We start from the raw sequence: 115,343 nt of genomic DNA, 5'->3' as shown, positions 1-115,343 counted from the left end.
GGCGGTTGATCGCCGCCTGCATGGGCTCCAGCTCCTTCGGCAACGGCATGATCTGCAGCGGCGCCAGGGATTCGGCATGGCGACTGCGGATCAGCCGCGCCATGTTCTGCAGCGGGCGCAGGCCCCAGCCGATGGCCAGCCAGACCAGGGTGGCGAGGATGGGGATGCCCACCAGGTTCGGCCACAGGGTGTGGCGGACGATGCGCTGTACCAGGTCCTGGCGCACATCGTCGCGTTCGCCCACCCAGATCAGCAGGCCCTGGTCATCGTCCGGCAGGGTGAAGCCCCGCCAGTTGCGGCCCTCTATCAGGATGTTGTGGAACCCGATACGCACCGGCGCGTGGTCGAACGGCGGCGCGCTGGGGGATTGCACCAGGCTTCGGCCGTCCTTGCTCCAGACCTGGAAGGCCAGCTTGCTTTCGTAGGGGTGGCCTACCCTGCGGGGCTCGGCACTGCTGAGCGCCTGGTTGAAGGCACGGTAGAGACCGTCGCGCTCGGCGCTGGCCGGCGACATGCGCATCACCCCCTGCAGCAGGCGCGCGTTCTGGGCCAGGTGGGCGTCGTAGACCTCTTCCACCTCGTGGCTGCTGTCGCGGTAGTTGAGAAAGGCGATGAGCAGGGTGCCGAGCAGCAGCAGGACCATCACCAGCCAGAGGGTGCGGCGGCGCAGGGAACTCATGGGCGAGCATCCACCAGGTAGCCAATGCCCCGCACGGTGCGGATGAGGTCGCTGGAGAGCTTCTTGCGCAGGTGGTGGATATGCACTTCGAGGGTGTTGCTCTCGGCTTCCTCGTCCCAGCCGTAGAGCGTCTGCACCAGGCGTTCGCGGGTGAGTACCTTGCCTGGCTGGGAGAGCAGTTCGTGGAGCAGCTGGTATTCCTTGGGAGTCAGTGGCACCGGTTGGCCCTGGTAGCTGACCTGCTGGCTGGCCGGGTCGAGCACCACCCCGGCGTGCTCGATCAGCATCTGGGCTCGGCCAGCGCTGCGGCGCAGCAGGGCGCGCAGGCGGGCCTTGAGCTCGGTGAGGTCGAAGGGCTTGACCAGATAGTCGTCGGCGCCGGCGTCCAGGCCGATGATGCGGTCTTCGAGGGCGTCGCGGGCGGTGAGTACCAGCACCGGCAGGGTGGCGCCGCCGGCGCGCAGCCGCTGCAACACCTGGACCCCGTCCAGGCGCGGCAGGCCGAGGTCGAGGATGGCCAGGTCGAAGGTTTCGTTCTGCAAGGCATGCAGGGCGCTGGCGCCATCGGTCAGCCAGTCGATGGTGTAGCCCTCCTGGCGCAGGCCGGCGCGTACGCCGGCCCCCAGGGCATTGTCGTCTTCAACGAGGAGCAGGCGCATGGATGTCCTTACTGCGGTTGGATTTCCAGCAGTAAAGCATCGATTTCCTTGCGCCGGCCCTGGTCGGCCAGCTCGCGGCCCGGTCGCGGGGCCGCCTCCTTGGCTTTCAGCAGGGCCTCGCGGGCCTGCTCGGGGTGGCCCTGGCGATACAGGTGGTCGCCCCAGAAGTACAGGCTGTCGATGCCCGTCGGGTTGATCTTCAGGGCCTTGCGCAGCAACTGATCGGCTTTGTCTTCGTCGCCGAAGCTGACCGGCCAGCCGGGCACCCGGTCGTAGAGCGCGCCAAGGCTGGTGTAGGCCGAGCCCTGCAGGGCCTGCGGGTCGAGCTGGAGGGCGCGCTCCAGGGCGGCGCGGGCGTCCTTGACCTTGCCCAGGGCGCCCAGGCCGCCTTCGGCGCCGGCCCAACTGCTGGTGACGATGCCGTGCCAGATCCAGGCCTCGGCGGCCTGGGGCGCGGCGCGGGTGAAGGCGCCGCTCTGGGCGGCGAGCTTCTCGAACTCGGCGGCGCGCTGTTTCTCCGGAAGCTGGTACTGGATCTCGGCCCAGCGCTGCTGGATGGCGGCCAGTTTCTGCTGGCCGCCGTCGTCCAGGGCCCAGGCCGGGATGCAGAAGGTCAGGAACAGCGCGAAGGCGCAGAGGAACTTGTTGATCATGGGTGGTCCTTGCCGTGGTGGCTGGTGCTGAAGCGCCGGATGATCGGCAGTTGCTTGTGCAGGGCGCGGTCGACGAGGCCCGGCAGCATGCCGTTGAGGCGGACGAAGAATTTCTCCGGCCAGCCGAGGTAGAGTTCGCTGAGGTCCTTTTCGATGGCGGCGATCACCGCCCGGGCCACTTGCTCGGGTTCGTCCACCCCCACCTTGAGTTCGGCGTTCAGGTCCATGGCGGCTTGGCTGTTCATGGCCGTGCGGGTGGCGCGGGGGGCGACGTAGAGCACGTTCACCGGGGTGTCCGCCAGCTCCCGGCGCAAGGCTTCGGAGAAGCCGCGCAGGGCGAACTTGCTGGCGCAGTAGACGGCGTAGCCGGGGTAGCCGATGGAGCCGTAGATGGAACCGACGTTGACCACCAGGGCGTGGCTCTGCTGACGCAGCAGCGGCAGCAGGGCGCGGGTCAGCTTCAGCGTGGCGGTGACGTTGAGTTCCAGCATGTCTTCGATCTGCTCGTCGTCCACCTGCTCCAGCAGGGCGAAGCGGTTGACCCCGGCGGCGTTCACCAGGACGTTGACGCCGCCCATGCCCCGCGCGGCCTCCAGTGCCCTCGCCCTGCCCTGGGGTTGGCGCAGGTCGGCACCGGTCCAGGTCAGCAGCTGCGGGTAGCGCTGGCGCAGGGCCGCCAGGGGTTCCGGCTGGCGGCTCACCGCCAGCACCTGGGCCCCCCGGGCGCAGAGCTGTACCGCCAGGGCCAGGCCGATGCCGCCGCTGGCGCCGGTGAGCAGCACGCGACACTCATTGAGACGCATGACTCACCTCGGTGGCGCGGGGCAGGCCGCGGAACATTTCGGCGTAGAGGCGGTAGACCACCTTGGCGGCGTGGATCACCGCCTGCTGGTCGTCCTCGTCCTCCAGGCGGTCCATCAGGCGGCGATAGGTGACCATGTGATCCTGGTCGAGGGCGCCGTGGGAGGCCAGGTAGCTGAAGGCCTCCGCCGGCAGGTCGAGGCTTTCGCGGATGGTGCCGGCGGCCTGGGTGGCCAGAGCGATGCTGGTGCCTTCCAGCACGTTGACCATGCCGAACAGGCCCACCGGGTTGCCCCGGGCGATCAGGTCGTAGAGGTAGGCCACCATCAGTTCGATGGCCTGGGATGGGCGGCTCAGCCGGGCGGCTTCGGCGTCACCGCCGCAGGCCCTGATGTCGTCGAGAATCCAGCGCTCGTGGCCGTACTCCTCGTCGATGTACTCGCACACCGCACCGCGCAGCCATTCCAGGCGCGAGGGCAGGCGCGCACCACAGGCCATCATCAGCGGCACGGTGTGGCGCACGTGGTGGTAGGCCTGGCCGAGGAAGGCGCGGTAGCCCTCCAGGCTGACCTGGCCGGCCAGGGCCTCGCGGATCACCGGAACGCTGAACAGCGCCTCGCGCTCGGCGGCGGTGGCTTCTTGTAGCTGGTCGAAGAAACTCATTGGCGTACCTCGTTGTCGAGTTCAAGCAGGGTGGTTCGGTAGCGCGCGAGGATCGCCTCGCGGCGTGGGCGGCCATTGCTGGTGAGTAGCCCGTCGGCGGCCGTGAGGGGTGCTTCCAGGCGGCGCCAGGCGCTGATTCGCGCGTAGTCGGGGAGTGCGGCGTTGGCCTTGGCGACGGCGTCGACCAGGGTCTGCCGGTCGCAGTGCGGGTTGATCGGCCAGAGCAGGGCGAGGTTGCCGGGCAGGCCCTCGCCATGGACGAAGGCCTGGGCGATCACGCCGCCCTGGGTGAGTTCGGCCTCGATCCAGTCGGGGTTCAGATTGCGGCCGAAGCTGGTGATGAACTGGTGTTTCTTGCGGCCCTTGAGGTACAGGTAGCCGTCGGCGTCGAAATCGCCCAGGTCGCCGGTGGGCCACCATTGGCCTTCGAAAGGCGCCTCGCCCAGGTAACCGAGCAGGGCGCAGCCGCTGACCTCGACTTCACCGTCCGCCGCCAGGCGCAGCCTGACGTGGGGCAGGGCCGGGCCGACACTGCCGGGACGATTGGCGCCGGGGCGATTGAGGCAGACCACCGAGGCGCATTCGGAAAGACCATAGCCTTCGTACACCGGCAGCCCGACCCGTGCCGCCCGGTCCAGCAGGTCCTTGGAAACCCGTGCGCCACCAACGGCGACGAAGCGGAATTGCGCGGCGCCGAGGTGGCCGCGTTCGATGGCGGTGACCAGGCCCAGCAGCAGTTGCGGTACCAGGATCAGGCTCTGGGCGCCACTGAGGATCAGGGTGGCGAGCAGCTTCGGCCAATCCACCCCGCTGGCGCCCTGGATGCCCAGCTGCCGCTGTGGCAGCAGGGTGACGCAGGCGCCCGCCAGCAGCGCGGCGTAGACGCCGAGGTTCTCCAGCAGCACGGCCAGGGGCAGCACCGCCAGGTAATGGGTCGGTGCCGTGGCGCGGCTGACGATTTCCAGCTCCTGGGCGACCCGCAGCAGGGCCGGCGCGCCCAGGCAGACGCCCTTCGGCTGGCCGGTGGTGCCCGAGGTGTAGGTGACCTTGGCGGTACCAAAGGGCAGGGCCGCGCGGCCGTTGCCCGGCTTGCGCCAGAACAGGCCGTCGAACTGGAAGCCGGCGCTCTCCAGCTCGCCGGCGACTTCGCCTTCGGCCACCGCCAGGGTGACCTGGCACTGCTCCAGGCAATGGGCTCGCTGGCTGGGGCTGAAGAAGGGCGGCAGAGTCAGGCAGGGGCGGTCGCTGAGCAGCGCGGCCAGGTCCCAGAGCAGCGCCTCGGGACCGTTGTCCAGGCCGAGGGCGAACACCCCCGGCGCTTCGGTGCGCAGGAGGGTTTCGCGGCGTTCCACCTCCGCCAGCAGCTGGGCGTAGGTGTAGCGGCGGGTGTCGCCGCGCAAGGCCAGGGGCTGGGGCAGGCGTCCGGCATGTTGGCGCAGGACCTCGCGCAGGTCGTCAGGCCGCATGGTGGGCAGGTCCTTCCAGCTCGGGAAAGCCCAGGCGGCCCAGGATTCCACTGTCCCGCAACTGCAGGAAGCCCAGGTGGATATTGCCGGTGAACACCCGAGGTTTCTGCTCGTAGTAGGTGCCCCATTGCTCGCTGTCGGCGCCCAGGCGGTTGGGGTCGGCCTCGCCCAGCAGCAGGGGTTCCAGGCCGAGGCGGCGGAAACTGTTGATCAGGCTCGGCGCGCCGGTGAACACCACCCACTCCAGGCCGCGCAGGTTCAGCAACCAGGTCACGGCGACAATGATCAGGCGCGCATTGCCGACGTTGATCGAGGCCAGGTTGCCCACCTCCACCACCTGCTGGCGTGCCACGGGAACGCCGGCGTGGTCGGCGATCAGGCTGTCCGCCGGCCGCTCCAGGTACTGTTCGAGGAACAGTGGCCCATCGTTGCCGAGGCGGATGCCGGCCGCGGCGCTGAGGGCGCCGTGGTGGTTGCGCATGGCCAGCAGCTCCGGCATGAAATGGCGGATGTCGGCACCGTGGGCGCTGAGGAAGCGACGGTGGATGAAGTCCTCGACCGGGTGGCGGCCGATGTCGCCGGCCGTCTGCAGGGACAAGTAGTGTTGTTGTGACGTGTGACCGAAACTGAAAGGGAACAGGGCGTTCCACTCGGCGCTGTCCATCGGTGCCCTCCAGGCGCGTGGCGTATGGGGGGCAGTATCTTCGGCGAGTCTTAAGGGACCCTGAAGATCGCGCGGGGTATCTGCCGGTCGTCGGCCGGCTTGACCCAGGACAAGGTCGCGCCCTCGTATCGCTGGCTAGAGTTCTCCATAGGAATTATCTGAAGGACGACTATCCGGATGGGTACCCATATCAGCTTTCTCGGCGGCGCCGGTACCGTGACCGGCAGCAAGTACCTGCTGGAGCACGACGGTCAGCGGGTGCTGGTGGACTGCGGCCTGTTCCAGGGCTACAAGGCGCTGCGCCTGCGCAACTGGGAGCGCTTCCCGGTGCGCCCGCAACGCGTCGATGCGGTGGTACTCACCCACGCCCACCTGGATCACAGCGGCTACCTGCCCGCGCTGGTGCGCGATGGATTCGGCGGCCCCATCTACGCCACCGAGGCCACCTGCGAGCTGGTGGAAATCCTCCTGCGCGATAGCGCCCGCCTGCAGGAAGAGGAGGCCGAGTACGCCAACCGCCGGGGCTATTCCCGGCACCATCCGGCCAAGCCCTTGTACACCGAGGCCGACGCCGAACGCGTATTCAGGCAGTTGCGCCCCTTCGCCCCGGGCCACGAAGCCGACATCGCCACGGGTATCCGCCTGCGGCTGCGGCCGGCGGGGCACATCCTCGGCGCCGCCATGGTGGAGTTGATGGCCGGTGGGCGGCGCATCCTCTTCTCCGGCGACCTGGGCCGCCCGGACGACCCGCTGATGGTGGCGCCCGAGGCGGTCGAGGGCGCCGATGTGCTGGTGGTGGAGTCCACCTACGGTAATCGCCGGCACCCCCACGACGACACCCGCCAGGTGTTGGCCGAGGTGATCAAGCGCACGGCCCTGCGCCAGGGCGTGGTGGTGGTGCCGTCCTTCGCCGTGGGCCGGGCGCAGTTGCTGATGTACCTGCTCTACCAGCTCAAGCGGGAGGGGATGATCCCGGACCTGCCGATCTACCTGAACAGCCCCATGGCCACCGACGTGACCACCCTCTACCAGCGCTTCCAGAGCGAACACCGCCTCAACCGCGAGGACTGCCAGGGCATGTGCCGGGTGGCGCGCTTCGTGCGCACCGTGGACGAGTCCAGGCGCCTGGAGCAGATGCGCAGTCCGGCGGTGATCATCGCCGGCAGCGGCATGGCCACCGGCGGTCGGGTACTGCACCACCTCAAGGGTCTGGCGCCCAACGCGCGCAACACTATCCTGCTGTCGGGCTTCCAGGCCGGTGGTACCCGGGGGGCGTTGATCGCCTCTGGGGCCGACTCGGTGCGCATCCACGGCGAGGACATCCCCATCCGCGCCGAGGTGGTGAGCCTGGAGAACCTCTCGGCCCATGCCGACGCCGACGAGATACTCGCCTGGCTGCGGCCATTCACCCGGGTGCCGAAGCACACCTTCGTGGTGCACGGCGAACCTGACGCCGCCGACTGCCTGCGCCGGCGCATCCACCACGAGCTGGGCTGGTCCGTCTCGATGGCCGAGCACCGCCAGCGGGTGTCCCTGGATGCCCTGGACGAGGAGGGCGACTGACATCGAGTTGCAGTGATCCGGTCATGGGCCGGTCATCTGCGGCGGGCATCATCCAAGGCAGGATCAGAAAGGGCACAGGAAGTGCCAGGGTGCAAACTGAAGCTGCCGGCGATGGCAGCTTTTTTTTGCCTGCACGTTGGGGCTGGAAGCCGGACGGCGTCCCGTCGCGATTGCGATACCCGTCAGCTCCATCATCATGGGTATCGCTTCGCTCAGCGGAACGCGGCCGACCCATCCGCTATGGATGCCCGCTCGGGCCTGATACGAAGCCGCGAAGCCGACGCCGCGCCTGCCGGTGCGAGCCCCTCGGCCAGCGGGAAAGGGGCGGGGGAGAGGGGGCTTCAGCAGGCAGAGGCCCGGCCAACGCCAGTCCGATCCTCGTGGCAGTCCACGTCCCACCGAAAAGAAAGCCCGGCGATTGCCGGGCTTTCCATGGACGCTGCCGCTTATTCGGTGCTCAGTACGCCACGGCGGATCTGGTCGCGCTCGATGGATTCGAACAGGGCCTTGAAGTTGCCTTCGCCGAAGCCGTCGTCGCCCTTGCGCTGGATGAACTCGAAGAACACCGGGCCCATCAGGGTTTCCGAGAAGATCTGCAGCAGCAGGCGCTTGTTGCCGCCTTCGGTGGTGCCGTCCAGCAGGATGCCGCGCGCCTGCAGTTCGCCTTCCGGCTCGCCGTGGTCGCCCAGGCGGCCCTGGAGCATCTCGTAGTAGGTGGCCGGCGGCGCGGTCATGAAGCGCATGCCCAGGCCTTTGAGCTGGTCCCAGGTCTGGAGCAGGTCGTCGGTGAAGAAGGCTACGTGCTGGATGCCTTCGCCGTTGAACTGCATGAGGAATTCTTCGATCTGCCCGGCGCCCTTGGAAGACTCTTCGTTGAGCGGGATGCGGATCATGCCGTCCGGGGCGGTCATGGCCTTGGAGGTCAGGCCGGTGTACTCGCCCTTGATGTCGAAGTAACGGATCTCGCGGAAGTTGAACAGCTTCTCGTAGAAGTCCGCCCAGTAGGCCATGCGGCCCCGGTAGACGTTGTGGGTCAGGTGGTCGATGAGCTTGAGGCCGGCGCCTTTCGGGTGGCGGTCCACGCCTTCGATGAATTCGAAGTCGATGTCATAGATCGACGAGCCTTCGCCGAAACGGTCGATCAGGTACAGCGGCGCACCGCCGATGCCCTTGATCGCCGGCAGGCGCAGTTCCATCGGCCCGGTGGGGATCTCGATGGGCTGGGCGCCCAGTTCCAGGGCGCGGGCGTAGGCCTGGTGGGCGTTCTTCACGCGGAAGGCCATGCCGCAGACGGACGGGCCGTGCTCGGCGGCGAAGTAGGCGGCCAGGCTCTTGGGTTCGTTGTTGAGGATCAGGTTGATCCCGCCCTGGCGATACAGGTGCACGTCCTTGGAGCGGTGGGTCGCGACCTTGGTGAAGCCCATCATGGCGAAGATGGGTTCCAGGGTGTTCGGGGTGGGGGACGCGAACTCGATGAATTCGAAGCCCATCAGGCCCATGGGGTTTTCAAAGATGTCAGCCATTTTTCGGCACCTCAAGCATGTAATGGAAGTTATAGGTCAATGCGAGGTGGCGAAGGGGGGCGCGCAGGAGATGCCGCGCACGCTGCGGGCGAGGTGGTCGCCGATGGTGACTTTGAATCCGAGGCTTTTCATGGGCGTTGCCTCAGGCCGGTTTGTCGGCTTGCTGGTCGGGGTGCGCCTGGATGAAGGCCGGATGCTCGAGGGCGAGGCGTTCGACCCGGGCGATCTTCGGATAGTGTGACAGGTCCAGTTCGAAGCGGCGTGCGGCATAGACCTGCGGTAGCAGGTAGACGTCGGCAAGGCCCACGTCGCCGAAGCAGAAACCTTCATCGCCTATGAGGGTTTCGACCGCATTGAAGCCTTCCGCTATCCAGTGACGAATCCAGGCCATCACCTGTGCTTCCTCGACTGCCAGGCCGCGCAGGCGGTTGAGCACGGCGACGTTGTGCAGCGGGTGGATATCGCAACCGATCACCGCCGCCACCGCGCGCTGGCGGGCGCGGGCTTCCAGGTCCGGGGGCAGGAGCGCCGGTTCCGGGAAACGTTCTTCGAGGTATTCGATGATGGCGGGGGACTGGGTCAGCACCTGGCCGTCGTCCAGACGCAGGCTGGGGACGCGGCCCTGGGGGTTGAGCGCCTTGTAGTCGGCCTTGTGCTGCTGGCCGCCGTCCTTGAGCAGGTTCACCGGGATGTGCCGGACGTCCAGCCCCTTCAGCGCCAGGGCGATACGCACCCGGTAGGAGGAGGTGGAGCGGTAATAGGTGTAGAGGTCCATGGCAATCGCTCGGTGGCAGGCGTTCCGCGAGAAGCGGATGCCGGCATTGTTATTTTCGTAATCAATTTACACTTTGCGTAATTTGTTGGTTTCGGGCGATGGTGTCAAGCGGTGGCACGGGTAGGGTGCGCCGACTCGCCTGCCCGCAGGCTGAGATCGGGCTCGGTGCGTCATCTGGCACGGCCGGCTGGATGTAGGAGCGATTTCAATCGCGAAGGGCCGTGAGGCCCGTGGGTCCGTTTCGCGAATGAATTCGCTCCTACCTCATCACTGGTGCTGCTTGGCGTCTTCGACGCCCGTGGTGTTGTTCAGCAGGCTACCGGTGGCGGTCTGGAGGAAGGCTTCCAGGTACTTGTGCAGGCGCGGGTCGCTGTCGCCGGGGATGCGCTCGACCTTGGCGTCGGCACCCAGCTGGTACTGGTAGAGGCGCGCCGGGAAGTCCTTGGGCTGCACCAGGATGCGGTCGGCGCTGACGATGGCCACGGTCTGGTCGCTACCGGACGGCTTGATCACGCCGATGCCCGGATCGCCTTCCGGCAGGTTCAGCAGGTCGCGGCCCCAGCACTGGTGGCGGACGTCGCCGCCGAGGCGGCCCATGATGGTGGGCACCACGTCGATCTGGGTGCCGACGCTGTGGTTGAGGGCGCCGAACTTCTCCTGCAGGCCGGGGCCGATCAGCAGCAGCGGCACGTTGAAGCGGAACAGGTCCATCTCGGTGAGCTGCTTGTCGCTGCCGAAACCATGGTCGCCCACCACCACGAACAGGGTGTCCTTGAAGTAGGGCTCCTTGCGCGCCTTCTCGAAGAACTGGCCGAGGGCCCAGTCGGCGTAGCGCATGGCGGTCAGGTGCTCGTCATGGGCGCCGTGGCCGGTGACCTTCTCCACCGGCAGTTCGGCCGGCAGGGCATAGGGCGTGTGGTTGGAGAGGGTCTGCAGCAGCGCGTAGAACGGCTTGTCGCTGGGCATCTTGGCCAGTTCGGCGGCACCACGGTCGAACATGTCCTGGTCGGACACGCCCCAGGTCTTGTCCATGAACACCGGGTTGACGAAGTCCTCGCGGCCGATGAAGCGGGTCATGCCCTGGTTGCTGAAGAAGCCGGACTGGTTATCCCACTGGAAGTTGCCGTTGTAGACGTAGAGGTCGTTGTAGTCGCGGGCGCTGAGCAACTGCGGCAGGCCGGAGAACTTGTGCGCGCCCTCGGGGGTGCGCATCAGGTACTCGAAGCTCGGCAGGTTGGGGAAGCACGCCATGGTGGCGAACATGCCCTGGTGGGTGTGGGTGCCGTTGGAGAAGAAGCGGTCGAACAGCAGACCCTCCTTGGCCAGGGCGTCGAAGTAGGGGGTGATGCCGTTGCCGTCGCCCATGGCGCCGACATAGCGGCCGGCGAAGCTCTCCATGAGGATCACCACCACGTTGCGGATCGGCAGGGTGCCTTCGGCCGGCGGCGTGAAGTCGCGGCGGATGGCGGCCGAGTCGGCGTCCACCAGCTTGTCGTTGGGGGTCAGCAGCATCTCGCGGACGGCGGCCAGGGCCTCGTCCTCGGGCAGGGTGGCCTTCCAGGCGTTGTCGCGGTGGGACGAGAAGCTGTTCTTGGCGGCGTCCACCAGGGTCAGGGTGCCGTTCAGGCCGAGCTGGTTGGCGAACATGGAGTCGGTGGTGAAGGCGTCGCCCCAGCGCAGCGGCGGGCCCTGGCGCAGGTGGCCACGGGCGGCGACCACGGCCACCACCAGGCAGACCATGAAGACCGCCAGGCGACCGAACCAGGGTGCATGGCGGCGCGTCGTGGCGGGTTGCGTGGCAATGGCGCGGGAGCGGCTGCGCAGGTCGAGGCTGCGGAACAGCAGGTAGAGCAGGGCGGTGGCCAGGGCCCAGGCGATCAGGTAGCGGCCCACCGGGAAGCCGTTCCAGATCATGCTGGCGACCGTGCCCAGGTCTTCCTGCAGGTACTGGAAGACCAGGCTGTTCAGGCGCTGGTGGAACTCGCGGTAGAAGTCCAGCTCGCTGATGCCGAGGAACAGCGTGAGGCTGGCGAAGAGCGTCAGCCAGATGCGTTGCAGGGTCCGCGCGGCCATGGCGCGGACGCTGAGCAGGCAGAGCAGCAGGGGCGCACAGGCGAACACCACCACCCGCAGGTCGAAGCGCAGGCCGTTGAAGAACGCCTCGACGAACACCGAGGCCGGGCTGTCGCCGATCTGGTCGCTGTTGTACACCAGCATGGCCAGGCGCAGCAGGCTGTACATCACCATCAGCGCGAGGGCGCTGAGCAGGGTGAAGGCGAGGTGGCTCCTGATGGTCGGGGTGTAGGCCCGGGAGATGGGCGACCGGGTGGTTACGGGTTCCGTTGCAGTCATGCGATCAAGCATCCATAGGTGTACTCAAGACGGGACGGCACCTTTGTTGTCGGCGATGCCGGAGGCAAGAAGACCGCGAGATGGCACACCGGTTCCGGAAAGGCCCGTCGAAACGGGCGGACTCTGCCAAAAGGAATGTGAAGAAAACGTCGAGCGCGGGCGGCGATCCCGGGCAAGGTGTATCGGACTGTTTCATCAACCGGCCGGTGTCGCCCCGGCAACCTGGGGCCGGCGTTCGAGGATCGCGGCGGCTTCGCGGGTCACCAGCTCGATGAAGGCGTGGGCCAGGGGCGAGCGTTCGTCGCGGCGGCGTACCAGCCAGACCGCGGTGGTGGCGCCGGGGTCCAGCAGGGTGCGATAGACCACGCCGTCCACCCGCATGCGGCGGAAGGACGCCGGCAACACCGAGACCCCGAGCCCCGCCGAGACCAGGCCGATGATGGTCATGGCCTCGCTGGCTTCCTGGGCGATGCGCGGGGTGTAGCCGGCCTCGCGGGCGAGGGCCAGCAACTGGTCGTAGAGGCCCGTGCCGAAAGTCCGTGGGAAGAACACGAAGGGCTCCTCGGCCAGGGCGCCGACGGCGATGCCGTCCTCGCTGCCTTCGGCCAGCGGGTGGTCGGCGCGCAGCACCGCCACCAGGGGCTCGCGGAACAGCTCAACCGCCTCAAGCGTCTCCGGCAGGCTCAGGGGACGGATCACCCCCACTTGCAGGCTGTCTTCCAGCAGCGCCTTGACGGTTTCCGCGCTGCTGCCCTCGGTGAGTTCCAGGTGCACGTCGGGGTAGGCCTGGCGGAAGGCGTGGATGCTGCGGGGAATGGTGGAGGTGAAGGGCGCCGAGGAGGTGAAGCCCACCTTCAGCGAGCCCAGTTCGCCCCGATGGGCGCGGCGTGCCAGTTGCACCGCCTTGTCCACCTGGGCCAGCACCTGCCGGGCTTCGTCGAGAAAGCGGCGGCCGGCCTCGGTCAGTTCCACCCGGCGGTTGGTGCGCTCCAGCAGGCGTGCGCCGATTTCTTCTTCCAGGGCCTGTATCTGTTGGCTCAGGGGCGGCTGGGAGATGCCCAGCTGTTCGGCGGCACGGCCGAAATGCAGCTCCTCGGCGACGGCGATGAAGTAGCGCAGATGTCTCAGTTCCATGGATTACCTATCGATATTTTTTACGTATCAAACGTGTCGAACAATATATTGGAGATAATAAACACCCGCCGATATGCTTCGCACCATAAACCCAACAACGAATTCTCCAGCCCCTGATTCAGGCGGCACGGCCTCGTTGTGCCTGCTCGCCACCAATGCCCGAAGGTGCCCCCGTGAGCAAATCCCAGGCAGTACAGCAATCCGCAGACGAACCCGCGTTTAGCGCGGCGGAACCCGAGGTGGGCCTGGCCCTGTCGGACACCGCCGCCAACGACGCCGAACTCTCCACCTACATCCGCAAGGGCACGGCGCAGTTCCGCCGCACCTCCCTCGCCCTGTTCTCCGGTGGTTTCGCCACCTTCGCCCTGCTGTACTGCATCCAGCCGATGATGCCGGTGCTGTCCAAGGCCTTCTCCATTACCGCGACCCAGAGCAGCCTGGCGCTGTCGGTGTCCACCGCCATGCTGGCCCTCGGCCTGCTGGTGACCGGCCCGCTGTCCGACGCCATCGGCCGCAAGCCGGTGATGGTGGTATCGCTGATCGCCGCCGCACTGTTCACACTGGCCAGCGCGGCCATGCCGACCTGGGAAGGCGTGCTGCTGATGCGCGCCCTGGTGGGCCTGTCCCTCAGCGGGCTGGCCGCGGTGGCCATGACCTACCTGAGCGAGGAGATCCACCCGCACCACCTCGGGCTGTCCATGGGCCTGTACATCGGTGGCAACGCGATTGGCGGCATGAGCGGTCGCCTGATCAGCGGCGTGATGGTGGACTTCATTTCCTGGCATGCCGCCCTGGCGGTGCTCGGCGGCCTGGCGCTGCTGGCCGGCGTGGTGTTCTGGCGGGTGTTGCCGGAATCGAAGCACTTCCGCCCGCAGCCGCTGAAGCTCGCCACCCTGGTCGACGGCTACAAGATGCATTTCCGTGACGCCGGCCTGCCCTGGCTGTTCCTCACCGGCTTCCTGCTGATGGGCGCCTTCGTCACCCTGTTCAACTACATCGGCTACCGCCTGCTGGCCTCGCCCTACCAGATGACCCAGTCGGTGGTGGGCGTGCTGTCGGTGGTCTACCTCTCGGGCATCTACAGCTCGGCCTGGGTCGGTTCCCTGGCGGACAAGGTGGGCCGGCGCAAGGTGCTCTGGGCCGCCATCTCGCTGATGCTGGGCGGCCTGCTGCTGACCCTGTTCGAGCCCCTGGGGCTGATCCTGGCCGGCATGGCGATCTTCACCTTCGGCTTCTTCGGCGCCCACTCGGTGGCCAGCAGCTGGATCGGCCGCCGCGCCCAGCGCGCCAAGGGCCAGGCCTCGTCGCTGTACCTGTTCTGCTACTACGTGGGCTCCAGCCTGGCCGGCACCGGCGGTGGCCTGGCCTGGCACTACTATGGCTGGGAAGGCGTGGGCCTGTTCATCGGCGGCCTGCTGGTGCTGGCGGTGGCCGTGGCCCTGCACCTAGCGCGGCTGCCGGCGCTGCCGGGCAACGCCATCGTCCAGCCGGCGCACTGAGCCGACATCACTCCGGGGCCGCTTACCGGCCCCGTGCTCTTTCAGGGCAGCCAGCGCAGCCCCATGACCCACGCCGGGGGTGCGACAACGCGCCTCCCGGGGGGCTATCCCCGGCGCTGGCCTGGGCTGGCAGAATGGCCGGCCTACCCACCGGCCAGAGTGGGAGCTTCCTGCCTTTCATGCGTGCGCAACCCGTATCTCTCCAGACTGGGAAGTTATGCATGAGCACCACATCCACCGATATCTGCAAGGCCGCCGACGCCCTCCTGGGGTTCGTCGGTTTCAACCGCAAGCTGGGCAAGTACATCGTGCGCTTCAGCGAGGATTCGTTCGGCATGGATGTGCCCGACGACAGCATCACGCCGGCCAATGAGTTCGTCTGGGTGGTGAAGAACGCCCAGGTCATGACCCTCAGCCGCGAATGCCTGCAGATCCTGCTGGAGCAGAACATCAACGACCGCCTCAACCTCTGCGATGCGCTGCTGGTCTATCTGCGCCGCACCGACCTGCCGGAGATCAGCGCCGAGCGCCGCCGGCTCTGAGGGACAGAGCCGGCGGGCGCAATCGGGTCAGACGTAATGCTGGTCGCCGAAACCGCGTGGCAGGCGCTGGCGCCCCGGCATGGCAGCGAGCCTGGCTTCCCAGGACAAGCGCCAATCATTGGCTGCCCGCGACGCCTTGGCCCGGCGTGCTGCTCGGCGCGCGGCGTTGCGGGAGTCGCGGCGGGCTTCCTTGAAGACATCGGTGTTGCGGCAGTTGCGGCACTTCACCCGTGCCAGTTCGCTGGTGGCGAGCAGGTTGTCGCCATGACGGCCACAGGCGAGATGCCCGTCGATCCTGTAGTGCGTGATCATCGGCAATCCTCCGGGCCCTGGATGCCACAGGCTGGCGTCGGGCCTTTGGTTTGTGTCGGGGATTTTGACTCCACGGGTCCGGCAGCGGTTCGAGCTTCCGGGATCAACGGTCTAGTACAGGCCGGGGAGCAGCCGCGAGGTGCGCGCGCAGTAGGCCTCGTATTGCGCGCCGAACTCCGAGCGCAGTAGCCGCTCCTCGGCGCGAATGCGCGCCAGCAGTGGCGGCAGGGTCAGGGCCACCAGCAGCAGGCCGATGCCGGAACGGAAGGCCAGGGCCCAGCCCAGGGACGCGACCATCAGGCCCAGGTAGCTGGGATGGCGGATCACGCTGTAGACACCGTCGGTCACCAGCCGGTGGCCGGGCTGGATGGCCACCAGGCCGCTGAAGCGGTTGCCCAGCACGAAGACCGGCCACATCCGCAGGGCGCCGCCGAGGGCGAACAGCAGCACGCCGGCCCAGCGCATGCCGTCGCCGCCGAAGGTCCAGAAATCGTGGCGGTCGTCCCAGGCCGGCAGGTACGCGCTGAGCAGGCCGAGGATACCGAAGGCCGCCAGTACCCAGCGGTTGTCGCGGTCCTCGCGGACACCGCTGCTGAGGTTGCCGGCGGTGAAGGGCGCCACCAGGGCCAGGGCGAACACCACCAGGGTCAGGGCCAGCAGCGCCGGCTGGGAGAAGAAGGGGGCGAACCCGCCCAGGCCGAGTATGGCCAGGCCCAGGTAGGCCAGGGTACTGACGAGCACGGCAAGGAGCAGGGCAGGCCGGGACATGGCGGATCACCTCTTCATCGGTGTCGACAAGGCATTGGACCGCGCTCGCTGAGGCGGGTGCGGAGCCCGGTGCTATAACTGAAGACCTTGGGGGATTCACCCTGGAGGGCGCCGTCATGGCACGCCTCGGAATCCTGTTGCTCAGCCTGGCCGCGCCGGGCGCCTTCGCCAGCGGCTATGGCGATACCTACTACGGGCTCGGGCCCTACCTCGGCACCACCCAGTACCGCAGCGGGCCCCTGCAGACCTACGTGTCGCCACCGCCCCGGCCCTTCGCCGACCTGCCACCGCAGCAATTCGTGGTGGTGCCCGACTACCACCAGTTCCGCGATGCCCAGCTGCCCCGGGTCAGTACCGAGAAACCCCAGGTGCTGATCCGCACCTTCGATCCCGAGCTGGGGGTGTTTCGCGACACCGAGGTGCGGGATGGGGAACCGGAGCCGCTCTCCCCGTAGGAGCGATTTCAATCGCGATGCAGGACGCAGTCCTGCCTGAATCCCGGGGGAGCGCTACGCGCTCCTTTCGCGAATGAATTCGCTCCTACACAACAGCTGACGTAGATGCCGTTGGGGCGTCATCCCCGCTCCGCGCTACGTTGGCCGAAGCGTCGCCGGTAGTCCGTGGGCGATAGCCCGACCATCTTGTTGAACACCTTGCGAAAGGCCGCCGGGTCCTGGTAGCCGACTTCCCAGGCGATCTGGTCCACCGAACGGTTGGTCAGCTCCAGCAGTTCGCGGGCCTTGGCGGCGCGCAGCTGCTGGCAGTATTCGGTGGGACGCATGCCGGTGGCCTGCTGGAAGCGCCGCAGGAAGGTGCGTTCGCCGAGCCCGGCCTGGGCGGCCATGGTGGCGAGGTCGACGTTGCGCGCGTCCTCGCGTTGCAGCCAGTGCTGGACCTTGAGCACCGACGCGTCGCCGTGGGTGAGGGTAGGGGTGAAGCTGCGGAAGTACTGCTGGGAGTGGCGGGTCAGGTCGAGCACCAGGAAGCGCGCGGTTTCCGCGGCGATGGTCGGCCCCAGCAGGCGGTCCACCAGGGCCAGGCCGAGGTCGGTCCAGGCCATCACGCCGCCGGCGGTGATGATGTCGCCGTCGTCCACCACCAGCTTGTCGGCGTCCACCCGGAGGTCGGGAAAGCGCTCGCCGAGGTCCTTGGCCAGGCTCCAGTGGGTGGTCAGCACCCGGCCCTTGAGCAGGCCGGTCTGGGCCAGCAGGTAGGCGCCCGCGCACACCGAACTCAGGGTGGCGCCCGTCGCATGCTGGCGGTGCAGCCAATCGGCGAAGGGCTGCAGTGCCTCGGAGGATGGCAGCGAGCCGAGGCAGGGCGGCAGCACCACCACCGTGGGACGGCTGTCGGTGCCCGGATGGCTGTCCAGGGTGCAGCCTATTTCACCATCCTCGCCCGCGGCCCAGTGGCGCACGCGCAGCACCGGCAAGTCCGCGCCGGCGCGCTCGGCGGCCATGCGGTTGGCCACCATGAAGAGGTCGGAAAGGCCATGGGCCGCCGCCAGTTGGGCACCGGGATAGAGCAGCAGGCCGATCTCGAGCTGGGTCGTCATTGTCAGTTTTTCCTGCGATTTTGTCGGTCGCGCCGATCCTCAACCGGCGCCGCGAGGTTCACCTTAGGCCCCAGGTTCCACCACCACAACAACCCGAGGTGAACAGCATGAGCAAGCAAGCCCTGATCGTAGTCGACATCCAGAATGACTATTTCCCCGGCGGCCGCTGGACCCTGCACGGCGTCGACGCCGCAGCCGACAACGCCGCCCGGCTGATCGCCGATGCGCGCAATACCGGTGACCTGGTGGTGCATATCCGCCATGAGTTCCCCACCCAGGATGCCCCCTTCTTCCGCCCCGGCTCCGAAGGCGCGCAGCTGCACGACAAGGTGAAGAACACCCCCGACGAGCACGTGGTGCTGAAGAACTTCATCAACTCCTTCCGGGAAACCGACCTCAAGGCCGTGCTCGAACGCAACGGCGTGGAGAAGGTCACCATCGTCGGCAACATGAGCCACATGTGCGTCGACGGCATCACTCGCGCCGCCGTGGACTTCGGCTACGACGCCACGGTGATCCACGATGCCTGTGCCTCGCGGGACCTGGAGTTCAACGGCAAGGTCGTACCCGCCGAGCAGGTCCACGCCGCCTTCATGGCCGCCCTTGGCTTCGGCTACGCCTCGGTGATTTCCACCGACGAATACCTCGCACGGCAGGGCTGATCCCCGGACGGCGATGCAGCCGAGAGCGGACACCGACTAACTCGCTGTAAACTTCCGGCGCCAGGCTGCCGGCGCTTCGCCGGCAGCCTGGGTACCTGACCTATGCTGCAATTCAGCAGATTGGCTTGTAGACCGGAGTCCCCATGAACGACCAGACCCTGCCACCCGAGTACCTGGAATTCGCCGAAGAGCTGGCCGATGCCGCCGCTCGGGTCACCTTGACCTACTTCCGCCTGCCGCTGGAGGTGGAGAACAAGGAGGCGGAGCGCTTCGACCCCGTGACCCTGGCCGACAAGGGCGCCGAGCGGGCCATGCGCGCCCTGATCGGCGAGCGCTTTCCCGGCCACGGCGTGCTGGGCGAGGAAGAAGAGAACATTGCCGGCGAGGAACCCTGGACCTGGGTGCTGGACCCGGTGGACGGCACCCGCTCCTTCATCAGCGGCATCCCGCTCTGGGGCACCCTGATTGCCCTCAACGACGGTACCCGCCCGGTGCTGGGCATGATGGACCAGCCCTTCACCCGCGAGCGCTTCGTCGGCGATGGCAGCAGCGCTTCCCTCAACGGCCGGCCGATCCAGACCCGCGCCTGCGGCAAGCTGACGGACGCCACCCTGATGGTGACCAGCCCCGAGCATTTCCAGCAGCCGCCTTACAGCGACCTGTTCGACAAGCTGGCCAAGGAAGTGCGCCTGGTGCGCTACAGCGGGGATTGCTACGCCTACTGCATGCTCGCCCTGGGGCTGGTGGACGTGGTCCTCGATCCGGGCCTCAAACCCTACGACATCCAGGCGCTGATGCCGATCATCCAGGGTGCCGGTGGCGTGGTGACCCGCTGGGACGGTGGCGACGCGCAGAACGGTGGCGATGTCATCGCCTGTGGCGATCCACGCCTGCATGCGCGAATCCTGGAGCTCATGGGCGCGGAGTAAGGTGGGGCAGGGCGGGAGCTGGTGGCACTCTGGCATCCCGCCTGTGCATATTTCTGCATATCCCGGCTAACTGCATGAATAGCAAGCGTATTCAGGCATTGAAAATTAATCGCTGAAAATAAGCCTGTACTTCCCAGGCGAACCGCGTATAGTCCCCCCACTGTTCTGCAATTGTCTCTGCGATACTTGGCTCGATGCTCTGATTGACTATCGTTTCATCTCCTGGATTCGTTACACATTCGCAACTCAGTATCCCCTGAATTAATTTCAGGATTATTTTGTTTTATCTTGGAGATATAAAATGTCCAATCGTCAATCCGGTACCGTCAAGTGGTTCAACGATGAAAAAGGCTTCGGCTTCATCACTCCCGCAGAAGGCGCTGACCTGTTCGTTCACTACCGCTCCATCGAAAGCGCCGGCTTCAAGAGCCTGAGCGAAGGCCAGCAGGTCACTTTCGAAGTCGTCCGTGGCCAGAAAGGCCTGCAGGCGGATAAAGTCCAGGTTTCCTGAGACTTTAAGCGATAAAAAAGGCCTCGCATTAGCGAGGCCTTTTTGTTTTTGCGTATTGAAAACTTCGAATACTCCGTCAATTGATTGTTTTCACAGAGTAGTTCGTTGTTCATCGCCCCCCTGGCGTTGTCGATATTTCATCAATGAATATCCAGCGCAGCTCTCCTGGCGGCTTCGCCCCACTAATCCGGAGAGTTCCGCATGCCTGGCTATCAGGTGAAATATCAGGATATATCCATAGGCACTATGGATTTCCATATCCGTTCTCTGCTCGATCTTCAGCAATATCACGACCCCGAACTGGTGGCGGAGCGACTGGGGATTTCCCCCGAGACCTGGCCCTTGTTCGGTCAGCTCTGGCCATCGAGCCAGGTGCTGGCCAATGCCATGCTGACGATGGATCTCGAAGGCAAGCGTGTGCTGGAACTGGGTGCTGGCCTGGCGCTGGCGAGCCTGGTGGTGCACCGGCGTGGCGGAGACATCACCGCCAGCGACTTCCATCCCTTGAGTCCGAGCTTTCTCGATGAAAACCTGCGTCTGAACGATCTCGGCCCGCTCAAGTACGAGTCGGCGGACTGGGCCATTCTCAATGACGACCTGGGGGTTTTCGACCTGATCATCGGTAGCGACGTGATCTACGAGCATGGCCAGCCGGAGGTGCTGGCCGCCTTCATCGACCGCCATTCGGCGGACCTGGTGGATGTGCTGATCGTTGACCCGAACCGCCCGAACCGATCCTCGTTCTGCAAGGAGATGGCCGAGCGGGATTTCGAGGGAAGCCGCAGCCGGGCGGATTGCCTGCTGGGTAATGGCGACGCCTACAAGGGCTCGCTGCTGCACTTCCAGCGCAACGACGGGCAGTTCAACCAGTAGATTGCCTGGCGGGAGTCCGCCCGGCCAGGCGCCGGGCGGTGCGGGTTTCAGTAGCTGTACCTCAGGGTGGTCATGACGTTGCGTGGCGCGCCGTACATGCCAGTGGTGTTGGCGCTGCTGAAGTATTCCTTGTCGAACAGGTTGTCCAGGTTGACCGTCGCCGTGAGGTTCTCGCTGATGTCGTAGCGCGCCATCAGGTTGAACACGGCGTAGCTGTCCTGGGTGTAGTAGCGCAGGTCGTCGCCGTACTTGCTCTGCCAGTTGAAACCGCCGCCGACGGTCAGCTTGTCCAGGTCGCCGGGCAGGCGATAGGTGGTGAAGGCCTTGGCGCTGTGGCGCGGCACGAAGGTGCGGATGCGATCGCCGTCGGCGCCCTCGGTGACGTTGTAGGCGTAGCCCGCCGCGATCTGCCAGCCTTCCTGCAACTCGCCGTTGAGCTCCAGTTCCACGCCCTTGCTGGTGGCGCTTTCCTCGGAGGCGTAGGCGATGCCGTCCCAGATCGCCAGGTTCTCCTGCTCGGTCTTGTACAGCGACAGGCTGGAGTTCAGGCGTTCCTCGAAGAAGCTGCCCTTCAGGCCCACCTCGTAACCGGTGCCTTCCTCCGGCGGCAGGGTGCCGTTGTCGGCGTCGCGCACCCAGAAGCCCTGCGGGTTGAAGATCTTGGTGTAGCTGGCGTACACCGCCCAGTTCTCGTCCAGGTCCTGGACCACGCCGGCATAGGGGATGGTGACGCCGGATTCCTTCTCCTTCACTTTGCTGCGGGTGTCGGGGTAGGTGAGCGATTCGTTGGTGCGCTTCCAGTCCACCACGCGGCTGCCGAGGATCAGGCTGGTGCTGTCGGTCAGGTGCAGGCGGGTGGTCAGGTAGGCCGCGTACTGGTCTTCCTTGACGCTGCTCTCGCCCACCTTGTTGAAGGTCGGGACATTGGCGCTGCCATTCCAGTTGAAGATGCTGTCGATGGTGCCGTCGTAGGGCGGCGTCGACCAGGAACCGAGCCAGCCGCCGTAGTCCGGGTTGTCCATCTCACGGAGGCGCGACAGGGTGACGCCGGTGATCAGCTCGTGCTCACGGCCGAGCAACTGGAAGGGACCGGTGGCATAGGCGTCGAGGTTGTCCTGGGTCGGCGCGCCGGCCCACTTGGTGGGCATCAGGACGCCGCCAGCGCCGGTGGCCTGGTCGATATCGCCGGACAGGTAGGTGACCACCGCGTCGTACTCGTTCTCGGTATGCCCGACTTCCACCTTGCCGCTCCAGCCGTTGTCGAACTGCTGCTCGATGGAGGCGAAGACGTTGCTCTGCTCGTGGTCGTAGAAGGACCAGTCCGGCGCGGTGTTGGCCGAGCGCGACATATTGGTCTTCTGGCCATTGCTGAAGTACAGCGGGAAGCCGCCGCGCATGGGCGAATCGGTGTTGGTCTTCAGGTAGCTGAAGCCCAGGGTGAGCAGGGTGTATTCGCTGAGGTCGAACTCGGTGATGCCGTAGACCAGGCCGGTCTGCTGCTCGAAGCGGTCGATCCAGGCCTTCTGGTCCTTGTAGTCGAGCACCAGGCGGCCGCGGACGTTGCCGCTGTCGTTGAGCCGGCCGGACACGTCCACGCCGGTGCCGTAGCGGTCCCAGCTGCCGGCCTCGGCGCTGAGGCTGACCTGCGGTTCGAAGGTGGGCCGCTTGCGGATCAGGTTGACCGTGGCGGCCGGGTTACCCATGCCGCTGATCAGGCCGGTGGCGCCGCGCACCACCTCGATGCGGTCGTAGATCGCGGTGCTCTGGGTGTAGTTGTCCAGGCGCGGCGAGGTGGGCACGCCGTCCACCTCGAAGTTGTTGATCTGGAAGCCGCGCGACCAGTAGCTGTCGGAGTCGGCGCCGAGGCCGTTGCGCACCACGGTGATGCCGGAGGTGGCCTCCATGGCGTCGGTGAGGTTGGTCAGCCGCTGGTCGAGGATGCGCTGGCGGGTCAGCACGGTGACCGCTTGCGGCGTTTCCCGCGGGGTGAGGTTGAGCCGCGTGGAGCTGCTGGAGGCATAGGTGGTGTAGGAACCGGTGCCCTCGGTGATGGAGCCCGGCGCCTTGCCGGAAATGCTCAGGGTGGTCAGCTCCAGGGCGCTGCCGGCCTCCGGTGCCTCCTGCAGTTCGTAATGCCCGCCGCCCATGGGCACGGCCACCAGGCCGCTGCCGCCCAGCAGGATCTGCAGGGCCTGGTCCTGGCTGTAGCTGCCGTGCAGCGGCTGGCTGGTCTTGCCGGCGGTCAGGGCGCCGTTGCCGGCCAGGTAGAGGCCGGTCTGGGCGGCGAACAGGTTGAGCTGGCTCGCCAGGGGGCCCGCCGGAATGTCGAAGCTGGGCAGTTGCTGCTCGGCGGCCAGGGCGAGGTTGCCGGCCAGCGTGCTGACGGTGCCGAGGGCCAGGCCGATGGCCAGCGCCAGGGGCCGGGCGGTAAGGCGGTTGAAGCGTGGTGACATGCTGGGTGTCCTGTGAATTCGTGAGGGCTGAATGCCGTTGTCACCAGTAATTCGGTTGAGTCGCGGAAAACGGACACGCGAATGGGAATTTTTTTTATTTGATTTTTTGGGCGCTCGCCCCGGCTCGTGGGGCGGGGCGAATCGGGGGCTGTGGGTCAGCGCGGCTCCAGCGTGACCCACCAGGGCAGGAGGCGTTTGACGCGGATCGGCAGCACGCCTTCGAGCATCGCCAGGGCCTGGTCGCTGTCGTGCAGCGGATAGCTGCCCACCACGCGCAGGTCCGCCACTTCCGGCGCCACCGCGAGGTGGCCGTGGCGATAGTGGGCGAGTTCCTGGACGAAGGCCCCGAGGGGCATGTCGTCGGCCAGCAGCACACCCTTGCTCCAGCTCTGCCGCGCCTGGGCTACCGCTGACGGGGCGCCGATGGCCTGGTCGTCGAAGTCCAGCTGCTGGCCGGCGCGGGCGATGGCCGTGGCGGCGCTGTGGCGGCTGCGGGCCTGCACGGAGCCCGCGAACACGCTGAGGCGCGTGCGCCCGTCCTGTTGCAGCACGCTGAAGCGGGTGCCGAGGGGGCGCAGGTTGCCCTCGAGGGTTTCCACCAGCAGCGGGCGGGGGTCCTGGGCGGTTTCGATCAGCACCTCGCCCTGGATCAGCCGCAGCAGGCGCATATCGTCGCGGTAGTCGACGTTCAGGGCCGAGCCGCTGTTCAGCCAGACACGGGTTCCGTCGACCAGCTGCACTTCACGCACTTCCCCGACAGCGCTGTGGTAGTCAGCGCGCCAGGCCGCGATCAGGTCGGGCAGGCCGCCGTGGCGCCAGCCGAGCCAGCCCAGCAGGGCGACGCCGGAAAGCGTCGCCAGGCCGCGCAGCACCTGGCGCCGCGAATCCAGCGAGCGGCGTGCGCCGCGCAGGGTCTGCAGGGCACCCTCGCCATCGGCCTGGAGCGGCTCGAAGCGTTGGCTGATGCGCTCGACGTAGAGCCAGGCCTGGCGATGTACATCGCTTTGCCCGTGCCACTGCTGCCATTCCTGGCGGGTGTGCGGGTCGCTGGGGTCGGCGCGCAGGCGTGCGTACCAGTGGGCGGCCTGTTGCAGGGAGAGGTGATCGGGCTTGGCGGCGGACATGGCGTCAGACCAGCGCCTCGTCGAGTTCGGCTTCCAGCAGCAGGCACTGGTACATCGCATCGCTCAGGTAACGCGTCACGCTGCGTTCGGACACCCCCAGGCGCTCGGCGATGGCCTTGTTGCCCAGGCCATGGAGCTGCGCCAGCAGGAAGGCTTCGGCCACTTTCTCCGGCAGGCGGCAAAGCATGGTGTGAACCTGCTGCAGGGCTTCGAGGACCATGGCGCGGTGTTCTTCCGAGGGCGCGAAGTCTTCCGGGCGGCTGGCCAACACATCGAGCCAGGCCTGTTCCACCTGGCGCCGCCGCCAGAAGTCCACGCAGACATTGCGTGACATGCCGCTCAGGTAGGCGCGGGCATGGCTGTCGCTGTCGAAGGTGCGGGGTTTGGCGAGCAGGCGCACGAACACGTCATGGGCCAGGTCCGCCGCATCCTGGGCATTGCCGAGCTTACGCTGGAGCCAGGCGCGGATCCATCCGTGGTTATCGAGGTAATACAGCTGGACTTGCCGCTGGTAGGAAGGGGTCGACATCACGGGGATACGCCAGGCTTGGGATTCAGATGCATTTGAGAAGGATTTGCATCTTATGTGTTGCGTCTTGCGCTGGCAATCCTGGGCTGACGGACGCTTCGGACTTCTCCTACCAGTGCCGTAGTGCCCTAGCCCGGATGGAATCCGGGGAGAACCCACCACCGCCCCCGGATTTCATCCGGGCTACAAATCACCAGTGCCTCAATACACATCCCGCACGTAGCGTTTGTCCCGCGCCATTGCCCCGACATAGGCCTCGGCCTGCGCCGCGCTCATGCCGCCATGTTCGCGCACCACCGCCTTGAGGGCGGCGTCCACGTCCCTGGCCATGCGGCTGGCGTCGCCGCAGACGTAGAAGTGCGCGCCGGCTTCCAGCCAGCGCCAGAGCTCGGCGCCTTGTTCGAGCATGCGCTGCTGCACGTAGACCTTCTCCGCCTGGTCGCGGGAGAAGGCGGTATCCAGCCGTTGCAGGTGGCCGGAGGCCTGCCAGGCTTCCAGTTCTTCGCGGTAGTAGAAATCCGAGGCTTGCCGCTGTTCGCCGAAGAACAGCCAGTTGCGGCCCGTGGCGCCGGCCGCTTCGCGTTCCTGGAGGAAGGCGCGGAAGGGCGCGATACCGGTGCCCGGACCGACCATGATCATTGGCCGCTCGGGGTCGGCCGGCACGCGGAAGTGTGCGGATTTCTGGATGAAGATCGGCACTTCGCCCTGTTCTGCGCGGTCGGCGAGAAAGGCCGAGCAGACGCCGGCGCGGTCGCGCTCGTCGCACCCATAGCGGACTGTGGACACGGTCAGGTGGACTTCCTCCGGGCTGGCCAGGGGGCTGGACGCGATGGAGTAGAGTCGCGGCTGCAGGCGTTTGAGCCGGCCCAGCAGTTCCTCGGCGCCGGCCCGGATCGGGTAGGCGCGCAGCAGGTCGGCCAGCTGTTTGCCCCAGAGCCAGTGCTCCAGTTCGGCCTTGTTCGACGGCTCCAACAGGCGCGCGAGTTCCGCGCTGCCCGAGCGTTCGGCGACGAAGCGCAGCAGCTCGGGGGTGATCTTGGCGATTTCGAAGTGCCGGCCCAGGGCGCTGGCGAGCGGCAGGCTGCCCTGGTCCTTCACCGCCACCGGTTGTTCACCGTCCAGTTCCAGTGCCGCCAGCAGTTCGTCCACCAGCGACGGGCAATTGCTCGGCCACACGCCCAGGGCGTCGCCGGCCTGGTAGCGCAAGCCGCTGCCCTTGAGGTCGAGGACGATCTGCCGGGTCTCCTTGTCGGAGCCGGGCGCATTCAGCACCGGGTTGCGCAGCAGGCGGCTGGCCAGCGGGCGCTGGCGGCTGTAGGCCGGCGCCTCGGCGGCAGCATCGACGGTCGCCGCTTCCGGCTGCTCCATGGGCGCGCCGACCAAGGCTTGGCTCACAGCCGCCAGCCAGGCCCGCGCCGGTTCATCGAAGTCCGGCTCGCAGTCCACCCGTGGCGCCAGGCGCCGGGCACCGAGGGCTTCCAGGCGGGCGTCGAGCTTGCGGCCGAAACCGCAGAACTGGTCGTAGTTGGAGTCGCCCATGGCCAGCACGGCGAAGTCCAGGCCGGCGAGGGAAGGGGCGTCGTCCGCGCAGAGGGCGCTCCAGAGTGACGCACCATTGTCCGACGGATCGCCGTCGCCAAAGGTGCTGGCGATCAGCAAGGCGCTGCCGGCGCCCGCCAGCTCGGCGGGCTGCACGCCGTCCATCGAACGCACCGCCACGGCGCGGCCACTGGCCTTGAGGGTATCGGCGCAGACGGCGGCGAAGCTTTCCGCGTTGCCGGTTTGCGAGCACCAGAGCACCAGCAGGGGCTTTGCCACTGGGGATGTCGGCGCGGCCAGGGGGGCCTCCCAGCTGCGGGAGAACAGCCCGGCGAGCAGACCGTCCAGCAGCAGGCGGGTATCCGGGGCCAGCGGCGCGCTGGCCGGCAGGGTGGGCACGCCGCCCTGCTTGTGGCTTTCCACGCTGCGCAGGCCGAGCAGGTAACCCTGCAGGTAGCGCTGCTCGCTGGGGGCCAGGCTGAGGTCGGCGCTGGCGTCGAGGTTCAGCAGACGGGCGAAGGCATTGATCGGCATGTCGGCGAGTTCCTCCGAAGAACCGGTGGCGCTGGCCACCACCGACTCGACTTCTACCAAGGGGATGAGCTGGGGGCTGGCCGGGGCCACGGGCGCCAGCGCGACGGCGCTGTGCTTGAACTCCGGCTGCAGCGAGATGGGGTCGATGGCGTCGCTGGTGACCGCGTTGATCGCCAGGTCCTCGCCATAGCGGTCGTTCCAGTGGAAGGGCGCGAAGCAGGTGCCCGGCTGCACGCGGTCGGTCACCTGCGCCGGCAGCACCGCGCGGCCGCGCCGCGAGCGCACTTCCACCTGGCCCTTGTCGAGGATGCCCAGGCGCTTGGCGTCCGCCGGGTGGACTTCCAGGAAGGCGCCGGGGTTGAGCTTGTTCAGGGTGGCCACCTTGCCGGTCTTGGTCAGGGTGTGCCACTGGTGCTGCACGCGGCCGGTGTTGAGCACCAGGGGGAAGGCGTCGTCGGGCATCTCCGCCGGGGCCATGTGCGGACGGGCGAAGAACTGGCCCTTGCCGCTGGCGGTGGCGAAGGCGATGGCCGGGCGGCTACCGTCGTCGGCGAGTTTCAGCGCCTGGCTGACGCCGTCGTTGAGGTAGCGGATGGGATTGCGTGCGTTGGCCGGGCTGCCCGGCGGGCAGGGCCATTGCAGCGGACCCTGGCGCAGCAGCTCGAAGCTGGCGCCACGGATGTCGTAGCCGGTGGCGGGGTTCCAGGCCTGCTTGATCTCCTCGAACACCTCGGAGGCGCTGGCATAGCTGAAGGCCTCGGCGAAGCCCATGGCGCAGGCCACGCGGGCGATGATCTGCCAGTCCGGCAGGCTGTCGCCGGGAGCGTCCACGGCCTTCTGGGTGAGGGTGAGATTGCGCTCGGAGTTGATCATCACCCCCTCGGCCTCGGCCCAGAGGGCGCCGGGCAGGAGGATGTCGGCGTAGCGGTTGGTTTCGGTGTCGAGGAAGGCGTCCTGGGTGATCACCAGTTCGGCGGCCTGCAGGCCCTCGATGGCCGTGCGCCGGTTGGGCAGGGTGGCCACCGGGTTGGTGCAGATGACCCAGCAGGCCTTGATCTCGCCCGCCGTCATGGCCTCGAACATGGCCAGGGTGCCGTTGCCGCCTTCCGCGCGCAGGCTGCCACGGGGGCGCTGCCACAGGTCTTCGATGAAGTGGCGGTCGGCCTCCACCAGCAGCGAGCGCTGGCCGGGCAGGCCGGGGCCCATGTAGCCCATTTCGCGGCCGCCCATGGCGTTGGGCTGGCCGGTGAGGGAGAAGGGCCCGCTGCCGGGGCGGCAGATGGCACCGGTGGCCAGGTGCAGGTTGCATAGGGCGTTGCTGTTCCAGGTGCCGTGGGTGCTCTGGTTCAGCCCCATGGTCCAGCAGCTCATCCAGTCGCGGGCTTCGCCTATCCACTGGGCGGCCTGGCGGATGTCCGCTTCGGAGAGACCGGTGATGGCGGCGACCCGCTCCGGGCTGTAGTCGGCGAGGAACTCCGGCATGGCCTCCCAACCCTGGGTGTGGGCGGCGATGAAGGCCGGGTCGGTGTGGCCATTGGCATGCAGCAGGTGCAGCAGGCCGTTGAGCAGGGCAAGGTCGGTGCCCGGCTTGATCGGTAGAAAGAGGCTGGCCTTGTCGGCGGTGGCGGTGCGGCGCGGGTCCACCACTATCAGCTTCGCCCCGGCCTTGACCCGGTCCAGCATGCGCAGGAAGAGGATCGGGTGACAGTCGGCCATGTTCGCGCCGGTCACCAGGAACAGGTCGGCCCGGTCGAAGTCCTGGTAGGAGCCGGGCGGGCCATCGGAACCCAGGGACAGCTTGTAGCCGCTGCCGGCGCTGGCCATGCACAGGCGCGAGTTCGACTCTATATGGCGGGTGCCGATGAACCCCTTGGCCAGCTTGTTGGCCAGGTATTGGGCCTCCAGGGACATCTGTCCGGATACGTACAGGGAGATGGCGTCCGGGCCGTGGCTGTCGAGCAGCCCGCGCAGGCGCGCGGCGGTATCCGCGATGGCCTGGTCGATGCCGGTGCGCACCGGGTCGCGGCTGCGCGCATGGCGCAGGTAGGCATGCTCCATGCGCCCGGAGTCGGCCAGGGGCTGGGCGCAGGTGTTGCCCTTGGTGCAGAGGCGGCCGAAATTGCTCGGGTGGGCCTTGTCGCCGGTGACCTTGACCACGCGGTTGCCGGCCACCTCCATGACGATGCCGCAGCCGACGCCGCAATAGGGACACACGCTTCGTACAGTCTTGTTCGCCATATCCGTTCCTTGCCCGGAAACGAAAAAGCGCCATGCCACCCTCCGTCGAAACGGGGGAGACACGGCGCCTTTGTCGTGGGGTAGGGCAATCGGCATTGATTGCCTTGGCGGTGTCATCGCAAGGCACATGCCAAGTCCTGCGGGATGACCGCGAAGCCACGGCGTGGCGGCACTTGCGGGGATTTTCGGGTGGTGTTGGTGCTGCCCCATCCCGGCTTCAGGTTGGGGCGCCGGGGGCGTGGTCGCACTGTTTTGGTTCTTGCCGGTGCTGTCGAAACCAGGCTGCCCGATGCTGCTCGCTGGAGCCGCAAGGATGGCCGCAGGCCGCGTAGATTCGGGCTTTGGTCAAGGTCCAGGATTGACGGGGATCGCCGTTTCAGCGATCTGGCACAGGCACTGCATAGGCAGGACCAGGCCCATCGCAAAGCGTGTGGTGGGCGGCCCGGCAGATCAATGGCGATCGCTCCCGGGCTGACAGGTGCGTCAGGCAGCGTGGCCCGGCGACACCCATGAACGAACAGGCAAAGGCGCCTGGGACGATAAGTCCCAGGCGCTTTTTTTTTGCCCCCGAAAAACGTGATTGGCTTGGGCCGGGTGCTATCTATGAACACTTCAACTTCTGATGTGCAAACGCTGGTCGTCATCGGCAACGGCATGGTCGGCCACCACTGCGTCGAGCAATTGATCGAACGCGGCGCGCTGGACCGCTATCGCATCGAGGTCTTCAGCGAAGAGCCGCTGCGGGCCTATGACCGTGTGCACCTGTCGGAGTACTTCGGCGGCCGCGATGCCGAATCCCTGGCCCTCGGCGAGGCCAGCCTCTACCAGACCCCCGGCGTGACCCTGCACCTGGGCGTAGCGGTACTGGAGATCGACCGCGAACGCCGTGAAGTGATCACCGCCAACGGCAGCCTGGCCTACGCCAAGCTGGTGCTGGCCACCGGGTCCTACCCCTTCGTGCCGCCCATCGAAGGCGCCGAGGGTGACTCGCGCCTGGTCTACCGCACCCTGGCCGATCTCGACACCATCCGCGCCGCTTCCGCCAACGCCCGCAGGGGCGTGGTGGTGGGGGGCGGCTTGCTCGGCCTGGAAGCGGCCAATGCACTCAAATCCCTCGGCCTCGACGCCCATGTGGTGGAGTTCGCTCCGCGCCTGATGCCGGTGCAGCTCGACGACCAGGGCGGCCAGGCCCTCAAGGCGCGCATCGAGGGGCTGGGCGTGGGCGTGCACCTGTCCAAGGCCACCCAGTCCATCAGCGCCGGTGACGAGTACCGCTACCGGATGAACTTCGCCGGCGAGGACTTCCTCGAAACCGACCTGATCGTCTTCTCCGCCGGCATCCGCCCCCAGGACGCCCTGGCCCGCCAGTGTGGCCTGGAGCTGGGCCCGCGCGGTGGTGTGGCCATCGACGGCCAGTGCCTGACCTCCGATGCCGACATCTACGCCATTGGCGAATGCGCCGCGTGGAACGGCGGCATCTTCGGCCTGGTCGCCCCCGGCTACCAGATGGCCCGCAGCGTCGCCACGCAACTCTGTGGCGACGAGGCCGCCCCCTTCCTCGGCGCCGACATGTCCACCAAGCTGAAGCTGCTGGGGGTGGACGTGGGCTCCATCGGCGACGCCCACGGCGCGCTGCCGGGCGCGCGCAGCTACCGCTTCATCGACGAAGCCACCTCCAGCTACCGCCGCCTGGTGGTGTCGGCCGACGGCAAGCAGGCCCTGGGCGCCGTGCTGGTGGGCGACAACAGCTACTACGACACCCTGCTGCAGTACGTGCAGAACGGCATCAAGCTTCCGGCCGACCCGTCCAGCCTGATCCTGCCTGCGGGCGAGGGCGCACCGGCCCTGGGCGCCGACGCGCTGCCGGCCACAGCCACCGTGTGCTCCTGCCACAACGTCAGCAAGGGCGCCATCTGCTCCGCCATCGACGGTGGCTGCACCGATCTCGCCGGGGTCAAGTGTGCTACCCGCGCGGCCACCGGCTGCGGCGGCTGCGCGGCGCTGCTCAAGCAGGTGGTGGAGCACGAGCTGTCGGCCCGTGGCGTGGCGGTGGACAAGAGCCTCTGCGAGCACTTCGCCCACACCCGCCAGGAGCTCTACACCCTGGTGCGCGTGGAAGGCATCGAGACCTTCGAGGAAATGCTCGCCAAGCATGGCCGTGGCCATGTGGGGTGCGAGATCTGCAAGCCGGCCATCGGCTCCATCCTCGCCTCCTGCTGGAACCGCCCGATCCAGAACCCCTGGCTTGTGCCGTTGCAGGACACCAACGACACCTTCATGGCCAATATGCAGAAGAACGGCACCTACTCGGTGGTGCCGCGCATCCCCGGCGGCGAGATCACCCCGGAGGGCCTGATCGCCATCGGCGAGGTCGCGAAGAAGTACAACCTCTACACCAAGATCACCGGCGGCCAGCGCATCGACCTGTTCGGCGCCCAGCTCCACGAGCTACCGGATATCTGGGGCGAGCTGATCGAAGCCGGCTTCGAAACCGGCCACGCCTACGGCAAGTCCACCCGCACGGTGAAGTCCTGCGTCGGCAGCACCTGGTGCCGCTACGGCGTGCAGGACAGCGTGAAGATGGCCCTGGACATCGAGCACCGCTACAAGGGCCTGCGCTCGCCGCACAAGCTGAAGTTCGCGGTCTCCGGCTGCACCCGCGAATGCGCCGAGGCGCAGAGCAAGGACGTGGGCGTGATCGCCACCGAGAAGGGCTGGAACCTCTACGTCTGCGGCAACGGCGGCATGCGCCCGCGCCACGCCGAACTGTTCGCCACCGACCTCGATGACCAGACCCTGATCCGCTACATCGACCGCTTCCTGATGCTCTACATCCGCACCGCCGACAAGCTGCAGCGCACCTCGGTCTGGCGCGAGAGCCTGGAGGGCGGCCTGGACTACCTCAAGGCGGTGATCATCGACGACAGCCTGGGGCTGGGCGATGAACTCGAAGCACAGATGCAACTGGTGGTTGACCGCTACGAATGCGAGTGGGCCAACACCGTCAACGACCCGGAGAAGCTCAAGCGCTTCCGCACCTTCGTCAACGACGGTCGCGGCGATCCGGATATCCATTTCGTCAACGAACGTGGGCAGATCCGTCCGGCGAAGACGGCCGAGCTCACCCTGATCCCCCTAGCCGAGGAGGTGGTCTGATGGCCCGCCCTAACCTGCAAACCGTCGAAGTTTCCGAATGCTGGCAGAGCCTCTGCGCGCGCCAGGACCTGGTGCCCAACTCGGGCGTGGTGGCCTGGATGGAGGGGGCCCAGGTGGCGCTCTTCTACCTGCCTGGCGAGCAGGAGGGGCGGCAACTGTTCGCGGTGGATAACCACGATCCGCTGGCCGACGCCAACGTCATCGGCCGGGGCATAGTCGGTCACCTGGGGGGCAGCCTGGTGATCGCCTCGCCGCTGTACAAGCAGCACTACCGGCTGGAAGACGGCACCTGCCTGGAGTACCCGGAGCAGCGGCTGCGGGTCTGGCCGGTGCGGCTGGCCGGGGATGTGGTGGAAATCGGGCTGGGGTGAGGGGAAAGGTGGCGGATCGGCTTCTGTAGGAGCGATTTCAATCGCGATCAGGGGCTGCGGGAGCGTCCGGCGGGGCTGAGGGAACGTTCGGTGCGGCTGGGGGAACGGGCCGCTGCGCGGCCCTTCGCGAATGAATTCGCTCCTACTGCAAGCAGGCCGTGCGGATGGCCGCCTGCGGTGCTCGTGATGAAAAGCTCACTGGTGGTGGGCACGGGTGTACATCAGGTAGCTGTAGGATTGGTTGAGCGAAGCGATACCCATGCTGCCCGTGGAAGCTGATGGGTATCGGCTGCCCGCGGTGTGTCGCGTGGAGACGCTCAGGCCTTGCCGCCGCACTGGTGGTGGGCGCGGGTGTACATCAGGTAGGCGTCCATCAGCAGGGCCTCCATTCCTGACAGCAGGGCCTCCTGGCGTATTCGGCCGGCGGCGCCGGCTTCCTGTTCCAGGCGCAGGCGTTCGATCAGGCAGGAAACCTGCACGAGCCGGTAATCGCCCAGGCGCTGGCAGTCCGTGTGGCTGGAGCCACCGTGGACGTCCAGGACGTCGTCGTTGAAGTCGTTGAGGGTGGGGAAGCGGTTGGAAGTGGTCATGCCGTGGGTCCCTCGGATGCGGAGGAAAGGCGAAGTTAGGAGCGCCGAGAAATTACCCAGACCCTTTGTAGGGGTTCAAGGCAGGACAGATGTGCGAATTTTCGTCTTGATAGGTAGGGCTCGTATGGGCGCCAGCCCTCGCCGCGTCGCAATGGCGCGGTCTAGACGCCTTAGCTGAAGCTCAGCGCGCCCTGCTTGCAGCAGCGCACCAGGGCCTCTTCCAGCTTGCGATCGGGCATGGCGTGGGCGCGCAGGATGCTCGCGGTCTTCTCCACGTAGTCGCGGGTGCTGCCGTAGTGGCCGCTGGCGCTGTCGAACACCTGGCGCAGCACGTGGTCCGGCAGGGCGCCGGCGTAGCCGCAGAAGTCGCGCCGCAGCACGAAGCCCAGGGCCTGTACCCGGGGCCCGCCTTCCAGCTGGCAGCTGAGCCATTTCGGCTGGTAGGCCGCATCGGGCATTTCCCGTTGCCAGAGGGCGAACAGGTGCTCTTCCAGCTGTTCCTCCGGCAGCCGATAGGCGAAGCCGGCGCAGGAGCCGCCCCGGTCCAGGCCGAGCACCAGGCCCGGCGTCTGCGGGGTGCCGCGATGGATCAGCGACCACAGGTAGAGCCCCCGGTGATAGCCGTGGACGCGGGCGCGGCGGGTTTCCACCGTGGGGCATTCCGGCCGCCAGATCAGCGAACCATAGGCGAACAGCCAGACCGGGCCGCCCTGATGGCGGGCCATGGTGTTTTCCAGGGAGGCGAGCAGTTCCGCGCGGGTGAGGTGCGTCGGCTGTTCGAGCAGCGGCGGGTAGTGAAGGCTCTGAAGGGCGAGGTCGGGGCCGTGCATGGAGGGCGCTGGGCTCATCGGCGGCTACGCGAGCAGTTTTACCAGTTGTATGGCCGGGCGCGAACAGGCATTCGTCGTCTGGCCGGCGGATTGCCCCACAGTCTACCGCCCGGTCGACAAAACCACACACTCGGCGGGGGATTATCCTTGCAGCGGCGCGATTCCTTCCGGCCCTGCTAAAACTCTGCTTATGCCGGGCGCGCCGCTTCCCGTGGCGTCGCCCGGCGATCTTCCCCCATCGACAGGCTGCCGCCGGGTGGGAAGCTTACTCTTGTGTCGGGGAGCACCTTGTCGTGGACGACATGATCAGGATCGGCATTGTCGATGACCACCCGTTGCTGCGGCAGGGGGTGGCCGCCGCCCTCAGGCGCGTTGCGGACTTCCAGGTGGTGGAGCAGGGCGACTGTGCCGAAGACGCGTTGGCCATCGCCCTGGACCACCGGCCCGATGTGCTGCTGATGGACGTCAACATGCCCGGCGACTGTTTCGCCGCTATCCGTCGCATCACCCGCGAGGCCGAAGGTGTCCGGGTGCTGATGCTGACCGTCTCGGAAAGCGAGGACGACGCCTACGCGGCGCTGGAGGCCGGTGCCTGCGGCTATGTGCTCAAGGGGGTCAGCGGACCGGAGCTGGTCCAGGCGATCCGCACGGTGGCCCAGGGACAGAGCTTCATCACCCCGGCCTTCGCCAGCCGCCTGCTGGGACGCATGCGCCGGCAACAGGAGGTCGCTCGCCACCGCATCGAGCTGACCCACCGGGAAGAGCAGATCATCCGCGAGGTGGCCAACGGCCTGACCAACCGCGAGGTGGCCGACAAGCTGTGCCTGAGCGAGAAGACCGTGAAGTACTACATGACCAACGTCATGCAGAAGCTGCACGCGCGCAACCGCGTGGAGGCAGTCACCGCCGTCCGCCGCCAGTGGGAGGGCGGGGCGCCCTGAGCGGCCGCCTCAGGCGAACGGGCCTTCGATGGGAAAACGCGCCGTGACGCGGGTGCCGGTGCCCGCCGCCGAATCGATGTCGAACTGTCCGCCCAGGGCTTCCACCCGGTAGCGCATCCCCGCCAGGCCGAGGCGCCGACGGCCATCGCCGGCGATTTCCTGGCGGGTGGGGTCGAAGCCGTCGCCACTGTCTCGCACCGACACTTCCAGCAGCCCGTCGCGCACCCCGGCGTCGAGCCGCTGGCCGGCACCCCGCGCGTGCAGCACGGCATTGTTCAGGGCCTCCTGGGCGAAGCGGTAGAGGCAGATCTTCAGTGACATGCTGGCCTGCGCCGGCAAGGGTCCGAGGGCCAGCTCGACCTGGGTGTCGGTGCGCTGTTCGTGGCGCTGCACCAGCAGCCGCAGCACCTGTTCCGGCCCCATCTCGCTGATTTCCGGCACCGCCAGCCCACGGGAAATGTCGCGGACCTCGCGCAGGGCGTCCTGGCCGGCGCTGCGGATGGTCTCCAGGGCGTCGCCCTCCACCGGCTCACCCAGTTCCACCAGACGCTCGCGCAGCTGCGCCAGTTCGTCCAGGCGGACCAGGATCAGGGTAAGCAGTTGGGCCGGCCCGTCATGCAGGTCGGCGCCGAGCCGCCTGAGGGTCAGCTCGCTGATGCGCGCGAACTCCTGGTTGGCGGTGGCGATGCGCCGCTGCAATTGGGCGTTGTCGGCGTGCAGCCGGAGCTGTTCGGCCATGCGCTGCTTGAGCGCCACCTCCTGGCGCTCGATGATCCGCTCGCCCTGGCGTACCACGAAGAACAGCAGCCCGAGCATGGCCAGGGTGGCGGTCCCCATGACGGTCCACACCTGCAGGCGCACGGTGTGGATATCCTTCTCCAGCCGGTCGGCGCGCTCGTAGAACTCGCCCACCGCCACCACCTTGCCGCTGCCGGTCTCCCGCAGGGGCGCGTAGATCTCGTAGAGCGGCACGTTGAGGTTGCGTTCGAAGACGTTCTCTTCCTGCACCAGGTCTTCCAGGTCGGTGACGATATGGCCCTTGAGCGCCTCGTCGATTTCGTCGGTGGGGAACTTGCGCAGGATCACCGACTTGTCGGTGCTGTAGATCACGGTGCCGTCCGGGCGCCAGATCTTCACCGAGGCCACGTGGCGGTTGAGCCCGGTGTTGGTGATCAACCGGTCGATGGCCGCCGCGCTTTCCGGCGGGATGTCGTGGGTTCGCGCGAGTTCCTGGACGAAGGGCTCGAGGAAGCTCTCCATGTAGACGGCGCCGGCCTGCGCCGCCGACTGCACGGCGGCGCGCTCGATACGCTGGCTCACCAGGTTGCCCACCAGGGTCATGGTCAGGCCGAGGATCAGGCTGGCGGCGATGACGAACTGGGTCGAGCGCTTGAGCCGGCGGCCCAGGCGCAGTACCCGGCGCCACCAGGCGTCTGGCTCGTCCGACCTTGGTCCAGGTTCCCCCTCGACCAAGGTCGGGTCCGGGCGCTGGTCCAAGGTCGGCGAATTGGACTCGACCTTTGCATCTGTGGGCATGTGCGGCACTCCTCGAAGCTGTCTCCAGGACCTTGGAAAAGCCCCAACGGGCCACGGGAGACCGCCATGTACAGCCTGAAAAGCTTCACGCTCAACCAGAAGGATATTAGCTTCCTGCTGCAGCAGGTCGCCTTCCCGACCCTGCGGGTGGTGGGGTACGACACCGACGGCACGGCGCTGTTCGGCTACATCGCAGCGGATGGCACGACCCATGTGCTGGGCGCCGACGGCAGCTTCGATCCCCTCGCCATGCCCGCCGGGGAGAGCCTCTGGTACAACGGCGCCCGCGATCCCATCGGCCTGCGCAACGTCTCCGGCTACTTCAACAACCTCACCCACGACGGCCACGCCTGGGGCAGCTTCGGCCAGGACTTCATCCGCCTGACCCTGCCCGACTACAGCCACTACGTGCGGCAGAACGTCGACAACGCCGCCTGGCTGCAGTACCTGGCCAGCCATCCGGATGCCGACATCGCCAACGCCACGCCCTATGCCGATCCTTCCGCCTCGGTGGTGGACTACACCCCGCGCATGATCAGCCAGACCATCGCCAGCGCCGGGGTGGTGTTCGCCCGCGACGCCCAGGGCCATATCCTCCACGACGCCAATGGCGTGGCGGTGGTCAGCGACCCGGGCCTGCTCGGCCAACTGGGCGAGGCCGACCCGACCTCGCCGGACAGCGGGCAGTACTTCATCCGCAACCTCAACACCGTGTCCGGCGACCCCTCGACCACCGGCTGGTTCACCCTGTTCGGGCAGTTCTTCGACCACGGCCTGGACTTCATCGACAAACCCAGCCAGACCGCCACCATCACCATTCCCCTGGCCCCCGACGACCCGCTCTACGGCTCCATCGGCCCGGACGGCCAGCCGGTGCGCTCGATCACCATCCACCGCGCCAGCGTCGGCAGCGTGGATGCCGCCGGCAATCCGCAGTACCGCAACCTGGATTCACCCTACATCGACCAGAACCAGACCTATGGCTCCGACGCCGCCGTGACCCAGCTGCTGCGCGAATGGGTGGCGGACCCGAGCCACCCCGGCCAGTACCGGGCCGGCGCGCGGCTATTCGATGGCACCACCCTGAGCGACGAGGCGGCCTGGACCCTCGATGGCGTGCTCACCCACCAGACCCTGCCCACCCTCGCCGAACTGCGCGCGCACATCGTCGCCACCGGGCGCGACGACCTGACCTGGGACGACCTGGCCAACTTCCGTGTGCGCGACGAGCAGGGACACGTGCTGGACGCCGACCCGAACAGCGCCGGCGTGCAGGCGGTCTACACCCGCGAAGCGCTGCTGCTGGACATGAACCCGCACTTCGACGACGCCCACGTCGACCAGGCACGCCTGGCCGGCCTGGACGCCAACATCGCCAGCGTCAGCTTCGCCCCGGGCAACCCCTACGGCATCGCCATCCACTACCTGGACGGCTCGGTGAAGACCCTGTTCGACCTGGTCGACCCGGCGAACTTCTCCATCCTCGCCGCGCCCGGCAGCGCGGACTACGCCGTGGCCAACGAGCTGCTGCTGGAGTCGGTGGGCGACCACTACATCGCCGGTGACGGCCGGGCCAACGAGAACTTCGGCCTCACCGCCATCCACCACGTGTTCCACGAGGACCACAACGTCCAGCTGATCAACCTGCAGCGGGAGATCCTCCAGGCCGACGTGGGCGTGCGGCACAACTGGCAGGTGGGCGTCGACAACGGCGCCGGCGTCTTCTACACCGACGCCGCCGGCAACTACACGCTCGCGGACGGCCTGACCCTGTCGTGGAACCAGGACCACCTGTTCCAGGCTGCCAAGCTGGCCGTGGAAATGGAGTACCAGCACGTCGCCATCGACCAGTACGCGCGGCTGATCACCCCTGACCTGCCGGAGTTCGTTACCTACGACTCGGGCATCAACGCCAACATCTCCCTGGAGTACGGCCAGGCGGCCTTCCGCTTCGGCCACTCGCAATTGCGGGAAACCATCGACGCCCTGGAGCGCGACGCCAGCGGCGCCTACGACCTGACCGGGGCCATCACCCGCTACGCCCTGGAGCGAGCCTTCCTCGACCCGCAGGGGTATGCCGACATAGGGCCCACCGCCATCGCCCTGGGCATGACCCGCCAGGTCAGCAACGAGATCGACGAGTTCGTCACCCCGGCCCTGCAGCAGGGCCTGCTGGGCCAGCCGCTGGACCTGGCCACCATCAACCTCGCCCGTGGCCGCGACCTGGGCCTGCCCACGCTCAACGCCGCGCGCCAGCAGATCCATGACGCGCTGATCGCCGAGCGGCAGACCCCGGCGGGCAGCCAGCACCACACCAACCTGATCGTCGACGCGCTCACGCCCTACACCAGCTGGAGCGACTTCGCCAACAACATGATCCACCCCGAATCCCTGGTGAACTTCATCGCCGCCTACTCCTTCGACGGCGACGTCGTCCACGCCCAGGCCATCATCGACGCCGACCAGACGGGCACCGATGTCGCCTGGTCCGGCGGCGTGGTCAGCGCCGAGGACGCCGCCCGCTTCCTGTCCAACGCCGCCGACCTGAACGGCCAGTACGTGGCGGGCTCCGACGGCTTCAACCGCATCGACCTGTGGATCGGCGGCCTGGCCGAGAAGCACGTCTACACCGGCCAACTGGGCACCACCTTCAACGCCATCTTCGAAGACCAGATGGAACGGCTGATGGATGGCGACCGCTTCTACTACCTGTTCCGCCTCGACCTCGGCCTGCCGGGCATGACCAACCTCAACGAGCAGGTGGTCACCGAACAGTTCAAGGACATCATCGAGCGCACCACCGACGCCCGCCACCTGGCCGGCGACGTGTTCGGCTACATGGACAGCTACATCGAGCTCAGCTACCAGGACTCCGGCGCCACCGCCACGGCCTACAAGAGCGAGCACAAGTACGGCCGGCTCATCGAGCAGCACCAGGTGGGCGTGTACTCCACCGGTGGCGCCGGCGGCATCGGTGGCAACGGCCTGCTGCTGAACCTGGTCAACCCGGAAACCCACGCCGGCACCACCTACATCCGCGACTACCGCCCCGACCAGGGCGAGAACCCCGATGGCACCGCGGCGGTGGGCTACAACTCCCATGAAGTGGTGGCCGGGACCGACTACGCCGACTGGCTGGATGCCGGCGACGGCGACGACACACTCTACGGCGAAGGCGGCAACGACGTGCTGGACGGCAAGGCGGGCGCCGACCACATCTACGGCGGCACCGGCAACGACGTGATCTACGGCGGCGACATCGAAGACTTCCTCGATGGCGGCGACGGTGACGACATCGTCTACGCCGGCACCAGCGCCGGGGCAATCGACATCGTCATCGGCGGCAACGGCAACGACCACCTGTATGGCGAGGCCGGGATCGACGAACTCTACGGCGGCGCCGGCAACGACTACATCGACGCCGGTGGCGATACCGACCTCGTCCATGGCGGCGACGGCAGCGACGAGATCTACGGCGGCGACGGCCCCGACATCCTCTTCGCCGAGGCCGGCGACGACATCGTGTCCGGCGGCTCCACCGGCGACCAGTTGTTCGGCGGCGAGGGCGACGACATCCTCCTGCCGGGCATCGGTGGCGCGCCGGGGCAGGGCGACGGCGACGAGGCGCTGGGCGACGTGGGCTTCGACATCGCGGCCTTCAGCGACGTCAACATCCAGCTCGATGCGGCCGCCGACCTGAACCAGCAGAACATCGTGGCCGCTCCCGGCACCGGTGTGCTGTTCCAGCCGTTCAACGCGTTGCTGGCCAATATCGAAGGCCTGATGGGCTCGCGTTTCAACGACGCCCGGCCGAATGCGGCCGACGTCGCCAACCCGTTGCCCGGCCTGATCGGCGACGGCGCCGAGAACTGGCTGATCGGTGGCAGCGGCGATGACGTCAGCCGGGGCAACGGCGGCAACGACCTGCTGGTGGGCGACTCCATAGGCCTGGCCGACCTCAACCACCTGCTCGCCAGCCAGGGCTTCGCCCAGCACTTCACCGACCTGCAGGCGGCCCGTCCGGGCTTCGTCCTCGGCGACAACCATGCCGGCGGCACCGCCGATGGCGCCGCCGACGTGGCGGCCTACAGCGGCAACTTCGCCGACTACGGCATCGCCCTGATCAGCGACACCAACCCCGGCAGCAACGAGATCCGTGGCTTCCGCATCACCGACAACCGCGTCGGCGCGGCGAACCTGGACGGCACCGACATCCTCCTGGGCATCGACAAGGTGCGCTTCGCCGACCGCACCGTCAGCCTCGACACCCACAACCAGCCGGCCAGCGGCAAACCGCTGGTCAGTGGCTTCGCCACCGCCCCCTCCACCCCCAGTCGGCCACTGCCGACGCAATACCGCCTGACCGCCAGCACCGTTGCCATCCAGGACGCCGATGGCATTCCCTCCGGTGCTGGCGCGTTCAGCTTCCAGTGGCAGGTACTCTCGGGCGCGGTGTGGATGGCCATCAGCGGCGCGACCACCTCCACCTACGCGCCGCTGGCCACGCAGGTCGGCCAGCAGTTGCGGGTGGCGGTCACCTTCACCGACAACCACGGCAGCGTGGAAACGGTCTACTCCGACCCCACCGAGGCGGTCGGGCGCTTCATCGAAGGCACGTCGTTCAACGACAACGGCCTGGGCGGCTTCCTCAACCGCGCGGCCCTGGTGGGCACCGCGTTCCAGGATGTGATCCTCGGCTACGCCGGCAATGACGTGCTCAATGGCGGCGCTGGCGGCGACCTGCTCGACGGCGGCAGCGGCAACGACAGCATGACCGGCGGCGCCGGCAACGACACCTACGTGGTCAACGGCACCGGCGACGGCGTGATCGAGGCCCTGAACGGCGGCAACGACACCGTGCAGTCCTCGGTCAGCTACAACCTGGCCGCCAACGTCGAGAACCTGGTTCTGACCGGCACCGGCAACATCAACGGCGTGGGCAACGCCCTGGACAACCTGCTGGTGGGCAACGCCGGCAACAACCGGCTGATCGGCCAGGCCGGCAACGACACCGTGGATGGCGGCGCCGGCAACGACACCCTGGTGGCCACCGTGGGCGACGGCAACGACCACTACGATGGTGGGGCCGGCGTGGACACCTACGACCTCTCCGGCACCACCGCCAACGCCAGCGTCGACCTGGCCGCCGGCACCGCCGGCAGCGCGCAGACCGGCAACGACCTGCTCACCGGCATCGAGAACGTGCTGGGCGGCAGCGGCGCCAACCAGCTCACCGGCGACAACGTGGACAACCGCCTGGAAGGCCTGGGCGGCAACGACAACCTGTCCGGCGCCGGCGGCAACGACACCCTGGTGGGCGGCTCCGGCAGCGACAACGCCAGCGGTGGCCTGGGCAACGACCGCTTCGTCGCCAGCCTGGCCGACGGCAACGATGCCTACGCCGGCGGTGGCGGCGTGGACACCTACGACCTCTCCGCCACCGGTGCCGCCGCCGTGGTGAACCTGGCCACCGGCACCGCCAGCAGTACCCAGATCGGCAACGACCTGCTCAGCGGCATCGAGAACCTCATCGGCGGTTCGGGGGCCGACAGCCTCACCGGCGATGCGCTGGCCAACGGGCTCACCGGCGGGGCGGGGCGTGACCTGCTCACCGGCGGCGCCGGCGCCGACACCTTCGTCTTCGCAGCGCTGGGGGATTCGGGAACCGGCAATACCACCAGGGACGTGATCAACGACTTCCAGCAGGGGCAGGACCGCATCGACCTGGGGCCGATCGACGCCCAGCAGTCCGGCCCCGGCAATGCTGGCAACCAGGACTTCAGCTTCCTTGGCCTATGGAACGGTGCCGGCAACGAATTCAACGGACAGGCCCAACTGAAGTTCCATTACGTCAACGTCGGCGGTGTCGAGCACACCTATGTGGAGGGCAACGTGAACAACAACAGCGCCGCCGACTTCCAGATCGACCTCGTCGGGCATATCGCCCTGGCAGCAAGCGATTTCATCGGCGTGGTCTGACGCCATAGCGACCCGGTGCCCCGTGGAGGCGGGGCGCCGGCGTTCCTCCCCACCTGGCGGCGACGAAGACCAGGACACCTTTTGTTGCAAGGACCTGGATCGCGCTGTCATGAAAAGCGAATTATTTGTCGTGAAATGCCAAGTCTTCACCGGCTCCTGTCCCTAGGCTTTGCGCCCTGCCGGAGCGTGATCCCATCCGGCTCCGCTAGCGGATCTTCCAACAAGATCACCCAGCCCGAGCGTTACGCGGGCTTCCATGGGCCCCGATCGGCCCTCTGGCTTGCGCACGATGCGCGAGCGCCAATTCACCTCTGCAGGACACCTCGCCGCACCGGTCGACGGCCAGGGTGCCGAGGCCTGCCTTCGTCCATCAGGAAATGAAAATGCTCAGTGACGGGATGCTCGATTACTTCGCCTTGGGTGTGCTTTGCTTCGTCGTGGTGGTGCTGTTCTACGGCATCATCGTGCTGCACGACATCCCTTATGAAATCGCCAGGCAACGCAACCACCCCCACCAGGACGCCATCCACGCCGCCGGCTGGGTGAGCCTGTTCACCCTCCATGCGCTGTGGCCGTTCCTGTGGATCTGGGCGATGTTGTATCGCGAGGACCGTGGCTGGGGCTTCGGCGTGCCGAAGTCCGACCTGCAGCGGCAACTGGCCGACCTGCAGTCGCGCCTGCGCCAGCTGGAGGACGCGCAAGCCTCCGGCACGGCACAGGAGCGCTGACATGGACCTGTTGCTGATCCTCACCTACACGGCCATCTGCGTCGCCATCTTCAAGATCTTCCGCATCCCGCTGAACAAGTGGAGCGTGCCCACCGCCGTGCTCGGTGGCGTGGTGCTGATCGGCGCGCTGATCTTCACCATGAACTACAACCACCCCTATTCCGAGGTGGCGCGCAGCTACTTCGTCTCCGTGCCCATAGTTCCCGAAGTCTCGGGCCGGGTGATCGAGGTGCCGGTCAGGACCAACCAGCCGCTGGAGAAGGGCGATGTGCTGTTCCGCATCGACCCCACGCCCTTCGAGAACAAGGTCAGGTCCATCAAGGCACAGCTGATCTCGGCCCGCGCCGACCAGTCCCGGGCCCGTGAACTGGCCGCGCGCAACGTCGGCAACCGCCGCGACGTGGACCTCACCACTGCGCGGGTGGACAACCTGCAGGCGCAGCTGAACATCGCCCAGTTCAACCTGGACAGCACCGTGGTACGGGCGCCCAGCAAGGGCTTCGTCACCCATGTGTCGCTGCGTCCGGGCATGCGCGCGGTGAGGTTGCCGCTGCGACCAAGCATGGTCTTCATCCCGGACGAGGGGCACTATTTCGCCGCCTGGATGCGCCAGAACAGCCAGATGCGCCTGACCGCCGGCGACGAGGCGGAAGTGGCCTTCGACGGCATTCCCGGGCGGGTCTTCGCGGGCAAGGTGAAGCAAGTGATCGGGGTTATCGGCGAAGGCCAGGTACAGCCTTCCGGCACCCTGCTGAGCTTCAGCGGCTCGCCGCCGGCTGGCCGGGTGCCGGTGGTGATCGAGATCACCGACCCGGAGTACGCCAAGTACGCCGCCTTGATGCCCGGTGGTTCCTATGGCCAGGCGGCGCTCTACAGCGAGCATTTCCACCATGTGGCGGTGATGCGCAAGATCCTCCTGCGCATGGCGGCCTGGATGAACTACATCTTCCCCTTCCATTGATCCCGTACCGCTCCCGGCACTGTGCCGGGAGCGTTGCGTCGGGAGGCGGGGAAACGGCCCTGGCGGGCCGCGGTGGCGCGGTATGCGCCGGGAGGGGCGGCCCACCAGGGGGCCGCAGGAGGTATCAGAAACGGAAGTAGGCGCTGGCGGTCGTCTGGTCCAGTTCGAGGTCGCCGACCTTCAGGACTTCCTGCTCCACGCGCACGCCGAGGTTGCGGAAAAGGTCCAGCTCCGCGCCAACGCCGTAGGTCAGGTCCAGGTCGCTGTCGTCGCCGGCGCTGTCGCCGTCGGCGTCCCAGGCATGCGCGCCGGCGCTGGCGAACAACCGCAGGCGGTCGCCCACCGGCACGCCGAAGTGGGCGGCGGCCTGCACGGAATGGCCGTCGAAGTCGCGCTGGCCGTTGTCGAAGCTGCCCAGGTCGACCCAGGCACCCTCCACCGCGAGGTAAGGGTTGAAGCGGTAGCCGACATAGGCCTTGTAGCTGTCGTCGTCGCCCAGGCTGTGTTCGTCGGTTTCCACCCGGGTCACGCCGCCGCCGAGGTACAGACCGCGATCGTCGGCGACCGCGCTGAGGGTACTGAGGGCGAAGAGGGTGGCAGCCAGTTGTTTGCCGAAAGTCATGATTTGTCCTGAATGTCTGGGAAAAGGAAGGGATCAGGCCGGGGCCTTGAGGGGTAACGCACGGTCCAGGCGTTCGCGGATCTGCCGGGCGGCGGTGTCCAGGGCGGGGTAGAGGTCATCCACCTTCGGGCTGGCGGACGGGTCGATGTCGCGTCCGCTGGCGCGGTCCACGGCCTGCAGCAGGCTCGCGCCGCCGGGGCCATCGCTGAGCTCGCTCTGGACGAACAGGTAGAGGGTTTCGTCGCGGATGCCGGTGGCGTGCAGCGACAGCCCCACCAGGAAGCCGATCGGGATGTACTCCATCACGCTCGGGTCGCGGGGTTTGCGCTGCAGGTCGGCGACGGACACGCGCAGCGTCAGTGCGCCGGGTGCGGGTCGCTCCAGCACGCGGTAGCCGGCTGCGCTCAGCTGCCCTTCGAGCTGGCTGCGGAAATGGCGCACCAGTTGGTCGCCCTCCAGCTGCACCGCGCCGTCGAATGAACCGGGCTTGGGCAGGTCGAGGTAAACGACCTTGTCGTGGTGGCGGGCGAGGGCGGTGGACGGGTTTTGCCAGGCGATGCTGGCCTTGTCCCGTTCGACCAGCTGCAACGCGGGATCGTCGGCTCGAATGAGGGTGTCGTCGATGGCGGGGGCCATGGAACAGCCCGTCAGCGCCATCGCCAACGAGAGGATGGAGAGTTCTTTCAGTGACATGGAGATTCCTGTTGAGGTCGCAAGGACACTGCGCAAAGAGGCTTGCGGAAGTTGCTTCCGAAAGTTGCCTCGAACGACCGGGCAGAGTCCGCCGGAGGGCGTGGTGAACACGATCAAAGGCAGGCGGCACGGGCCTTTCGAGGGTTTCCACTGTGCGTCAGGGCGACGCCAAAGCTGAATCAAAAATCGTTATTTATGGACCATGGTCAACTGGGGGAAGTGGGGATGCGCGAGAATCCGCCACCCCTTTTGCGGAATCGAGATCAGCAGATCGGCAAGTTCTATGAATAGTCAGTACAGGTTTAATTTGAAGAGTGGCGTCCAGGTGCTGTTCGACGCCGCCAACAATCAATTGCAGCTGGATTCGGGGGCGGGCGAGGTGCGCTCGGTGACGCTCTCCTACTCCGAATCACGCTTATTGCAGCTGCTGCTGGAGCGGCCGGGGGAAACCCGCAGCCGCAACGAGATCATGGAGTTCGCCTGGGACAATCGCGTGGTTGCCGCGGGCAGCCTGAACCAGGCGATCTTCACCCTGCGCAACCTGATCGAGGACGGCACCGATCACGATCTGCTGCAAACCGTGCCGCGCCGGGGTTACCGCTTCAACGCCAATTACCTGGTGGATGCCGAGGCGGTGGTGCCGGAGAGCGCAGCCACGCCCGTCGAGAGTCCGGTGGCCGAGGTGCCCGTGATGGACGCCGCGCCGGCGTCCCGGCTGACCCGGGCGCTGCGCTCGCCGGCGCTGCTGCTGGCGGCCTACGCGGCTATGACCTGCCTGCTCGCCCTGGTGGCGGCTTACCGCTTCGGCCTGTTCGACGGCGCGGGTGCGGAGCTGGTGATCGACGACGTGCAAGCGGGCTCGCTGCACTACCACTTCGTCGGCGACAGCATCGAGGAGAACGCCCGTAATCGCGAGACCTTCAAGGCGGCGCTGGCCGTGCGGGAGGAGGGGCCCGGCGGGCAGGTCTGGGTCAACCGCTCGAACCGGCTCTTCGACATCAGCTGCGTGCGCGCCGATGGCAGCACGCAGAACATGGTCTATCTGGAGAACGCCCCGCTGGCCGACCTGCACCTGGAGATGGTCCGCCGCTGCATGAGGAGCCTGCCATGATGCTGCGTCGCTACAAGCACGCCCTGATCCTTGGCGGCATGGCGCTGCTGGCCATCGCCGGGCTGGTGTTCGACGCCCCGGCCTACACCCGGGGCGTTTCCTACCACGGCTTCAACGACATCCTACTTAGCGACGGCACGTACAGTCGCCTGGAAGAACGGTTGATCATCGGCGACGTCAGCAGCTTCGCCGCCATGGAGCGGGTGGGGGAGGAGGTGAACTATGCGTCGCTGACGGCGGACGTCGTGCATTTCGGCCCGCGCAGCCTGGATGTCCGCTTGCAGAAGGCGGTGACCAGCCGCGCCCGGCCCATGACACGCTTGAGCGAGATGCCCGACCTCTTGTTCGACCGCCAGTACGGCCTGGCGACCGGCGCGACGCTGCGCCTTCAGTTCCTGCCGGTGCAGGACAGCCGGGTGATCTGCTACTACGCCCGCGAGATCGACAACGTCCGCTGCCTGAACCGCTGAGCACGCGCGAGCGGAGGGCCCGTGCCGTCCGCCGCCCGTTGCGTCAGGCGGGTTCGCCCAGCTGGACCTCGGTGCGTTTCCTGAGGCGGCCATCCAGGCTCCGGGTCTCGATGCTGAGCACCACGGTGGGTCGCTCCGAGCGAATGACCTTGATGTGGGTGACGCTACGCGGCGTGCGCTGGATGACCAGGCTTTCCCCGACGTTACGGCATAGAACCAGCATTGCGAGCGATCCACTGAAGTCATTGGGAGGTGGATTGTCGAAACCGCCACTGGCCTGATGCGAATCAAAAATGCTCATTGCCCGGCATCCCGGGCGCTCCGCAACGGAAATGACGATTGCTGATTTTCCTTGCCGCTTCCTCCCTCCAAGAATCCGACCCACCCGGGGTGATAGGCCCAGGGGCCTGGGGCTTCCGCAAGCGGGAGCCATCTTGCAACGAGAAGGGGGCAATGAATGAAGTTCGAACCTGTCATCCGGCTGTTCTGCTGGATCGCCTGCCCGGTGCTGGCGGCGCTGTCCTTTGGCGTCATGGGCAGTTCCGTGATCGGCGGCCTGCTGATGCTCTGTGCCGCGCTGTGGCTTTGCCCCGCGTGCTGGCGGGCGATCGAGAGCCTCACCGGCAAGGCCGGCAGCCGGGTCGCGGTGGCGGTCCTGGCGGTGCCGCTGTTCCTGCTTGGCCTGTATGTCGCCAACGCGGCGCGCAAACCCGAGCCCATCGAGCCCCGCCCGCGTTTCTCCAGCGAAGCGGAGGCGGCGTCCACGGGACAGTCCGCCGTGCCCCCGCTGGTGGATACGGGCGCGCTGAACTTTTTCCGCCACATCATGGCGCAGGACTACCTGGTGGCCCTGGCCGGCGGCCAGTCGGCGCTGAACGCGCTGGCGATGGTCAACCCGGTGGAGCGCATGTCCAGTTCCGGGCTGGCGAGTCTCTATGACGCCAATGCGGCGGCCAGCAACCGCGCTTTCAAGGGCCGCAGGCTGATCGTCACCGGTCAGGTGCTGGGGATGCGCATCAGCGACACCGACAAGGTGGTGCTGGAGCTGCCCGGCGCGGACCGCTTGTTCAACGTCCAGGCGCAATTGCACAGCGATCCGCACAGGTATTCCGCGCCGGTGGTCGAGGGCCAGCACGTGGAGCTCTATTGCACCCTGTACGGCAAGGTCAGCGATGACGTCGCCAGCAACCTCTACCTGGAGGACTGTTCCGACGTGGACTTCCAGCCGGACGCCGAGGCCTACGCCAGCAACCTGACCGAGGCGCTGAGCGGTTGGTTGCACTCCGGCGGCAAGCACATCTTCCCCTCCGACCAGGCGGCGGCCTACTTCCTGGTGTCCTACCTCGCGGGTACCCGGCTGCCCTCCGATAGTCCCTGCCTGCGGGAGGAGACCCCGCTGGAGGACTGCCTCGTCGCCCTGGAAGACAGACCGGCCGGCACTCTGTTCGAGAAGGCCTACGGCGATCTGGAGCGCTGGCGGGATTGGCTCGGCCTGCCCGCCGAGGGCCACTACCGCTTGAGCAGCCGCTGATGCTGCGCCTGTTACGTGCCCTCGCCCTGGCGTTGCCGTGGCTGGCGGGACCGGCGCTGGCGGCTGAGCTGCACCTGCGCGGGCACTGGTTGCAGGTGGTGGATGGCCAGGACTGCCTCGTCGGCGTGCTCAGCCGCGAGGAGCTGGGCGATGCCGCCAGCGCGGAGCTGTACCTGCGGGCCTACCGGGATGGCGCGGCCATAGGCGAGGAAGTCCACCTCTTCACGCTCTCGGACACGGTGCGGCTGTTCGCCATCCCCCTGGAGGCGGACGTGGACTGCTACCAGGTGCTGGACCTGGTGGGCCTGGACGAGGAGGGCGAGCCGGTCAGCTCCGCCGACGATACGCCGCCGGCCGGCAACGAATGCCAGCCCCCCGGCCTGCTGCCGGTGGAGGCAGTGCGTCCAGTTCAGTTGTGAATTGAGGACTTCGCCTACACGCCAACCGCATTGCCGGCCTACAAGGGGCCTGGATAGGGTCTGCGGCGCTGCGTCCTTCGGGAGGCGGCCGGGTGTGGAAGCCCGGTAGTTGGAGTTTGTGCACGCCATAGCGATGCCTCGTGCGTCGGCAGTCTATGGCGGACCGTGCGAGTGGGCGCATGCCCAGCCGGCTTTGCACAAGCTCCCCGGTACTTCCACCTCGCACGGTCCGCCACCCTCGATGGATTTGGTGGCGGCTCCCCAATACAGGATGGAGTCTTCGCCATGGATCTTCCCCAGATCACCCCCCACACCTTCCGCCGTCACCGCCGCCCGCTGCGGGCTTTCCTCATGGGCCACGAGGCCTGGTTCGCCGCCCGCGACCTGCGTCGCCTGCTCAATGCCGACATCAATCCGCGCCTGCTGGCCGCGCGGCTCTGCGACGACCAGTACCGCAACGTATACCTCCTGAACGGCAGCGGCGTGTTCGAGGAGGCGCTGGTGGTGAGCGAGTCCGGCTTGCTGGAACTGCTCTGCGTGTACTGCTACCACCCGGAGAACCGCCTGCTGCGGCGCTGGCTGAGCCAGGAAGTGCTGGCACGGTTGCGCGGGGGGCAGGTGCTGGCTTCGTAGCACCGTAGGATGGGTAGAGCGAAGCGAAACCCATGCTGACCATGGTTGATGGGTTTCGCAGGCTCTACCCATCCTACGGCGTTGTTTCCCGGCCCCAAGGGTGGATGACGCTTTTTTCATCCACCAGCGGAGTTGCGCCGGGCCTCGATGGTGGACCGGTGAAGCGTGGTCCACGTCTGAGCCACTGTTGCCCAGGCAACAGTGGCTCAGCAGATAACCGGCGAACAACAGCACCTGCTTGCAAAGGTTTTCTTCAACTAATTGATATTGATTGGATTTTTTCCTGGCATGGATGGTGCTCAAGGGTACTCACCCCTTACCCCTGTGCAGGAGAACACCATGAGCCACGACCCGATCAAATTCGCCTACTGGGTGCCCAACGTCAGTGGCGGCCTGGTTGTCAGCAAGATCGAGCAGCGCACCAGCTGGGACATCGACTACAACCGCAAGTTGGCGCGGATCGCCGAGCGCTCGGGTTTCGAATACGCCCTGACGCAGATCCGCTTCACCGCCGGCTACGGTGCCGAGTTCCAGCACGAGTCGGTGGCTTTCAGCCACGCGCTGCTGGGGGCCACCGAGCAGCTCAAGGTGATCGCCGCGATCCTGCCCGGACCCTGGAACCCGGTCCTGGCGGCCAAGCAGTTGGCGACCATCGACCAGCTCACCAACGGCCGTATCGCGGTGAACATCGTCTCCGGCTGGTTCAAGGGCGAGTTCACCGCCATCGGCGAGCACTGGCTGGAGCACGATGAGCGCTACCGCCGCTCGGAAGAGTTCATCCGCGCCCTGAAGGGCATCTGGACCCAGGACAATTTCACCTTCAACGGCGATTTCTATCGCTTGCGCGACTACAGCCTGAAACCCAAGCCGCTGCAGCAACCCCACCCGGAAATCTTCCAGGGCGGCAGCTCCCGCGCCGCGCGGGACATGGCCGCACGGGTGTCGGATTGGTACTTCACCAACGGCAACACGCCGGAAGGCATCAAGGCCCAGGTGGACGATATCCGCGCCAAGGCCGCGGCCAACGGGCACTCGGTGAAGATCGGCGTGAACGCCTTCGTCATCGCCCGCGACACCGAGGAAGAGGCCCGCGCGGTGCTGGAGGAAATCATCGCCAAGGCCGATCCGGAAGCGGTCAACGCCTTCGGCGACGCCGCCCGCCAGGCCGGCAAGGCCAGCCCGGAAGGCGAGGGCAACTGGGCCAAATCCAGCTTCGCCGACCTGGTGCAATACAACGATGGCTTCAAGACCAACCTGATCGGCACCCCGCAGCAGGTCGCCGAACGCATCGTCGCCCTCAAGGCCGTGGGCGTGGACCTGGTGCTCAGCGGCTTCCTGCACTTCCAGGAAGAGGTGGCCTACTTCGGCGAGAAGGTGCTGCCCCTGGTGCGCGAGCTGGAGGCGCGCAAGCTGGAAGAGGCGGCCTGACCCCTCTCGCCTTCGGTGCGCCATGCGCACCGACTGCCGGTAGCCCAACTGTTTCCCAGGCAACAGCCGCAGCACAGCTTTGGTGGACAGGCAGCAGGCCGAAGGCGTCGAGCCCGCATGGAATGCGGGTTCGGCGGGCTCCGAGGGGCTGGCATGGTCGCTGCAATGACCCAGGCATACCCCGCCCGATGCGGACGGGGATGTTCAATTCCGACTGCCAGGATTTGCTGTGTACGTAATCGATAGGTTGGCACCCGGGACGGGCGGCCATGACTCAGAGGAGCCGGAGCGCTCCACATCCGTTCTTCCCGCCGAGGTGGTGCTGGAGTTTCGCGAGGTCACCAAGGTCTATCCCGGGCTCCGGGGTGCCGAGCCGCACCAGGCGGTGGACCGGGTGAGCTTCGGTGTCCGACGCGGGGAAATCCTCTGCCTGATGGGCAGTTCCGGCAGCGGCAAGTCGACCCTGCTGCGTCATGTGAACGGCCTGATCGCCCCCAGCGAGGGCGAGGTACTGGTGGACGGCCTGTCCATCGGTTCGCTTTCCGCCGAGCACTTGCGCGAGCTGCGTGCCCGGCGCATCGGCATGGTGTTCCAGAACTTCGGCCTGCTGCCCCACCGCAACGTGCGCGATAACGTCGCCTTGCCGCTGGAGCTGCGCGGCGAACCCGAGGCCGTGCGATACGCCGCTGCCCTACGCCAGTTGCAGGCAGTGGGCCTGGACGGCTGGGGTGAGCGTTATCCCCACGAGCTATCCGGCGGCATGCAACAGCGGGTGGGCCTGGCGCGGGCCCTGGTGACCGATCCGGACATCCTGCTGATGGACGAGCCCTTCAGCGCCCTGGACCCGACCATCCGCCGCGACCTGCAAGGGCACTTCCAGCGCCTGGCGCGCGAGCGTGCCATTACCACTTTGCTGGTGACCCACGATCCTGCCGAGGCGCTGCGCCTGGGCGACCGCATTGCGGTGATGCGCGCCGGCGAACTGATCCAGGTGGGTACGCCGCGCACCTTGCTGGAGTCGCCCGCCGACGATGGCGTGGCCGACTTCTTCCGCGAGGGCACGGCGACGCCCAGGGATGAGGTCCCGCGTACCACAGCTGTGGCGCTTGCAGCGACAGCGCCGGCACCTCGCGTCGGGGTGCTGCGCAGCTTGCTGCTTGGGCCGGCGGCCCTGGCGGCGGCCGGGCGTTCCGGATGGTTCTGGCTGGGCCTGTTGGTGGAACTGGCCGGCCTGGCCTGGCTGGCGTCCGGCTGGCGGGCGGGGGATGCCCCGGGCGTCGCGCTGGGGGGCGGGCTGCTGCTGGCCAGCCGCCTCGGGGCTGTCGCCCTGTTGCGCGCGCCGGGTCGGGGACGGCATGGCTGGACGCTGCCCCTGGCCTTGTTGCTGGCTTGCCAGGGCCTGACCCTGTGGCGGGCCCTGTGGCCGGAGGCGGGGGGGGCGCTGCAACGCTTCCCCGCCGATCGCGACAGCCTGCTGGCGGTGGCGGGCGCCATCGACCGGGTCATCGCCTGGTCCCAGGTGCAGTTCGAGAGTGCCTTCGTCGGCGTGATCCTGGTGGTGCGCACGGTGATCGAGGGGGTGGAAGGCGCCCTCGGCTGGTTGCCCTGGCCCGTGCCAGCGCTGGCGTTGGTCTACCTCGCCTGGCGCGCGGCGGGGCCGTGGCTGGCGCTTACCAGTGCGGCGGCGCTGGGCTACATCGGGCTGTTCGGCTTCTGGGAACGGACCATTTCCACGGTCGCCCTGGTGGGGGCCTCGGTACTGCTGGCGCTGCTGATCGGTATCCCCCTGGGCATCCTGCTGGCCAAGCGAGCGCTGGCCCGTCGACTGGTCACGCCGCTGCTGGACGTCATGCAGACGCTGCCCACCTTCGTCTACCTGATCCCGGCGGTGGCCTTCTTCTCCGTGGGCAAGACCCCGGCGGTGATCGCCACCGTGATCTTCGCCCTGGCGCCGATGATCCGCCTCACCGCGCTGGGCATCCGGGAAGTGCCGAAGGCCGCCGTGGAAGCGGCCGTCGCCCACGGCGCCACGCCCTGGCAGACGCTCACCCGTGTCGAGCTGCCATTGGCCTCCGGCTCCCTGCTGCTGGGCATCAACCAGACCATCGTCATGAGCCTGTCGATGGTGGTGGTGGCCGCGCTGATCGGCGCGGGAGGCCTGGGCTACGACGTCATGACCGCCCTGCGCAACATCAAGGGCGGGGAGGGCGTGCTGGCCGGCATCGCCATCGTTTTCTGCGCGCTGGTGCCGGACCGGATCATCCAGGCGGCCCTGCGCAAACACCATCGTTTCAACACTCAGGAGTGAATCAACCCATGAACAGACTCTTTTCCCGCTTCCTCGCAGGCGCCGCCCTGGTCGGCACCCTGCTGCCGGGCGCACCGGCCATGGCCAAGGAGCGCATCGTCATCGGCGAGCAGAACTGGACCGGCGCGGTGGCCATCCAGTACGTCCTCGGCGAGATCATCAGCAGCCGCCTGGATGGCGAGGTCTCGTACCTGGCCGGCGACGTGCCGGTGCTCTTCGCTGCCGCCGCCAAGGGCGATGGCTCGGTGGACGTGCTGACCGACATCTGGCTGCCGAACCAGTCGGCGGCCTGGGCCAAGTACGTCACCGACGGCACCCGCTCGCTGGTGCCGAACAAGCAGCCTTATGTGGGGGAGCAGGGCTTCTACATCCCGGGCTTCATCCAGGACAAGTACGGTGTGAAGTCGGTCTACGACCTCAAGAAGCCCGAGGTGGCGAAGCTCTTCGCGCCCCTGGGCGGCGACAAGGGCGAGCTGCTGGTGGGCCCGGCCGGTTGGGAGTCCACCTACATCGGCGAAATCAAGGCCAAGGACTACGGCTTCGCCGGGGAGTTCGAGTCGGTTTCCACCGAGGCGGCGGTGACCTACGCCAAGCTCGACTCGGCCTACAAGGCCGGCCGTGGGGTGGTGTTCTACGCCTACACCCCTGACTGGATCTTCTCCACCTACGACCTGCGCCGCCTCGACGAGCCCAGCTTCGACGGCTACGCCCAGGACAACAAGAAGGGCGATCCGCTGTACAAGGCCGACGGGTGCTGGAAGTTCATCAGCCCCACCGTGGACCCGGATTGGCTGCAGAAGAGCAGCATCACCTGCGCCTACCCAGACGCCAAGGTCCATGTGCTGGCGTCCCGCAGCCTGCAGCAGCGCGCGCCGCGCATCGCCGCCTTCCTGGAGAACGTGGCCATCGATCCAAAGTCGCTCAATGACCTGATCCGCCATATCGAGAAGGACAAGCAGCCGGCGCAAGAGGCCGCCAAGGCCTGGGTGCGTGACAACGCCGCGACCGTCGACCGCTGGCTGGCGGCGGCCGAGGTGGCCGCCCGATGAGCTCGGAATCCCTGATCCTGCTGGATGGCGGCATGGGCCGTGAGCTCAAGCGCAGCGGCGCGCCGTTCCGTCAGCCCGAGTGGTCGGCGCTGGCGCTGCTGGAGGCGCCCGAGCACGTGGGGCGCGTCCACCGGGCGTTCGTTGCGGCCGGCGCACAGGTGATCACCAGCAACAGCTATGCGCTGGTGCCCTTCCATATCGGCGAGGAGCGTTTCCGCGAGCGCGGCCGCGAGCTGGCGGACCTGGCCGGACGCCTGGCCCGGGAGGCCGCCGACGAGGCGGCCAGCGGCGTGCGGGTGGCCGGCTCCCTGCCGCCGGTTTCCGGGTCTTATCGCCCGGACCTGGTGGACATCGAGCGGACCCTGCCGGTACTGGCCGAGCTGGTGGCGGGCCTGTCGCCCCATGTGGATATCTGGCTCGCCGAAACCCTCAGTGCCCTGGCCGAAGCCCGCGCGGTGCGCACGGTCCTGGCCGGGGACGAGCGGCCATTGTGGCTGTCCTTCACCCTGGTGGACGGCAACACCACGCCTGCCGCCGCGCAGCTGCGCTCGGGAGAGAGCGTGACGGCGGCGGTAGAGCTGGCCCTGGAGCTGGGCGCCGAAGCATTGCTGTTCAACTGCAGCCAGCCGGAAAGCATGGGCGCTGCCCTGGACGAGGCGCTTCGCGCCCTAAACGACGACCCCGCACGCTTGCGCCTGGGCGTCTACGCCAACGCCTTCCCGGTGGTGACCGAGGAGGCCCAGGCCAACGATACCCTGCTGGATATCCGCGCCGACCTCGGCCCCGAGGCGTACCTGGGCTGGGCACGGCGCTGGCGAGAGCAGGGCGCGAGTATCGTCGGCGGCTGCTGCGGCATAGGTCCGGAACACATCGTCGAGCTGGCACGCCATCTGGCGGCGCCGGTGGCGATCGAACGGGCCACGCTGGGGGCGGGTTGCTTCTGGGGCGCCGAAGCGCGCCTGCGTGAACTGGAGGGCGTGCTGGATACCCGGGTCGGCTACGCGCTGGAGGCCGAAAGCGAGGGGCCCGAGATCGAGGTGGTGCAGGTGGATTTCGATCCGACGCGGATCGGCTACCCGGCGCTGCTGGAGCATTTCTGGACCCTGCATGACCCGACCTCGCGGGATCGCCAGGGCGAGCACAGCGGCGCCAAGTACCGCTCGGCGATCTTCACCCACAGTGCCGAGCATGCCGCCCTGGCGGGCGAGGCGGTGCACCTGCTGGAGGCGAGTGGCCGACTCGCACGGCCAGTGGTGACACGGGTACTGCCGCTAGGTCGCTTCACCCTGGCCGGCGAGGAGCATCAGCGCTACCTGGAGAAGCACGGCCTGCCGGCCTGCCAGTTGTGATCCTGGTCGGCTGCCGCACCGTGTTTTCTTGTGGGGGCGAATTCATTCGCCAGGCAGGCCGAAGGCCTGCTTGGGATCGTGTCGGGGGCAACTGCGTTGCCCTTGGCGAATGAATTCGCCCCTACACCTTTACGGGCTTCCGTGCCCTGTGGTGGCTACACCGACAACTGCACTTCCCTTTGGCCATCGATGCGCTGCACGCCACGGCGGCTGACCACCAGCTCGCCGATGGCGATAAGCCTGCTGCGGGTGACGTTGCGGGAGAGGCCCAGGAGGTTGGCGGTGTGCACCTGGTTGTAGTGGCAGTGGCGGTAGGCCGCGCGGAGCAGGGCGTCTTCCACGCGCTGGTGAAGGTCACCGCCCTGTTCCTCGAACAGGCGCTGGAAGGCCTGTTGCAACTGGGCCTCGGCGCCGCCTTCGGTGGCGCGGGGTTCTTCCGGGCGGTCGATACGCAGGTTGGACAGGTGCAAGTCGCTGGCCTGGATGAGGCCGTCACGGCAGATGAGCAGGGTGTGGTGGATGACGTTTTCCAGCTCGCGGATATTGCCCGGCCAGGAGTAGCCGCGCAGCTTGTGTTCGGCGTCGGGGCTGAGGTCGCTGCGGCCGTAGCCGAGGCGGCGGCTGTATTCCTCGATGAAGTGACGGGTCAGCGGCAGGATGTCGCCGGGGCGCTCGCGCAGGGGGCTGAGCTCCAGGCTGACCACGTTGAGCCGGTAGTAGAGGTCCTCGCGGAAGTGGCCGGCGTTGATGGCCTTTTCCAGCTGCACGTTGGTGGCCGCCAGTACCCGCACGTCGATGGGGATGCTCTTGCGCGAGCCCAGGCGCACCACCTCGCGCTCCTGCAGTACGCGCAGCAGCTTGACCTGGATGGGCATGGGCAGGTCGCCGATCTCGTCGAGGAACAGGGTGCCGCCGTTGGCCGCCTCGAACCAGCCGGCCTTGGCCGCGAGGGCGCCGGTGAAGGCGCCTTTCTCATGGCCGAATAGCTCGGCTTCCACCAGGGACTCGGAGAAGGCGCCGCAGTTGACCGCGACGAAGGGCCCGTCGCGGCGTGCGCTGAGGTTGTGGACATGGCGGGCTACCAGCTCCTTGCCGGTGCCGGTCTCGCCAATGATCAGCACGCTGGCCTCGCTGGGCGCCACCTGCTGCAGATGGGCCAGCAGGGCCTGGGATTTCGGGTCCTCGAATACCTGGGCGGTGGCCCGTACCGAGGTGGCCAGGGCCGGTGAGGGAGGTAGGGTGAGCAGGCTGGGGGGCGCTGGGCGCGGTGCTTTCATGAGTAGAAGGTCGGCTTGGGCAGGGTCTGGTTGAGGGCCCACTCACCCAGTTCGCGAACCTTGTAGTCCACCGGGTCGTGCAGGGTCTGGGTGCGCAGGTTGCGCCAGTGACGGTCCAGGCGCAGGGCGGCATGGGTGGAGCGCGCACCGGTCACTTCGAACAGGCGGCTGCACAGGTCGAGGCCGGTGCGGGTGGCGGCCACCTTGGCCGTGGCGATGGCCAGGGCCAGTTCGCCGCGCTGGGTTTCGCCAAGGTCGGCCCCCTGGTTCCAGGCGGCATCCAGCAGCGCGGTGGCGCGCTGCACCAGGGCGCGTACGCCCTCCAGGCCGACCCAGAATTCGCCGTAGTGGGCCAGCACGTAAGGGTCTTCGCCGATGTGCTCGACCTCGGACTTGAACCAGGGCCGTGCCTCCTTGAGGGTGTAGCCGCGGGCTTCCTCGAAGGAGCCTTCGGCGATGCCGAGGTAGATGTGGGTGAAGATCAGTTGCGCGATCAGTGGCCTCAGGCAGGCGAAGGGGGTGCTCAGGGGGGCCCGGGTCCAGCAGCAGTTCGTTCTCCTCCACCCGCACTCGCTCGAAGATCGCGCTGCCGCTGTCGGTCTGGCGCTGGCCCATGTTGTCCCAGTCGTCCGCCAGGCTGATGCCGGTGCGGGCGGTAGGGATGGCGGCGATCAGCAGCTTGCCGGTGTCTTCGTCGAGGCCGGAGGCGATCAGCATCTGCGAGTCCAGGGCGCCGGAGCAGAAGCTCTTCTTGCCGGAAAACTCCCGCCAGCCGGCGAACTTCTTCACCGTGGTGCGGGTGTCCAGCGGGTTCAGGGCGTTGCCCCAGAACCAGCGGTTGCGCGCGGTGAGCTGGAACCAGGGCTGCCACTGCTCGGCGCGGGAAAACAGCCGCACGGTGGCCAGCATCAGGTGCTGGAAGCCGAAGACATGGGCGATGGAGCTGTCCACGCGGGCGAACTCGCGCACCACCTCGAGGGTGGTCTGCCAGTCCTGGCCCAGGCCGCCGTACTCGCGGGGAATGATCAGCGAGAGCAGGCCGCTCTCGCGCAGGGCGTCGCGCTCGGCCTTCGGCGTACCGCCTCGGGCATCGCGCTCGGCTGCGGTTTCGGCGAACTGCGCGGCCAATTGCCGGGCGCTATATCGCGGGTCAGAGTCTATGCTTGGAATCTTGGCGGTCACGCTGGAATCCTTGTCGATGTATGGGGCTTGGCCGAGCCGGTCCGGGTGTTGATCCGCACGGTTGTTGCCCCGGGGGCATTGACCAGGAGCAAGAGCTGTACCAATGACCGGCTGTACGATTTCAGCGCAGTTGCGACGTCATGGAGGGGGGGCTGTGTTGCTGGGGCAAATCTTTTGCTGGTCGGCTGTTGCTGGGGCAACAGTTGAAACGGGGCTTGCGGGGCGCTCGCCATGAGCGGGCCGCCCTCCATCGAGAACCAGGCGTCGACCCTGTGCATTGGCGGGGACTGGACGCTCGTCCATTACAGCGAATTGCGCGGCCGTGTCGCCGGCCTGCGCGGCTCGGTGGCGCCTGACCAGGCCGTGGACCTGGATGCGCTGGGCAGCCTGGATACCGCTGGCGCCGCCTTGCTGGTTGAGTTGCTCGGCAGCGAACGGATGGCCGAGCTGGATCGCCTGGCGCCAGGCCTGCCCGCCGAACGCCGGGCGCTGCTGCAGGCGGTGGCCACGGCCATGTCCGGCGGGAGCGAGGTGAAACACCCGCCCAGGCCATCGACCCTGGTGGAACTGCTGGCGCGCATCGGCGCCGCGATGCAGGGGGTCTGGGAGCAGAGCGTGGAGCTGCTCGGCTTCATCGGCCTCACCTTGGCGGGCATGCTGGCGATCATCCTGCGCCCGCGCCGCTGGCGCATCACGTCCCTGGTGGCGCACCTCGAGCAGAGCGGCCTGGACGCGGTGCCCATTGTCGCGCTGCTGACCTTCCTGGTGGGCGCGGTGGTGGCTTTCCTCGGGGCTACCATTCTCGCGGAGTTCGGCGCGACGCAGTTCACCGTCGACCTGGTGGCGTTTTCCTTCCTGCGCGAGTTCGGCGTGCTGCTCACCGCCATCCTCATGGCCGGCCGCACGGCCAGCGCCTTCACCGCGCAGATCGGCTCGATGAAGGCCAACGAGGAGATCGACGCCATCCGCACCCTGGGCCTCAGCCCGGTGGAGCTGCTGGTGCTGCCGAGGGTGTTCGCCCTGTTGCTGGCCCTGCCGATGCTGACCTTCATCGCCATGCTCAGCGGCATTGTCGGCGGTGCGGTGGTGTGCGTCCTGGCCCTGGATATCTCGCCGACCATGTACATGTCGTTGCTGCAGCAGAACATCGACGTGCGGCACTTCTGGGTGGGCATGGGCAAGGCGCCGGTGTTCGCCTTCCTGATCGCGGTGATCGGTTGCCTGGAAGGCTTCAAGGTCACCGGCAGCGCCCAGTCGGTGGGCGAGCGCACCACGTCCAGCGTGGTGCAGTCGATCTTCGTGGTCATCCTCCTGGATGCGGTGGCCGCGCTGTTCCTGATGGAGGTGGGCATTTGACGGCAGAAGCAGTCATCGAAGTGCGCGGCCTGCGCAACCAGTTCGGTGCCCAGGTGGTGCATGACAATCTGAACCTGGACCTGCTGCGCGGTGAGGTGCTCGGTGTGGTGGGCGGCTCGGGCACCGGCAAGTCGGTGTTGCTGCGTTGCATCCTCGGCTTGCGCCGCGCCAATGCCGGAACCGTACTGGTGTTCGGCGAGGAACTGCTGGCGCTGCCGGCCGAGCAGCGTTCGCGCCTGGAGCGCCGCTTCGGCGTGCTCTACCAGCGGGGCGCGCTGTTCTCTTCGCTGACGGTGGCCGAGAACATCGCGTTGCCGCTGATCGAGCACGCCAAACTTTCCCGCGAGGCCGCCGACGCGCTGGCGCGGGTCAAGCTGGCCCTGGTGGGGCTGCCGGCCAACGCCGGCGACAAGTACCCCAGCGAGCTGTCCGGCGGCATGGTCAAGCGCGCGGCCCTGGGCCGCGCCCTGGCGCTGGACCCGGACATCCTCTTCCTCGACGAACCCACGGCGGGGCTCGACCCCATTGGCGCGGCGGCGTTCGACCAGTTGATCAGGACCCTGCGCGATGCCCTGGGGCTCAGTGTGTTCCTGGTGACCCACGACCTGGACAGCCTCTACACGATCTGCGACCGGGTGGCGGTGCTGGCGCACAAGCAGGTGCTGGTGGCCGATAGCCTGGATGTGGTCGCCGCCAACCCCGATCCCTGGATCGCGGAATATTTCCACGGGCCGCGCGGGCGCGCGGCCAAGCAGGCGGCCACGCGCGCGCCAGGGAGTGCATGAATGGAACCCAGAGCCCATCACGTCATGATCGGCCTGTTCACCGTGCTGGTGGTCGGCGCCGCGATGCTCTTCGCCTTGTGGCTGAGCCGCTCCGGCTCGGAGGGGCGCCCGCAGGAATACGAGGTGATCTTCACCGAGGCGGTCAGCGGCTTGTCCCAGGGCAGCGCGGTGCAGTACAGCGGCATCACCATCGGCGATGTGGTGCGCCTGCGCCTGGACCCCAAGGACCCACGCCGGGTGCAGGCGCGCATCCGCATCGTCGGTAGCACGCCGATCAAGCAGGACACCCGTGCGCGCCTGTCGATCACCGGCGTCACCGGCAATGCGGTGATCCAGTTGCACGGCGGTACGCCCGGCAGCCCCGTGCTGGAAGGCGAGAACGGCAGGGTGCCGGTGATCATCGCCGACCCCTCGCCCATCGCCCGCCTGATGTCCGGTGGCGAGGACATGATGGTCGCCGTCTCGCGTCTGCTGGAACAGGCCAACAAGCTGTTTTCCGGCGAGAACGTCGCGCACGTGACCGAGACCCTGGCCCACCTGGAAGTGACCACCGCCGGTTTCGCCGCCCAGCGCGACGAGCTGCGCAAGACCCTCAAGCAGGTCAATACCGTGACCGAGGAAGCCAGCACCCTGCTGCGCACCGCCAACAACCTGCTGAGCACCAACGGACGCGAAACCTTCGCCAGCACCGAGCGCCTGCTGGCGTCGCTCGAACGCAGCAGCCGCAATGTCGAGCAGATGCTCGAGCGCAATCGCCAATCCATCGACAGCGGCATGCAGGGGCTGGGCGAACTGGGGCCGGCCATCGCCGAGCTGCGCGGCACGCTTGAGTCGTTGCGCAGTTTCTCCCGTCGTCTCGAGCAGGACCCCAGCGGCTACTTGTTGCGCCGCGACAGAATCAAGGAGTTCCAACCATGAAGCCGCTGATTCCCCTGGCCGTCCTGCTGTTGCTGGGTGCCTGCTCGATCCTGCCCCAGGGCGAGACGTTGACGGTCTATCAGTTGCCTGCAAGCCAAGGCGCGCGGGCCCAGGCTGCACCCGTGGATTGGGCGCTGCAGGTCAACCGTCCCCTGGCGCCGCCCTTGCTGGACAGCACGCGCATCGCCGTGTTGCCGGAGGGCGATCGCATCAGCGCCTACCAGGGTGTGCGCTGGGACGATCGCGGCCCGCTGTTGCTGCGTGACAGGATGATCGAGGCCTTCCGCGCCGACGGCCGAATCCCCGCGGTCAGCAGCGACGACAGCCAACTGGTCACCGACCTGGTGCTGGCCGGCGACCTGCGCGCCTTCCAGAGCGAGTACCAGGGGGGCAGGGTGGAGGTGCATATCCTGCTGGAGGCGCGCCTGGAGCACAGCGCCAGCCGGCGCATGCTCGCCAGCCGCCGCTTCGAGGTGCGCGAGGCGGCCTCGGGCGCGGCTCCGGACCAGGTGGTGAGAGCCTTCGGCCTGGCCGCCGACCGGCTCTCCGCCGAGGTTCTGGACTGGACTCTGGCCCGGGGCGCGCAAGCGGCTGCGCGCAACTGAGTGCCTCAGCCGGCCGCCTGCCGGGTGGCCGGCAGCACGTCGTTGGCGATCATCTCGCCGAAGGGCCCGGTGAGGTTGGTGACGCCGCGTCCGGCCAGGCTCGCGTAGGGCTCGGGCAGTAGCGGGAACACCAGCTCGGCGAAGCGGTAGGCCTCTTCCAGGTGCGGGTAGCCGGAGAAGATGAAGCTTTCGATGCCGAGGTCGGCGTATTCCTTGATGCGTGCCGCCACTTGCTGCGGGTCGCCCACCAGGGCGGTGCCGGCGCCGCCGCGAACCAGGCCCACGCCGGCCCAGAGGTTGGGGGCGATTTCCAGGTTGTCGCGACGCCCGCCGTGCAGCGCGGCCATGCGCCGCTGGCCTTCGGAGTCGAAGCGGGCGAAGGACTGCTGGGCGGCGGCGATGGTCTCATCGGAGATGTGTTCGATCAGCTTGCTGGCCGCGCTCCAGGCCTCCTCGGCGGTTTCCCGGACGATCACGTGCAGGCGGATGCCGAACTTGACGGTGCGGCCATGGCGGGCGGCGCGTTCGCGCACGTCGGCGATCTTCTTCGCCACGGCCTCCGGCGGCTCGCCCCAGGTCAGGTAGACGTCCACCTGTTCACCGGCCAGGTCATGGGCCGCATCGGAGGAACCGCCGAAGTAGAGCGGCGGGTAGGGCTTCTGGATGGGCGGGTAGAGGGCCTTGGCGTTCTCCACCTGCAGGTGCTTGCCGGCGAAGTCCACGGCTTCGCCCTGCAGCACGCGGCGCCAGATGCGCAGGAATTCGTCGGTGACTTCATAGCGCTCGGCGTGGCTGAGATGGATGCCATCGCCGCGATTCTCGTCCGGGTCGCCGCCGGTGACCACGTTGATCAGCAGGCGGCCGCCGGAGAGGCGGTCGAGGGTGGCGGCCATGCGCGCGGAAACCGTGGGCGAGATGATCCCCGGGCGGATCGCCACCAGGTAGCGCAGGCGCTCGGTCAGCGGCGCCAGGGCCGAGGCCACCACCCAGGAGTCCTCGCAGGAGCGGCCGGTGGGGATCAGCACGCCGTAGTAGCCGAGGCTGTCGGCGGCCTGCGCTACCTGCTTGAGGTAGGGCAGGGAGACCGGCCGGGCGCCCTGGCTGGTGCCGAGGAAATGGCCGTCGCCGTGGGTGGGGAGAAACCAGAAAACGTTCATGTCGGGTCCTTCAGGCGATCTTCAGCAGGTCGGCGGCGTTGTCGGCGAACAGTGGTACGGCGCGCTCGGCGGCGAGGGCGATGCGGGCTTTCAGGGCGTCGCTGGCAATCTGGTAGTTGTCGAAATCGGCCTCTGAGGCGTAGACGCCGATGGGCAGTGTCAGCGACTGGAAGAAGCTGAACAGCGGGCGCAGCTGGTGGTCGAGGACCAGGGCGTGGCGCTCGCTGCCACCGGTGGCGGCCAGCAGCACCGGGGTGTCCACCAGGGCGTTGAGGTCGATCAGGTCGAACAGGTGCTTGAACTGGCCGGGGTAGGAGCCGCGATAGACGGGGGTGGCCACCACCAGCAGGTCGGCGGTCTCGATGGCGCGCAGCTCGTGCTCGACGGTCTCCGGCAGCTCCTTGCGCGACAGCGCGCCGCCCACGGAGCGGGCGATGTCGCCCAGTTCGATGAGGTGGCTGCGGATGGGCAGGTGCTTGCCCAGCTCGGCGACTATGGCCTGGGTCAGCACCAGGGTGCGGGAGGGGCGAAAGGTGCTGCCGGTGACGGCGACCACGTTGATCGGTTTGCTCATGGGGTATTCCTAGTGATGTTGCACGGTGTGCAGCAAGCCAGAGCAAGGGGCGTACCAAGGCGCCAAGTGTGCGAATTCCGGGCATTTCGCCGCGGTTTACAGGCAATGGCTGATCAAAAGGCAACAGTTGTGCTGATGAAGTGTTGCCTGGGCAACACTTGGCGAGAAAATCGATATATGCATTAATCGAATATATAAATATCAATCAATAATTTTTTAATCTATATGGGTTCGGGCATGATGCAGCTGCGCTTTCGGATGCCAGGAATGCACCATGTCTCTGCTTACTCTCCCCAATGCCCGTGAACTGACCAAATCCGTACGGGCCACCGTGCTGGTGTTCAAGGACCCGGTCTCCGAGGAACTGCTTGGCCGCATCGAGCGCCTGGCGCCCAGCGAGGCCAATGCCTTGATCATTGGCGAAACCGGTACCGGCAAGGAGCTGGTGGCCCGACATATCCACAACCTCAGCCGCCGCGCTGGCGGCCCCTTCGTCGCGGTGAACTGCGGTGCCTTCGCGGAAACCCTGGTGGAGAGCGAGCTGTTCGGCCACGAGAAGGGCGCCTTCACCGGCGCGACCGGCAGCAAGGCCGGCTGGTTCGAAGCGGCCAACGGCGGCACGCTGTTTCTCGACGAGATCGGTGACCTGCCGCTGAACATGCAGGTGAAGCTGTTGCGGGTGTTGCAGGAGCGCGAGGTGGTGCGGCTGGGCTCGCGCACACCCATCCCCATCGATGTGCGCCTGGTGGCCGCGACCAACGTCAATCTGGCGGACGCGGTGATCGCGGGACACTTCCGCGAGGACCTCTTCTATCGACTGCACGTGGCCAGCATCAAGCTGCCGCCCCTGCGCGAGCGCAAGGGCGACATCCTGCCCCTGGCCGCCTTCTTCCTCGACGAGCACTGCCGGCGCCTGGGCTACACCCCGGCGACCCTCAGCGAGGAGGCCGAACGCAAGCTGCTCGGCCACAGCTGGCCGGGCAATATCCGCGAACTGGAAAACGCCATCCACCACGCCCTGCTGGTTTGCCGTAACCGCCAGGTGCAGCCGGCGGACCTGCACCTGGTGGACATGCGCCTGGCCGCCACGCGGCACGACCCTTCCCAGGCCTCCGCGCGACCGGCCGACCTGGAAGAGGCCCTGCGGGCGCTGTTCGAGGAGAACCATCCGGATCTCTATGAACAGATCGAGGAGCGGCTGTTCCGCTCCGCCTACCGCTTCTGCCACGGCAACCAGCTGCAGACGGCACGCCTGCTGGGCATCAGCCGCAACATCGTACGGGCGCGGCTGGAAAAGATCGGTGAGCTGGAAGTGGCCAGCCGCAGTCCGGGCATCCGCCTGGCCTGAGGGCGCACCCGGCGCTTATCCAGGTAATGCCCGCGCAGTAGCCCGGATGCAATCCGGGGGGCTCGCTCCCATCCCTCATCCCTTCGGAAAAGACGGTTTTCTGACTCACTTAATCGTGGATTTTGCAAGGAATGGCCTGGGCCTTCCGGGCGGTGGCAAACAGCGGATTAACGGAGTGAGAATGCTTGGATGGCTCTATTCCGGGGCTTTCAGCGGTTGGTGATGGCCCCCAGAATGGGTGGGGATGGCCCCGAAGTGCCATCCATTCGCATCTTTGTAAGAACTTATTTCGGTATTAATAGCTTATAAAACAATGAGTTAATTGATCGAATTGGTCGGAAATAGTCGTTCCGACGGTCGCTTGACAGTGTTTTTCGACGAATCTTTAGTCAGGTGTGTAAGAAATTGTTTCGTGTTGCGGGCAGCTGCATCGTGAGGGCGCTGCAGCCTTAGCCGGGAAACAATCAACGCTAGGGAGATCGTCATGAGCACTGTTTCGCGAAACCCATCCCCTGAGGCAATCGCGCCTATTGTCCTGCACCTTTCCGAATTTCACGGTCCGCCGGGTCGATGACCCGGCGTCGGCGTCTTCGCGCCGACGTCTCCAGGGATAGAACCTCCTGCTGAAGAGCATGAATCGCGCTTGTACCAGCGTCGCTTCAAGGTAGGCGTCATCTAGTCCCCCAAATCCCGCAGTCAAGTCGAAGCGTGGCGCATGTCCTTGCTGCCATGGCGCACGCCCCTACGCAGTCGGAATTGAGGAAACAACAAAATGGCCAATTTCAACCTGTCGGACCTGGACTTCATTCTTCAGCAGATTCTCATCTCCGAAGCCCACGCTGCGGGCCAGGATCTCACTGACCTGCTACCCAACGTGCAAGTGCCTTTCGGGCTGCGCACCATCGACGGCTCGTTCAACAACCTGTTCACCGGGCAGAGCGAATTCGGCGCGGCGGACAACAGCTTCCCGCGCCTGCTCGACCCGCAGTTCCGTACCGCCGGCGACAACCCGTTCATTCCCGGCACGCAGATCACCAGCTATGCCCAGACCACGGGCAACGTGTTCGACACCCAGCCGCGGACCATCAGCAACCTGATCGTCGACATGACCGCCAACAACCCGGCGGCCGTGGCGGCCGCCGCGCAGACTCCCGGCTCGGCAACCATCACCAGCCCCGGTCTGGATGGCCTGTTCGGCACCGCCGATGACACCCCGACCCTGTACATCCCGAACATTGCGCCGGACGCCGGCCTGTCGGCGCCGTTCAACGCCTGGATGACCTTCTTCGGGCAGTTCTTCGACCACGGCCTGGACCTGGTGACCAAGGGCGGCAACGACACCATCTTCATCCCGTTGCAACCGGATGACCCCCTGTTCGTGCCCGGCAGCCCGACCAACTTCATGGTGCTGACGCGCTCCACCCAGGTGGACGGTCCCGGCGCCGACGGCATTCTTGGTACCGCCGACGACACGCACCACGAGGCGCAGAACACCACATCGCCCTTCGTCGACCAGAACCAGACCTACAGCTCGCACCCGTCGCACCAGGTATTCCTGCGTGCCTACGAGCTCGGTGCCGACGGCCAACCCCATGCCACCGGCAAGCTGATCACCAACCGTGCGCTCGGCGCCGACGGTGAGTTCGGCACCGCCGATGACGTGGAAATCGGCGGCATGGCCACCTGGGCGGTGGTCAAGGCCCAGGCCCGCGACATCCTCGGGATCAACCTGACCGACGCCAATGTGTTCGACGTGCCGCTGCTGGCCACCGACCCCTACGGCAACTTCATCAAGGGCCCGAATGGCTTCCCGCAGGTGGTATTCCCCGGCCCGGACGGGATCGCGGGTACCGCGGATGACGTGCTGGTCGAAGGCAACCCCGCCGCCAACGGCGGCCTGGGCATCAGCCTGGCCGGTGCCGTCGGCACCGGTCACCAGTTCCTCATCGATATCGCCCATAGCGCCGATCCGTCGGCAGCTCCCGGCCTGGTGCGCGACGGCAATGGCGTGATCGGCGGCGTGCAGCCGGCCGGCACCTACGACGGCGAACTGCTGGATGCGCACTTCATCGCCGGCGATGGCCGGGTCAACGAGAACATCGGCCTGACCACCGTGCACCATGTGTTCCACTCCGAGCACAACCGCCTGGTGGAACAGACCAAGGCCACCTTGCTGGCCTCCAACAACCTGGCCGAACTCAGCCCCTGGCTGGTGGCCGGCACCGCGCCGGCGACCTTCCCCATCACCCCGGCACAGATCGACGCCCTGCAGTGGAACGGTGAGCGGCTGTTCCAGGCCGCCAAGTTCGGCACCGAGATGCAGTACCAGCACCTGGTGTTCGAGGAGTTCGCCCGCACCATCCAGCCCCAGGTGGATGAGTTCCTGGCGCCGTCCGGCTATGACACCACCATCGACCCGTCCATCGTCGCCGAGTTCGCCCACACTGTTTACCGCTTCGGCCACTCGATGTTGACCGAGACCGTCGACCGCTTCGACGCCAACTTCAACCCGGTGACCGTCGACCCGCTGCACCCGACCAACGACCAGCAGATCGGCCTGATCGCCGCCTTCCTCAACCCCCTGGCGTTCGCCGCCAGCGGGCCGACCGCCGAGGAAGCGGCCGGCGCCATCGTGCGTGGCCTGACCCGCACCGTGGGCAACGAGATCGACGAGTTCGTCACCGAGGCGCTGCGCAACAACCTGGTGGGCCTGCCGCTGGACCTGGCGGCGATCAACATCGCCCGTGGCCGCGACACCGGCATTCCTTCGCTGAACGCCGCACGTCGCGAGTTCTACAACATGACCGGCGACGAGCAGCTGACCCCCTACAGCAGTTGGGTGGACTTCGCCGACCACCTGAAGCACCCGGAATCGCTGATCAACTTCATCGCCGCCTACGGCACCCACGCCAGCATCACCGGCGCCGTCGACATGGCCGCCAAGCGTGCCGCGGCCACTCTGCTGGTACTGGGCGGTGCCGGCGAGCCGGCGGACCGCCTGGACTTCCTGCACAGCACCGGCACCTGGGCCAGCGCCGCCAATGGCGTCACCACCACCGGCCTGGACCTGGTGGACTTCTGGATCGGCGGCCTGGCCGAAGAGAAGATGCCCTTCGGCGGCATGCTCGGCTCGTCCTTCAACTTCGTCTTCGAGACCCAGTTGGAGGCGCTGCAGAACGGTGACCGCTTCTATTACCTGTCGCGCACTGCGGGGATGAACTTCGGCACCGAGCTGGAGAACAACTCGTTCGCCAAGCTGGTGATGAACAACACCGATGCCACTCACCTGCCCAACGCGATCTTCACCACCCCGACCTGGATCCTGGAGGTCAACCAGGCCGCCCAGCACACCGGCCTCGGCGTTACGGGCCGCGATGATCCCACCGGTGGCATCGTCATCAACGGCGTGGAAATCACCCCGCTGGTGATGCGCGACGACCCCAACACCGCCGCCGTGGAAACCAACTACCTGCGCTACACCGGTGAGGACCATGTGGTGCTCGGCGGCACCGCCCTCAACGACACCCTCATCGCCGGCGAGGGCGACGACACCCTCTATGGCGATGCCGGTGACGACGTGCTGGAAGGCGGCTACGGCAATGACACGGTCATGGGCGGTGCCGGTGACGACATCATCACCGACGCCGGTGGCGACAACCGCATGGAGGGCGGTGACGGCAACGACGTGATCCATGTCGGCAACATGATGGCCGGCGGCGCCGGCAACCTGATCCTGGGCGGCAACGGCAAGGACTTCATCGTCACCAGCGAAGACATGTCCATCACCTTCGGCGGCCAGGGCGACGACTTCATCTATAGCGCCAAGACCAGCCTGCCGCCCACCGGTAACGAGGGCGACGACTGGATCGAATGGGGCACCCAGGACGGCGCGCCCGGCGACAACTTCGCCCCGTTGCTGGCTGACAACGTGATCGGCAACGACGTCTTCGTCGGCGGCGGCGGCTTCGACGAGATGATCGGCGAGGGCGGCGACGACATCTTCGTGGGCAGCGATGCCCAGGACAAGATGGACGGCATGTCCGGCTATGACTGGGTCACCTACAAGAACGACAACATCGGCGTCACCGTCGACCTGGCCCTGGCGGCGTTCCTCGGCATCGGCGAGGTGGGCGACCACATCGCCTTCCCGGTGGCCCAATCGCCGGCCTCGATCTTCGACCGCTTCGCCGAAGTGGAGGGTTTGTCCGGTTCCGCCTTCGCCGACATCCTGCGCGGCGACGACGTCGACCCGACCACCATCATCGACCATGGCGGCACCACTGGCGGCGCCCTCACCAACCTCGACCTGATCACCGGCCTGCGGGCCTTCCTCGGTGACCAGGCCTCGGTCGGCGCGGACGCCATCCTCGGCACCGCGGACGACCTGGTGGACACCTTCATCGGCGGCAACATCATCCTCGGCGGTGGTGGTAGCGACATCATCGAAGGCCGTGGCGGCAATGACCTGATCGACGGCGACCTGATGCTCAACGTGCGCATCAGCGTGCGCCAGAACATCGACGGCACCGGACCGGAGATCGCCACCTTCGACAGCATGGTGGACCTGATTCCGCTGATGCTGAACCACACCTTCAACCCGGGACAGCTGGTGGCAGTGCGTGAGCTGGTCGATGGCGGAGCGGACTTCGACACGGCCAACTACCAGGGCCTGGCCGCCGATTACACGGTGGTGGCCAATGCCGACGGTTCCTTCACCGTGACTGACTCGGTGGCCGGCCGCGATGGCATCGACCGCCTGACAAACATCGAGCGCATCCAGTTCTCCGACGCTACCCAGGTGCTGGTCCCCGGCCTGAACGCCGAGCCGGTTGGCAGCCTGACCATCACCGACAGCAATGGCGGCGACCTGCAGGTGGGCGACTTCCTCACCGTATCGCCGGCCGCTGTCAGCGACGCCGACAACCCTGGCGGCGACCTGACCAACGTGACCTATGTCTGGCAGGTGGAACGTAATCCGGGCACCGGTGTGTTCGAGGACATCATCGCCGCCCCGGCTGGCGACCTGGCCTTCCAGAGCGCCAACGGCCTGCGCTTCCGCATCACTCCGGACGTGGCCGGGCTGTCGCTGCGGGTCAAGGGCATCTACCAGGACGCCAATGGCGTGACCGAGCAGGTGTTCTCCGCGCCCACCGACGCGGTAGCCGCCTTCACTCCGCCACCTCCGACCACGGCGGTCGAACCAGGCCCGGCCATCACCGAGAGCGGCCCCGGCGTGCAGCTGGTGCGCGGTGACCTGGACTTCATCCTCGACCAGATCCGTATCGCCGAGGCCCATGCCTCCGGCGTCGACCTGCTGTCCCTGCTGCCCAACATCCGTACCTCGATGGGGCTGCGTACGGTCACCGGCGAGTTCAACAACCTGCTGAACTTCTCCGGGATCGACCAGAGCCAGTTCGGTGCCGCGGACAATGCCTTCCCCCGGCTGCTGCCGGCGGAGTTCACCGACGAGCAGGACGAGGCGGCCTTCAACGGCATCACCAACACCAACTACAACTCCAGCACCAACGTGGTGGACAGTGACCCGAGGACCATCTCCAACCTGATCGTCGACCAGACCAACAACAACCCGGCGGCCGTCGCCGCGGCCGCCGCCAATGGCGGCTCCACCCTGGTGACCAGCCCCGGCCTGGATGGCCTGTTCGGCACCGCCGACGACCAGCAGGTGAACCTCATCCCCAACGTTGCGCCGGACGCCGGTCTGACCGCGCCGTTCAACGCCTGGATGACCTTCTTCGGGCAGTTCTTCGACCATGGCCTGGACCTGGTGACCAAGGGTGGCAACGGCACGGTGTTCATCCCGCTGCAGCCGGACGACCCGCGCTTCGTCGTGGGTAGCCCGACCAACTTCATGGTCCTGACCCGCGCCACCCAGGTGAACGGTCAACCGGGGGTGAACGAGAACACCACCTCGCCCTTCGTCGACCAGAACCAGACCTACAGCTCGCATCCCTCGCACCAGGTGTTCCTGCGCGAGTACGTGTCGACCGCCAATGGTCCGGTGGCCACCGGTGACCTGATCACCAACCGCAACCTCGGTGCCGATGGCGAGTTCGGTACCGCCGACGACGTGGAAATCGGCGGCATGGCCACCTGGGCGGTGGTCAAGGCCCAGGCCCGTGACGTACTCGGGATCAACCTGACCGATGCCAACGTGTTCAACGTGCCGCTGCTGGCCACGGATGACTATGGCAACTTCATCAAGGGCCCGAACGGCTTCCCGATGGTGGTATTCCCCGGCCCGGACGGGGTCGCGGGTACCCCGGATGACGTGCTGGTCGAGGGCAACCCCGCCGCCAACGGCGGCCTGGGCATCAGCCTGACCGGTGCGGTCGGTACCGGGCACCAGTTCCTCGTCGACATCGCCCACAGCGCCGATCCGTCGGCGGCTCCCGGCCTGGTACGGGACAACAATGGCGTGATCGGCGGCGTGCAGCCGGCCGGCACCTACGACGGCGAACTGCTGGATGCGCACTACATGGCCGGTGACGGCCGGGTCAACGAGAACATCGGCCTGACCGCCGTGCACGCGATCTTCCACTCCGAGCACAACCGCCTGGTGGAGCAGACCAAGTCCACGGTGCTGGCCAGCAACGATGTGGCCTTCATCAACGAATGGCTGTTGGCCCCGGTCACCACCTTCCCCACCACGCCGGCCGAGATCGCCGCGCTGCAGTGGAATGGCGAGCGGTTGTTCCAGACCGCCAAGTTCGGCACCGAGATGCAGTACCAGCACCTGGTGTTCGAGGAGTTCGCGCGGACCATCCAGCCCAACGTCGACCCGTTCTTCGCGCCGACCCAGGTCTATGACGTCAACCTCGATCCCTCGATCGTCGCCGAGTTCGCCCACACGGTTTACCGTTTCGGCCACTCGATGCTGACCGAGACGGTCGACCGCTTCGACGCCAACTTCAACCCGGTGACCGTCGACCCGCTGCACCCGACCAACGACCAGCAACTCGGCCTGATCGCCGCCTTCCTCAACCCGCTGGCCTATGCCGCCAGCGGCCTGACCCCGGAAGACGCCACCAGTGCAATCGTCCGTGGCGTGACCCGCACCGTGGGTAACGAGATCGACGAGTTCGTCACCGAGGCGCTGCGCAACAACCTGGTGGGCCTGCCGCTGGACCTGGCCGCACTGAACATCGCCCGTGGCCGTGAAACCGGCGTGGCGACCCTGAACCATGCCCGGGCGCAGTTCTTTGAGGCCACCGGCGACTCCAACCTCAAGCCCTATGTGAGCTGGGCCGACATGGTGATGCACCTGAAGCATCCGGAGTCGCTGATCAACTTCATCGCCGCCTACGGCACCCACGACACCATCGACGTAACGGCGACCACCCTGGCCGAGAAACGCGCAGCGGCCACCGCCATCGTCCTCGGCGGTGCCGGAGCGCCGGCTGATCGGCTGGACTTCCTGAATGGCACGGGTGCCTGGACCGGCGTGGAAACCGGTCTGAACCTGGTGGACTTCTGGATCGGCGGCCTGGCCGAGAAGGTCACGCCATTCGGCGGCATGCTGGGCTCGACCTTCAACTTCGTGTTCGAGAACCAGCTGGAGAAACTCCAGGACGGTGACCGCTTCTATTACCTGGAGCGCACCGCCGGCCTGAACTTCAACGCCGAGCTGGAAGGCAACTCCTTCAGCAAGCTGATCATGGCCAACACCCATGCCACCCACTTGCCGGGCGTGGTCTTCCTCACTCCGGCCTTCACCCTGGAGGTCAACCCGCTGCTGCAGCACACCGGTCTCAACGAGGCCGGCCCGGATGGCATACAGGGCACCGTGGACGATGTGGTGGGCGCCGATGGCGTCGCCGGCAACTCCGATCCCCTGGGCGACAACCCGCTGCTGCCGCTGGTGGTCCGCAACAACCCGGCGACGCCCGGGCTGGATACCAACTACCTGCAATACAACGGACCGGACCATGTGGTCCTGGGCGGTAGCGCCGGCAACGACATCCTGCGCTCCAGCGAGGGTGACGACACCCTCTACGGCGACGGCGGCAATGACCGTCTGGACGGCGGCTACGGCAACGACTTCATCAACGGCGGCGATGGCGACGACATCATCACGGACGTGGGGGGTGACGACAACATCAAGGGCGACAACGGCAACGACGTGATCCAGGGCGGCAATGGCGTCAACCTGATCCTCGGCGGCTTCGGCAAGGACTTCATCATCACCGGTGAAGACGCCAGCGAAGCCTTCGGCGGCCAGGGCAACGACTTCATCCTGGGCTCCAAGGCCAACGAGCAGGACATGGGTAACGAAGGGGACGACTGGCTGGAAGCCGGCACCTCCGACGGCGCTCCTGGCGACAACTTCGACCCGGCGGGCAACGACCCGATCGCCGGCAACGACGTCTACATCGGCAGTGGCGAGAACGACAAGTTCAACGCCGAGGGCGGTGACGACATCATGGTCGGCAGCGCCGGCCAGGGCGACCGCTACATCGGTGCTTCGGGCTTCGACTGGGCGACCTTCAAGGATGACCCGCGTGGCGTCACCATCGATATCAGCGACCGCTTCTTCGACCAGCCTCAGTTGCCGGGTTCGGGGGCTTCGGTACTGGCCCGCTTCGACGCGGTGGAAGGGTTGTCGGGTTCCGCCTTCGGCGACGTGATCAGCGGCGACGATGCCGACGCCACGACCCTGCCGACGGCGGGGGCCAAGGGCAGTGTCCTGACCAACATCGGCCTGATCACCGGTCTGCAGGAGTTCCTCGGCGCCGGGGTGACCTTCTTCGATGCCGGCAACATCATCCTCGGCGGTAGCGGCAGCGATATCCTCATGGGCCGGGGCGGCGACGACCTGATCGACGGTGACAAGTGGCTGAACGTGCGCATCAGCGTGCGTGCGAACCTCGATGGCACTGGCGCGGAAATCGCCACCTTCAAGACCATGGCCGAAATGGTGCCGCTGATGGTCAGCGGCACCTACAACCCCGGTCAGCTGGTGATAGTGCGGGAGATCCTGCAGGGCACCGCCGCGCTGGATACGGCGGCTTATCGGGGCCTGTCGTCGGAGTATGACTTCGTCACCAACCCGGATGGCTCGGTGACGGTGACCGACCTGGTGGCCGGCCGTGACGGCGTCGACCGCCTGACCGGGATCGAACGCCTGCAGTTCACCGATGGCACCATCGACCTGTCCGGCACCGATGCACGGCCGGTGGGCGCGGTGAACGTCAGCGACGCCACGCCGGAAGTCGGCACAGTGCTTGTCGCCAACCTGGACGGCGTGACCGACGCCGACAACGTCGGCGGCCGGGTCACCGGACCGGTGGCCTACTACTGGCAAGTGGAAACCAACCCGGGCACCGGCATCTTCGAAGACATCACCTTCGTCGCCGCCGGCGAGGCGTCCCGCGCCACCGGCAGGACCTTCCGTGTCACGGACGGCCTGGCTGGCCTGGCACTGCGGGTGATGGCTATCTACAAGGACGCCAATGGTGTGCTGGAAACGGTGCTGTCGAACGTGACCGATGCGGTGTCGGCCACCCAGGTCAACGACCTGGCGACCGGGGTGCCGGCGATCAGCGACACCACGCCAACCCAGGGTCAGGTGCTCAGCGCGAATCGCGGCACCATCGCTGACCCGGACGGCACCACCACCTCGGTGTTCAACTTCCAGTGGCAGTTCTCGAGCAATGGCGGCGGCACCTGGGCCAACATCGTCGGTGCCACGGGGGCGAACTTCACCCCGGGTGCCGGGCAGGTAGGTCAAATGCTGCGGGTGGTGGCGAGCTTTACCGATGATCAAGGATTCGCCAACACGGCGACTTCAGCCGCGACTGCTCCGGCGGGCGGGCTGTTCACGGCGGCGGCCGGAGGTAGCACCCTAACGGGTACGATCTGGAGTGACATGATGATTGGTGGGGTTGGTAACGATGTCCTGGGTGGCCGAGAGGGGGACGATGTCCTGACCGGTGGTGCTGGCGATGACTTCCTCAACGGGGGGGCAGGGGCCGACCAGATGTCGGGTGGTACAGGGAATGACGCGTTCGTTGTTCACGATGCGCTTGATGTGGTGATCGAGTTGGCCGGGCAAGGAACGGATCAAGTGCAGACCTTCCTGACGAATTACACGCTGGGCGCGAACCTTGAGAACCTGCGCTATGTGGGAACGGCCAACTTCACCGGTGTTGGTAATACCTTGGGGAATACTGTGGTCGGTGCAGTAGGTAATGACACCCTGGGTGGGCGCGAGGGTAATGATCTGCTGATGGGTGGTGCAGGAGATGACTTCCTCAATGGGTGGACAGGGAATGACCAGATGTTGGGCGGTACGGGAAACGATGTTTTCCTCGTTCATGATGCGCTTGATGTAGTGGTGGAGCAGTCGGGTGAGGGAACGGACCAGGTGCAGGTTTTCCTGGCGAGTTACACGTTGGGGACGAACGTCGAGAATCTGCGCTACATGGGTACAACAGCCTTCACCGGTGTCGGCAATACCTTGGGGAATACCGTGATCGGTGGAGCCGGCAATGACACCCTGGGCGGACGGGAGGGCAGTGATATCCTGACCGGTGGTGCAGGCGACGACTTCCTCAACGGGTGGACAGGGGCTGACCAGATGTCAGGCGGTACGGGAAACGACGTCTTCATCGTTCACGACGCGCTTGATGTGGTGATCGAGTTGGCAGGGCAAGGGACGGATCAAGTGCAGACCTTCCTGGCGAATTATACGCTGGGCACGAACGTCGAGAATCTGCGCTACATGGGAACGGCGAACTTCACCGGTGTCGGCAATGGCCTTTCGAACACCATGCAAGGAGGGGTAGGGAACGATTCCCTGACTGGTGGACTGGGTAATGATGTCTTCCGCTTTGCCGCCGGCTTCGGCCAGGACCGCATCCTGGACTTCGACGCCAACCCGGCCGGTGGCCAGGACCGGATGGACATCGCCAGCCTGGGCATCACTGCGGCGAACTTCGCGACGAATGTGGTGATCACCGATGTCGGGGCGGATACCCGTGTGGCGATCGGGGCCAACAGCATCACCCTGGTGGGGGTTGCCGATGCCACCACCGTCACCCAGGCGGACTTCACTCTTGGGTAAGGAGGTCGCTGTCCATCAGTTGAGGAAAAGGAAAGGGGGTGGAGCATTCGATGCTCCACCCCCTTTTTTCATGTTGGGCGCCTCTACTTCGGTGTTTTCGGCCTGTGTCGTCTTTCTGGCGACACCTTTCGTAAGGCCAGAATTACCCGCTTTTCCCCCACCTCTGGGCCCCCATTCCCCAGCAAAAAACATGCCTCCGAATTGCCCGGATATCCCACTTGAGTCAACGGTTGTATTCCGCTGATAAGTGGGAAACACCGCTGCGGCCGCTCTAGAACGGGCATTTCAGTTGTAGGGAGAAGGGCGTGCCAGGACCGATATCAGAGTGCTACTGGATGTTGATCAAGGTCAGGCAGTCTTTATTTATAGCTTTCTTATTTAAAATCAATAATTTAGTGTGTTTTTACATTTGGTAATACATTGCGACGTTTTATTGACAGTGCTCTGGGCCGGGGCTTTAGTCAGGGTGTGTAGAAGCATGACCGTTTTTTGGCACGCAGCGACGTTGAGGGACGGCACTGCGAGCGCCACCACAAGAGTGCTAGGGAGAACACCGTGATGAGCATCGCTTCAGTCCAGCACCAGGGGTCGACCGGCCCCTCGATACCTGAGTCCACCCGGGTCCGCTTCCACGGCCCGCCTCGCACCTGACCGGACGCGCCGCCTTCGCGCGCGGCGCTGACAGGGACAAATCCAACCAGTCGGAACTGAGCCACTTCCAAGGCTTGGCGGGTTCGGCCGCGACTGCGATTTGCCCGGCTCGATCGCTTTCCATTTCGAAACGTGGAATCGCACCCGCGCGGGCGTGATTCGGCCTGACTTATTGCTGTCGGATTGAGGAAAACAAAATGGCCAACTTCATCAAGTCTGACCTGGAATTCATTCTCCAGCAGATTCTCATCGCTGAAGCTCATGCCTCTGGCGCCGATTTGTCGTCGCTGCTGCCCAACTCGCAAGTGCCCTGGGGCCTGCGGACCGTCGATGGATCATTCAACCATTTGGTGACGGGGCAGACCGGCTTTGGTGCCGCGGACGAACTCTTCCCGCTGATGCTGGAGCAGAATTTCCGCAACGACCTGGACGGCGACACCATCGACATCAATGGTCCCGCGCCCGGTGGTGTACTGACCAACACCAACTACGCCACCACCGGCCCGGTAAACGGCAACGTGGTGGATGCCGACCCGCGGATCATCTCCAACCTGATCGTCGACCAGACCGCCAACAACCCGGCAGCGGTGGCAGCCAACGGTGGCAACCCGCCCGTGCTCAGCCCCGGTCTCGATGGCATCTTCGGCACCCCGGACGACCAGGAAGTGTTCTTCATTCCTAATACCACCCCGGATGAAGGCCTGTCGGCGCCGTTCAACTCCTGGATGACCTTCTTCGGGCAGTTCTTCGACCATGGCCTGGACCTGGTGCAGAAGGGCAACAACGGCACCATCTTCATTCCGCTGCAGCCGGATGACCCGCTCTTCGTGCCGGGCGGTTCGACCAATTTCCTGGTCCTGACCCGCGCCGACAACGTAGCCGTGGGCAACGGCGCCGATGGCCTGCCGAACACCGCCGATGATGTTCACCGCCACCTCAACACCACGTCTCCTTTCGTTGACCAGAACCAGACCTACAGCTCCCATCCGTCGCATCAGGTGTTCCTGCGCGCCTACGAGCTGAATGCCGATGGCGAACCCGTTGCCACTGGTGGGTTGATCACCAATCGCAACCTGGGTGCCGATGGCGATTTTGGTACCGGCGACGACGTCGAGATTGGTGGCATGGCCACCTGGGGCGTGGTCAAGGCCCAGGCCCGCGACATCCTCGGCATCAACCTGACCGATGCCGATGTCGGCAACATTCCCTTGCTGGCCACCGATGCCTACGGCAATTTCATCAAGGGGCCGAATGGCTATCCGCAAGTCGTGTTCGTCGGCCCCGATGGCCTGCCGGGCACCGCTGACGACGTGCTGGTGGAGGGCAACCCGGCCGCGCCCATCAGCCTGGCGGGTGCCGTGCGTACCGGCCATGCCTTCCTCGATGACATCGCCCACAGCGCCAACCCGTTCAACACCCAGACGGGCGCTCCGCTCGCTCCGGACGCCGATGGCATCGCCGGTACCAACGACAACCTGCCCGGCACCTACGACAACGAATTGCTGGATTCCCACTACATCGCCGGTGATGGCCGGGTCAACGAGAACATCGGCCTGACCGCCGTGCACCATGTCTTCCACTCGGAGCACAACCGCCTGGTGGAACACACCAAGGAGACGGTGCTGCAGTCCAATGATCTGGCCTTCCTCAACCAGTGGCTGTTGACTCCGGTCACCGCGGTGCCGACCACCCCGGCCGGCATCGACGCCCTGCAGTGGAACGGCGAGCGGCTGTTCCAGGCCGCCAAGTTCGGCACCGAGATGCAGTACCAGCACCTGGTGTTCGAGGAGTTCGCCCGCAAGGTGCAGCCGAACGTCGATGCGTTCCTCGCGCCTACCGGATTCGATGCCTCGATCAACCCGGCGATAGTCGCCGAGTTCGCCCATGTGGTGTACCGCTTCGGCCACTCCATGCTGACCGAAACCATCGACCGCCTGGACGAGAATTTCAACAGCAGCGAGATCGGCTTGATCGCCGCCTTCCTCAATCCCCTGGAGTTCGCCAACAGCGGCCTGACTCCAGACCAGGCGGCCGGCGCCATCATCCGTGGCGTGACCCGCCAGCAGGGCAACGAGATCGACGAGTTCGTCACCGAGGCCTTGCGCAACAACCTGCTGGGCCTGCCGCTGGATCTGGCCACCATCAATATCGCCCGTGGCCGCGATGCCGGCGTGCCGTCGCTCAACGCCGCGCGCCGCGAGTTCTACGAGATGACCGGCGACAGCCAGCTGGAGGCTTACAGCAGCTGGGCCGATTTCATGGGCAACCTCAAGCATGAGGCGTCCCTGATCAACTTCATCGCCGCCTATGGCACCCACTCGACCATCACCGACGCGACCACCCTCCAGGGCAAGCGTGACGCAGCGATGGCCATCGTCCTGGGTGGTACCGGCGCGCCGAGCGACCGTATTGATTTCCTCTTCAGCACCGGTACCTGGGCCAACACCACGGCGCGTACCAAGGACACCGACGGCTTCACCAACACAGGTCTCGGCAATATCGACTTCTGGGTCGGCGGTCTGGCCGAGAAGCAGATGCCCTTCGGCGGCCTGCTCGGCTCCACCTTCAATTTCGTCTTCGAGACCCAGTTGGAGGCCCTGCAGAACGGTGACCGCTTCTACTACCTGGCACGTCTGGCGGGACTGAACTTCCTCACCGAGATGGAACAGAACTCCTTCTCCAAAATGGTGATGGAGAACACCGACGTCACCCGCCTGCCGGCGGATATCTTCTCTACACCGGGGCTCATTCTGGAGGTGGACCAGGATCTTCAGTTCAACGCCAGCGTCAGGGACCCGGGTGCGGACGGCGTGTTCGGTGACAACCCTGCGACCGTCGGCGTGGATGAAAGCCTCGACGACACCCCCGGCAACGCCGACCCGCTGGGCGACAACCCGCTGATCCCCCTGGTGATCCGCGACAACCCTGCCACCCCCGGGTTGGACACCAACTACTTGCACTACACCGGCGACGAGCACGTGGTGCTGGGCGGCACCGCCGGTAACGACATCCTGATCGCCAGTATCGGCGACGACACCATCTGGGGCGACGGCGGCAACGACCGTATCGAAGGCGGCGACGGGGTGGACAGCCTCAATGGTGGAGCCGGCGACGACATCATCACCGACATGGGCGGCGACGATAACATCAAGGGCGACGACGGTAATGACGTCATCCATGGCGGCAATGGCTTCAACCTGATCCTGGGCGGTGCCGGCAACGACTTCATCATTACCGGCGAAGACGTGTCGGAAACCTTCGGTGGTACCGGCAACGACTTCATCTACGGCGCCAAGGGCAACCTGCAGACCGCCGGTAACGAAGGTGATGACTGGATCGAAATCGGCACCCAGGACGGTGCCCCCGGTGACAACTTCTCGCCCTTCGCCCTGGATGAAGTGGCCGGCAACGACGTCTTCGTCGGTGGCGGTGGCTTCGACGAGATGATCGGTGAGGGTGGCGACGATATCTTCTTCGGCTCCGAAGGCGCCGATCACTTCGACGGCGGTTCCGGTTTCGACTGGGTGAGCTACAAGTTCGACCCCGCCGGTGTGCTGGCCGACATGATCGTCGACGACTTCTTCGAGCCGCCGGTCCCGGCCTCCAACGCCGGCATCTTCGACCGCTTCGCCTTCGTCGAAGGCCTGTCGGGCTCGCAATTCGGTGACATCCTGCGCGGCGACAATGCCGATGCGGCGGAAATCGCCGAGAACGGCCCGCTGGGCAGCGTGCTCAACCAGGCCAGCATCGACCTGATCGCCGGGTTGCAGGAGTTCCTCGGTGCCGGCGTCACCTCCTTCGGTGGCGGCAATATCATCCTCGGTGGCGGCGGTAGCGACATCCTCGAAGGCCGCGGCGGCGACGACCTGATCGATGGCGACCGCACGCTCAACGCCTATGTCAGCGTGAGGACCAATGTCGACGGAACGGGCCCAGAGCTTCGCCGGGTCGATAGCATCGGCGCGCTGATCCCCGACATGTTGTCCGGTGCGATCAACCCCGGTCAGTTGGTGATCGTCCGTGAGATCGTCCAGACCACCGGGTTCAACTACGACACGGCGGTGTACTCGGGCAACTTCGACGACTACCAGATCGATATCGACAACAACGGCACGACGCTGGACTTCAGCGATGACGTGATCACGGTGACCCACCTGGAGGTAGATCTTGACGGTAACACCGTCATCGGTGCCGACGGTGTCGACCGGCTGACGGGTATCGAGCGACTGCAGTTCAACGATATCTCCGTCGCCCTGCTGCCAGGTCTCAACGCAGGGCCGGACGGGCAACTGCAGATCAGCGACAACACCCCGGAAAATGGCCAGGTGCTGACCGCCTCGTCGCTGCTGGTGACCGATGCGGACAACGTCACCGGGCTAAACCCCACGGGCGCGATCACCGGGCCCGTCGGCTATTTCTGGCAGCGGGAAACCGTTGCCGGCTCGGGCCTGTTCGTGGATATCGTCACCGAGGCCGGGGAACGTCCGGAAACCGCGCAAGGCAACAGCTTCCGCGTGACCGCCGACCTCGACGGCCTGGCCCTGCGGGTGCGTGCGGTCTACAAGGACGCCAACGGCGTGCTGGAGAGCGTCTTCTCCAACGCCACGGCGGCGGTGAACGGCAACGTGGTGGTGGCGCCGCCGACGGCCCTGCCGCAGGAAACCTACGTCGCCAGCCCGGGTGTGCATATCATCCGTAGCGACCTGCAGTTCATCCTTGACCAGATCATCGTCTCCGAGCGTCACGCGGCCGGTGAGAACCTGCTGGATATCGTGCCGAACTCCCGTGGCGCATTCGGTCTGCGCACCGTGGACGGCTCCTTCAACAACCTGGTTCCGGGTCAGGAACACTTTGGCGCGGCCGACCAGCCGTTCCCGAACCTGGTACCGCCGGTGTTCCGCGATGACCAGGATGGCGACAGCATCGACACCAACGGCCCCGCCCCTGGCGGCGTGCTGACCAACACCGACTACGGCGCCCCGGGCAGCGTGGCCGATGTCGATCCTCGGGTTATTTCCAACCTGATCGTCGACCAGACCATCACCAACCCGGCGGCGGTGCAGGCCTATGTGGATGCCGGCCTGGGTACCCTGGACCCCAACGGTGTGCTGCTGGACCTGAACGGCGTGGCAATCCCGGCCGGGCAGCCGCTGTTCATCCCCAACACCGCGCCGGACGAAGGCCTGTCCGCCGGCTTCAACTCCTGGTTCACCCTGTTCGGCCAGTTCTTCGACCATGGCCTGGACCTGGTGACCAAAGGTGGCAACGGCTTCGTCTTCGTGCCGTTGCAACCGGATGACCCGCTCTTCGTGCCGGGCGGCAACTCCAACTTCATGATCCTGACCCGCACCAGCACCGATGCGCCCGGGCAGGACGGGGTGATGGGCACCGCCGACGACATCATCGGTGGCGGACCGCTGAACACCACCACGCCCTTCGTGGACCAGAACCAGACCTACACCTCCCACGCCTCGCACCAGGTGTTCCTGCGCGAATACGAGCTGAACGCCAACGGTGATCCGGTGGCTACCGGGCGCATGCTCGATGGCGTGGGTGGCCTGCCCACTTGGGCCGAGGTCAAGGCCCAAGCCGCGCAGATGCTGGGTATCCAGCTGACCGATGGCAATATCGGCAACGTGCCGCTGTTGGCCACCGACCTCTACGGCAAGTTCATTCCGGGGCCGAACGGGTTCGCGCAGATCGTCACCCTGGTGGGCGATGACATCGTCTTCGTGGAGGGTAACCCCGCCGCCAACGGCGGGCTGGGCGTCGCCATCCCGGGCAATGCGCTGTTCACCGGGCATGCCTTCCTGGATGACATCGCCCACTCCGCCAACCCCTTCAACAGCCAGACCGGCGCGCTGATGACGGCGGATGCGGATGACATCGTGAACCCCGGACCTGCAGCACCGGGCACCTTCGACGATGAACTGCTCGACCGCCACTTCATCACCGGCGACGGACGTGGCAACGAAAACATCGGCCTGACCGCCGTGCACCATGTGTTCCATGCCGAGCACAACCGCATGGTCGACCAGATCAAGGCCGTGGTGCTGGCCAGCAACGATCCGACCTTCATCAGCAACTGGCAGAATGCGGATGGCAGCTGGAATGGCGAGCGTCTGTTCCAGGCCGCGCGCTTCACCACCGAGATGCAGTACCAGCACCTGGTGTTCGAGGAGTTCGCACGCAAGGTGCAGCCGCAGGTGGATGTGTTCTTCAACGCCACCCAGGTGTACGACACGACGATCAACCCGGCCATCGTCGCCGAGTTCGCCCACGTGGTGTATCGCTTCGGCCACTCCATGCTCACCGAGACCGTCGACCGGCTGAATCCGAACTTCACCGATGCCGGCAGCATGGACCTGATCGATGCCTTCCTGAACCCGTTGGCCTTCAACAACAATGGTGCACTGTCGGCGGAGGAAGCGGCGGGCAATATCGTTCGCGGCATGACCCGGCAGACCGGCAACGAGATCGATGAGTTCGTTACCGAGGCGCTGCGCAACAACCTCCTGGGCCTGCCGCTCGACCTGGCGACCATCAACATCGCCCGTGGCCGTGATACCGGCGTGCCCACGCTCAACGCGGCACGCCAGGAGTTCTACAACGCCACCGGCGACAGCCAGCTGCGGCCCTACACCAGCTGGGTCGACTTCGCCGCGCACCTGAAGCACCAGACGTCCATCGTCAACTTCATCGCGTCTTACGGCACCCACGCCGAGCTGCTGGCAGCCGACGTCAACACGACGGCCGAGAAGCGCGCGGTGGCCTTCGCCCTGGTATTCGGTGGTGATGCGGTGATCAATGAAGGGGAGGTGGGATTAGAGCGCGTCTTCACGGCCGACACGGCGGATCGCCTGGCCTTCCTCAATGGGCCGGCGGCCACCACCGGGGTCAACGACATCGACCTGTGGATCGGTGGTCTTGCCGAGCGGCAGATGCCCTTCGGTGGCCTGCTGGGCTCGACCTTCAACTTCGTGTTCGAGAACCAGATGGAGAAACTCCAGGACGGCGACCGTTTCTACTACCTGGAACGCACGGCGAGCATGAACTTCCTCGCCGAACTGGAGAACAATTCCTTCGCCAAGATGGTGATGGCCAATACCAACGCAACCCACCTGCCGGGGGACATCTTCTCCACACCCGGCTTCATCCTCGAAGTCGACCAGAGCCGGCAATTCACTGGTCTTGGCGCCGATGGCCAGGCCGACCCCGAAGGTGGCAGCGCCTTGCTGCCCTGGGTGATTCGCGACAACCCGGTGAATACCGACAGCGCCGCGACGCCCTTCTACAACGAGGCCAACACCAACTACCTGCGCTACACCGGTGACGAGCACGTGGTGCTGGGTGGCACCAACGGCAACGACGTGCTGATCGCCAGCATCGGCGATGACACGATCTGGGGCGATGGCGGTAATGATCGCATCGAAGGGGGTGACGGCAATGACCTGATCCGTGCCGGCGATGGCGACGACATCATCACTGACCGCGGCGGCGACGATAACATCCAGGGCGACGGCGGCAACGACGTCATCCATGGCGGCAATGGCATCAACCTGATCCTGGGTGGCCAGGGCAACGACTTCATCGTTTCCGGTGAGGACTCCACCGAGATCTTCGGCGGCGTGGGCAACGACTTCATCCTCGGAACCCGGGCCAACGAAGCGCAGTTCGGCAACGAGGGCGACGACTGGCTGGAACTCGGTGGTCCGGACGGCAACGCCGGCGACAACTTCAACGAGTTCGGCCTGGACAACGTGCCCGGCAACGATGTGTACATCGGCGAGCGCGGCATCATCGATCGCATGGATGGCGAGGGCGGTGACGACATCATGCTCGGCAATGGCGGCGAGGGCGACCGCTACGTTGGTGGCTCGGGCTTCGACTGGGCGGTGTTCCGCGATGATCCGCAGGGGGTCAACATCGAGTTCGACCTGCGTGCCTTCGACGAGACTCCGGTGACCCCGTCGACCGCGTCGCTGCTGACCCGATTCGAGTTCATGGAAGGCCTCTCGGGCTCCTCCCACAGCGACATCCTGAAAGGAGACGACCGCGATGCGGCAGCGATCTCCACCTCGGGCGTGAACGGAAGCATCCTTACCAACATCGGCCTCATCGCCGGATTGCAGGAGTTCCTGGGGGCGGGCGTGACCTCCTTCGGCGCCGGCAACATCATCCTCGGCGGCAGCGGTAGCGACATTATCGAAGGCCGGGGTGGTGACGACCGGATCGATGGCGACAGGTCCATGACCGTCTACATCAGCGTGCGCCAGAACGCCAACGGCACCGGGCCGGAGATCGATCGCGCCTTGAGCATGACCGAGCTGGTCCACGACATGCTCACCGGTCGCTACACTCCGGGCCAACTGGTGATCGCCCGTGAAATCCAGGCGGGCAACGGTGCCTTCAACTACGACACCGCCGGGTTCTCCGGCAACCGCGCCGACTACACCGTCGCGAACAATGGCGACGGCACCTGGACGGTGACCGACAGCGTGGCCGGCCGCGATGGCGTGGACCGCCTGAGCGGCATCGAGCGCCTGCAGTTCAACGACGTTAGCGAGGCACTGGTGGCTGGCCTGAACAGCGGCCCGCAAGGGTTGGCTTCCATCAGCGATGCCACGCCGGAAGTCGGTACCCGTCTGGTGGCCTCCATCGCCGGGGTAACCGATGCCAACAACGTCGGCGGCCGGGTCACCGGACCTGTGTCCTACTACTGGCAGGTGGACGAGCGCGGTGACGGCATCTTCGAAGACATCATCATCGAAAATGCCGGCGCCGAACTGGCCCGGGCCACGGGGCCGAGCTTCCTCGTCACCGCCGCCCAGGCCGGCCTGGCCATGCGCCTGAAGGCCATCTACAAGGACGCCAACGGCGTGCTGGAAACCGTCTACTCGGCGGTGACCGCTCCGGTTTCGACGGTGCAGGTCAATGACCTGGCGACCGGGGTACCGCTGATCAGTGACGCTACGCCGACCCAAGGCCAGGTGCTTACCGCAAGTCGCGGCACCATCGCCGACCCGGACGGCACCACCACCTCGGTGTTCAACTTCCAGTGGCAGTCCTCCAGCAATGGCGGCGGCACCTGGGCCAACATCGTCGGCGCCACGGGGGCGAACTTCACCCCGGGTGCCGGGCAGGTAGGTCAAATGCTGCGGGTGGTGGCGAGCTTTACCGATGATCAAGGATTCGCCAACACGGCGACTTCAGCCGCGACTGCTCCGGCGGGCGGGCTGTTCACGGCGGCGGCCGGAGGTAGCACCCTAACGGGTACGATCTGGAGTGACATGATGATTGGTGGGGTTGGTAACGATGTCCTGGGTGGCCGAGAGGGGGACGATGTCCTGACCGGTGGTGCTGGCGATGACTTCCTCAACGGGGGGGCAGGGGCCGACCAGATGTCGGGTGGTACAGGGAATGACGCGTTCGTTGTTCACGATGCGCTTGATGTGGTGATCGAGTTGGCCGGGCAAGGAACGGATCAAGTGCAGACCTTCCTGACGAATTACACGCTGGGCGCGAACCTTGAGAACCTGCGCTATGTGGGAACGGCCAACTTCACCGGTGTTGGTAATACCTTGGGGAATACTGTGGTCGGTGCAGTAGGTAATGACACCCTGGGTGGGCGCGAGGGTAATGATCTGCTGATGGGTGGTGCAGGAGATGACTTCCTCAATGGGTGGACAGGGAATGACCAGATGTTGGGCGGTACGGGAAACGATGTTTTCCTCGTTCATGATGCGCTTGATGTAGTGGTGGAGCAGTCGGGTGAGGGAACGGACCAGGTGCAGGTTTTCCTGGCGAGTTACACGTTGGGGACGAACGTCGAGAATCTGCGCTACATGGGTACAACAGCCTTCACCGGTGTCGGCAATACCTTGGGGAATACCGTGATCGGTGGAGCCGGCAATGACACCCTGGGCGGACGGGAGGGCAGTGATATCCTGACCGGTGGTGCAGGCGACGACTTCCTCAACGGGTGGACAGGGGCTGACCAGATGTCAGGCGGTACGGGAAACGACGTCTTCATCGTTCACGACGCGCTTGATGTGGTGATCGAGTTGGCAGGGCAAGGGACGGATCAAGTGCAGACCTTCCTGGCGAATTATACGCTGGGCACGAACGTCGAGAATCTGCGCTACATGGGAACGGCGAACTTCACCGGTGTCGGCAATGGCCTTTCGAACACCATGCAAGGAGGGGTAGGGAACGATTCCCTGACTGGTGGACTGGGTAATGATGTCTTCCGCTTTGCCGCCGGCTTCGGCCAGGACCGCATCCTGGACTTCGACGCCAACCCGGCCGGTGGCCAGGACCGGATGGACATCGCCAGCCTGGGCATCACTGCGGCGAACTTCGCGACGAATGTGGTGATCACCGATGTCGGGGCGGATACCCGTGTGGCGATCGGGGCCAACAGCATCACCCTGGTGGGGGTTACCGATGCCACTACTGTCAACCAGGCTGACTTCGTCCTGGCATAAGGAGGCCATTGGCAACAGGTTGTAGGTAACGCAAGAAGGGATGGGGCGCTTGGCGCCCCATCCCTTTTTCATGCCGGGAGAAATTGGGGGTCAGTGCGCTTGATATTCCGAACAGTCAGTGCGTATTTTTGTACAGGCCGCCATCCAGAGCGGTCGTCGTACACAAGGACAACAATCATGACTACTGAAGTCCGCGGCCCGCTCGCCGAGCGTCTGGCTGGCGTTGAAGAGGTCGAGTGCGTCACGCCGGACCTGAACGGGGTGATGCGCGGCAAGGTGATGACAGGGGAGGGCTTCCTCTCCGGGCGTCGACTGCAACTGGCGCGGGGCGTGCTTCTGCAATGCATCATGGGTGGTTATCCACCGGCCCGTTTCTATGGCGGCGACGACGGCGACCTGGCCCTGGTGGCCGCGCCCGGCCAGGTCCATCGCTTGCCGTGGAGCGAGCGCCCGCGTGCCCTGGCGATCTGCGATGCCCAGGAACTGGATGGTCGGCCGTCCGGACTGTCCACCCGCGGCCTGTTGCGCCGGGTGCTGGACCGTTACGCGGAACACGGCTGGAAACCCGTGGTGGCGACCGAGTTGGAGTTCTTCGTCTTCGCGCCCAGTCCTGATCCGCAGCAGGCCTTCCAGCCGCCGCTGGGCCTGGATGGGCGGCGCGAGGTGGGTTGCTCGGCTTTCAGCGTGTCGTCCAACAATGGCCTGCGGCCCTTCTTCGAGGAGGTCTATCGCGTCATGGAGGCCTTCGGCATGCCCCGCGATACCTTCATGCACGAGATGGGCATCAGCCAGTTCGAGATCAACTTCCTCCACGGTGACCCGCTGCTGCTGGCCGACCAGACGTTCCTGTTCAAGCACCTGCTCAAGGAATTGGCGCTCAAGCATGGTGTCCAGGTGGTCTGCATGGCCAAGCCGCTGGCGCACACGCCGGGCAGCTCGATGCATATCCACCAGAGTGTGGTGACCCTCGACGGCGAGCAGAACATCTTCAGCGACGCCAGCGGCCAGGCCACCGACGCCTTCTCTCATTTCATCGGTGGCCAGCAGGCGGCCATGGCGGATTTCACGGCGCTGTTCGCGCCCAACGTGAATTCCTACCAGCGCCTCTGTCATCCCTATGCCTCGCCCAACAACGCCTGCTGGTCCCACGACAACCGGGCGGCGGGCCTGCGCATCCCGGCCAGCGCGCCGGTGGCGAGAAGGGTGGAGAATCGCCTGCCGGGTGCGGACGCCAACCCTTACCTGGCCATTGCCGCCAGCCTGGCGGCGGGTCTTTACGGGATAGAGCGGCAACTGCAGCCGAGCGCGCCCATCCAGGGCGAGTTCGAGGCGCCGGAAGAGTTGCTGCTGCCTTGTACCCTTCATGCGGCCATCGAGCGTCTGAAACGCAGCGATCTGGCGCGAGAACTGTTCGGCAACGAGTTCATCGACGGCTACATTGCTACCAAGACGATGGAGCTCAGCAGCTTCTTCGATGAGATCACGCCATGGGAGCGGCGAATCCTCGCTTCCCAGGTGTGATCGCCCAAGGGCCGTTCGATGGGGCGGCCAACCCTGTACAAGGAGCCGTCTGGAGCGCCGATGCATCGGATCTGGAAGTCGTTTCGCGCACTGTATTTCGCCACCCTGCTCATGCTGATCGGCTCGGGCCTGCTCAGTACCTACCTCGGTCTGCGCCTGGCCGCGGACAAGGTGGACGGGCTCTGGGTCGGCGCCCTGATGGCCGCCAACTATTTCGGCCTGATCCTGGGCGGCAAGCTGGGTCACCGGCTGATCGCCCGCGTCGGGCATATCCGCGCCTACGTGGCCTGCGCCGGTGTGGTGACGGCGGCGGTGCTCGGCCACGGACTGATCAACTTCCTGCCGGCCTGGCTGGTCATGCGGATGCTGGTGGGCCTGGGGATGATGTGCCAGTACATGGTGATCGAGAGCTGGCTCAGCGAGCAGGCGGACGCCGGCATGCGTGGCCAGGTGTTCGCCGGCTACATGGTGGCGTCCTACCTGGGCCTGGTGTTGGGGCAACTGGTGCTGGTCCTGCATCCGGGGCTCGGATCGGAGCTGCTGATGCTGGTCGCCATGTGCTTCGCCCTGTGCCTGGTGCCGGTGGCGCTGACCCGCAAGTTGCACCCGGCTCCGCTGCATCCGGCGCCGCTGGAGCCGCGTTTCTTCATCCGGCGGGTGCCGCAGTCGATGACCACGGTGCTGGTTTCCGGCCTGGTGATCGGTTCCTTCTACGGCCTGGCGCCGCTCTACGCCACCGCCCAGGGCCTGCCAACCGAACAGGTGGGCCTGTTCATGGGCAGCTGCATCCTCGCCGGCCTGTTGGTGCAGTGGCCGCTCGGCTGGTTGTCGGACCGCCACGATCGCGCAGTGCTGATCCGCAGCACCGCCGCGCTACTGGCATTGGCCGCCTTGCCCCTGGCGCTCATGCCGTCGGTGCCCCTGAAAGTGCTGTTCCCGGTGGGCTTCCTGGTCTGTCTGTTGCAGTTCAGCCTCTATCCGCTGGCGGTGGCGTTCTCCAACGACCATATAGAAGCCGAGCGCAGGGTCTCGCTCACCGCCATGCTGCTGATCACCTTCGGCGTGGGCGCCAGTATCGGACCGCTGCTGACCGGCGCGCTGATGAAGCTGCTGGGGCCGAACATGCTCTATGCCTTCGTCAGCTTCTGTGCCGCGGTGCTGGTGTTGCGCGTGCGGCCGGATGCGGTCACCGGTCTGCACCGGGTCGATGACGCACCGCTGCACCATGTGCCGACGCCGGACAACATGACCAGTTCGCCGCTGGTGGCGGCGCTGGACCCGCGGGTCGACGAAAAGGACGTACAGGACCAGATGCAGAACGGCGACAACCCATCCGCCGAACCCCCGGCCGAGGACAGGCCGGAGCAACCGCAGCCCGACAAATAATGGCCCAACGCCACGTCATTTTTGTCCAATGATCGACCGGTGTGGTTGCTTCAAGCCCAGGGGCCACCTTGGGCTTCAAGGAGGAACTGGTCATGACGTTGAGCATCTCCCTGCATTTGCTGGCAAGCGCTCCGCACGCCGGCAAGCACCATCCCCGCTTGCTCCCGACGCTGGGAACGGAAGGAGTGATCCAGTTGCACAGGCAACTGGTGGCGCGTGTTCTCAATCTGCCGCCCTTGGGTTTCAGCGAGCGGATCTTCTGGATCGAGGATGGGCCGGACGAGCTCCTCGAAGCCCTGGCCGAGGACAACGACTGGATGGTGGTGGGGCAACCGGTGGGCGACCTGGGGGAGCGAATGCGACGGATCGCCGCCCTGGGCCTTTCCGAGAACGACGCCGTGGTGCTTATCGGCCAGCACTGCCCGATGTTGGATGCCGATTACCTGTCAGCCGCCTGTGAGGCCCTGGACCAGCACCAGGCCGTGTTGGGGCCAACCGAGGACGGTCGCTATGCGCTGCTTGGCCTGCGCCGCGTCGATCCACGGCTGTTCGAGTCGATGCCTTGGGGCAGCGACCAGGTATTGGCCAGGACGTGCGAACGGCTGCAGGAACTGGAGTGGCCGCACGGGCTGCTGCCCAGGCTCTGGGTACTGGATGATCCCGAACACCTGCCGCGACTGGGGCGGTTGGGAATCAAGCTCGGGACTGGCTGAGCCCGGCGCGGCGCTTGGGCCGCGCACCCTGGTCGTCTAGAAGAGGTCGTCCTTCTCGAACCGGCGCGCTTCGCGCTGCAGTTGATAGACGAAGCGCTCGATATTGCGTTGCACCAGGCCGCTCATGTTGTGGAAGCGGATACCGACGAAGCTCATGCCGGTCTTCTCGTCGAACTGCAGGTGACGCAGTTCCACGGGCGTGGTGATGGGGCCGATCGACAGCTTGGCGCTGAAGCGCTCATAGACCTGGCCGGGCTGCAGGCGACCACTCAGGTCGCCTTCGAAGCGCAGTCTGCAGCCGGTGGCGGAGACGTCCAGCATCACTCCCTTGTACGGCGCCGACAGCTTGTCGCCATCCAGCTCGATGGGCACCCACTGGCTTTGCTTGAGGGTGGCGCGGAACGCGTTGCGGCGCTGGTGGTAGGTCACCTCGTCGGGCAGGGCGCACCAGTAGCAGCGATCACCCTCGAACTCGCCCACCGTGGCGGCCTGTTGGGTTTCCCAGGCGATCCGCACGCCCTCGTGGAAGCTTTCGATGCGGAAGGTCTCGCCATTGCGCAGGAAGCGCTCGCCATCGTTGGGGATCATTTCGTCCAGGGCCACCAGGCCGCGATCACGATCCACCTCGACCAGATAGCTCTGGAACCGCTGGTTGCGGTCGTGGAAGGTGATGATCAGCGGGTCGTGGTGTTGTTGCAGCAGACGGAGATTGGCCAGGATCTCAACCGGTGCCTTGAGCACCTTGGGAGGCTGGGGGCCGTTTTCTTCGTGGAATGGGCTGGACACGGTCCAAATCTCTCCGAACACAAAAGCAGGTCGCACACAGAGCATAGTGGCATCTTGCCTCCATGTCTTCGTGCCTTTCTTGTAATGTCTTGTCAGGCCTGGCTGAGCGGGCGCTGCTGGCCGATTCTAGCGGCAGCGCCACGACTGTCATAGAGGCTCGGGGTGTCGCCGCCGCGCAGGATACCGAGCATGCCGCCGACCGATGCACGGTTGGCGCGAATCAGTCGGCCATTGCGCTCGTTGAGCTGCTGGCAGCTCTCCAGCAACTGACCCAGTTCGTCGCCGCGCGCCAGGAGTTCCTGGCCGAGGGGCGAACGCTCGGCGAGCCGCTGCAGGCCGGCGCGGTCGGTACTGAGCTGTAGGCTTGCCAGCAGCTGGCTACGTTGCTGGCCATGCTGGTCGAGCTGGGCGAGGAGGGGCTGCTTGTCGGCCAGGAGCTTCTCGAGGCGAGGCAGGTCGCGCTCGCCGAGGGCCTGGAATTCTTCGTCCATCAGCTCAAGCAGACGCTGGGCGTGGCCGATATCGTCAGTGAACAGCTGAAGCAGGGTGGTGTCTTGCATATGCGCTCTGGGGATCGGGCGTCCAAGTTCCCCAGCGCCGCCCGTGGACTAGCGCTGGGATTCGAAGTTCAGCAGCTTGCTGGCCACGCGTTTGCTGTCGACTTCATAGGAGCCGTCGGCAATGGCCTGCTTGAGCTTTTCAACGCGCTCCTTGTCCACGACGGGCAAGTCGCGCAGTTTTTCGCCGGCTTTCTGCAGCACCTGAGCTTCGCTGCTCAGCTGTACGGATTCGCCGCTTTTCGCCGCCGGAGCCTGCTCGCCGGTGGTCTGGGGAGCAGCGGCCTGGCCGCTGGTGACGGTTTCGTTCTTGCCGGCCTGGGTGCTGCCGGTACGTCCCGCGTTGGCGGGCGTGGGGCCGTTATTGAGCCGGTTGAAGTCGATAACCATGATGCTGAACCTCGGACGCTAGTTGGACGCTTACCGTATTATCGGCCCTGTCCGGGATAACTTTAGGAATTTCTTTTGTTCCGGCTGAGTGTAGGAAAAGCGTCCGCCGTGATGCCAGCCTGGCCATGGCTACATGTCCACCTGAACCTGGCCGGGGCCCTTGACCCGGGCCTTGATGACGCGGCCGGAACTCAGGTTGCGGACCCGGATCTGCTCGCCCGGAGCGCCATTGCTCAGGGCCTCGCCCGGCATGCGCACGTTGATCGCCGTGCTCAGTGCACTGATCACCACCTGGTCGCCCTTGCTGACCACTTCAGCCTGTTCCAGATGCAGGGGCGCCAGCACCTGGTCGGGAAGCAGGGCGCGGGTGGTCTTCTGGCCGAGGATCTGCGTGGTATCGGTGAGGAAGCCCTGGCTCAGGGTACCCACGTCCCGTTCCGCCAGCGACACATCCTCGTAGCCGATGGGCGCACCACGGCGCAACGGCCGGCTGACCACCACCACGTCGCGGTAGAGCTTCACCTGGGCCGGGACGAACACGGTCCAGGGCGATGTGCCGTCGCAACGAATCCGCACCGTGACGCGTCCCATGGGCTGCGCCGGGCTTTCCAGGCGGGTCGTCAATTCCTTGTCGCACTCGGCCAGGCGCAGGCGCGGGTCCAGGCGATTGACCTGGATTTCGCTGCGACCCTGGATATCGCCACGTTGCAGATATTCTTCGACGCTGTACTCAAGAAAGCCCTCGGCCGTGCCGATAAGTACTTCAGGCGGCGTCTGACCGGCACTTGACGCCAGGCTGTAGCCGAGACAGCACAAAGCGGGTAAAACAGCCGCGAGCGGTCTGCGGCGTTTTGCCATCAAGTGCCGGAAAATCGTCGTCTTGGTCTTCATGCAAACATAGAAGCAAGGCTCGTGCCGCCTGCTAGTCTGAGGCGGGCGTTCAGTGGCTTGTAATAGGAGTCTGGTCATGGCCGGTGTTATGGATTCGGTTAACCAGCGTACCCAACTGGTCGGGCAGAACCGCCTGGAGCTGCTGCTGTTCCGTCTCGACGGATCGCAGCTCTACGGGATCAACGTGTTCAAGGTGAAGGAGGTGCTGCAATGCCCCCGCCTTACCCTGATGCCCAAGTCCAGTCCGGTGGTGCGTGGGGTCGCCAATATCCGTGGGGGTACCATTCCGATTCTCGACCTGTCCATGGCGACCGGGCGCAGGGGCCTGGATGACCTGAAGAACAGCTTCGTCATCATCACGGAATACAACACCAAGGTTCAGGGTTTCCTGGTGCGTTCGGTCGAGCGCATCGTCAACATGAACTGGGAAGAGATCCATCCGCCACCCAAGGGTACCGGTCGCGATCACTACCTGACGGCCGTCACCCGGGTCGACAAGCAGCTGGTGGAGATCATCGACGTCGAGAAGATCCTCGCCGAAGTGGCGCCCACCTCCGAGGTGGTGTCCGAAGGCGTGATCGACATCGAGACCCAGAGCAAGGCCGTCAGCAAGCGGGTCCTGATCGTCGACGACTCGTCGGTGGCGCGCAAGCAGGTGATCCGCTGCCTGGAAACCGTCGGCGTCGAGGTCAAGGCCCTCAACGACGGACGCCAGGCCTACAACTACCTGCGCGAGATGGTGGAGGAGGGCAAGGCGCCGGAGCGGGAACTGCTGATGATCGTCTCCGACATCGAGATGCCGGAGATGGACGGCTACACCCTGACGGCCGAGATCCGCAACGATCCACGCATGCAGAAGCTGCACATCCTCCTGCATACTTCGCTTTCCGGTGTGTTCAACCAGGCGATGGTGAAGAAGGTCGGCGCGGATGATTTCCTCGCCAAGTTCAAACCGGACGACCTTGCCTCACGCGTGGTGGAACGCATCAGGGTAACGGATGGGGACTGAGGCTTCGGTCCCCTGACACGGAATTTGATTGGTGAGGCGCCCCTAGTGTCTTCAGGAAATGTTGAGTTCGAGCAGTTCCGGGTATTCCTGGAAAAGACCTGCGGCATCCTGCTGGGCAGCAACAAGCAGTATCTGGTCTCCAGTCGGCTGAACAAGCTGATGGAGCAGAACGGCATCAAGACCCTGGGTGAGCTGACCCAGCGCATCCAGGGGTTCTCCCGCGGCGGCCTGCGCGAGCAGGTGATCGACGCCATGACCACCAACGAAACCCTCTGGTTTCGCGATACCTACCCGTTCGAGGTGTTGAAGAACCGGGTGCTGCCCGAGCTGATCAAGGCCAGCCCGAACCAGCCGTTGCGCATCTGGTCGGCCGCCAGCTCCTCCGGGCAGGAGCCGTTCTCCCTGTCAATGACCATCGATGAGTTCGAGAAGATCAATCTCGGCCAGCTCAAGGCCGGGGTGCGCATAGTCGCCACCGACCTCTCCAGCTCCATGCTCGCGGCCTGCAAGGCGGGCGAGTACGACAGCCTGGCGATGGGCCGCGGCCTGTCCCAGGAGCGCCTGACCCGCTACTTCGACCCCAAGGGGCCGGGGCGCTGGGTGGTCAAGGCACCGATTCGCAGCCGCGTCGAGTTCCGTCCGCTGAACCTGCTGGACAGCTACGCGGCACTGGGCAAGTTCGACATCGTCTTCTGCCGCAACGTACTGATCTACTTCTCGGCGGAAGTGAAGAAGGACATCCTGACGCGCATTCACGCCACCCTGAAGCCGGGGGGCTACCTGTTCCTCGGTGCGTCCGAGGCGCTCAATGGCCTGCCGGACCTCTACCAGATGGTCCAGTGCAGTCCGGGGATCATCTACAAGGTGAAATGAAAGAGGGAGGCCATTGGCCTCCCTTCTCTTTTCTACACCGCTGTCCTAGCCCGGAGGCAATCCGGCGGCGCTTCCCGGATTGCATCCGGGCTACGGAATCCCTCGGGCCCGTGCCCTAGACCAGCGTACGGGTGACGTTGATGTTGCCGCGCGTGGCGTTGGAGTAGGGGCAGACGATGTGGGCCTTGTCGATCAGGTCCTGGGCGACCGCGCGGTCCAGTCCGGGCAGGGATATCTTCAGTTCGACTTCGATGCCGAAACCGGTGGGCAAGGTGCCGATGCCCACCGCACCCTCTATGTAGGTGTCTTCGCTGAGGGTGATCTTTTCCTTGCCGGCGACGAACTTGATGGCGCCGAGGAAGCAGGCCGAATAACCCGCGGCGAAGAGCTGCTCGGGATTGGTGCCGTCGCCGCCGGGGCCGCCCAGCTCCTTGGGCGTGGTGAGCTTCACATCCAGTACGCCGTCCGAGGACACGGCGCGACCTTCACGGCCGCCGAAGGCTTCGGCGTGGGCGGTGTAGAGGGCTTTCTCGATAGGCATGGCGGGTCTCCGCTGCGTGTTGGATAAGACCAGCAAGCCTAGTCAATGGATAAGGGCTCGGCCCGGTCGGCTGACTGAAGGTCACGCCGTGAGCCAGTCGATGAACAGCGCGAAGAGTTCCGCCTGGGAACCGATCTCCAGCTTGGTGTAGAGGTTCTTGCGGTGCATGCGCACGGTTTCCGGGGAGATCTCCAGCACCTTGGCGCTGGACTTGGACGAGTGGCCGCGTAACAGCAGGTGGGCGATTTCGCGCTCGCGTTCGGTCAGCCGGTCGCTGCCGAAGTTCATGAACGCCTCGCGGATCTGCTGGTTCAGCCCTGCCGGCGGCGTGCTGCGCAGGGGGGCCGGACCATGGCCGTCGAGGCAGCGGATGAGTCCGCCGCGCTCGTCGAACTGGCGCATCAGTTCGCGCACCAGGGGGTGCGCGGCCCGCAGCAGGTCCAGTTCGGCGGCGCTGAAGCGGGCGCCGCTGCGCCCCTGGTAGACGCACAGCGAGACCTTGCGCTGGCCACCCAGGTCGACGATGAAGTGGGCGTCTTCCACCGAGCCGCACTTCAGGTAGTAGGTGCGGTAGTACTCGCTGTTGAAGAAGTCGTCCGGGGCGATTTCCGAGAGGTGGTAGAAGCCTTCGGCCAGGCCGCTCTCCAGGGCCAGGCAGAAGGGATCGAGCATATAGCCGCGGGAGTAGTAGCGCTCGATCAGCGCCTCGCGGTAGGGCGCCGGGATGCCGCGCTGGTACAGCGGGCGCGGGGCCAGGCCCTTGCATTCCAGGCCGAGCAGCACCGATTCGATGGGCACCAGGCTGGCCAGTGCGTCGGCCAGGTGTTCGCAGAAGCCGGGCTCTGCAACGCTGGCCATGGCCCGCGCCAACCCCGCATGCCAGGCATGCAGGGTGGCGGGAGTGGTGGTACCGGGAGGGGAGGCCGTCATGTCCGGCAGTCTACTGGCGCCGGCGGCACGGGGCCAAGTGTCATCAGTTGCCCGCATAGTCACCGCTTCGTTGCAGGTCGGCAGCGGTTTCGAGGATGGCCTCGCGCAGGGTGTCGACTATCTCGTCCACCTGGGCGCGGGTGATGGTCAGCGGTGGCGACATCACGTTCAGGTGGACGATGGGGCGCACCAGCAGCCCGCGCTTCTGCGCGCGCAAATGGATCTGCTCGCCGATGTTCAGTTCATCGGGGAACAGCGCCTTGCTCGCCTTGTCGGCGACGAACTCGACGCAGGCCATGAGCTTCTTGCAGCGCACGCTGCCCACCAGCGGCAGGTCGGCCAGGGTCGCCAGGCGTTCCTCCAGGTAGGTGCCCACGTCATCCACATGGGCCAGCAGGTTTTCCCGCTGGATGATCTCGATGTTCTTCAGCGCGCTGACGCAACTCACCGGGTGCCCGCTGTAGGTGAAGCCATGGCTGAAGCAGCGTCCCTTGCCCGGCTCGCCGATCACCTTCCAGATGCGTTCGGAGAAGATGCACGCGCCCAGCGGCAGATAGCCGGAGGTCAGCCCCTTGGCGGTGGTGATGATGTCCGGCACCACGCCGAACACATCCTCCGAGGCGAAGAAGGCGCCGAGGCGGCCGAAGGAGGTCACCACCTCGTCCGAGATATAGAGCACATCGTGGCGCTGGCAGACCTCCCACATGCGCTTGTGGTAGCCGGCGGGGGGAATGATCACCCCGCCCGAGCCCATGATCGGCTCGGCGAGGAAGGCCGCCACCCGGTCCGCGCCCAGGGTGAGGATCTTGTCCTCGAACTCGTTGACCAGGAAGTCGAGGAACTGCGCCTCGTCCATGCCCTGCGGCGCGCGGTAGGGGTTGGGGCACGAGATGTGGTGGATGCGGTCCTTGAGGAAGTCGAACTCCGCCGGGCGGTCCGCGGCCTTGCCGCCCAGGGACATGGTCAGGAAGGTGGAGCCGTGATAGGCGTTGATGCGGGTGATGACGTGCTTCTTCTCGGGCTTGCCCCGGCAGTTCTGGTAGTACTGCACCAGGCGGTAGGCGGTGTCCACGGCGGTCGAGCCGCCGGTGGTGAGGAACACGTGGTCGAGATCCCCGGGCGCCAGCTCGGCGAGCTTCTCGCAGAGTTCGATGGCGGTGACGTTGGCCATGTCGCAGAAGGGGTTGGAGTAGGCCAGGCGGCGCACCTGGTCGGCGATGGCCTCGGCCATCTCCTCGCGGCCGAGGCCGATGTTGGTGCACCACATGCCGCCCACGGCGTCCAGGTAGCGGGTTCCCGCCGTGTCGTAGATGTAGGCGCCGTTACCGGCGGCGATGTTCAGCGAACCGTTCTCCCGGTGGTCGTCGAAGACGTGGTAGCCGTGCATGTAGTGCGCCTTGTCGGCGGCCACCAGGCGCTCGTTGTCGAACTGGGCGAAGAAATCGGCGTTGGGGGTGTTCATGGTCGTTACCTCGGGTCCATCTGGTACTGGGCAGTGTTCAGATCATTTGCCGGTCTTGACCGTATTCCAGGTACGGGTGATCAGGCGCATTGCCTTGGGCGGCTGGGTTTTCTGGGTGAACAGGCGGGCGCGGGTGGCGTCGTCCGGATAGATCGCCGGGTCGTTGCGCACCTCGGCCGCGATCAGCGGCGTGGCCGCCTGGTTGCTGTTGGCGTAGCGGATGTAGTCGGTGACTTCGGCGATCACCTTGGGTTGCAGCATGTATTCGATGAACGCGTGGGCGTTCTCCACGTTGGGCGCGTCCTTGGGGATGTAGAAGTCATCGAACCAGATCAGCGAGCCTTCCTTGGGAATGAAGTAGTCCAGCTTCACCTTGGCGCCGGCTTCCTCGGCGCGGGCCTGGGCGGTGGCGTAGTCGCCGGACCAGGTCATGGCGATGCACTGGTCGCCGTTGGCCAGGCCGTTGAGGTAGCTCATGGAGTCGAACTTGCGGATATAGGGGCGCACCTTCAGCAGCAGCTCCTGCGCGGCCTTGAGGTCCTCCGGCGCCGCGCTGTTCGGGTCGCGGCCGAGATACGCCAGGGCCAGCGGCAGCACATCGGTGGGCGAGTCGATCAGGGTCACGCCGCAGTCGGCGAAGCGCGACACCACCTTCGGGTCGAAGATCATCGCCAGGGAACCGATGGGCGCGTCGGGCATACGGGCCTTGATCATGTCGACGTTGTAGGTGATGCCGTTGCTGCCCCAGGTGTAGGGCGCCGAGTAGGTCACGCCCGGGTCGTAATGCTCGAGGCTCGCCAGTACCTTGGCGTCGAGGTTGTTCCAGCTCGGCAGGCGGGATTTGTCCAGCGGCTGGAACACTCCGGCCTGGAGCAGCGGCGGCACCAGGGCGGCATTGAGCACCACCAGGTCGTAGCCGGAGCGGCCCGGCAGCAGTTTGCCCTGGACCGTCTCGTAGGAGTCGAAGGTGTCGTAGACCACCTTGATGCCGGTGGCCTTCTCGAAATTGGCGAGGGTGTGCTCGCCGATGTAGTCCGACCAGTTGTACAGGCGCAAGGTCTTGCCGTCGTCCGCCGAACTGAGGGCGGGCAGCAGGATGAGCGTCGTGCCGAGTGCTGCAACCAGGGTCTTGCGCATGTCGGTTCCACCTCTGTAGTTGTTATCGGTTCACCTGCTACCTACTCTGTGCCGCCGGCCCGCCAGCGGCCATAACCCGAACGGGTAGGTGTGATCGACGTCTTCCTGTACAGTCGTTCAGATTCGCCGTGCCAGCACAGGAGCTTTCGGCATGACCACCCAGGATGTGCGCTACTCCCGCCTTGACCCCGAACTGCGCAAGGCCCACCTGATCGAGGCGACCCTCGTCTGCCTCAAGCGCCATGGCTTCCAGGGCGCGTCGATCCGCAAGATCTGCGCCGAGGCCGGCGTGTCGGTGGGCCTGATCAACCATCACTACGCCGGCAAGGACGAGCTGGTGGCCGAGGCCTACCTGGCCGTCACCGGGCGGGTGATGGGGATGCTGCGCGAGGCCATCGACGCCGCCCAGCCGAGCCCACGGGCGCGCCTCTCGGCGTTCTTCCAGGCGTCCTTCTGCGCCGAATTGCTGGATCCGCAATTGCTCGAAGCCTGGCTGGCCTTCTGGGGCGCGGTGAAAACCGCCCAGGCCATCAACCAGGCCCACGACCATTCCTACGGCGAGTACCGCGCCATCCTTGCCAAGGTGCTCGGCGAGCTGGCCGCGGAGGAGGGCTGGCAGGGCTTCGATGGGGAGCTGGCGGCCATCAGCCTGAGCGCCTTGCTCGACGGCCTCTGGCTGGAATCCGGGCTGAACCCCTCGACCTTCACCCCGGAGCAGGGCGTGCAGATCTGCGAAGCCTGGGTGGACGGCCTGCAGGCGGGCGGGGTGCAGCGCTTCCTGCGGCCCGTCGGCGTCCGTTGATCGATCGTTCAACTATCGATAACCTCCAGCCACCCCTAACAATAAGAACGCCCCGCCCTATTGCGGAGGCGGAGGGCAATTGCCATGGCTCCCAGTGTGCTGATCGTCGACGACGATCCGCTGATTCGCGAACTGCTCCAGTCCTACCTGGCCCAGGAGGGCTACCAGGTGCGTTGCGCGGGCACCGCCGAACAGGCCGAAGCCTGCCTGGCGGAAAGCCCGGTGGACCTGGTGATGCTCGACATCCGCCTGCCCGGCAAGGACGGCCTGACCCTGACCCGCGAGCTGCGGGTACGCTCGGAGGTCGGCATCATCCTCATCACCGGCCGCAACGACGAAGTCGACCGCATCGTCGGCCTCGAATGCGGTGCCGACGATTACGTGGTCAAACCCCTGAATCCCCGCGAGCTGGTATCCCGCGCCAAGAACCTGGTGCGCCGGGTGCGCCATGCACAACAGCCGGCCGCGGCGCCCGCCACCCAGCTCAAGCGCTTCGCCGGCTGGATGCTGGACGGCGACCGCCGGCGCCTGATCGACCCGGACGGCAGCGAAACCCTGCTCACCCACGGCGAGTTCCAGTTGCTCAGCGTGTTCCTGCGCAATGCCGGGCACACCCTCAGCCGCGACCAACTGATGGACCAGATCCGCAACCGCGAATGGCTGCCCAACGACCGCTCCATCGACGTCCTGGTGGGACGCCTGCGGCGCAAGCTGCACGACGACCCCGCCGAGCCGCAGCTGATCATCACCATCCACGGCGCGGGCTATCTGTTCACCGCCGCCGCCAGCGCCGCCTGAAGCCATGGCGCGTGCCTGGCTGCTGGCCATCCTGCTGTTTTGCTCCACAGTCCAGGCCGCGCCGGCCGTGCGGTACTGCGACTACCCGGTGTACCCGCCGATTTCCTGGAGCGACGGCACGCATGTGCGCGGCCTGGCACCCCGGGTGGTCGAGGCGGTGTTCGCCAGGCTCGGCCTGGGTCTGGAAACCGTCGTGCTGGGCAACTGGAAGCGCTGCCTGATGGACGCCGCCCAGGGGCGCGTGGACGTGGTGCTCGCCTACCGCACCCCAGAGCGCGAGAACGACCTGGTGTTCGCCGAGGTGCCGGTGCTGCGCGAGGAGGTGGCGGTGTTCTACAACCGCCGGCGCCCGCTCCAGGTGGAGCGGCTGGAAGACTTGCGGCGCTATCGCGGCGGCCTGCTGTTCGGGGAGAGCTACGGCGAAGCCTTCGACCGCGAAGTCGCCCGTGCCGGCAATTTCGAGTGGGTCTCCGACAGCCAGCAGAACTTCGGCAAGCTGGTGCGAGGCCGCATCGACTTCATTCCCTACGAGCGGCGCACCGGCCGGCTCTATATCGAGCACCTGGCGGGCGGCTCGGATATCGCCGAGCTGCCCATCACCCTGGCGGTCGATCACCTGCGCCTGGCGGTGTCGCGGCGCTCGCCCCTGGCCGCGCGCATGGCGGAAATCGACCGCGAGCTCCAGCGCCTTGCCGACAGCGGCGAGATCGAGCGCTGGCTGGCGCAGAGCGAGGCCGCCTACCGCGACATGATCGCCCAGCCGGAGCCGCGCCCATGACGGCGCCCAAGCCGGCCGGCGGGCTGCTGCGACGGCTGCTGTTGTTCATCCTGCTGTTCAGCCTGTGCTTCACCCTGTTGGCCAGCGCCGTGCAACTGCAGCTGGAATACCGCCGCGAGATGCGCGACATCGACGAGCGCCTGGAACTGATTCGCGTCGGCTACCTGGCCAGCTTCGAGCGCAGCCTCTGGGACCTCAACCAGGAGCAGCTGAAGATGCAGCTGCGTGGCCTGGCCGACTTCCCCGACATCGCCCGGGTGCGCCTGACCAGCGCCGACTTCGACCTGCAGGAAGGCCTGGAGCGACCCGCCGGTCCGTTGCGCAGCGAACGCTTCGCGCTGTCCTACCAGCCACCCGATGGCGAGGTGCGCGAACTCGGCGAGCTGGCGGTGGATATCGACCTCGGCGCGGTCTACCGGCGCCTTTACGCCACCGGGCTGACCAGCCTCCTGTGGATGGGCGTGTTCCTCTGCGGCCTGGCCGTCGCGCTGTCCTGGCTGTTCCACCACCTGGTGACCCGCCACCTGCAGGTGATGGCCGACTTCGCCCGGCGCATCGGCTCCGGCGACTGGCACGAGGCCCTGCGCCTGGATCGCCCGGCTGGGCGCAGGAGTGACGAGATCGATACCGTCGCCCAGTCGCTGGACGACATGCGCCGGGCCATCCTCGACGACATCCATCGCCGTGAGGAAGACCGCGCCGCCCTGCAGGACATGGTGCAACGGCGCACCGCCAGCCTGCAGCGGGCCAAGGAGGAGGCCGAGGCCGCCAACCTCGCCAAGTCGCGCTTCCTGGCCACCATGAGCCATGAGATCCGCACGCCGCTCAACGGCATTCTCGGCATGGCCGAACTGCTGCGCGGGGCGGCCCTGGACGAACGAGACGGCAGGCGCCTGGAGGCCCTGTACAAGGCCGCCGAGGGGCTGCTGGCGATCCTCAACGAAGTGCTCTACTTCGCCCGGCTGGAAGAGGGCGGGAGCCGACCCGAGCAGGTGGATTTCTCCCTGCCGGACCTGCTCGACCAGGTGCTCACCCTGCTGGAGCCACGGGCCAGTGCCAATGGCACCATCCTGCGCTCGCGCCTCGATCCACGGGTGCAGGCGCGTTGCCATGGCGCGGAGCAGTTCCTTCGCCAGGTATTGAGCAACCTCCTGGCCAACGCAGTGAAATTCACCGAGGACGGCGACGTCATGGTGGAGGTGCGGCTGCTGGAGGACCTGGCCGACGGCCAGCGCCTGCACATCAGCGTCCGCGATGACGGCATCGGCATCGCCCCCGACATGCAGGCGAAGATCTTCGAGCGTTTTATCCAGGCCAGCGAGGCGGTGGCCCAGCGCTACGGCGGCACCGGCCTCGGGCTCTCCATCAGCAAGCGCCTGGTGGAGTTGATGGGCGGGCGCATCGGCGTGGAGAGCGAGGAGGGCGTGGGTAGCTGCTTCTGGTTCGAGCTGGAACTGGGCGCGGCGCGCAACCTCCAGTCGGCGCCGGCCCTGATGCCCCTGGCGCATTCGCTGGAGGTACTGGTGGTGGAAGACGTGGCGCTCAACCGCGAGGTGGTCGCCGGGCTGCTGGAGCGCGACGGTCACCGCGTGAGCCTGGCCGAGGACGCCGAGCCGGCCCTGCTGCTGTGCCGCCAGCGGCGCTTCGACCTGATCCTGCTCGACCTGCACCTGCCGGGCATGGCCGGCACCGAGCTGTGCCGGCTGATCCGCGCCGACGGCCAGGGGCAGAATCGCGCCAGCCGTATCCTCGCGTTCACCGCCAGCCCGCTGCCGGCGCTGGTGCGCAGCTGCCTGGACGCCGGCATGCAGGGCGCCCTGGCCAAGCCGCTGAAACTCGACGACCTGCGCCGGGCCCTGGCCGGGCAGGGGCCGCTGGAGGACCAGACGGCCGCCGCCGAACTCCTGGACCGGCAACTGCTGGACCGACAGTTGCTGGATACGCACCGCGACCTGCTCGGCGAGCAGAAGCTCCAGGGGTTGCTGGCGCTGTTGCGGCGCATGCTCATCGAGCACCGAGGCGCGCTGCTGGACGCCCTGGCCGCGCGCGACTGCACCGAAGTCGGACACCTCGCCCATCGCCTGGCCGGCAGCAGCGAATCCCTGGGCCTGCGCGTGCTGGCGGCCTGCCTGCGGGAGCTGGAAGAGCTGGCCCTGGTCGGCGACGCCGATGCCTTGCTGGCGCTGCGCCCGCGCCTGGACGACCTGCTGGCGCGTTCGGCGCAGGCGCTGGATGAGTTGTTGCAACCCCCCGGCTGAGCATCGAACAAATTCCTTACGACTTTTTACAACTTCGATCCCAGGGTTCAACGGCGTCTTACAAGTCCTTCCAATAATCGGTCCGAACCGCGCCCGGCGCGGTACTCGTGGCCTATTGGAGACAAGAATAATGACCCGCAAAGCCCGCCTTTCCCGCCACCTCTCCGCCGAGGTGCGCCATGTCTGAAGATCGCATCCAGCTCACCCGCGCGCTGAAGAGCCGCCACATTTTCATGCTGTCCCTGGGCGGCGTGATCGGCACCGGCCTGTTCATGGGGTCGGGCGTCACCATCAACCAGGGCGGCCCGGCCGGCGCCGTGCTGGCCTACCTGGTGGCCGGCGTACTGATGTACCTGGTGATGGTCTGCCTGGGCGAACTCTCGGTGCAGATGCCGGTGTCCGGCTCCTTCCAGGCCCACGCCACCCGCTACATCGGCCCCGGCACCGGCTTCATGATCGGTTGGGTCTACTGGATGAGCTGGGCCACCACGGTCGGCCTGGAGTTCACCGCCGCCGGCATGCTGATGACCCGCTGGTTCCCCGAGGTGCCCATCTGGTACTGGTCGGCGCTCTTCGTCGTGGTGCTGTTCTCCCTCAACGCCCTGGCCACCCGCGCCTTCGGTGAGGCCGAGTACTGGTTCTCCGGGATCAAGGTGGCGGCCATCCTCGCCTTCATCGTCGTCGGCCTGCTGGCCATCTTCGGCGGCCTGCCGCTGGCCAGCGGCGCGCCGGCCCCGATGTTCTCCAACCTGATCGGCGACAGCCTGTTCCCCAACGGCATTTCCGCCGTGTTCGCGGTGATGATGGCGGTGGTCTACGCCTTCCAGGGCTGCGAGATCATGGGCGTGGCCGCCGGCGAGACCGACCAGCCGGAGAAGAGCATCCCCCGCGCCGTGCGCAACGTGGTGTTCCGCGTGCTGATCTTCTATGTGCTGGCCATCGTGGTGCTCTCGGCCATCGTGCCCTGGCAGCAGGCCGGCCTGATGGAGAGTCCCTTCGTCCAGGTATTCGACATGGTCGGCATTCCCTTCGCCGCCGACCTGATGAACTTCGTCATCCTCACCGCCATCCTCTCGGTGGGTAACTCCGGCCTCTATGCCTCCACCCGCATCCTCTGGGCGATGTCCAAGACCGGCATGGCGCCGCGCGGCCTGTCGACCCTGAGCAGTCGCGGCGTGCCGCTGCGCGCCCTGAGCATCACCCTGTGCTTCGCGCTGCTGTCGTTGCTGACCAGCGTGGTGGCCGCCGACACCCTGTTCATGGTGCTGATGGCCGTCAGCGGCATGGCCGGCACCGTGACCTGGATCGTCATCGCCCTGGCCCAGTACCGCTTCCGCCGCGAGCTCTACCGGGCCGGCGGCAGCGTGCAGGACCTCAAGTACGCCGCGCCGCTGTACCCCTTCCTGCCGCTCGCCTGCATCCTCCTGTGCAGCTCGCTGTTCGTCTTCCTCGCCCTGGACCCGACCCAGCGCCCGTCGCTCTATTGGGGCTTCGGCTTCGTCGGGCTGTGCTACGGCGTCTACTACTTCCTGCAACTCAAGCGCCAGCGCCGCGCAGTGGCAGCACCCGCCCTCTGAGCCATCCACAGGCTGAAACGCCCCCGCTCTCCGTCTGGAGAGCGGGGGTTCGTTACTAAGGGTGCGCCATGCCCAACCGAGCTCGATGCCCCTTATTGGCACGGCCGGCTTTCGCTCCTACAGGTATTCCGGAACAGCGCCGCGCCAGCCCCGTAGGTGGTACCGAAGGCCCCTGGTCCCGACTTGTTCGAAGATGTAACAACCTGCGCGTCCAATCTCCACTACTTCAGTAAAACACAAGCAAGAACAGAGACTTAGGTGATGTTTTTCGCCGTTACATACCCCATTTGGGCAGGATTGCCGTCTTCCTGAACACTCGTTTAGGATCTACCCACATTCCTCCTCACTACACAGACAACAAGACGAGGGTTCCCATGACCACCTTGCTCAGCCAGGTCGACGCCGGCATCGCCCGCATCACCCTGAATCGCCCCCAGCAGCGCAACGCACTGGACATCCCCACCCTCAACGCCCTGCTCGAACTGCTGGATGCCCATGAAGCCGACCCGGCCGTGCGGGTGCTGGTGCTGAGCGGCGAAGGGCGCAGCTTCTGTGCCGGCGCGGACCTCGCCGAATGGGCCGAGGCCGAAGCCCGTGGCGCGCTGGAAACCTACGGCTGGACCGAAACCGCCCATGCCCTGATGAACCGCCTGCACGGCCTGGCCAAGCCGACCATCGCCGCCATCAACGGCACCGCCGTGGGCGCCGGGATGGACCTGACCCTGTGCTGCGACTTCCGCATCGCCGCCGCCTCCGCGCGTTTCAAGGCCGGCTACACCGGCATGGCCTACGCCCCGGACGCCGGCGCCAGCTGGCATCTGCCACGGCTGATCGGCGCCGAGCAGGCCAAGCGCCTGTTGTTCCTCGACGAGCTCTGGGGCGCCGAGCGCGCCCTGGCGGTCGGCCTGGTGGGTGAAGTCTGCGCCGACGAGTCGTTGGCGGACGTCGCCGGCCAACTGGCCGCTCGCCTCGCAGCCGGGCCCACCTTCGCCTTCGCCCAGACCAAGGCGCTGATCCAGGACGGCGCCAGCCGCTCCCTGGCCCAGCAACTGGTGGCCGAACAGGCCGCCGGGCTGCTCTGCGGCCGTAGCGAGGATGCCGCCGAGGCCCTGCGCGCCGTGGCCGAGAAACGCTCCCCCCAATTCAATGGCCGCTAAGCGCCGGCAGGTGACCCCATGGATTTCAAACTGACGCAAGAACAGGACATGCTCGTCGAGGCGGTGAAGAGCTTCGTCGAAAAAGAACTGCTGCCCTACGAAGAGGAAGTGGACCGCGCCGACGCCGTGTCCCCCGAGCTCGCCGCGCAGATCCGCGGCAAGGCCCTGGCCGCCGGTTTCTACGCCTTCAACATGCCGGAGGAGGTGGGTGGCGGCGGCCTGGACTACCTGTCCCAGGCCCTCGTCGAACGCGAGCTGTCCAAGGTCTCCTGGGCGCTGCACGTGTTCGTCGCGCGGCCCTCGAAGATCCTCATGGCCTGCAAGGGCGAGCAGATCGAGCGCTACCTGCTGCCCTGCATCCAGGGCGAGAAGATCGACTGCTTCGCGCTCACCGAGCCGGGCGCCGGTTCCGACGCCAATGCCATCAAGACCCGCGCCGTGCGCGACGGCGACGACTTCGTGCTGAACGGCAGCAAGCACTTCATCAGTCATGCCGGCCATGCCGACTTCGCCATCGTCTTCGCCGTCACCGACACCTATGAGCACAACGGCAAGAAGCGCAACGCGGTGACCTCCTTCCTGGTGGACAAGGGCACCCCCGGCATGACCACCCGCCGTGGGCCCCGCTGCGTCAGCAACAAGGGCTATCACACCTACGAAATCTTCTTCGACGACTGCCGGGTGCCGGCCTCCCAGGTGCTGGGCGAGGTCGACAAGGGCTGGGAAGTGGCCAACGCCTGGCTCACCGCCGGCCGGGTGATGGTCGCGGCCAACTGCGTCGGCCAGGCCCAGCGCGCGCTGGACCTGTCGCTGCAGTGGGCGGCCGACCGCAAGCAGTTCGGCCAGCCCATCGGCAGCTACCAGGGCATCTCCTTCAAGCTCGCCGACATGGCCACGCAGATCCGCGCGGCCGAGCTGATGACCCTGCACACCGCCTGGAAGATGGACCAGGGCAGCATGACCGATGGCGAAGCGGGCATGGCCAAGCTGTTCGCCAGCGAAGTGCTCGGCCGCGTGGCCGACGAAGCGGTGCAGATCTTCGGCGGCATGGGCCTGATGGACGAAGGCCCGGTGGAGCGCATCTGGCGCAACGCGCGGATCGAGCGCATCTGGGAAGGCACCTCGGAAATCCAGCGCCACATCATTTCCCGCGAACTGCTGCGGCCGCTGCTGCGCTGACCGGAGGCCCGACATGACCCAACGAGACAACCTCAAGCGCCTGCTGGCGCCCCGGCACCTGGCCTTCATCGGCGGACGCAGCATGGCCCGCGCCTTGAAGCGCTGCGCCGAAGGCGGCTTCGCCGGGCAGCTGTGGCTGGTCAACCCGCAGCACGTCGAGCTTGAAGGCGTGCCTTGCGTCGCCAGCGTCGCCGACCTGCCCTGCGGGCCGGATGCGGTGTTCATCGCCACCAACCGCGAACAGACCCTGGACAGCGTCGCCGCCCTCGCCGCCAAGGGTGCGGGTGGGGCCATCTGCTACGCCTCCGGTTTCGCCGAAACCGGCGCCGAGGGCCAGGACCTGCAGGCGCAGCTGCTGGCGGCCGCCGGTGAGATGGCGCTGCTCGGGCCCAACTGCTACGGCCTGCTCGATTACCTGCACGGCGCCGCCCTGTGGCCGGTGGCCCACGGCGGCAAGCAGGTGGACAAGGGCGTCGCGGTGCTCACCCAGAGCGGCAACTTCGCCTACAACCTGTCCATGAGCGACCGCTCCCTGCCGGTGGCCTACATGGCCTCGGTGGGCAACCAGGCCCAGCTCGGCGTGGCCGAACTGATGGACGTGCTGCTGGACGAGCCGCGGGTGACCGCCATCGGCCTGCACCTGGAAGGCCTGAAGAATGTCCCGGGATTCGCCCGTGCCGCCTACAAGGCCTTGCAGAAGGGCATCCCGGTGATCGCGCTGAAGACCGGCGTGTCCGAAATCGGCGCCGAACTGGCCCTCAGCCACACCAGCTCCCTGGCCGGTTCCGATGCGCTGTACGACAGCCTGTTCGAGCGTCTCGGGGTGATCCGCGTCAGCGGCCCGGTGAGCTTCGTCGAAACCCTCAAGGCCGCCGCCTGCGGCAACCTGCCCAATGGTCCGAGCCTGGTCGCGCTGGCCTGCTCCGGCGGTGATGCCGGGTTGATCGCCGACTACGCCGAAGGCAACGGCCTGCCGCTGCCCAAGCTCGACGATGGGCAACGCAGCGAGCTGGCCCAGGTGTTGCCGGACTACGCCAACATCGCCAACCCGCTGGACTTCACCACCGCCATCTGGGGCGACGGTGCGGCGCTGGAGCGCATGCTCGACACCGCGCTGCGCACCCCCGTCGACGCGGCCCTGCTGGTGCTCGACTACCCCGGCGAGGAAACCGGCGAGCGGCCCCAGTGCGACCTGCTGCTGAATCTCTACTGCGCCGCCCTCAAGCGCCACGGCAAGGTCGGTTTCATCGCCTCGGCCTTCCCCGAACTGCTGCCGGCCCATGCCCGCGAACTGCTGCACGCCCAGGGCGTCGCCGCCTTGCAGGGCGTGGAGGACGGCCTGGCCGCCTGGGCGCGTGTCGCCCATTACCAGCACCAGCGCCAGGCGCTGCTGGCCCGTGGCGATGCGGCGCTGGTGCCGATCTGCCCGCAGCCGCTGGAAGGCCAGGGCCGGTTGCTCGATGAGTGGCAGTCCAAGCAGGCGCTGAAGCCCTTCGGCGTGCCGCTGCCGCACGCGGTACTGAGCACCCCGGGCCAGGCTCGCGCAGCCGCCGTCGACCTCGGTTTCCCGCTGGTGCTCAAGGCGGTCAGCAGCGCGCTGCCGCACAAGACCGAAGCCGGTGGCGTGGCCCTCAACCTGCGCAACGAGGCGGCCCTGGAGGCCGCGGTGCAGGACATGCGCGAAAGCCTTGCCCGGCATGCACCCCAGGTGGCCTTCGAGCAGGTGCTGCTGGAGCGTATGGCGAGCCCGCCGCTGGCCGAGCTGATCGTCGGCATCAAGCGCGAGAACGGTTTCGCCCTGGCACTGGTGATCGGCGCCGGCGGCATTCTCGTCGAGCTGCTCAAGGACAGCCGCAGTCTGCTGCTGCCCACCACCGACGCGGCCATCCGCGAGGCCCTGCTGAGCCTGCGCAGTGCGCCGCTGCTCCAGGGGTTCCGTGGCCGTCCGGCGGTGCACATGGACGCCCTGGTGGATGCCATCCGCGCCGTCGCCGACTACGCCTGCGAACACGCCGACCAGTTGCTGGAACTGGACGTCAATCCGCTGCTGGTGAACGCCGAGGGCGCCGTCGCGGTGGATGCGCTGATCCGCTTGAACGAATGACGCAATTGTAGGAGCGAGCTCTGCTCGCGAACGGCCGCGCTGTAGGTTCTCGCGAGCAGAGCTCGCTCCTACGCGGCATGGCAGAGCCCTCAAAGGAGATCAATCCATGCAAGAGAACAAGACCCTTACTGGCGGCCAGGCCCTGGTCCGCCTCCTGGCCAACTACGGCGTCGACACCGTGTTCGGCATTCCCGGCGTGCACACCCTGGAGCTTTACCGTGGCCTGCCCGGCAGCGGCATCCGCCATGTGCTGACCCGCCATGAGCAGGGCGCCGGCTTCATGGCCGACGGCTATGCGCGGGTGAGCGGCAAGCCGGGCGTCTGTTTCGTCATCACAGGCCCGGGGGTGACCAACGCCGCCACCGCCATCGGCCAGGCCCATGCCGACTCGATCCCGATGCTGGTGATCTCCAGCGTCAACCACAGCGCCAGCCTCGGCAAAGGCTGGGGCTGCCTGCACGAGACCCAGGACCAGCGCGCGATCACCGCGCCCATCACCGCCTTCTCGGCGCTGGCCCTGAGCCCCGAGGACCTGCCCGAGCTGCTGGCCCGCGCCTTTGCCGTGTTCGACGGCGAGCGCCCGCGCCCGGTGCATATCTCGGTGCCGCTGGACGTACTGGCGGCCCCCGTGGCGCGGGACTGGACCACTGAAGTGATGCGTCGCCCCGGCCGTGGCCCGGCCGACGGCGCGTCGCTGGACGTCGCGGCAGCGCGCCTGGCCGGTGCCAGGCGCCCGATGATCATCGCCGGCGGCGGCGCACTGGAAGCTGCCGGTGCCGTCCAGGCCCTCAGCGAACGCCTGGGGGCGCCGGTGTTCACCAGCGTCGCCGGCAAGGGCCTGCTGCCAGCGGACGCGCCGCTCAACGCCGGTGCCAACCTCTGTGTGGCGCCGGGCTGGGAGATGATCGCCGAGGCCGACCTGGTGCTGGCCGTGGGCACCGAGATGGCCGACACCGACTTCTGGCGCGAGCGCCTGCCGCTGTCCGGCGAGCTGATCCGCATCGATATCGACCCGCGCAAGTTCAACGACTTCTACCCCTGCGCCGTGGCGCTCAAGGGCGATGCCCGGCAAACCCTGGAGGCCTTGCTGGCGCGCCTGCCCCAGGCGAGTGGGGCAGGGGAGGCGGCCGTCGCCCGGGTGGCCCGGCTGCATGAGGAGGTCCGCAATGGCCAGGGCCCCCTGCAACGGATTCACCTGGCCATTCTCGATCGCGTCAAAGCCGCCTTGCCGGCGGATGCCTTCATCAGCACCGACATGACCCAACTGGCCTACACCGGCAACTACGCCTTTGCCAGCCGGGCGCCGCGCAGCTGGCTGCACCCCACCGGCTACGGCACCCTCGGCTACGGCCTGCCGGCCGGCATCGGCGCCAAGTTCGGCGCACCCGAGCGGCCCGGCCTGGTGCTGGTAGGCGATGGCGGTTTCCTCTACACCGCCCAGGAACTGGCCACCGCCACCGAGGAGCTGGACAGCCCGCTGGTGGTGCTCCTGTGGAACAACGACGCGCTGGGGCAGATTCGCGACGACATGCTCGCCCTGGATATCGAGCCGGTCGGCGTGCTGCCGCGCAACCCGGACTTCGCCGGCCTGGCGCGGTCCTTCGGTTGCAGCGTGAAACAGCCGCAGAGCCTCGACGAACTGGAACTCGACCTGCGTACGGGCTTCGGCCATCCGGGCGTCACCCTGATCGAACTGAAACATGCCTGCGCCCGCTGAGCAGGAGCCAAGGAGCTGACCATGCGCTTTTCCGACCTTACCCAACGCATCGCCGGCGACGGCGCGGCCGCCTGGAACATCCACTATCGCGCCCTGGAGCGCCAGGCGCGGGGCGACGACATCCTCCTGCTGTCGGTGGGCGACCCCGACTTCGATACGCCGCAGCCCATCGTCCAGGCGGCCGTCGACAGCCTGCTCAGTGGCAGCACCCACTACGCCGACGTGCGCGGCAAGCTCGCCCTGCGCCAGCGCATCGCCACCTGGCACAACCAGCGCAGCGGCCAGGCCGTCGGCGCCGACCAGGTGACGGTACTGGCCGGTGCCCAGTGCGCGCTGTACTGCGTGGTGCAGTGCCTGCTCAATCCGGGCGACGAGGTGATAGTCGCCGAGCCCATGTACGTCACCTACGAAGCGGTGTTCGGCGCCTGCGGCGCCAGGGTGATCCCGGTGCCGGTGCGTTCGGAGAACGGCTTCCGCATCCGCGCCGAGGACGTCGCCGCGGCCATCACCCCGCGCACCCGCGCCCTGGCCCTGAACAGCCCGCACAACCCCTCGGGCGCCAGCCTGCCGCGCGGCACCTGGTCGGCCCTGGCCGAACTCTGCATCGCCCACGACCTGTGGATGATTTCCGACGAGGTCTACAGCGAACTGCTGTTCGAGGGCGAGCACATCAGCCCGGCCAGCCTGCCGGGCATGGCCGAACGCACCGCGACCATCAACAGCCTGTCCAAGTCCCACGCCATGACCGGCTGGCGGGTGGGTTGGGTCGTGGGCTCGAAGGAGCTCGCCGGGCACCTGGAAAACCTCGCCCTGTGCATGCTCTACGGCTCGCCGGACTTCATCCAGGACGCCGCCTGTGTTGCCCTGGAAGCGCGCCTGCCGGAGCTTGCGGCCATGCGCGAGGCCTATCGGCAGCGGCGCGACCTGGTGTGCGCCAGCCTGGAAGGTTGTCCCGGCCTGCGTGCACTGAAGCCGGACGGCGGCATGTTCGTGATGGTGGATATCCGCGCCACCGGGCTTTCCGCCCAGGACTTCGCCGACCGCCTGCTAGACGATCACGGCGTCTCGGTGCTGGCGGGCGAGGCCTTCGGCCCCAGCGCGGCGGGGCATATCCGCCTGGGCCTGGTGCTGGGCAGCGAACCGCTGACCGAAGCCTGCCGGCGCATCGCCCTGTGCGCCGCCGAACTGATAGAGCAACGCAAACCCGGTGAATGATGCTTGGCGGCGGGCGCGGGCATGGCCGATGGTGGCCACGCCGCGCCCCCGGCCGATTCGACTACAAGGAACAACCATGAAGGTACTGATCGTCCACGCCCACCCCGAAGCGAAATCCTTCAGCAGCGCCCTGCGCGACCTGGCCGTGGAAACCCTGCAAGGGCAGGGGCACGAGGTGCGCCAGTCCGACCTCCACGCCCTGGACTGGAACCCGGTGGCCAGCGCCGCGGACTTCGGCGAGCGGCAGAACCCGGATTACCTGGTCTATGCCCTGGAGCAGCGGGAGTCGGTCAAGGCCGGCAACATCGCGCCAGACATTCAGCGCGAACTGGACAAGCTGCTCTGGGCCGACCTGCTGATCCTCAACTTCCCGCTCTACTGGTTCTCGGTGCCGGCCATCCTCAAGGGCTGGATCGACCGGGTGCTGGTGTCCGGCGTCTGCTACGGCGGCAAGCGCTTCTACGACCAGGGCGGCCTGGCCGGCAAGAAGGCCCTGGTTAGCCTGACCCTGGGTGGCCGCGAACACATGTTCGGCGAAGGCGCCATCCATGGCCCCCTGGAAGACATGCTGCGGCCGCTGCTGCGGGGCACCCTGGCCTATGTCGGCCTGGAAGTGTTGCCGCCCTTCGTGGCCTGGCATGTGCCCTACATCAGCAATGACGCCCGCGAAGACTTCCTGCGCGCCTACCAGGCCCGCCTGCAGGGGCTGGAGCGGGACCAGCCCCTGGAGTTCCCGCGCCTGGAGCAGTTCGACGAAAGGTTGTACCCGCTGGCGCGATGAGTGCTGCAAGGCCGGTTTTGTTGCTCGGCTAATTACTGAGCGGGCGGCGGGTTTCTGTTTCGCCTTCCCGGGCGACTTCCTTTGGCAGTCGCCCCAAAGGAAGCAAAGGGCTTGCCCCACCATCCGGGTTTGGCTTCGCCAAACTTCCCTCGCTACATCGTCGTTCCGGAGGCCCGCCGCGAAGGGCCATCCATGGCCCTGCGCGGCTCTCGCGGCATCCATGCCGCTCGTCCTCCTCCACAACGATTCCGCTCGGCCTCCTGAAGGGGCGGTTTGCGCGGCGTCATCTTCGCTGATTCGTTTCAGGCTGGTGTGGGCATCAGGATTGCTTCGCGCCTGCTTGCGGGAGAGGGCAGTGCCTCCTGGCAGCGAGCCAGGCAATAGCCCGTAGGATGGGTTGAGCGGAGCGATACCCATGCAGGCGGAGGTTCGGCGTGGCACCGATGGCGAATGGAAAAGCGCCATCCACCCTACTGAATGCCTCCCGGCAAAGCGGCAACGAGCGGCAAACCCCCTTGCCGCTTTGCCGCCCGGCAACCCCCGATTGCCGCTTATTGCCGCTCCATTTTCTGCTCAAGCCTTTGAAAACAAAGAAAAAATAACTTTGGCACAGCCTTTGCTAAATATCTGGCAAGCAAACCAGATTGCCACTGGCAAAGGTTCCGGACATGAGCATCAGTTTCGAAAAGGCCCTCGGCATCCACCAGCAAGCCCTCAGCTTCCGCGCCCAGCGCGGCGAGGTGCTGGCCAACAACATCGCCAACGCCGATACCCCGAACTACAAGGCTCGTGACCTGGACTTCGCCAGCGTGCTCGCCCAGCAATCGGAGAAGGCCGCCCACGGCAGCTTCCAGGCCACCCGGACCAATGAGATGCACATCGCCGCCGAAGGTTTCGACATGGGCGATGCCTCGCTGAAGTACCGCATCCCCTTCCAGGCCGCCATTGACGAGAACACCGTGGACGCCCAGCTGGAGCAGTCGAACTACACCGAGAACGCCATGCAGTTCCAGGCCAGCTTCACCTTCCTCAACAGCAAGTTCAAAGGGCTGATCGGCGCCCTGCGCGGCGAATAACGGAGAGCCAAGCCATGTCCCTGTCCAGCATCTTCAACATCGCCGGCACCGGCATGAGTGCCCAGAACACTCGGCTGAACACCATCTCCAGCAACATCGCCAACGCCGAGACCGTTTCCTCGAGCCTCGACCAGACCTACCGCGCCCGCCACCCGGTGTTCGCCACCATGTTCCAGAACACCCTGGGCAACGGCGACCGTGGTTCGCTGTTCACCGACCAGGACCAGTCCGGTGCCGGTGTACAGGTACTCGGCGTGATCGAGGACCAGAGCACCCTGACGCCGCGCTACGAGCCCAACCACCCGGCGGCCAACGCCGAGGGCTACGTGTACTACCCGAACGTCAACGTGGTCGAAGAAATGGCCGACATGATTTCCGCCAGCCGGTCCTTCCAGACCAACGTGGAAATGATGAACACCGCCAAACAGATGATGCAGAAAGTGCTGACCCTGGGTCAGTGATAGCGAGGGAACAGCATGAGTGTCAGTAACGTAGCGGATACCCAATCGGTCCTCGACCAGTTCGCGCTCAAGACCGAGACCAAGAGCAAGGACCTCGGCAAGAACGAGTTCCTCGA

At 66.4% G+C, this 115,343-nt stretch carries 84 protein-coding genes and 2 pseudogenes (2 of these 86 running past the window's edge); 50 read left to right on the top strand and 36 right to left on the bottom strand.

Annotated elements, in window-relative coordinates; translation table 11 throughout:
- The 7 genes in view from PCA10_RS20440 to PCA10_RS20410 are tightly spaced (at most 8 nt apart) and all read right to left on the bottom strand, a layout consistent with a single transcriptional unit that may run on beyond the window.
- A protein-coding gene (locus tag PCA10_RS20440; RefSeq protein ID WP_016493981.1) for an ATP-binding protein crosses the window boundary here: on the bottom strand, window positions 1–679 show its 5' end (the start). It extends 695 nt beyond the left edge of the window; 679 of the gene's 1,374 nt are visible here — the first part of the coding sequence; its start codon is at window positions 677–679; its stop codon lies beyond the left edge, outside the window.
- Complete coding sequence (locus PCA10_RS20435) at window positions 676–1,338, bottom strand: response regulator (RefSeq protein ID WP_016493980.1); 663 nt, start codon at window positions 1,336–1,338, stop codon at window positions 676–678. The genes PCA10_RS20440 and PCA10_RS20435 overlap by 4 nt, the downstream gene beginning before the upstream one ends.
- Before the next feature lie 8 nt (window positions 1,339–1,346).
- Window positions 1,347–1,991 (bottom strand): tetratricopeptide repeat protein, encoded by a 645-nt coding sequence (locus PCA10_RS20430; protein WP_016493979.1) that lies wholly within the window; start codon window positions 1,989–1,991, stop codon window positions 1,347–1,349.
- The gene (locus PCA10_RS20425; protein WP_016493978.1) at window positions 1,988–2,794 is read right to left on the bottom strand and encodes an SDR family oxidoreductase; all 807 of its coding nucleotides are present in this window, start codon (window positions 2,792–2,794) and stop codon (window positions 1,988–1,990) included. The genes PCA10_RS20430 and PCA10_RS20425 overlap by 4 nt, the downstream gene beginning before the upstream one ends.
- Entirely contained in the window at window positions 2,781–3,455 is a 675-nt protein-coding gene (locus PCA10_RS20420; RefSeq protein WP_016493977.1) for a TenA family transcriptional regulator, read from the bottom strand. Before PCA10_RS20420 ends, PCA10_RS20425 begins: the two co-directional genes overlap by 14 nt.
- Complete coding sequence (locus PCA10_RS20415) at window positions 3,452–4,921, bottom strand: AMP-binding protein (RefSeq protein ID WP_016493976.1); 1,470 nt, start codon at window positions 4,919–4,921, stop codon at window positions 3,452–3,454. Before PCA10_RS20415 ends, PCA10_RS20420 begins: the two co-directional genes overlap by 4 nt.
- Window positions 4,911–5,585 carry a thermostable hemolysin gene (locus tag PCA10_RS20410; protein WP_016493975.1) on the bottom strand — a complete coding sequence of 225 codons (675 nt, stop codon included), beginning with the start codon at window positions 5,583–5,585 and terminating at the stop codon, window positions 4,911–4,913. Before PCA10_RS20410 ends, PCA10_RS20415 begins: the two co-directional genes overlap by 11 nt.
- A gap of 177 nt (window positions 5,586–5,762) precedes the next feature.
- Here PCA10_RS20410 and PCA10_RS20405 point away from each other — a divergent pair, with 177 nt between their 5' ends.
- Complete coding sequence (locus PCA10_RS20405; protein WP_016493974.1) at window positions 5,763–7,148, top strand: MBL fold metallo-hydrolase; 1,386 nt, start codon at window positions 5,763–5,765, stop codon at window positions 7,146–7,148.
- 446 nt (window positions 7,149–7,594) lie between these two features.
- Here the strand turns inward: PCA10_RS20405 and hppD are convergent, their stop codons facing one another.
- The 4 genes from hppD to PCA10_RS20385 form a co-directional block, all read right to left on the bottom strand.
- Window positions 7,595–8,671, bottom strand: coding sequence for a 4-hydroxyphenylpyruvate dioxygenase (hppD, locus tag PCA10_RS20400; protein ID WP_016493973.1), 1,077 nt, complete (start codon window positions 8,669–8,671; stop codon window positions 7,595–7,597).
- A gap of 142 nt (window positions 8,672–8,813) precedes the next feature.
- The gene (gene maiA, locus PCA10_RS20395) at window positions 8,814–9,446 is read right to left on the bottom strand and encodes a maleylacetoacetate isomerase (protein WP_016493972.1); all 633 of its coding nucleotides are present in this window, start codon (window positions 9,444–9,446) and stop codon (window positions 8,814–8,816) included.
- A 267-nt stretch (window positions 9,447–9,713) separates the two neighbouring features.
- A complete protein-coding gene (locus PCA10_RS20390) occupies window positions 9,714–11,798 on the bottom strand; it encodes an LTA synthase family protein (RefSeq protein ID WP_016493971.1) in 2,085 nt (694 codons plus the stop codon).
- A gap of 195 nt (window positions 11,799–11,993) precedes the next feature.
- On the bottom strand, window positions 11,994–12,932 hold the full coding sequence (locus PCA10_RS20385) for a LysR family transcriptional regulator (RefSeq protein ID WP_016493970.1): 939 nt from the start codon (window positions 12,930–12,932) through the stop codon (window positions 11,994–11,996).
- A gap of 155 nt (window positions 12,933–13,087) precedes the next feature.
- Here PCA10_RS20385 and PCA10_RS20380 point away from each other — a divergent pair, with 155 nt between their 5' ends.
- Window positions 13,088–14,431, top strand: coding sequence for an MFS transporter (locus PCA10_RS20380; RefSeq protein ID WP_016493969.1), 1,344 nt, complete (start codon window positions 13,088–13,090; stop codon window positions 14,429–14,431).
- Between the two features lie 221 nt (window positions 14,432–14,652).
- The gene (locus PCA10_RS20375; protein WP_016493968.1) at window positions 14,653–14,973 is read left to right on the top strand and encodes a DUF2025 family protein; all 321 of its coding nucleotides are present in this window, start codon (window positions 14,653–14,655) and stop codon (window positions 14,971–14,973) included.
- Window positions 14,974–15,000: 27 nt separating this feature from the next.
- On the opposite strand, the gene PCA10_RS20370 is transcribed toward PCA10_RS20375, so the two are convergent.
- Complete coding sequence (locus tag PCA10_RS20370) at window positions 15,001–15,285, bottom strand: hypothetical protein (RefSeq protein WP_016493967.1); 285 nt, start codon at window positions 15,283–15,285, stop codon at window positions 15,001–15,003.
- A gap of 111 nt (window positions 15,286–15,396) precedes the next feature.
- Window positions 15,397–16,053, bottom strand: a complete 657-nt coding sequence (locus tag PCA10_RS20365) for a methyltransferase family protein (RefSeq protein WP_016493966.1) — start codon at window positions 16,051–16,053, stop codon at window positions 15,397–15,399.
- Window positions 16,054–16,169: 116 nt separating this feature from the next.
- Here PCA10_RS20365 and PCA10_RS20360 point away from each other — a divergent pair, with 116 nt between their 5' ends.
- A complete protein-coding gene (locus tag PCA10_RS20360) occupies window positions 16,170–16,508 on the top strand; it encodes a hypothetical protein (RefSeq protein ID WP_016493965.1) in 339 nt (112 codons plus the stop codon).
- A 119-nt stretch (window positions 16,509–16,627) separates the two neighbouring features.
- Here the strand turns inward: PCA10_RS20360 and PCA10_RS20355 are convergent, their stop codons facing one another.
- A complete protein-coding gene (locus tag PCA10_RS20355) occupies window positions 16,628–17,608 on the bottom strand; it encodes a GlxA family transcriptional regulator (RefSeq protein WP_016493964.1) in 981 nt (326 codons plus the stop codon).
- Between the two features lie 107 nt (window positions 17,609–17,715).
- On the opposite strand from PCA10_RS20355, the gene PCA10_RS20350 reads away from it, so the two are divergent.
- From PCA10_RS20350 to PCA10_RS20335, 4 genes are all read left to right on the top strand, one after another.
- Entirely contained in the window at window positions 17,716–18,270 is a 555-nt protein-coding gene (locus tag PCA10_RS20350) for a cysteine hydrolase family protein (protein WP_016493963.1), read from the top strand.
- A gap of 143 nt (window positions 18,271–18,413) precedes the next feature.
- Window positions 18,414–19,199, top strand: coding sequence for a histidinol-phosphatase (hisN, locus tag PCA10_RS20345; protein ID WP_016493962.1), 786 nt, complete (start codon window positions 18,414–18,416; stop codon window positions 19,197–19,199).
- A gap of 301 nt (window positions 19,200–19,500) precedes the next feature.
- Window positions 19,501–19,710, top strand: coding sequence for a cold-shock protein (locus tag PCA10_RS20340; RefSeq protein WP_016493961.1), 210 nt, complete (start codon window positions 19,501–19,503; stop codon window positions 19,708–19,710).
- 246 nt (window positions 19,711–19,956) lie between these two features.
- Window positions 19,957–20,583, top strand: a complete 627-nt coding sequence (locus PCA10_RS20335; RefSeq protein ID WP_016493960.1) for a class I SAM-dependent methyltransferase — start codon at window positions 19,957–19,959, stop codon at window positions 20,581–20,583.
- 47 nt (window positions 20,584–20,630) lie between these two features.
- Here the strand turns inward: PCA10_RS20335 and PCA10_RS20330 are convergent, their stop codons facing one another.
- The 4 genes from PCA10_RS20330 to PCA10_RS20315 form a co-directional block, all read right to left on the bottom strand.
- The gene (locus PCA10_RS20330) at window positions 20,631–23,036 is read right to left on the bottom strand and encodes a TonB-dependent siderophore receptor (RefSeq protein ID WP_016493959.1); all 2,406 of its coding nucleotides are present in this window, start codon (window positions 23,034–23,036) and stop codon (window positions 20,631–20,633) included.
- Between the two features lie 155 nt (window positions 23,037–23,191).
- On the bottom strand, window positions 23,192–24,160 hold the full coding sequence (locus tag PCA10_RS20325; protein ID WP_016493958.1) for a FecR domain-containing protein: 969 nt from the start codon (window positions 24,158–24,160) through the stop codon (window positions 23,192–23,194).
- A 4-nt stretch (window positions 24,161–24,164) separates the two neighbouring features.
- Entirely contained in the window at window positions 24,165–24,689 is a 525-nt protein-coding gene (locus PCA10_RS20320) for a sigma-70 family RNA polymerase sigma factor (RefSeq protein WP_016493957.1), read from the bottom strand.
- A 201-nt stretch (window positions 24,690–24,890) separates the two neighbouring features.
- Window positions 24,891–29,000 (bottom strand): sulfite reductase subunit alpha, encoded by a 4,110-nt coding sequence (locus tag PCA10_RS20315; protein ID WP_016493956.1) that lies wholly within the window; start codon window positions 28,998–29,000, stop codon window positions 24,891–24,893.
- Window positions 29,001–29,603: 603 nt separating this feature from the next.
- Here PCA10_RS20315 and nirB point away from each other — a divergent pair.
- Window positions 29,604–32,156 (top strand): nitrite reductase large subunit NirB, encoded by a 2,553-nt coding sequence (gene nirB, locus PCA10_RS20310; RefSeq protein ID WP_016493955.1) that lies wholly within the window; start codon window positions 29,604–29,606, stop codon window positions 32,154–32,156.
- Window positions 32,156–32,527: a nitrite reductase small subunit NirD gene (gene nirD / locus PCA10_RS20305; RefSeq protein WP_016493954.1), complete on the top strand. Its 372-nt coding sequence runs from the start codon at window positions 32,156–32,158 to the stop codon at window positions 32,525–32,527. The genes nirB and nirD overlap by 1 nt, the downstream gene beginning before the upstream one ends.
- 317 nt (window positions 32,528–32,844) lie before the next feature.
- On the opposite strand, the gene PCA10_RS20300 is transcribed toward nirD, so the two are convergent.
- Window positions 32,845–33,117, bottom strand: a complete 273-nt coding sequence (locus PCA10_RS20300) for a hypothetical protein (protein ID WP_016493953.1) — start codon at window positions 33,115–33,117, stop codon at window positions 32,845–32,847.
- 170 nt (window positions 33,118–33,287) lie between these two features.
- Entirely contained in the window at window positions 33,288–33,947 is a 660-nt protein-coding gene (locus PCA10_RS20295; protein WP_016493952.1) for a gamma-glutamylcyclotransferase, read from the bottom strand.
- Between the two features lie 293 nt (window positions 33,948–34,240).
- Between PCA10_RS20295 and PCA10_RS20290 the strand changes: the two genes are divergently transcribed.
- Window positions 34,241–34,888, top strand: a complete 648-nt coding sequence (locus PCA10_RS20290; protein WP_016493951.1) for a response regulator — start codon at window positions 34,241–34,243, stop codon at window positions 34,886–34,888.
- 9 nt (window positions 34,889–34,897) lie between these two features.
- On the opposite strand, the gene PCA10_RS20285 is transcribed toward PCA10_RS20290, so the two are convergent.
- On the bottom strand, window positions 34,898–36,424 hold the full coding sequence (locus PCA10_RS20285; protein ID WP_016493950.1) for a sensor histidine kinase: 1,527 nt from the start codon (window positions 36,422–36,424) through the stop codon (window positions 34,898–34,900).
- Window positions 36,425–36,490: 66 nt separating this feature from the next.
- Here PCA10_RS20285 and PCA10_RS20280 point away from each other — a divergent pair, with 66 nt between their 5' ends.
- The 3 genes from PCA10_RS20280 (at window position 36,491) to PCA10_RS20270 (ending at window position 44,092) form a co-directional block, all read left to right on the top strand.
- A complete protein-coding gene (locus tag PCA10_RS20280) occupies window positions 36,491–42,403 on the top strand; it encodes a peroxidase family protein (protein WP_016493949.1) in 5,913 nt (1,970 codons plus the stop codon).
- 398 nt (window positions 42,404–42,801) lie between these two features.
- The gene (locus PCA10_RS20275) at window positions 42,802–43,131 is read left to right on the top strand and encodes a DUF3302 domain-containing protein (protein WP_041770872.1); all 330 of its coding nucleotides are present in this window, start codon (window positions 42,802–42,804) and stop codon (window positions 43,129–43,131) included.
- Window position 43,132: 1 nt separating this feature from the next.
- A complete protein-coding gene (locus PCA10_RS20270) occupies window positions 43,133–44,092 on the top strand; it encodes an HlyD family secretion protein (protein WP_016493947.1) in 960 nt (319 codons plus the stop codon).
- 124 nt (window positions 44,093–44,216) lie between these two features.
- On the opposite strand, the gene PCA10_RS20265 is transcribed toward PCA10_RS20270, so the two are convergent.
- Entirely contained in the window at window positions 44,217–44,714 is a 498-nt protein-coding gene (locus PCA10_RS20265; RefSeq protein WP_016493946.1) for an outer membrane beta-barrel protein, read from the bottom strand.
- Between the two features lie 33 nt (window positions 44,715–44,747).
- Window positions 44,748–45,407 carry a DUF3313 domain-containing protein gene (locus PCA10_RS20260; protein ID WP_016493945.1) on the bottom strand — a complete coding sequence of 220 codons (660 nt, stop codon included), beginning with the start codon at window positions 45,405–45,407 and terminating at the stop codon, window positions 44,748–44,750.
- A gap of 307 nt (window positions 45,408–45,714) precedes the next feature.
- Between PCA10_RS20260 and PCA10_RS20255 the strand changes: the two genes are divergently transcribed.
- Window positions 45,715–46,518 (top strand): winged helix-turn-helix domain-containing protein, encoded by an 804-nt coding sequence (locus PCA10_RS20255; RefSeq protein ID WP_231866600.1) that lies wholly within the window; start codon window positions 45,715–45,717, stop codon window positions 46,516–46,518.
- Window positions 46,515–46,988: a hypothetical protein gene (locus tag PCA10_RS20250; protein ID WP_016493943.1), complete on the top strand. Its 474-nt coding sequence runs from the start codon at window positions 46,515–46,517 to the stop codon at window positions 46,986–46,988. The genes PCA10_RS20255 and PCA10_RS20250 overlap by 4 nt, the downstream gene beginning before the upstream one ends.
- 43 nt (window positions 46,989–47,031) lie before the next feature.
- Here the strand turns inward: PCA10_RS20250 and PCA10_RS20245 are convergent, their stop codons facing one another.
- Window positions 47,032–47,211: a hypothetical protein gene (locus tag PCA10_RS20245; protein WP_016493942.1), complete on the bottom strand. Its 180-nt coding sequence runs from the start codon at window positions 47,209–47,211 to the stop codon at window positions 47,032–47,034.
- Window positions 47,212–47,445: 234 nt separating this feature from the next.
- Here PCA10_RS20245 and PCA10_RS20240 point away from each other — a divergent pair, with 234 nt between their 5' ends.
- From PCA10_RS20240 to msrA, 8 genes and pseudogenes are all read left to right on the top strand, one after another.
- Window positions 47,446–48,519, top strand: a complete 1,074-nt coding sequence (locus PCA10_RS20240; protein WP_016493941.1) for an OB-fold protein — start codon at window positions 47,446–47,448, stop codon at window positions 48,517–48,519.
- Complete coding sequence (locus PCA10_RS20235) at window positions 48,519–48,938, top strand: hypothetical protein (protein WP_016493940.1); 420 nt, start codon at window positions 48,519–48,521, stop codon at window positions 48,936–48,938. The genes PCA10_RS20240 and PCA10_RS20235 overlap by 1 nt, the downstream gene beginning before the upstream one ends.
- A 285-nt stretch (window positions 48,939–49,223) precedes the next feature.
- Window positions 49,224–49,571 (top strand): BRO-N domain-containing protein, encoded by a 348-nt coding sequence (locus PCA10_RS20230; protein ID WP_016493939.1) that lies wholly within the window; start codon window positions 49,224–49,226, stop codon window positions 49,569–49,571.
- Between the two features lie 339 nt (window positions 49,572–49,910).
- Window positions 49,911–50,999 (top strand): dimethylsulfone monooxygenase SfnG, encoded by a 1,089-nt coding sequence (sfnG, locus tag PCA10_RS20225; RefSeq protein WP_016493938.1) that lies wholly within the window; start codon window positions 49,911–49,913, stop codon window positions 50,997–50,999.
- 238 nt (window positions 51,000–51,237) lie between these two features.
- Window positions 51,238–53,307: an ATP-binding cassette domain-containing protein gene (locus PCA10_RS20220; protein WP_463605613.1), complete on the top strand. Its 2,070-nt coding sequence runs from the start codon at window positions 51,238–51,240 to the stop codon at window positions 53,305–53,307.
- An 8-nt stretch (window positions 53,308–53,315) separates the two neighbouring features.
- Window positions 53,316–54,356 carry an ABC transporter substrate-binding protein gene (locus tag PCA10_RS20215; RefSeq protein ID WP_016493936.1) on the top strand — a complete coding sequence of 347 codons (1,041 nt, stop codon included), beginning with the start codon at window positions 53,316–53,318 and terminating at the stop codon, window positions 54,354–54,356.
- A pseudogene (locus PCA10_RS20210) lies at window positions 54,353–55,252 on the top strand (homocysteine S-methyltransferase family protein); the annotation flags it as partial. The gene PCA10_RS20215 and the pseudogene PCA10_RS20210, both read left to right, overlap by 4 nt.
- Window positions 55,253–55,258: 6 nt before the next feature.
- Window positions 55,259–55,705: a peptide-methionine (S)-S-oxide reductase MsrA gene (msrA, locus tag PCA10_RS30995; protein ID WP_231866680.1), complete on the top strand. Its 447-nt coding sequence runs from the start codon at window positions 55,259–55,261 to the stop codon at window positions 55,703–55,705.
- Window positions 55,706–55,860: 155 nt separating this feature from the next.
- Here msrA and PCA10_RS20205 read toward each other — a convergent pair whose 3' ends face one another.
- Window positions 55,861–56,982, bottom strand: coding sequence for a sigma-54 interaction domain-containing protein (locus tag PCA10_RS20205; protein ID WP_016493934.1), 1,122 nt, complete (start codon window positions 56,980–56,982; stop codon window positions 55,861–55,863).
- A pseudogene (locus tag PCA10_RS20200) lies at window positions 56,979–58,164 on the bottom strand (acyl-CoA dehydrogenase family protein). Before PCA10_RS20200 ends, PCA10_RS20205 begins: the two are co-directional and overlap by 4 nt.
- Before the next feature lie 231 nt (window positions 58,165–58,395).
- Between PCA10_RS20200 and PCA10_RS20195 the strand changes: the two are divergent.
- From PCA10_RS20195 to PCA10_RS20180, 4 genes are read left to right on the top strand one after another with little or no spacing between them, the layout of a single operon-like run.
- The gene (locus tag PCA10_RS20195; RefSeq protein WP_016493931.1) at window positions 58,396–59,520 is read left to right on the top strand and encodes an MlaE family ABC transporter permease; all 1,125 of its coding nucleotides are present in this window, start codon (window positions 58,396–58,398) and stop codon (window positions 59,518–59,520) included.
- Window positions 59,517–60,305 (top strand): ABC transporter ATP-binding protein, encoded by a 789-nt coding sequence (locus tag PCA10_RS20190; protein ID WP_016493930.1) that lies wholly within the window; start codon window positions 59,517–59,519, stop codon window positions 60,303–60,305. The genes PCA10_RS20195 and PCA10_RS20190 overlap by 4 nt, the downstream gene beginning before the upstream one ends.
- Window positions 60,306–61,223, top strand: a complete 918-nt coding sequence (locus tag PCA10_RS20185) for an MlaD family protein (protein WP_016493929.1) — start codon at window positions 60,306–60,308, stop codon at window positions 61,221–61,223. It abuts the gene before it with no gap.
- Window positions 61,220–61,828 carry an ABC-type transport auxiliary lipoprotein family protein gene (locus PCA10_RS20180; RefSeq protein WP_016493928.1) on the top strand — a complete coding sequence of 203 codons (609 nt, stop codon included), beginning with the start codon at window positions 61,220–61,222 and terminating at the stop codon, window positions 61,826–61,828. The genes PCA10_RS20185 and PCA10_RS20180 overlap by 4 nt, the downstream gene beginning before the upstream one ends.
- A 5-nt stretch (window positions 61,829–61,833) precedes the next feature.
- On the opposite strand, the gene ssuD is transcribed toward PCA10_RS20180, so the two are convergent.
- Complete coding sequence (gene ssuD / locus PCA10_RS20175) at window positions 61,834–62,985, bottom strand: FMNH2-dependent alkanesulfonate monooxygenase (RefSeq protein WP_016493927.1); 1,152 nt, start codon at window positions 62,983–62,985, stop codon at window positions 61,834–61,836.
- 10 nt (window positions 62,986–62,995) lie between these two features.
- Window positions 62,996–63,559, bottom strand: a complete 564-nt coding sequence (gene msuE / locus PCA10_RS20170) for an FMN reductase (RefSeq protein WP_016493926.1) — start codon at window positions 63,557–63,559, stop codon at window positions 62,996–62,998.
- Between the two features lie 274 nt (window positions 63,560–63,833).
- On the opposite strand from msuE, the gene PCA10_RS20165 reads away from it, so the two are divergent.
- The 6 genes from PCA10_RS20165 (at window position 63,834) to PCA10_RS20140 (ending at window position 90,748) form a co-directional block, all read left to right on the top strand.
- Window positions 63,834–64,907, top strand: a complete 1,074-nt coding sequence (locus tag PCA10_RS20165; RefSeq protein ID WP_016493925.1) for a sigma-54 interaction domain-containing protein — start codon at window positions 63,834–63,836, stop codon at window positions 64,905–64,907.
- A 772-nt stretch (window positions 64,908–65,679) separates the two neighbouring features.
- Window positions 65,680–75,990, top strand: a complete 10,311-nt coding sequence (locus PCA10_RS20160) for a peroxidase family protein (RefSeq protein ID WP_016493924.1) — start codon at window positions 65,680–65,682, stop codon at window positions 75,988–75,990.
- An 848-nt stretch (window positions 75,991–76,838) separates the two neighbouring features.
- Window positions 76,839–87,128, top strand: coding sequence for a peroxidase family protein (locus PCA10_RS20155; protein WP_016493923.1), 10,290 nt, complete (start codon window positions 76,839–76,841; stop codon window positions 87,126–87,128).
- A 177-nt stretch (window positions 87,129–87,305) separates the two neighbouring features.
- Window positions 87,306–88,649, top strand: coding sequence for a glutamine synthetase family protein (locus PCA10_RS20150; protein WP_016493922.1), 1,344 nt, complete (start codon window positions 87,306–87,308; stop codon window positions 88,647–88,649).
- A 60-nt stretch (window positions 88,650–88,709) separates the two neighbouring features.
- Complete coding sequence (locus PCA10_RS20145) at window positions 88,710–90,035, top strand: MFS transporter (RefSeq protein WP_016493921.1); 1,326 nt, start codon at window positions 88,710–88,712, stop codon at window positions 90,033–90,035.
- Between the two features lie 92 nt (window positions 90,036–90,127).
- Window positions 90,128–90,748 (top strand): TIGR04282 family arsenosugar biosynthesis glycosyltransferase, encoded by a 621-nt coding sequence (locus PCA10_RS20140; protein ID WP_016493920.1) that lies wholly within the window; start codon window positions 90,128–90,130, stop codon window positions 90,746–90,748.
- 36 nt (window positions 90,749–90,784) lie between these two features.
- Here the strand turns inward: PCA10_RS20140 and PCA10_RS20135 are convergent, their stop codons facing one another.
- The 4 genes from PCA10_RS20135 to flgA all read right to left on the bottom strand — a co-directional run bounded on the left by PCA10_RS20135 (window position 90,785) and on the right by flgA (window position 93,372).
- Window positions 90,785–91,579: a flagellar brake protein gene (locus PCA10_RS20135; protein ID WP_016493919.1), complete on the bottom strand. Its 795-nt coding sequence runs from the start codon at window positions 91,577–91,579 to the stop codon at window positions 90,785–90,787.
- A 47-nt stretch (window positions 91,580–91,626) separates the two neighbouring features.
- Window positions 91,627–92,094 carry a flagella synthesis protein FlgN gene (locus PCA10_RS20130; protein ID WP_016493918.1) on the bottom strand — a complete coding sequence of 156 codons (468 nt, stop codon included), beginning with the start codon at window positions 92,092–92,094 and terminating at the stop codon, window positions 91,627–91,629.
- 48 nt (window positions 92,095–92,142) lie between these two features.
- Complete coding sequence (flgM, locus tag PCA10_RS20125; RefSeq protein ID WP_016493917.1) at window positions 92,143–92,481, bottom strand: flagellar biosynthesis anti-sigma factor FlgM; 339 nt, start codon at window positions 92,479–92,481, stop codon at window positions 92,143–92,145.
- Between the two features lie 129 nt (window positions 92,482–92,610).
- Window positions 92,611–93,372 (bottom strand): flagellar basal body P-ring formation chaperone FlgA, encoded by a 762-nt coding sequence (gene flgA / locus PCA10_RS20120; protein ID WP_041770376.1) that lies wholly within the window; start codon window positions 93,370–93,372, stop codon window positions 92,611–92,613.
- 76 nt (window positions 93,373–93,448) lie between these two features.
- Between flgA and PCA10_RS20115 the strand changes: the two genes are divergently transcribed.
- Both PCA10_RS20115 and cheR read left to right on the top strand, forming a co-directional pair.
- Window positions 93,449–94,381: a chemotaxis protein CheV gene (locus tag PCA10_RS20115; protein ID WP_016493915.1), complete on the top strand. Its 933-nt coding sequence runs from the start codon at window positions 93,449–93,451 to the stop codon at window positions 94,379–94,381.
- Between the two features lie 45 nt (window positions 94,382–94,426).
- A complete protein-coding gene (gene cheR / locus PCA10_RS20110) occupies window positions 94,427–95,254 on the top strand; it encodes a protein-glutamate O-methyltransferase CheR (protein ID WP_016493914.1) in 828 nt (275 codons plus the stop codon).
- 115 nt (window positions 95,255–95,369) lie between these two features.
- Here the strand turns inward: cheR and PCA10_RS20105 are convergent, their stop codons facing one another.
- The 4 genes from PCA10_RS20105 to PCA10_RS20090 all read right to left on the bottom strand — a co-directional run bounded on the left by PCA10_RS20105 (window position 95,370) and on the right by PCA10_RS20090 (window position 99,324).
- A complete protein-coding gene (locus tag PCA10_RS20105; protein ID WP_016493913.1) occupies window positions 95,370–95,795 on the bottom strand; it encodes an organic hydroperoxide resistance protein in 426 nt (141 codons plus the stop codon).
- 81 nt (window positions 95,796–95,876) lie between these two features.
- On the bottom strand, window positions 95,877–96,725 hold the full coding sequence (locus PCA10_RS20100) for a helix-turn-helix transcriptional regulator (RefSeq protein ID WP_016493912.1): 849 nt from the start codon (window positions 96,723–96,725) through the stop codon (window positions 95,877–95,879).
- 43 nt (window positions 96,726–96,768) lie between these two features.
- The gene (locus PCA10_RS20095) at window positions 96,769–98,187 is read right to left on the bottom strand and encodes an aminotransferase (RefSeq protein WP_016493911.1); all 1,419 of its coding nucleotides are present in this window, start codon (window positions 98,185–98,187) and stop codon (window positions 96,769–96,771) included.
- Between the two features lie 42 nt (window positions 98,188–98,229).
- Complete coding sequence (locus PCA10_RS20090) at window positions 98,230–99,324, bottom strand: polyamine ABC transporter substrate-binding protein (protein WP_016493910.1); 1,095 nt, start codon at window positions 99,322–99,324, stop codon at window positions 98,230–98,232.
- A 151-nt stretch (window positions 99,325–99,475) separates the two neighbouring features.
- On the opposite strand from PCA10_RS20090, the gene PCA10_RS20085 reads away from it, so the two are divergent.
- The 14 genes from PCA10_RS20085 to flgD all read left to right on the top strand — a co-directional run.
- Window positions 99,476–100,126, top strand: a complete 651-nt coding sequence (locus PCA10_RS20085) for a TetR family transcriptional regulator C-terminal domain-containing protein (RefSeq protein WP_016493909.1) — start codon at window positions 99,476–99,478, stop codon at window positions 100,124–100,126.
- 78 nt (window positions 100,127–100,204) lie between these two features.
- The gene (locus PCA10_RS20080; RefSeq protein WP_144277063.1) at window positions 100,205–100,924 is read left to right on the top strand and encodes a response regulator; all 720 of its coding nucleotides are present in this window, start codon (window positions 100,205–100,207) and stop codon (window positions 100,922–100,924) included.
- A 4-nt stretch (window positions 100,925–100,928) separates the two neighbouring features.
- Window positions 100,929–101,702, top strand: coding sequence for a substrate-binding periplasmic protein (locus tag PCA10_RS20075; RefSeq protein WP_016493907.1), 774 nt, complete (start codon window positions 100,929–100,931; stop codon window positions 101,700–101,702).
- Complete coding sequence (locus PCA10_RS20070; RefSeq protein WP_016493906.1) at window positions 101,699–103,960, top strand: ATP-binding protein; 2,262 nt, start codon at window positions 101,699–101,701, stop codon at window positions 103,958–103,960. The genes PCA10_RS20075 and PCA10_RS20070 overlap by 4 nt, the downstream gene beginning before the upstream one ends.
- 179 nt (window positions 103,961–104,139) lie before the next feature.
- Window positions 104,140–105,537, top strand: coding sequence for an amino acid permease (locus PCA10_RS20065; RefSeq protein ID WP_016493905.1), 1,398 nt, complete (start codon window positions 104,140–104,142; stop codon window positions 105,535–105,537).
- Window positions 105,538–105,911: 374 nt separating this feature from the next.
- Window positions 105,912–106,694: an enoyl-CoA hydratase/isomerase family protein gene (locus PCA10_RS20060; protein WP_016493904.1), complete on the top strand. Its 783-nt coding sequence runs from the start codon at window positions 105,912–105,914 to the stop codon at window positions 106,692–106,694.
- 18 nt (window positions 106,695–106,712) lie between these two features.
- Window positions 106,713–107,873 (top strand): acyl-CoA dehydrogenase family protein, encoded by a 1,161-nt coding sequence (locus PCA10_RS20055; protein WP_016493903.1) that lies wholly within the window; start codon window positions 106,713–106,715, stop codon window positions 107,871–107,873.
- A 13-nt stretch (window positions 107,874–107,886) separates the two neighbouring features.
- Entirely contained in the window at window positions 107,887–109,977 is a 2,091-nt protein-coding gene (locus PCA10_RS20050; RefSeq protein WP_016493902.1) for an acetate--CoA ligase family protein, read from the top strand.
- A 106-nt stretch (window positions 109,978–110,083) separates the two neighbouring features.
- Window positions 110,084–111,694 (top strand): 5-guanidino-2-oxopentanoate decarboxylase, encoded by a 1,611-nt coding sequence (locus tag PCA10_RS20045; protein WP_016493901.1) that lies wholly within the window; start codon window positions 110,084–110,086, stop codon window positions 111,692–111,694.
- A 21-nt stretch (window positions 111,695–111,715) separates the two neighbouring features.
- Window positions 111,716–112,909, top strand: a complete 1,194-nt coding sequence (locus PCA10_RS20040; protein WP_016493900.1) for a pyridoxal phosphate-dependent aminotransferase — start codon at window positions 111,716–111,718, stop codon at window positions 112,907–112,909.
- Window positions 112,910–112,985: 76 nt separating this feature from the next.
- Window positions 112,986–113,690: an NAD(P)H-dependent oxidoreductase gene (locus PCA10_RS20035; protein ID WP_016493899.1), complete on the top strand. Its 705-nt coding sequence runs from the start codon at window positions 112,986–112,988 to the stop codon at window positions 113,688–113,690.
- A gap of 668 nt (window positions 113,691–114,358) precedes the next feature.
- A complete protein-coding gene (flgB, locus tag PCA10_RS20030) occupies window positions 114,359–114,766 on the top strand; it encodes a flagellar basal body rod protein FlgB (protein ID WP_041770375.1) in 408 nt (135 codons plus the stop codon).
- A 14-nt stretch (window positions 114,767–114,780) separates the two neighbouring features.
- Window positions 114,781–115,227, top strand: a complete 447-nt coding sequence (gene flgC / locus PCA10_RS20025) for a flagellar basal body rod protein FlgC (protein ID WP_016493897.1) — start codon at window positions 114,781–114,783, stop codon at window positions 115,225–115,227.
- 15 nt (window positions 115,228–115,242) lie between these two features.
- A protein-coding gene (gene flgD, locus PCA10_RS20020; protein ID WP_016493896.1) for a flagellar hook assembly protein FlgD crosses the window boundary here: on the top strand, window positions 115,243–115,343 show its 5' portion. 574 nt of this gene lie beyond the right edge of the window; only the first 101 of its 675 coding nucleotides appear in the window; the start codon lies at window positions 115,243–115,245; the stop codon falls past the right edge of the window.

Source organism: Pseudomonas resinovorans NBRC 106553 (assembly GCF_000412695.1).
Classification (GTDB): domain Bacteria; phylum Pseudomonadota; class Gammaproteobacteria; order Pseudomonadales; family Pseudomonadaceae; genus Metapseudomonas; species Metapseudomonas resinovorans_A.
The sequence above is the reverse complement of the archived record's forward strand: the minus strand, read 5'-3'. Positions and strand labels throughout refer to the sequence as shown.

Bases quoted from the DNA above. Each gene is read 5' to 3' on its own strand.
- PCA10_RS20335 (WP_016493960.1), top strand. From the start codon at position 19,957: ATGGATTTCCATATCCGTTCTCTGCTCGATCTTCAGCAATATCACGAC.
- PCA10_RS20150 (WP_016493922.1), top strand. From the start codon at position 87,306: ATGACTACTGAAGTCCGCGGCCCGCTCGCCGAGCGTCTGGCTGGCGTT.
- PCA10_RS20140 (WP_016493920.1), top strand. From the start codon at position 90,128: ATGACGTTGAGCATCTCCCTGCATTTGCTGGCAAGCGCTCCGCACGCC.
- PCA10_RS20040 (WP_016493900.1), top strand. From the start codon at position 111,716: ATGCGCTTTTCCGACCTTACCCAACGCATCGCCGGCGACGGCGCGGCC.
- PCA10_RS20365 (WP_016493966.1), bottom strand. From the start codon at position 16,053: ATGTCCCGGCCTGCCCTGCTCCTTGCCGTGCTCGTCAGTACCCTGGCC.
- sfnG (WP_016493938.1), top strand. From the start codon at position 49,911: ATGAGCCACGACCCGATCAAATTCGCCTACTGGGTGCCCAACGTCAGT.
- PCA10_RS20375 (WP_016493968.1), top strand. From the start codon at position 14,653: ATGAGCACCACATCCACCGATATCTGCAAGGCCGCCGACGCCCTCCTG.
- PCA10_RS20390 (WP_016493971.1), bottom strand. From the start codon at position 11,798: ATGACTGCAACGGAACCCGTAACCACCCGGTCGCCCATCTCCCGGGCC.
- PCA10_RS20105 (WP_016493913.1), bottom strand. From the start codon at position 95,795: ATGCCTATCGAGAAAGCCCTCTACACCGCCCACGCCGAAGCCTTCGGC.
- maiA (WP_016493972.1), bottom strand. From the start codon at position 9,446: ATGGACCTCTACACCTATTACCGCTCCACCTCCTCCTACCGGGTGCGT.
- PCA10_RS20370 (WP_016493967.1), bottom strand. From the start codon at position 15,285: ATGATCACGCACTACAGGATCGACGGGCATCTCGCCTGTGGCCGTCAT.
- PCA10_RS20420 (WP_016493977.1), bottom strand. From the start codon at position 3,455: ATGAGTTTCTTCGACCAGCTACAAGAAGCCACCGCCGCCGAGCGCGAG.
- PCA10_RS20205 (WP_016493934.1), bottom strand. From the start codon at position 56,982: ATGAAAGCACCGCGCCCAGCGCCCCCCAGCCTGCTCACCCTACCTCCC.
- PCA10_RS20055 (WP_016493903.1), top strand. From the start codon at position 106,713: ATGGATTTCAAACTGACGCAAGAACAGGACATGCTCGTCGAGGCGGTG.
- PCA10_RS20360 (WP_016493965.1), top strand. From the start codon at position 16,170: ATGGCACGCCTCGGAATCCTGTTGCTCAGCCTGGCCGCGCCGGGCGCC.
- PCA10_RS20295 (WP_016493952.1), bottom strand. From the start codon at position 33,947: ATGCACGGCCCCGACCTCGCCCTTCAGAGCCTTCACTACCCGCCGCTG.
- PCA10_RS20430 (WP_016493979.1), bottom strand. From the start codon at position 1,991: ATGATCAACAAGTTCCTCTGCGCCTTCGCGCTGTTCCTGACCTTCTGC.
- PCA10_RS20405 (WP_016493974.1), top strand. From the start codon at position 5,763: ATGGGTACCCATATCAGCTTTCTCGGCGGCGCCGGTACCGTGACCGGC.
- PCA10_RS20300 (WP_016493953.1), bottom strand. From the start codon at position 33,117: ATGACCACTTCCAACCGCTTCCCCACCCTCAACGACTTCAACGACGAC.
- PCA10_RS20215 (WP_016493936.1), top strand. From the start codon at position 53,316: ATGAACAGACTCTTTTCCCGCTTCCTCGCAGGCGCCGCCCTGGTCGGC.
- PCA10_RS20075 (WP_016493907.1), top strand. From the start codon at position 100,929: ATGGCGCGTGCCTGGCTGCTGGCCATCCTGCTGTTTTGCTCCACAGTC.
- PCA10_RS20100 (WP_016493912.1), bottom strand. From the start codon at position 96,725: ATGACGGCCTCCCCTCCCGGTACCACCACTCCCGCCACCCTGCATGCC.
- PCA10_RS20240 (WP_016493941.1), top strand. From the start codon at position 47,446: ATGAAGTTCGAACCTGTCATCCGGCTGTTCTGCTGGATCGCCTGCCCG.
- PCA10_RS20415 (WP_016493976.1), bottom strand. From the start codon at position 4,921: ATGCGGCCTGACGACCTGCGCGAGGTCCTGCGCCAACATGCCGGACGC.
- ssuD (WP_016493927.1), bottom strand. From the start codon at position 62,985: ATGAACGTTTTCTGGTTTCTCCCCACCCACGGCGACGGCCATTTCCTC.
- PCA10_RS20435 (WP_016493980.1), bottom strand. From the start codon at position 1,338: ATGCGCCTGCTCCTCGTTGAAGACGACAATGCCCTGGGGGCCGGCGTA.
- flgA (WP_041770376.1), bottom strand. From the start codon at position 93,372: ATGAAGACCAAGACGACGATTTTCCGGCACTTGATGGCAAAACGCCGC.
- PCA10_RS20425 (WP_016493978.1), bottom strand. From the start codon at position 2,794: ATGCGTCTCAATGAGTGTCGCGTGCTGCTCACCGGCGCCAGCGGCGGC.
- hisN (WP_016493962.1), top strand. From the start codon at position 18,414: ATGAACGACCAGACCCTGCCACCCGAGTACCTGGAATTCGCCGAAGAG.
- PCA10_RS20085 (WP_016493909.1), top strand. From the start codon at position 99,476: ATGACCACCCAGGATGTGCGCTACTCCCGCCTTGACCCCGAACTGCGC.
- PCA10_RS20320 (WP_016493957.1), bottom strand. From the start codon at position 24,689: ATGTCGACCCCTTCCTACCAGCGGCAAGTCCAGCTGTATTACCTCGAT.
- PCA10_RS20410 (WP_016493975.1), bottom strand. From the start codon at position 5,585: ATGGACAGCGCCGAGTGGAACGCCCTGTTCCCTTTCAGTTTCGGTCAC.
- PCA10_RS20090 (WP_016493910.1), bottom strand. From the start codon at position 99,324: ATGCGCAAGACCCTGGTTGCAGCACTCGGCACGACGCTCATCCTGCTG.
- PCA10_RS20380 (WP_016493969.1), top strand. From the start codon at position 13,088: ATGCCCGAAGGTGCCCCCGTGAGCAAATCCCAGGCAGTACAGCAATCC.
- PCA10_RS20270 (WP_016493947.1), top strand. From the start codon at position 43,133: ATGGACCTGTTGCTGATCCTCACCTACACGGCCATCTGCGTCGCCATC.
- PCA10_RS20045 (WP_016493901.1), top strand. From the start codon at position 110,084: ATGCAAGAGAACAAGACCCTTACTGGCGGCCAGGCCCTGGTCCGCCTC.
- PCA10_RS20180 (WP_016493928.1), top strand. From the start codon at position 61,220: ATGAAGCCGCTGATTCCCCTGGCCGTCCTGCTGTTGCTGGGTGCCTGC.
- PCA10_RS20155 (WP_016493923.1), top strand. From the start codon at position 76,839: ATGGCCAACTTCATCAAGTCTGACCTGGAATTCATTCTCCAGCAGATT.
- PCA10_RS20245 (WP_016493942.1), bottom strand. From the start codon at position 47,211: ATGCTGGTTCTATGCCGTAACGTCGGGGAAAGCCTGGTCATCCAGCGC.
- PCA10_RS20145 (WP_016493921.1), top strand. From the start codon at position 88,710: ATGCATCGGATCTGGAAGTCGTTTCGCGCACTGTATTTCGCCACCCTG.
- PCA10_RS20340 (WP_016493961.1), top strand. From the start codon at position 19,501: ATGTCCAATCGTCAATCCGGTACCGTCAAGTGGTTCAACGATGAAAAA.
- PCA10_RS20070 (WP_016493906.1), top strand. From the start codon at position 101,699: ATGACGGCGCCCAAGCCGGCCGGCGGGCTGCTGCGACGGCTGCTGTTG.
- PCA10_RS20235 (WP_016493940.1), top strand. From the start codon at position 48,519: ATGCTGCGCCTGTTACGTGCCCTCGCCCTGGCGTTGCCGTGGCTGGCG.
- PCA10_RS20050 (WP_016493902.1), top strand. From the start codon at position 107,887: ATGACCCAACGAGACAACCTCAAGCGCCTGCTGGCGCCCCGGCACCTG.
- PCA10_RS20095 (WP_016493911.1), bottom strand. From the start codon at position 98,187: ATGAACACCCCCAACGCCGATTTCTTCGCCCAGTTCGACAACGAGCGC.
- PCA10_RS20280 (WP_016493949.1), top strand. From the start codon at position 36,491: ATGTACAGCCTGAAAAGCTTCACGCTCAACCAGAAGGATATTAGCTTC.
- hppD (WP_016493973.1), bottom strand. From the start codon at position 8,671: ATGGCTGACATCTTTGAAAACCCCATGGGCCTGATGGGCTTCGAATTC.
- PCA10_RS20285 (WP_016493950.1), bottom strand. From the start codon at position 36,424: ATGCCCACAGATGCAAAGGTCGAGTCCAATTCGCCGACCTTGGACCAG.
- PCA10_RS20275 (WP_041770872.1), top strand. From the start codon at position 42,802: ATGCTCGATTACTTCGCCTTGGGTGTGCTTTGCTTCGTCGTGGTGGTG.
- PCA10_RS20260 (WP_016493945.1), bottom strand. From the start codon at position 45,407: ATGTCACTGAAAGAACTCTCCATCCTCTCGTTGGCGATGGCGCTGACG.
- PCA10_RS20230 (WP_016493939.1), top strand. From the start codon at position 49,224: ATGGATCTTCCCCAGATCACCCCCCACACCTTCCGCCGTCACCGCCGC.
- nirB (WP_016493955.1), top strand. From the start codon at position 29,604: ATGAACACTTCAACTTCTGATGTGCAAACGCTGGTCGTCATCGGCAAC.
- msuE (WP_016493926.1), bottom strand. From the start codon at position 63,559: ATGAGCAAACCGATCAACGTGGTCGCCGTCACCGGCAGCACCTTTCGC.
- flgM (WP_016493917.1), bottom strand. From the start codon at position 92,481: ATGGTTATCGACTTCAACCGGCTCAATAACGGCCCCACGCCCGCCAAC.
- PCA10_RS20185 (WP_016493929.1), top strand. From the start codon at position 60,306: ATGGAACCCAGAGCCCATCACGTCATGATCGGCCTGTTCACCGTGCTG.
- PCA10_RS20130 (WP_016493918.1), bottom strand. From the start codon at position 92,094: ATGCAAGACACCACCCTGCTTCAGCTGTTCACTGACGATATCGGCCAC.
- PCA10_RS20325 (WP_016493958.1), bottom strand. From the start codon at position 24,160: ATGTCCGCCGCCAAGCCCGATCACCTCTCCCTGCAACAGGCCGCCCAC.
- PCA10_RS20160 (WP_016493924.1), top strand. From the start codon at position 65,680: ATGGCCAATTTCAACCTGTCGGACCTGGACTTCATTCTTCAGCAGATT.
- PCA10_RS20195 (WP_016493931.1), top strand. From the start codon at position 58,396: ATGAGCGGGCCGCCCTCCATCGAGAACCAGGCGTCGACCCTGTGCATT.
- PCA10_RS20115 (WP_016493915.1), top strand. From the start codon at position 93,449: ATGGCCGGTGTTATGGATTCGGTTAACCAGCGTACCCAACTGGTCGGG.
- PCA10_RS20385 (WP_016493970.1), bottom strand. From the start codon at position 12,932: ATGGAACTGAGACATCTGCGCTACTTCATCGCCGTCGCCGAGGAGCTG.
- PCA10_RS20250 (WP_016493943.1), top strand. From the start codon at position 46,515: ATGATGCTGCGTCGCTACAAGCACGCCCTGATCCTTGGCGGCATGGCG.
- PCA10_RS20060 (WP_016493904.1), top strand. From the start codon at position 105,912: ATGACCACCTTGCTCAGCCAGGTCGACGCCGGCATCGCCCGCATCACC.
- PCA10_RS20135 (WP_016493919.1), bottom strand. From the start codon at position 91,579: ATGCTCTGTGTGCGACCTGCTTTTGTGTTCGGAGAGATTTGGACCGTG.
- PCA10_RS20165 (WP_016493925.1), top strand. From the start codon at position 63,834: ATGTCTCTGCTTACTCTCCCCAATGCCCGTGAACTGACCAAATCCGTA.
- flgC (WP_016493897.1), top strand. From the start codon at position 114,781: ATGTCCCTGTCCAGCATCTTCAACATCGCCGGCACCGGCATGAGTGCC.
- flgB (WP_041770375.1), top strand. From the start codon at position 114,359: ATGAGCATCAGTTTCGAAAAGGCCCTCGGCATCCACCAGCAAGCCCTC.
- PCA10_RS20035 (WP_016493899.1), top strand. From the start codon at position 112,986: ATGAAGGTACTGATCGTCCACGCCCACCCCGAAGCGAAATCCTTCAGC.
- PCA10_RS20065 (WP_016493905.1), top strand. From the start codon at position 104,140: ATGTCTGAAGATCGCATCCAGCTCACCCGCGCGCTGAAGAGCCGCCAC.
- PCA10_RS20315 (WP_016493956.1), bottom strand. From the start codon at position 29,000: ATGGCGAACAAGACTGTACGAAGCGTGTGTCCCTATTGCGGCGTCGGC.
- PCA10_RS20265 (WP_016493946.1), bottom strand. From the start codon at position 44,714: ATGACTTTCGGCAAACAACTGGCTGCCACCCTCTTCGCCCTCAGTACC.
- PCA10_RS20330 (WP_016493959.1), bottom strand. From the start codon at position 23,036: ATGTCACCACGCTTCAACCGCCTTACCGCCCGGCCCCTGGCGCTGGCC.
- PCA10_RS20355 (WP_016493964.1), bottom strand. From the start codon at position 17,608: ATGACGACCCAGCTCGAGATCGGCCTGCTGCTCTATCCCGGTGCCCAA.
- nirD (WP_016493954.1), top strand. From the start codon at position 32,156: ATGGCCCGCCCTAACCTGCAAACCGTCGAAGTTTCCGAATGCTGGCAG.
- PCA10_RS20350 (WP_016493963.1), top strand. From the start codon at position 17,716: ATGAGCAAGCAAGCCCTGATCGTAGTCGACATCCAGAATGACTATTTC.